The 115343-nt window shown below is 61.7% G+C and carries 103 protein-coding genes and 2 riboswitches (2 of these 105 cut by a window edge); of the genes, 50 read left to right on the plus strand and 53 right to left on the minus strand.

Going from position 1 to position 115343, the window contains the following annotated elements:
- The 3 genes in view from cobN to LCM4573_RS13685 are tightly spaced (at most 16 nt apart) and all read right to left on the minus strand, a layout consistent with a single transcriptional unit that may run on beyond the window.
- Positions 1–1774, minus strand: partial view of a cobaltochelatase subunit CobN gene (gene cobN / locus LCM4573_RS13675; RefSeq protein ID WP_071006869.1) — the 5' portion only. The gene continues 1520 nt to the left of window position 1, outside the view; 1774 of the gene's 3294 nt are visible here — the first part of the coding sequence; its start codon is at positions 1772–1774; its stop codon lies off the left edge, out of view.
- A gap of 16 nt (positions 1775–1790) precedes the next feature.
- Positions 1791–2840, minus strand: a complete 1050-nt coding sequence (gene cobW / locus LCM4573_RS13680) for a cobalamin biosynthesis protein CobW (protein WP_071006870.1) — start codon at positions 2838–2840, stop codon at positions 1791–1793.
- The gene (locus LCM4573_RS13685) at positions 2837–3235 is read right to left on the minus strand and encodes a DUF1636 domain-containing protein (RefSeq protein ID WP_071006871.1); all 399 of its coding nucleotides are present in this window, start codon (positions 3233–3235) and stop codon (positions 2837–2839) included. The genes cobW and LCM4573_RS13685 overlap by 4 nt, the downstream gene beginning before the upstream one ends.
- 113 nt (positions 3236–3348) lie before the next feature.
- A riboswitch (cobalamin riboswitch) is annotated at positions 3349–3558 on the minus strand.
- Positions 3559–3628: 70 nt separating this feature from the next.
- A riboswitch (cobalamin riboswitch) is annotated at positions 3629–3827 on the plus strand.
- Positions 3828–3862: 35 nt separating this feature from the next.
- On the opposite strand from LCM4573_RS13685, the gene LCM4573_RS13690 reads away from it, so the two are divergent.
- Genes LCM4573_RS13690 through LCM4573_RS13705 form a run of 4 tightly spaced genes read left to right on the plus strand, consistent with a single transcriptional unit; the run spans position 3863 to position 6892 of the window.
- Positions 3863–4039 (plus strand): CbtB-domain containing protein, encoded by a 177-nt coding sequence (locus LCM4573_RS13690; RefSeq protein ID WP_071006872.1) that lies wholly within the window; start codon positions 3863–3865, stop codon positions 4037–4039.
- Between the two features lie 13 nt (positions 4040–4052).
- Positions 4053–4820: a CbtA family protein gene (locus LCM4573_RS13695; protein WP_071006873.1), complete on the plus strand. Its 768-nt coding sequence runs from the start codon at positions 4053–4055 to the stop codon at positions 4818–4820.
- Positions 4817–5431, plus strand: coding sequence for a cob(I)yrinic acid a,c-diamide adenosyltransferase (gene cobO, locus LCM4573_RS13700; RefSeq protein WP_071006874.1), 615 nt, complete (start codon positions 4817–4819; stop codon positions 5429–5431). The genes LCM4573_RS13695 and cobO overlap by 4 nt, the downstream gene beginning before the upstream one ends.
- Positions 5432–5434: 3 nt before the next feature.
- Positions 5435–6892, plus strand: coding sequence for a cobyric acid synthase (locus LCM4573_RS13705; protein ID WP_071006875.1), 1458 nt, complete (start codon positions 5435–5437; stop codon positions 6890–6892).
- Here the strand turns inward: LCM4573_RS13705 and cbiB are convergent.
- Positions 6876–7844, minus strand: a complete 969-nt coding sequence (gene cbiB / locus LCM4573_RS13710; protein ID WP_071006876.1) for an adenosylcobinamide-phosphate synthase CbiB — start codon at positions 7842–7844, stop codon at positions 6876–6878. The two genes, LCM4573_RS13705 and cbiB, sit on opposite strands and share 17 nt — an antisense overlap.
- A 4-nt stretch (positions 7845–7848) precedes the next feature.
- Between cbiB and cobD the strand changes: the two genes are divergently transcribed.
- A complete protein-coding gene (gene cobD / locus LCM4573_RS13715; RefSeq protein WP_071007004.1) occupies positions 7849–8874 on the plus strand; it encodes a threonine-phosphate decarboxylase CobD in 1026 nt (341 codons plus the stop codon).
- Here cobD and LCM4573_RS13720 read toward each other — a convergent pair.
- The 3 genes from LCM4573_RS13720 to LCM4573_RS13730 are packed head-to-tail and all read right to left on the minus strand — an operon-like array spanning position 8867 to position 12722.
- Entirely contained in the window at positions 8867–9865 is a 999-nt protein-coding gene (locus LCM4573_RS13720; protein WP_071006877.1) for a P1 family peptidase, read from the minus strand. The genes cobD and LCM4573_RS13720 overlap by 8 nt on opposite strands.
- A 4-nt stretch (positions 9866–9869) precedes the next feature.
- Positions 9870–11411: an aldehyde dehydrogenase family protein gene (locus LCM4573_RS13725; RefSeq protein ID WP_071006878.1), complete on the minus strand. Its 1542-nt coding sequence runs from the start codon at positions 11409–11411 to the stop codon at positions 9870–9872.
- Between the two features lie 27 nt (positions 11412–11438).
- Positions 11439–12722 carry an FAD-binding oxidoreductase gene (locus tag LCM4573_RS13730; RefSeq protein WP_071006879.1) on the minus strand — a complete coding sequence of 428 codons (1284 nt, stop codon included), beginning with the start codon at positions 12720–12722 and terminating at the stop codon, positions 11439–11441.
- A 100-nt stretch (positions 12723–12822) separates the two neighbouring features.
- Here LCM4573_RS13730 and LCM4573_RS13735 point away from each other — a divergent pair, with 100 nt between their 5' ends.
- Positions 12823–13758: a LysR family transcriptional regulator gene (locus LCM4573_RS13735; protein WP_071006880.1), complete on the plus strand. Its 936-nt coding sequence runs from the start codon at positions 12823–12825 to the stop codon at positions 13756–13758.
- 245 nt (positions 13759–14003) lie between these two features.
- On the plus strand, positions 14004–14240 hold the full coding sequence (locus LCM4573_RS13740) for an Lrp/AsnC ligand binding domain-containing protein (protein ID WP_046796745.1): 237 nt from the start codon (positions 14004–14006) through the stop codon (positions 14238–14240).
- Positions 14241–14281: 41 nt separating this feature from the next.
- Here LCM4573_RS13740 and LCM4573_RS13745 read toward each other — a convergent pair whose 3' ends face one another.
- The 3 genes from LCM4573_RS13745 to LCM4573_RS28555 are packed head-to-tail and all read right to left on the minus strand — an operon-like array spanning position 14282 to position 20140.
- A complete protein-coding gene (locus tag LCM4573_RS13745) occupies positions 14282–17743 on the minus strand; it encodes an error-prone DNA polymerase (RefSeq protein ID WP_071006881.1) in 3462 nt (1153 codons plus the stop codon).
- Complete coding sequence (locus tag LCM4573_RS13750; RefSeq protein ID WP_274534855.1) at positions 17740–19245, minus strand: DNA polymerase Y family protein; 1506 nt, start codon at positions 19243–19245, stop codon at positions 17740–17742. Before LCM4573_RS13750 ends, LCM4573_RS13745 begins: the two co-directional genes overlap by 4 nt.
- The gene (locus LCM4573_RS28555) at positions 19196–20140 is read right to left on the minus strand and encodes an ImuA family protein (RefSeq protein WP_071006883.1); all 945 of its coding nucleotides are present in this window, start codon (positions 20138–20140) and stop codon (positions 19196–19198) included. Before LCM4573_RS28555 ends, LCM4573_RS13750 begins: the two co-directional genes overlap by 50 nt.
- Before the next feature lie 172 nt (positions 20141–20312).
- Here LCM4573_RS28555 and LCM4573_RS13760 point away from each other — a divergent pair, with 172 nt between their 5' ends.
- Positions 20313–20750, plus strand: coding sequence for a metallopeptidase family protein (locus tag LCM4573_RS13760; protein ID WP_071006884.1), 438 nt, complete (start codon positions 20313–20315; stop codon positions 20748–20750).
- Positions 20751–20766: 16 nt separating this feature from the next.
- On the opposite strand, the gene LCM4573_RS13765 is transcribed toward LCM4573_RS13760, so the two are convergent.
- Both LCM4573_RS13765 and LCM4573_RS13770 read right to left on the minus strand, forming a co-directional pair.
- Positions 20767–20973, minus strand: a complete 207-nt coding sequence (locus LCM4573_RS13765; protein WP_071006885.1) for a DUF1737 domain-containing protein — start codon at positions 20971–20973, stop codon at positions 20767–20769.
- On the minus strand, positions 20970–21872 hold the full coding sequence (locus LCM4573_RS13770; protein ID WP_071006886.1) for a CoA ester lyase: 903 nt from the start codon (positions 21870–21872) through the stop codon (positions 20970–20972). Before LCM4573_RS13770 ends, LCM4573_RS13765 begins: the two co-directional genes overlap by 4 nt.
- A 109-nt stretch (positions 21873–21981) precedes the next feature.
- Here LCM4573_RS13770 and LCM4573_RS28560 point away from each other — a divergent pair, with 109 nt between their 5' ends.
- The 4 genes from LCM4573_RS28560 (at position 21982) to leuB (ending at position 24566) form a co-directional block, all read left to right on the plus strand.
- A complete protein-coding gene (locus tag LCM4573_RS28560; RefSeq protein ID WP_071006887.1) occupies positions 21982–22209 on the plus strand; it encodes a hypothetical protein in 228 nt (75 codons plus the stop codon).
- A gap of 131 nt (positions 22210–22340) precedes the next feature.
- Positions 22341–22946 carry a 3-isopropylmalate dehydratase small subunit gene (leuD, locus tag LCM4573_RS13780; protein WP_071006888.1) on the plus strand — a complete coding sequence of 202 codons (606 nt, stop codon included), beginning with the start codon at positions 22341–22343 and terminating at the stop codon, positions 22944–22946.
- 12 nt (positions 22947–22958) lie between these two features.
- On the plus strand, positions 22959–23348 hold the full coding sequence (locus LCM4573_RS13785; RefSeq protein WP_071006889.1) for a RidA family protein: 390 nt from the start codon (positions 22959–22961) through the stop codon (positions 23346–23348).
- Positions 23349–23456: 108 nt separating this feature from the next.
- Positions 23457–24566: a 3-isopropylmalate dehydrogenase gene (leuB, locus tag LCM4573_RS13790; protein ID WP_116285482.1), complete on the plus strand. Its 1110-nt coding sequence runs from the start codon at positions 23457–23459 to the stop codon at positions 24564–24566.
- 105 nt (positions 24567–24671) lie between these two features.
- Here leuB and LCM4573_RS13795 read toward each other — a convergent pair whose 3' ends face one another.
- Complete coding sequence (locus LCM4573_RS13795; protein WP_071006891.1) at positions 24672–26555, minus strand: MFS transporter; 1884 nt, start codon at positions 26553–26555, stop codon at positions 24672–24674.
- 555 nt (positions 26556–27110) lie between these two features.
- Here LCM4573_RS13795 and LCM4573_RS13800 point away from each other — a divergent pair.
- Together LCM4573_RS13800 and LCM4573_RS13805 are read left to right on the plus strand one after the other, a co-directional pair.
- Complete coding sequence (locus tag LCM4573_RS13800) at positions 27111–28145, plus strand: aspartate-semialdehyde dehydrogenase (protein ID WP_071006892.1); 1035 nt, start codon at positions 27111–27113, stop codon at positions 28143–28145.
- 193 nt (positions 28146–28338) lie between these two features.
- Entirely contained in the window at positions 28339–29151 is an 813-nt protein-coding gene (locus tag LCM4573_RS13805) for a lytic transglycosylase domain-containing protein (protein ID WP_071006893.1), read from the plus strand.
- Between the two features lie 9 nt (positions 29152–29160).
- Here the strand turns inward: LCM4573_RS13805 and LCM4573_RS13810 are convergent, their stop codons facing one another.
- Entirely contained in the window at positions 29161–29844 is a 684-nt protein-coding gene (locus tag LCM4573_RS13810) for a carbonic anhydrase (RefSeq protein ID WP_071006894.1), read from the minus strand.
- 75 nt (positions 29845–29919) lie between these two features.
- Positions 29920–30792: a pyridoxal kinase PdxY gene (gene pdxY, locus LCM4573_RS13815; RefSeq protein ID WP_071007006.1), complete on the minus strand. Its 873-nt coding sequence runs from the start codon at positions 30790–30792 to the stop codon at positions 29920–29922.
- Positions 30793–31007: 215 nt separating this feature from the next.
- Here pdxY and LCM4573_RS13820 point away from each other — a divergent pair, with 215 nt between their 5' ends.
- Positions 31008–35780 (plus strand): NAD-glutamate dehydrogenase, encoded by a 4773-nt coding sequence (locus tag LCM4573_RS13820; protein ID WP_071006895.1) that lies wholly within the window; start codon positions 31008–31010, stop codon positions 35778–35780.
- Positions 35781–35822: 42 nt separating this feature from the next.
- Complete coding sequence (locus LCM4573_RS13825; protein WP_071006896.1) at positions 35823–37202, plus strand: MFS transporter; 1380 nt, start codon at positions 35823–35825, stop codon at positions 37200–37202.
- Between the two features lie 64 nt (positions 37203–37266).
- Here the strand turns inward: LCM4573_RS13825 and purH are convergent, their stop codons facing one another.
- The 4 genes from purH to htpX form a co-directional block, all read right to left on the minus strand.
- Entirely contained in the window at positions 37267–38883 is a 1617-nt protein-coding gene (gene purH / locus LCM4573_RS13830; protein WP_071006897.1) for a bifunctional phosphoribosylaminoimidazolecarboxamide formyltransferase/IMP cyclohydrolase, read from the minus strand.
- A gap of 85 nt (positions 38884–38968) precedes the next feature.
- Positions 38969–40651: a heparinase II/III family protein gene (locus LCM4573_RS13835; RefSeq protein ID WP_071006898.1), complete on the minus strand. Its 1683-nt coding sequence runs from the start codon at positions 40649–40651 to the stop codon at positions 38969–38971.
- 98 nt (positions 40652–40749) lie between these two features.
- Positions 40750–42156, minus strand: coding sequence for an RsmB/NOP family class I SAM-dependent RNA methyltransferase (locus tag LCM4573_RS13840; protein WP_116285495.1), 1407 nt, complete (start codon positions 42154–42156; stop codon positions 40750–40752).
- A complete protein-coding gene (htpX, locus tag LCM4573_RS13845; RefSeq protein WP_071007008.1) occupies positions 42153–43112 on the minus strand; it encodes a zinc metalloprotease HtpX in 960 nt (319 codons plus the stop codon). Before htpX ends, LCM4573_RS13840 begins: the two co-directional genes overlap by 4 nt.
- Before the next feature lie 107 nt (positions 43113–43219).
- Here htpX and LCM4573_RS13850 point away from each other — a divergent pair, with 107 nt between their 5' ends.
- Both LCM4573_RS13850 and LCM4573_RS13855 read left to right on the plus strand, forming a co-directional pair.
- Entirely contained in the window at positions 43220–43438 is a 219-nt protein-coding gene (locus LCM4573_RS13850; RefSeq protein ID WP_071006900.1) for a DUF1674 domain-containing protein, read from the plus strand.
- A gap of 179 nt (positions 43439–43617) precedes the next feature.
- Positions 43618–44064 (plus strand): thermonuclease family protein, encoded by a 447-nt coding sequence (locus tag LCM4573_RS13855; protein WP_071006901.1) that lies wholly within the window; start codon positions 43618–43620, stop codon positions 44062–44064.
- 36 nt (positions 44065–44100) lie between these two features.
- Here LCM4573_RS13855 and acs read toward each other — a convergent pair whose 3' ends face one another.
- Complete coding sequence (gene acs, locus LCM4573_RS13860) at positions 44101–46053, minus strand: acetate--CoA ligase (protein WP_071006902.1); 1953 nt, start codon at positions 46051–46053, stop codon at positions 44101–44103.
- A 346-nt stretch (positions 46054–46399) separates the two neighbouring features.
- On the opposite strand from acs, the gene LCM4573_RS13865 reads away from it, so the two are divergent.
- Positions 46400–47107 (plus strand): DUF1013 domain-containing protein, encoded by a 708-nt coding sequence (locus tag LCM4573_RS13865; RefSeq protein ID WP_071006903.1) that lies wholly within the window; start codon positions 46400–46402, stop codon positions 47105–47107.
- Between the two features lie 101 nt (positions 47108–47208).
- Here LCM4573_RS13865 and LCM4573_RS13870 read toward each other — a convergent pair whose 3' ends face one another.
- On the minus strand, positions 47209–49143 hold the full coding sequence (locus LCM4573_RS13870; RefSeq protein ID WP_071006904.1) for a propionyl-CoA synthetase: 1935 nt from the start codon (positions 49141–49143) through the stop codon (positions 47209–47211).
- A gap of 96 nt (positions 49144–49239) precedes the next feature.
- Positions 49240–49899 carry a YggS family pyridoxal phosphate-dependent enzyme gene (locus LCM4573_RS13875; protein ID WP_071006905.1) on the minus strand — a complete coding sequence of 220 codons (660 nt, stop codon included), beginning with the start codon at positions 49897–49899 and terminating at the stop codon, positions 49240–49242.
- A 181-nt stretch (positions 49900–50080) separates the two neighbouring features.
- On the opposite strand from LCM4573_RS13875, the gene leuS reads away from it, so the two are divergent.
- Genes leuS through holA form a run of 3 tightly spaced genes read left to right on the plus strand, consistent with a single transcriptional unit; the run spans position 50081 to position 54280 of the window.
- A complete protein-coding gene (gene leuS / locus LCM4573_RS13880; RefSeq protein ID WP_071006906.1) occupies positions 50081–52711 on the plus strand; it encodes a leucine--tRNA ligase in 2631 nt (876 codons plus the stop codon).
- On the plus strand, positions 52701–53252 hold the full coding sequence (locus LCM4573_RS13885) for a hypothetical protein (RefSeq protein ID WP_071006907.1): 552 nt from the start codon (positions 52701–52703) through the stop codon (positions 53250–53252). Before leuS ends, LCM4573_RS13885 begins: the two co-directional genes overlap by 11 nt.
- Entirely contained in the window at positions 53240–54280 is a 1041-nt protein-coding gene (gene holA, locus LCM4573_RS13890) for a DNA polymerase III subunit delta (RefSeq protein WP_071006908.1), read from the plus strand. The genes LCM4573_RS13885 and holA overlap by 13 nt, the downstream gene beginning before the upstream one ends.
- Positions 54281–54333: 53 nt before the next feature.
- Here the strand turns inward: holA and LCM4573_RS13895 are convergent, their stop codons facing one another.
- From LCM4573_RS13895 to hemE, 8 genes are all read right to left on the minus strand, one after another.
- Positions 54334–55215, minus strand: coding sequence for a ParB/RepB/Spo0J family partition protein (locus LCM4573_RS13895; RefSeq protein ID WP_071006909.1), 882 nt, complete (start codon positions 55213–55215; stop codon positions 54334–54336).
- Between the two features lie 27 nt (positions 55216–55242).
- Positions 55243–56034, minus strand: a complete 792-nt coding sequence (locus LCM4573_RS13900; protein WP_071006910.1) for a ParA family protein — start codon at positions 56032–56034, stop codon at positions 55243–55245.
- A 22-nt stretch (positions 56035–56056) separates the two neighbouring features.
- On the minus strand, positions 56057–56668 hold the full coding sequence (gene rsmG / locus LCM4573_RS13905; protein WP_071006911.1) for a 16S rRNA (guanine(527)-N(7))-methyltransferase RsmG: 612 nt from the start codon (positions 56666–56668) through the stop codon (positions 56057–56059).
- Positions 56668–58548 carry a tRNA uridine-5-carboxymethylaminomethyl(34) synthesis enzyme MnmG gene (gene mnmG / locus LCM4573_RS13910; protein ID WP_071006912.1) on the minus strand — a complete coding sequence of 627 codons (1881 nt, stop codon included), beginning with the start codon at positions 58546–58548 and terminating at the stop codon, positions 56668–56670. The genes rsmG and mnmG overlap by 1 nt, the downstream gene beginning before the upstream one ends.
- Before the next feature lie 41 nt (positions 58549–58589).
- Positions 58590–59894 carry a tRNA uridine-5-carboxymethylaminomethyl(34) synthesis GTPase MnmE gene (gene mnmE, locus LCM4573_RS13915; protein ID WP_071006913.1) on the minus strand — a complete coding sequence of 435 codons (1305 nt, stop codon included), beginning with the start codon at positions 59892–59894 and terminating at the stop codon, positions 58590–58592.
- Between the two features lie 75 nt (positions 59895–59969).
- Positions 59970–61235: a transcription termination factor Rho gene (gene rho / locus LCM4573_RS13920; RefSeq protein ID WP_116285484.1), complete on the minus strand. Its 1266-nt coding sequence runs from the start codon at positions 61233–61235 to the stop codon at positions 59970–59972.
- A 198-nt stretch (positions 61236–61433) separates the two neighbouring features.
- Positions 61434–61928: a protoporphyrinogen oxidase HemJ gene (gene hemJ / locus LCM4573_RS13925; protein ID WP_116285487.1), complete on the minus strand. Its 495-nt coding sequence runs from the start codon at positions 61926–61928 to the stop codon at positions 61434–61436.
- Positions 61826–63010 carry a uroporphyrinogen decarboxylase gene (hemE, locus tag LCM4573_RS13930; protein WP_116285489.1) on the minus strand — a complete coding sequence of 395 codons (1185 nt, stop codon included), beginning with the start codon at positions 63008–63010 and terminating at the stop codon, positions 61826–61828. The genes hemJ and hemE overlap by 103 nt, the downstream gene beginning before the upstream one ends.
- Positions 63011–63413: 403 nt before the next feature.
- Here hemE and LCM4573_RS13935 point away from each other — a divergent pair, with 403 nt between their 5' ends.
- Genes LCM4573_RS13935 through dnaQ form a run of 5 tightly spaced genes read left to right on the plus strand, consistent with a single transcriptional unit; the run spans position 63414 to position 67047 of the window.
- Positions 63414–64235, plus strand: coding sequence for a pyruvate, water dikinase regulatory protein (locus LCM4573_RS13935; RefSeq protein ID WP_071006914.1), 822 nt, complete (start codon positions 63414–63416; stop codon positions 64233–64235).
- A gap of 30 nt (positions 64236–64265) precedes the next feature.
- Entirely contained in the window at positions 64266–64859 is a 594-nt protein-coding gene (locus tag LCM4573_RS13940) for a Maf-like protein (protein WP_071006915.1), read from the plus strand.
- Complete coding sequence (locus LCM4573_RS13945; RefSeq protein ID WP_071006916.1) at positions 64852–65712, plus strand: shikimate dehydrogenase; 861 nt, start codon at positions 64852–64854, stop codon at positions 65710–65712. The genes LCM4573_RS13940 and LCM4573_RS13945 overlap by 8 nt, the downstream gene beginning before the upstream one ends.
- Entirely contained in the window at positions 65709–66317 is a 609-nt protein-coding gene (gene coaE / locus LCM4573_RS13950; RefSeq protein ID WP_071006917.1) for a dephospho-CoA kinase, read from the plus strand. Before LCM4573_RS13945 ends, coaE begins: the two co-directional genes overlap by 4 nt.
- Positions 66310–67047, plus strand: coding sequence for a DNA polymerase III subunit epsilon (dnaQ, locus tag LCM4573_RS13955; RefSeq protein ID WP_071006918.1), 738 nt, complete (start codon positions 66310–66312; stop codon positions 67045–67047). Before coaE ends, dnaQ begins: the two co-directional genes overlap by 8 nt.
- A gap of 25 nt (positions 67048–67072) precedes the next feature.
- Here dnaQ and secB read toward each other — a convergent pair whose 3' ends face one another.
- Together secB and LCM4573_RS13965 are read right to left on the minus strand one after the other, a co-directional pair.
- The gene (gene secB, locus LCM4573_RS13960; protein ID WP_046796705.1) at positions 67073–67549 is read right to left on the minus strand and encodes a protein-export chaperone SecB; all 477 of its coding nucleotides are present in this window, start codon (positions 67547–67549) and stop codon (positions 67073–67075) included.
- An 88-nt stretch (positions 67550–67637) separates the two neighbouring features.
- Positions 67638–68150, minus strand: coding sequence for an FxsA family protein (locus LCM4573_RS13965; RefSeq protein ID WP_071006919.1), 513 nt, complete (start codon positions 68148–68150; stop codon positions 67638–67640).
- Between the two features lie 116 nt (positions 68151–68266).
- Here LCM4573_RS13965 and LCM4573_RS13970 point away from each other — a divergent pair, with 116 nt between their 5' ends.
- From LCM4573_RS13970 to gyrB, 5 genes are all read left to right on the plus strand, one after another.
- Entirely contained in the window at positions 68267–68965 is a 699-nt protein-coding gene (locus LCM4573_RS13970) for a Tim44/TimA family putative adaptor protein (protein WP_071007014.1), read from the plus strand.
- The gene (locus LCM4573_RS13975; RefSeq protein WP_071006920.1) at positions 68962–70083 is read left to right on the plus strand and encodes a murein transglycosylase A; all 1122 of its coding nucleotides are present in this window, start codon (positions 68962–68964) and stop codon (positions 70081–70083) included. Before LCM4573_RS13970 ends, LCM4573_RS13975 begins: the two co-directional genes overlap by 4 nt.
- Entirely contained in the window at positions 70080–70646 is a 567-nt protein-coding gene (locus LCM4573_RS13980) for a Smr/MutS family protein (protein WP_071006921.1), read from the plus strand. Before LCM4573_RS13975 ends, LCM4573_RS13980 begins: the two co-directional genes overlap by 4 nt.
- A complete protein-coding gene (locus LCM4573_RS13985) occupies positions 70646–71011 on the plus strand; it encodes a helix-turn-helix domain-containing protein (protein ID WP_071006922.1) in 366 nt (121 codons plus the stop codon). The genes LCM4573_RS13980 and LCM4573_RS13985 overlap by 1 nt, the downstream gene beginning before the upstream one ends.
- 146 nt (positions 71012–71157) lie before the next feature.
- Positions 71158–73593, plus strand: a complete 2436-nt coding sequence (gyrB, locus tag LCM4573_RS13990) for a DNA topoisomerase (ATP-hydrolyzing) subunit B (protein ID WP_071006923.1) — start codon at positions 71158–71160, stop codon at positions 73591–73593.
- Between the two features lie 62 nt (positions 73594–73655).
- On the opposite strand, the gene LCM4573_RS13995 is transcribed toward gyrB, so the two are convergent.
- Together LCM4573_RS13995 and LCM4573_RS14000 are read right to left on the minus strand one after the other, a co-directional pair.
- Positions 73656–74258: a nitroreductase family protein gene (locus LCM4573_RS13995; protein ID WP_071006924.1), complete on the minus strand. Its 603-nt coding sequence runs from the start codon at positions 74256–74258 to the stop codon at positions 73656–73658.
- A gap of 143 nt (positions 74259–74401) precedes the next feature.
- Positions 74402–74605, minus strand: coding sequence for a hypothetical protein (locus LCM4573_RS14000; RefSeq protein WP_157895508.1), 204 nt, complete (start codon positions 74603–74605; stop codon positions 74402–74404).
- Positions 74606–74671: 66 nt separating this feature from the next.
- Here LCM4573_RS14000 and LCM4573_RS14005 point away from each other — a divergent pair, with 66 nt between their 5' ends.
- The 10 genes from LCM4573_RS14005 (at position 74672) to LCM4573_RS14050 (ending at position 84817) form a co-directional block, all read left to right on the plus strand.
- Positions 74672–74863 (plus strand): hypothetical protein, encoded by a 192-nt coding sequence (locus tag LCM4573_RS14005; RefSeq protein WP_071006926.1) that lies wholly within the window; start codon positions 74672–74674, stop codon positions 74861–74863.
- A 455-nt stretch (positions 74864–75318) separates the two neighbouring features.
- Entirely contained in the window at positions 75319–76161 is an 843-nt protein-coding gene (locus LCM4573_RS14010; RefSeq protein ID WP_071006927.1) for a fumarylacetoacetate hydrolase family protein, read from the plus strand.
- Between the two features lie 197 nt (positions 76162–76358).
- Positions 76359–77639 (plus strand): polyhydroxyalkanoate depolymerase, encoded by a 1281-nt coding sequence (locus tag LCM4573_RS14015; protein ID WP_071007016.1) that lies wholly within the window; start codon positions 76359–76361, stop codon positions 77637–77639.
- Between the two features lie 145 nt (positions 77640–77784).
- Positions 77785–78207, plus strand: coding sequence for a DUF2852 domain-containing protein (locus LCM4573_RS14020; RefSeq protein ID WP_071006928.1), 423 nt, complete (start codon positions 77785–77787; stop codon positions 78205–78207).
- A gap of 106 nt (positions 78208–78313) precedes the next feature.
- Complete coding sequence (locus LCM4573_RS14025; RefSeq protein ID WP_071006929.1) at positions 78314–79075, plus strand: M48 family metallopeptidase; 762 nt, start codon at positions 78314–78316, stop codon at positions 79073–79075.
- Positions 79076–79777: 702 nt separating this feature from the next.
- Positions 79778–80449: a phosphoribosylanthranilate isomerase gene (locus LCM4573_RS14030; protein ID WP_071006930.1), complete on the plus strand. Its 672-nt coding sequence runs from the start codon at positions 79778–79780 to the stop codon at positions 80447–80449.
- Complete coding sequence (trpB, locus tag LCM4573_RS14035; protein ID WP_071006931.1) at positions 80446–81666, plus strand: tryptophan synthase subunit beta; 1221 nt, start codon at positions 80446–80448, stop codon at positions 81664–81666. Before LCM4573_RS14030 ends, trpB begins: the two co-directional genes overlap by 4 nt.
- Before the next feature lie 2 nt (positions 81667–81668).
- Positions 81669–82508 (plus strand): tryptophan synthase subunit alpha, encoded by an 840-nt coding sequence (gene trpA / locus LCM4573_RS14040; RefSeq protein WP_071006932.1) that lies wholly within the window; start codon positions 81669–81671, stop codon positions 82506–82508.
- Positions 82509–82547: 39 nt separating this feature from the next.
- Positions 82548–83441, plus strand: a complete 894-nt coding sequence (gene accD, locus LCM4573_RS14045; protein ID WP_071006933.1) for an acetyl-CoA carboxylase, carboxyltransferase subunit beta — start codon at positions 82548–82550, stop codon at positions 83439–83441.
- Positions 83442–83464: 23 nt separating this feature from the next.
- Entirely contained in the window at positions 83465–84817 is a 1353-nt protein-coding gene (locus tag LCM4573_RS14050; protein WP_071006935.1) for a folylpolyglutamate synthase/dihydrofolate synthase family protein, read from the plus strand.
- Positions 84818–84898: 81 nt separating this feature from the next.
- On the opposite strand, the gene trxA is transcribed toward LCM4573_RS14050, so the two are convergent.
- The 12 genes from trxA to LCM4573_RS14110 all read right to left on the minus strand — a co-directional run bounded on the left by trxA (position 84899) and on the right by LCM4573_RS14110 (position 102597).
- A complete protein-coding gene (trxA, locus tag LCM4573_RS14055; RefSeq protein ID WP_071006937.1) occupies positions 84899–85219 on the minus strand; it encodes a thioredoxin in 321 nt (106 codons plus the stop codon).
- A gap of 73 nt (positions 85220–85292) precedes the next feature.
- Positions 85293–88835, minus strand: a complete 3543-nt coding sequence (gene addA, locus LCM4573_RS14060) for a double-strand break repair helicase AddA (protein WP_071006939.1) — start codon at positions 88833–88835, stop codon at positions 85293–85295.
- A complete protein-coding gene (addB, locus tag LCM4573_RS14065) occupies positions 88828–92016 on the minus strand; it encodes a double-strand break repair protein AddB (protein ID WP_071006940.1) in 3189 nt (1062 codons plus the stop codon). Before addB ends, addA begins: the two co-directional genes overlap by 8 nt.
- Positions 92017–92019: 3 nt before the next feature.
- Entirely contained in the window at positions 92020–92751 is a 732-nt protein-coding gene (locus tag LCM4573_RS14070) for a nucleotidyltransferase family protein (RefSeq protein WP_071006942.1), read from the minus strand.
- Positions 92752–92762: 11 nt separating this feature from the next.
- Positions 92763–94277 carry a tRNA (adenosine(37)-N6)-threonylcarbamoyltransferase complex ATPase subunit type 1 TsaE gene (gene tsaE / locus LCM4573_RS14075; RefSeq protein WP_071006944.1) on the minus strand — a complete coding sequence of 505 codons (1515 nt, stop codon included), beginning with the start codon at positions 94275–94277 and terminating at the stop codon, positions 92763–92765.
- Positions 94274–96853: a PAS domain-containing sensor histidine kinase gene (locus tag LCM4573_RS14080; protein ID WP_071006946.1), complete on the minus strand. Its 2580-nt coding sequence runs from the start codon at positions 96851–96853 to the stop codon at positions 94274–94276. Before LCM4573_RS14080 ends, tsaE begins: the two co-directional genes overlap by 4 nt.
- Positions 96854–97048: 195 nt before the next feature.
- The gene (gene ahcY / locus LCM4573_RS14085) at positions 97049–98449 is read right to left on the minus strand and encodes an adenosylhomocysteinase (RefSeq protein ID WP_071006948.1); all 1401 of its coding nucleotides are present in this window, start codon (positions 98447–98449) and stop codon (positions 97049–97051) included.
- Between the two features lie 182 nt (positions 98450–98631).
- Positions 98632–98907, minus strand: coding sequence for an HPr family phosphocarrier protein (locus LCM4573_RS14090; RefSeq protein WP_046796682.1), 276 nt, complete (start codon positions 98905–98907; stop codon positions 98632–98634).
- A 14-nt stretch (positions 98908–98921) separates the two neighbouring features.
- The gene (locus LCM4573_RS14095; protein WP_071006950.1) at positions 98922–99323 is read right to left on the minus strand and encodes a PTS sugar transporter subunit IIA; all 402 of its coding nucleotides are present in this window, start codon (positions 99321–99323) and stop codon (positions 98922–98924) included.
- Positions 99324–99447: 124 nt separating this feature from the next.
- Positions 99448–99912, minus strand: coding sequence for an HPr kinase/phosphorylase (locus LCM4573_RS14100; RefSeq protein ID WP_071006952.1), 465 nt, complete (start codon positions 99910–99912; stop codon positions 99448–99450).
- A complete protein-coding gene (locus tag LCM4573_RS14105) occupies positions 99909–101672 on the minus strand; it encodes a sensor histidine kinase (RefSeq protein WP_116285498.1) in 1764 nt (587 codons plus the stop codon). Before LCM4573_RS14105 ends, LCM4573_RS14100 begins: the two co-directional genes overlap by 4 nt.
- A gap of 199 nt (positions 101673–101871) precedes the next feature.
- Positions 101872–102597: a response regulator transcription factor gene (locus tag LCM4573_RS14110; protein WP_116285500.1), complete on the minus strand. Its 726-nt coding sequence runs from the start codon at positions 102595–102597 to the stop codon at positions 101872–101874.
- A 325-nt stretch (positions 102598–102922) separates the two neighbouring features.
- Here LCM4573_RS14110 and LCM4573_RS14115 point away from each other — a divergent pair, with 325 nt between their 5' ends.
- The 3 genes from LCM4573_RS14115 (at position 102923) to LCM4573_RS14125 (ending at position 105709) form a co-directional block, all read left to right on the plus strand.
- Positions 102923–104533, plus strand: coding sequence for a phosphoenolpyruvate carboxykinase (locus LCM4573_RS14115; protein WP_071006957.1), 1611 nt, complete (start codon positions 102923–102925; stop codon positions 104531–104533).
- Positions 104534–104648: 115 nt separating this feature from the next.
- Complete coding sequence (arfB, locus tag LCM4573_RS14120; RefSeq protein ID WP_071007018.1) at positions 104649–105083, plus strand: alternative ribosome rescue aminoacyl-tRNA hydrolase ArfB; 435 nt, start codon at positions 104649–104651, stop codon at positions 105081–105083.
- 14 nt (positions 105084–105097) lie between these two features.
- Positions 105098–105709 carry an alpha-ketoglutarate-dependent dioxygenase AlkB gene (locus tag LCM4573_RS14125; RefSeq protein ID WP_071006959.1) on the plus strand — a complete coding sequence of 204 codons (612 nt, stop codon included), beginning with the start codon at positions 105098–105100 and terminating at the stop codon, positions 105707–105709.
- 21 nt (positions 105710–105730) lie between these two features.
- Here the strand turns inward: LCM4573_RS14125 and coaA are convergent, their stop codons facing one another.
- The 7 genes from coaA to hisB are packed head-to-tail and all read right to left on the minus strand — an operon-like array spanning position 105731 to position 110365.
- A complete protein-coding gene (coaA, locus tag LCM4573_RS14130; RefSeq protein WP_071006961.1) occupies positions 105731–106717 on the minus strand; it encodes a type I pantothenate kinase in 987 nt (328 codons plus the stop codon).
- Positions 106714–107037: a phosphoribosyl-ATP diphosphatase gene (locus LCM4573_RS14135; RefSeq protein WP_071006962.1), complete on the minus strand. Its 324-nt coding sequence runs from the start codon at positions 107035–107037 to the stop codon at positions 106714–106716. Before LCM4573_RS14135 ends, coaA begins: the two co-directional genes overlap by 4 nt.
- 13 nt (positions 107038–107050) lie before the next feature.
- The gene (hisF, locus tag LCM4573_RS14140) at positions 107051–107839 is read right to left on the minus strand and encodes an imidazole glycerol phosphate synthase subunit HisF (protein WP_071006964.1); all 789 of its coding nucleotides are present in this window, start codon (positions 107837–107839) and stop codon (positions 107051–107053) included.
- Positions 107836–108579 (minus strand): 1-(5-phosphoribosyl)-5-[(5-phosphoribosylamino)methylideneamino]imidazole-4-carboxamide isomerase, encoded by a 744-nt coding sequence (gene hisA, locus LCM4573_RS14145; protein ID WP_071006965.1) that lies wholly within the window; start codon positions 108577–108579, stop codon positions 107836–107838. The genes hisF and hisA overlap by 4 nt, the downstream gene beginning before the upstream one ends.
- A 25-nt stretch (positions 108580–108604) precedes the next feature.
- Positions 108605–109255, minus strand: coding sequence for an imidazole glycerol phosphate synthase subunit HisH (gene hisH, locus LCM4573_RS14150; RefSeq protein ID WP_071006966.1), 651 nt, complete (start codon positions 109253–109255; stop codon positions 108605–108607).
- Positions 109255–109737: a DUF2628 domain-containing protein gene (locus tag LCM4573_RS14155; protein WP_071006968.1), complete on the minus strand. Its 483-nt coding sequence runs from the start codon at positions 109735–109737 to the stop codon at positions 109255–109257. The genes hisH and LCM4573_RS14155 overlap by 1 nt, the downstream gene beginning before the upstream one ends.
- Positions 109738–109756: 19 nt before the next feature.
- Positions 109757–110365, minus strand: a complete 609-nt coding sequence (hisB, locus tag LCM4573_RS14160) for an imidazoleglycerol-phosphate dehydratase HisB (RefSeq protein ID WP_071006970.1) — start codon at positions 110363–110365, stop codon at positions 109757–109759.
- Positions 110366–110575: 210 nt separating this feature from the next.
- Between hisB and hslV the strand changes: the two genes are divergently transcribed.
- The 5 genes from hslV to LCM4573_RS14185 form a co-directional block, all read left to right on the plus strand.
- Complete coding sequence (hslV, locus tag LCM4573_RS14165) at positions 110576–111100, plus strand: ATP-dependent protease subunit HslV (RefSeq protein ID WP_071006971.1); 525 nt, start codon at positions 110576–110578, stop codon at positions 111098–111100.
- Entirely contained in the window at positions 111090–111632 is a 543-nt protein-coding gene (locus LCM4573_RS14170) for a GNAT family N-acetyltransferase (RefSeq protein ID WP_071006973.1), read from the plus strand. The genes hslV and LCM4573_RS14170 overlap by 11 nt, the downstream gene beginning before the upstream one ends.
- The gene (gene hslU / locus LCM4573_RS14175; RefSeq protein ID WP_071006975.1) at positions 111629–112936 is read left to right on the plus strand and encodes an ATP-dependent protease ATPase subunit HslU; all 1308 of its coding nucleotides are present in this window, start codon (positions 111629–111631) and stop codon (positions 112934–112936) included. Before LCM4573_RS14170 ends, hslU begins: the two co-directional genes overlap by 4 nt.
- A 221-nt stretch (positions 112937–113157) precedes the next feature.
- Complete coding sequence (locus LCM4573_RS14180) at positions 113158–114099, plus strand: DUF1402 family protein (protein WP_071006977.1); 942 nt, start codon at positions 113158–113160, stop codon at positions 114097–114099.
- 44 nt (positions 114100–114143) lie between these two features.
- Positions 114144–115343, plus strand: the 5' portion of a protein-coding gene (locus LCM4573_RS14185; protein WP_071006979.1) for a cytochrome P450. The gene runs 219 nt beyond the window's last position; the window shows 1200 of its 1419 coding nt (coding positions 1–1200); the start codon lies at positions 114144–114146; its stop codon lies off the right edge, out of view.

A 115343-nucleotide genomic window follows, 5' to 3' on the forward strand; every position in this document is an offset into this window, starting at 1 on the left:
TCTGTTCGTCCGAGAGCCCGGCTCCGGTAAGAACCGGCGGCAAATGCCCTATGGTGACGGCGGAGATGCGCCGCTTGGCGACAGCCGCCTCGCCGGGATTGGAAACGATGAAGGGATAGATGACCGGCAGACCGCCGATAACGATTTCGGGGAAACAATCCTTCGAAAGCGCCACCGTCTTGCCCGGCAGCCATTCCAGCGTCCCATGCGCACCCACATGGACGATGGCATGGGCGCCGAGCGCGTCCCGCATCCATTGACCGAAGGCGATCAGGGCGTGTCGCGGCGCCAGGTCGGGACTATGATAATCCGCGCGATGGTCGGCGTTGCGGCCGCGATCCGGCGCCAGCGCTACCGTGATGTTGCCGAAGGTCGCGGCACGGAATTGATAGGCACCATTTTCGAGATCTTCATCCGTATCAGGCGAACCCCACACCGCTTCCGCGGCCGGCGCCATGCGATAGGACGAGAGCGAAAACGCAGCAGATTTTTCGGCAAGTCGATCCAGTAATTCTCGCGCTGTAGCTGGAATGTTGGAAACCGAATAGCCTGCCATGGAAAGCCGCTCCAACATGACGAGCACACTTTGCGGCACGTCGAGGCCGACAGCATAACCGGTCCGGCCGGGTGCATTCGGATAATCCGGCATCAGGATGACGATCCGGCGTTCCGCGCGCGACATCGCCTTCAGCCGCAGGAAAGCGGCGATGCGATCTGCGACATGTTCGACCCGGTCGGGTTCCGGGCGGTTGACAAGGTTTACCGAGGTTTCACCCGCCTTGAAGGAAATCGCGCCGGCCAGGATGCGCCCGTCGAGTTCGGGCAGAACCACATGCATGGCGAGATCGGCGGGGTTCAGGCCGCGGCGACCCTCCTCCCAKCCCTCGCGCCGGGTGGTGGCGACCACGATCTGGAATACCGGAATACCTGTCCGGTCGAAGATCGTCTCCCCCCTTTCGTCGGTGCCGCTTGCAAAAGCGGTGGTGGTCAGGAGCGCTTCCGGCTTGAGGTTCAGGATCGACCGTTCTACGAACGCGATGGCATCCTGATCCTTCAATCCGTTGACGAAGATCGGCACCGGCGCAAAGCCGCGCTCCGCAAGAGCCTGAAACAGCGCATCGATCGGTGCCGCATCATTGGCGAGCAGCATAGAGCGGTAGAAGAGGATCGGCAGGCGCGGAGCTTCGGATGTGAAGCCGGCCAGCAGCGTCTCGGCACCCACGATGCCGTGACCCGGCTTGTAGAAACCCGCTTTCGGCATCGGCGCCGCCTGCGGCAGCACCTGAGCTTCGCCGTTTGCAAGCCCCGTCAAACGCTCTGCCAGAAGCCGCATATTGTCCGGCCCGCCCTCGCGGAAACAGGCGAGAATCGCGGCAAGCTCCTCTTCCGATACCGTGGAGGCGGCGGCAAGCCGCTCGTCGCGGATGCTGCATTCGCCCGGCAGCAGGACGAGCGCAATCTTTTTGCGCCTTGCCATCCGCGAAAGCTCCTCGACGCCGTAGGACCAGCGGTCATAACCGCCGAGAATGCGCACGAGGATGACCTTGGCTTGGCTCCCCGTCTTCTCCGCCCAGAGATCGACGGACATGGGATGCCGAAGGTCGGATAGGTTGGTGAGGACGAGAGTTGGCAGCGTGTCATCCCAAGCCGAAGCGACCCCGTTCAGGTCGCTGACGGAAAAGGACAGCACTACCACATCGGCCGGCGACTGGTTGAGGTCGACTGGTTCGATCAGGTCGTCGAGTGACGACGATGTGGTGGCGAGTATATGCATCCTTCCCCTGGGCCGTTTAAGCAGCCAGCATCCTCTCGATCGCGGTGCGGTCGATGCCTTTCTCGCCGATGACGACGAGACGGCTTTGCCGCGCCTCACCGGGCGCCCAAGCCCGATCGAAATAATGGTTCACCCGCGATCCTACCGCCTGCACCTGCAGACGCATCGGCTTGTTCGCGACTTCCACGAAGCCTTTTATGCGCAATACGTTCTCGGCTTYGGCCGTTGCGGAAATGCGTGCAGCCAGCGCTTCCGGATCGGTTACGGCTGCCAGATCGACGACGAAACTGTCGAAATCGTCGTGGTTATGGTCGAGCTCGTCGTCGTGATGGGTCTTGCGGTTTTCGATGTCATCCTCGACGGCCAGACCAAGACCGATCAGCACGCCTGGATCGACGGCGCCGTTGGCGGCGGGCACAATCTTGACCGCCCGCGGCAGATGCGCCTGGACGCGCCCCTTGGCCGCCGCCAGGCTGGCCTGGTCGAGAAGGTCCGTCTTGGTCAGCACGATCATGTCGGCGCAGGCGACCTGATCTTCGAAGACTTCCTCCACCGGATCGTCATGATCGATGGACCCGTCCGCCTCGCGCTGGGCTTCGAGTGCCACGTGGTCGTCGGCGACCCGGCCCTCCGCCAGCGCCACGCCATCCACCACGGCGACCACGCCGTCCACCGTCACACGTGCCTTCACGTCCGGCCATTGGAAGGCCTGAACGAGCGGCTTGGGCAGGGCGAGGCCGGAAGTTTCGATCAGGATATGGTCGACGCGCGGCTCGCGGGAAAGAATCTGGTCGATCGCGGGCACGAAATCATCCGCAACCGTGCAGCAGATGCAGCCGTTGGCGAGTTCGATAATATTGTCCTCCGGGCAGCTCTCGATGCCGCAGCCCTTCAGCACCTCGCCATCGATGCCGACATCGCCGAACTCGTTGACGATGATCGCCAGCCGCTTGCCGTCGAGCTTCTCGATGAGGTTCCGGATCAGGGTGGTCTTGCCGGCGCCCAGGAATCCGGTGACGACGGTGCAGGGAACGCGATCAAACTTGGTGGCGAAGCTGACGCTCATGTTGGCATGTCCTCGTGATGGTGAAAGGGTGGGATGCGGGCCGACATACCGTTGCCGCGCAGGCAGGCGGGCCGTCCGCGAAGGGGAAGGAAGCCGCGCTCGTCCTCGGCCAGCATCATGGCGCCGGTGACGATGTCATCGACATTCTCGAGCGAAAGATGTCCGAAAACGTATGACCAGCCGCTGCGGTGATTAAAAGCGGCGCTCGGGCTCTTCTGGCAATTGGCAAGGCAGGTGACGGGCTTGACGACGAGCGGCTTGCCGGCAGTCGCCTCGCGAAGCGCTTCAATTAGCGCCACGCCCGGGCGGACACCGGCGTTCTGCTCGTCGCGGCAATTCRTGCACACGAAGATCGTTAMGTCCGGATCGGCTGTGGGCTGTTCGTCAATCGTCATTCGTCACTTGGACCGCTGTCCGCCCTGTCAAAACATCTCGGGGTGCGGAGCCCGATCGGCTTGAGCCGGTCGGCCGTGAACGAAAATCCTCGATCCGGAGCACCCCGCCCGGCGAAGCATGATGTCGTGACGGCAGGTCTCCTGGCTCGCGGGTCCTCGCCTCCTGACCAGCCTTCCCGGATCTCTCCAGTGGCTTTCTCGGCCTCAGGCTCTCCGCTTACAGTTGCGGGGGCAGCCGCGGCTTTGACCCTCATCAAGGTCGCACCGCATTCCCTCTTGGCCTTCCCCGTTGCCGGAAAAGGACCGTCGCCTTCAAGTAAGCCCGGTCGCCCGCGCATGTCAATGGAGTGCAGCGGGCGTCGCAAAGGCGATTGCCGCAAGGTGGAATTCGGCTATAGTGGAGCGGTCGACGGTGCCCGAAAGGGCCTCGAGAGGGAATGCGGTGAGACGGAGGGACCCGTCGAGCCCGCGGCTGCCCCCGCAACTGTAAGCGGAGAGCTTCCATCCAATTGCCACTGGGTTTCCCCGGGAAGGCGGATGCAGAGCGCCTGATTCGCGAGCCARGAGACCTGCCTTCGGCGAACGGAACTTGAACGGCCCTCGGGTGGAGGGCGAAAGGACAAATACATGGTTACGAACTCCGCTTCGACAGCGATCGGGCTTTCCGCATCGAAGATCATCCCCCTCGGCATGACGGCCCTGCTCGGCCTCTTCATCGTCGGCTTCGTTGGCTTCTCGCACATGGAAGTCGTCCATAACGCCGCCCACGATACGCGCCACTCGCTGGCCTTCCCCTGCCACTGAGGAGCATCCGGACATGTCGCTTTTCCGTAACATCGTCCTCGTGGCGGTGATTGCCGGACTATTGTCCGGGCTTCTGCTCACCGTCATGCAAAGCTTCTCCACCATCCCGCTCATCCTGCAGGCGGAAACCTTCGAAACCGGAGGAGAGGAAGCCGGCCACAGCCACAGCCATGAGGCTGCTCCCGCCGGTGGCATCGCCGCTCCCGCCGTCGAACACCATCACGACGACGAAGTCTGGATGCCGGCGGATGGCTTGGAACGCTTCACCTATACGGCTGCCGCCAACATACTGTCCGCGATCGGTTTCGRCCTCGTGCTGCTCGCAGTCGCGGAAGCGCTCGGCGGCCTCAAAGGCTGGCGCAGCGGCCTCATGTTCGGCATTGCCGRCTTCCTGACGGTGAGCCTCGCGCCGGGCCTTGGCCTGCCACCCGAATTGCCGGGTACGCCGGCTGCCGAGCTCGGGCCGCGCCAGGCCTGGTGGATTTCGACCGTGCTTGCGACGGCAGTCGCTCTCGGCCTGCTGGCCTATAGCCGTTCCGCGCTGCTTGCCGCAATTGCCATAGTGCTGCTGGTCGCGCCGCATCTCGTCGGCGCGCCGCTGCCGCCGAGCCACGAAACGGCTGTGCCGGTCGAGCTGCATGCCCGTTTCGTCAATGCCGTCTATGCCACCAACCTCGTCTTCTGGGCGGCGCTGGGTGTAGCAGCAGGGCTACTTCGCGAGCGGTTTCGCACCGGAGAGGAGGCCTTTGCCGGTTCGTCCGAAAGGTTGGCGTCACGGTGAAGGATATCGACGAAACCACCGCCGAGCGCCACCGCGCCAAAATGGCGAACCGTAAGGCGGTTCAGGACAAGGAAGTGGCGGAGAAGACCCAGGAGAAGGGTCTTCTCATCGTCCATACCGGGCCAGGCAAGGGAAAATCCACGGCCGCTTTCGGACTGGCGCTACGCATGCTTGGCAATAACCGCCGCGTCGGCGTGGTGCAGTTCATCAAGGGCGCATGGTCCACCGGCGAGCAGCCGGCCCTGGCGACCTTCGGTGATCGGGTCGTCTGGCACACCATGGGCGAAGGGTTCACCTGGGAAACCCAGGACCTGAAACGCGATATCGCCGCTGCGGAAAGGGCCTGGGAAAAGGCGCTCGACCTGATGGCCGACGAGACGATTGGTCTCGTCATCCTCGACGAGCTCAACATAGCGCTGCGCTATGATTATCTCGATCTCGACAAGGTGGTTGAGGCCCTTCAAGCCCGCCGGCCGGATCTCCACGTGGTCGTCACCGGCCGCAATGCCAAGCCGGCCTTGATCGAGGCCGCCGATATGGTGACCGAGATGACGCTGGTGAAGCATCACTTCAAGGCGGGCGTGAAGGCCCAGGCCGGCATCGAGTTCTGAGCCATGACCGCCCGTGCTTTAATGTTCCAGGGAACGGGTTCCGATGTGGGCAAGTCGCTGGTCGTGGCCGGGCTTGCTCGCGCCTTCACCTTGCGCGGCATGGCTATCCGGCCATTCAAGCCGCAGAACATGTCGAACAATGCGGCGGTGACAGCCGATGGCGGCGAGATCGGCCGGGCGCAGGCGCTGCAGGCGCGCGCGGCAAAGGTGCCGCTCAGTGTCCATATGAACCCGGTGCTGCTGAAGCCGCAGAGCGAGGTCGGCGCGCAGGTCGTGGTGCAGGGCAAGGTGGAAGGCAATGCCAGGGCCGCCGAGTACCAGAACCTCAAATCCGGCCTGATGCCGCGCGTGCTGGAAAGCTTCGAATTGCTCCGCAGCCAGGCCGACCTTGTATTGGTCGAAGGCGCCGGCAGCGCTTCCGAAATCAATCTGCGCAACAATGATATCGCGAATATGGGTTTTGCGCGGGCGGCGGACGTGCCCGTCGTGCTGATCGGCGATATCGACCGGGGCGGGGTGATCGCCAGCCTCGCCGGCACCAAGCTGGTGCTCGACCCGGAAGACGCGGCCATGATCCGGGGCTTCATCGTCAACCGCTTTCGTGGTGACCCGACGCTGTTTGCTGATGGCATGCGGATGATCGAAGCTCTTACGGGCTGGCAGCAGATCGGGCTCCTGCCCTATTTCAAGGAAGCCTCGCGCCTGCCCGCCGAGGACGCACTTGGCGTCAACGGACCTTCAGAGCGGAAGTCAGGCGCCAAAGTGAAGGTCGCCGTGCCGATCCTGCCGCATATCTCCAATTTCGATGATCTCGATCCGTTGGAGGCGGAACCCGACGTTGATCTCATTCGCGTTCGGCCGGGCCAGGCCATTCCCGGAGATTGCGACCTGGTTCTGCTCGTGGGGTCCAAGGCGACGATCTCCGATCTGGCCGCGCTTCGGCAGGCAGGCTTCGATATCGACATCGCCGCCCATCACCGGCGCGGCGGGCGTGTGCTCGGCCTCTGCGGCGGCTACCAGATGCTCGGCAAGAAAATTTCCGATCCCGATGGCATCGAAGGGCCGCCGGGAAGCGTGGAAGGGCTCGGCCTGCTCGATGTGGAGACGGTGCTTTCCAACGACAAACGGCTGGAGACCGTTTCCGGCGAGAGTTTCGACGGTACCTCCTTCTCCGGCTACGAAATGCATATCGGCCGGACGATGGGTATGGATTGCAGCCGCCCTTTCTCGGTGGTTTCCGGCAATCCGGAAGGCGCGATCTCGGCAGATCGCCGGGTTTTCGGAACCTATATCCACGGTCTCTTCTCCGACGACCGCCAGCGCTCCGCTTGGCTTAAGCGCCTCGGTGGCAGTTCATCCGGACTCGATTACGAGGCAAGCGTCGATGCCGTACTCGATCGGCTGGCCGCGCATATGGAGCACCATCTCGATCTCGACGGGCTCCTCAGGCTTGCCAGATAATCAGCGCCAGAAGGCCGAAGAGGCCGATCAGCAGTCCATCCGCCACGCGGGCGAGCTTCAACGCGCGGCGGATATCGACAGCGTTCAAGTTCGCCCTCCCGCCTTCGCCCATGAAGCGGGCGTCGATCATCTGCCCGCCATAGCTTCTCGGTCCGGCAAGAGCGATGCCGAGCGCGCCGGCCATGGCCGCTTCCGGCCAGCCGGCATTGGGCGAGCGATGGTGCTTCGCGTCGCGCCGGATGGCGTTGATTGCGTTCTTCGGCGAGGCGCCGTCGATGAAGAAGGCCGCAGCCACGAAAAGCACCGCGCTGAACCGAGAGGCAGGCAGGTTCACCAGGTCGTCGAAACGCGCCGCCGCCCAGCCAAAGGCCTCGTGCCGCGCAGAGCGATGGCCGATCATACTGTCGGCGGTGTTCACCGCCTTGTAGGCCGCACTGCCGGCAAGCCCGCCAACGCCCAGCCAGAAGGCCGGCGCGACAACACCGTCCGAAAAGTTTTCCGCAAGGCTCTCGATCGCAGCGCGGCAGACGGCGGCTTCGTCGAGCTTTTCGGGGTCGCGGCCCACGATCATCGATACGGCCTTGCGTCCCGCCTCGATGCCACCGGTCTCGAGCGCCACGGCAACGGCCTCAACATGCTCTTCGAGACTCTTCTGAGCCGGCAGACTCGCGGCAGCGAGGACAAGCAGCACAAAGCCGAAGGGCAGAGCGAGCAAGCCGGTTTGGAGTATCATAGCAACGAGCAGGGCTATGYCGAGCAGGGCAAGAAGCGCCAGGATGCCCTTGACCTTGCGCTGGCCGAAGGTCTCATCTTCCCGGTTCCATTTGCTGTCGAGAATGGAGATCAGCCGGCCGGTCCAGGTGACCGGATGGCCGATCAGCCGGTAAAGCCGGTCCGGATAGCCGGTGAACCGTTCGACGATCAGGGCAAGGAATGCGAGAAAGAGGAACATGCTTATGTCTGAGGCAGAAATGTCGAGCGACGGGGAACCGATCCAGCACGGTGGAAATCTCGCTCGGGCCCGGACGCTGTTTCCRCATGCGCCCGAACCGTGGATCGATCTTTCCACCGGTATCAATCCGCATTCCTACCCGCACTCGGCCATACCGGGCAATGCTTTCTCGCGCTTGCCGGAACCGGACGCGATCCAAAAGCTGAAGGCGCTGGCGGTGAAGGCCTATGGTGCGCCGTCTCCAGCGCATGTTTCCGCCGGCCCCGGCACGCAGATCCTACTGCCGATCGTTGCCGGGCTGCAGGTGGGCTGGGGCGGCAACCGGGCAGCCATTCTCTCTCCAACCTATGCGGAGCATGCTCGCGCGGCACGCCTAGCCGGACTTGAAGTCTCAGAAACAGAGGATATCRAGAGGCTTGCCGATGGCCGGCTGGCGGTCGTGGTCAACCCCAATAACCCGACCGGCCGGATCGTGCCGCGCGGCGACCTGCTGGCGCTCGCGGCGATGATGCGAGCCAAACGCGGCCTGCTGGTGGTGGACGAGGCCTTCATGGATGTCTCCGAGGCGGAAAGCGTTGCCGATGCCGTAGAGGAAGGGGGGCTGATCGTGCTGCGCTCCTTCGGCAAGTTCTACGGCATGGCAGGCTTGAGACTCGGTTTTGCGATCTCGCACGCCGATATCGTCCGCAGGATCGAGGAACGGCTTGGACCCTGGGCGGTCTCCGGTCCGGCGCTGCATGTGGCCGGCGAGGCATTGGCGGATGCCGCCTGGCAGGAGGTCATGCGTGCGCGTTTGAGAGAGGAGGCAGCACGAATGGACGCCCTGCTGGACCCGGCCGGCATTTTCRTCGCGGGCGGCACTTCGCTGTTCCGCTTCATTCGCGATCCCCGCGCCCAAGCAATTTTCCGGCATCTCGGAGAACACGGCATCATCACCCGCCGGTTCGAAGGGCGGCCGAACGACCTGCGCATCGGCTTACCGGATGAAACCGGCTGGTCGCGCCTTGAGGAAGCGCTGAAAACTATTTAGCCGGCAAACCGAATTTGTCACGCCAGGCCGCTTGTGCATTCGGCACCGGCAGGGACGTCGCCTCGTAGACGCCGCGCGCCACGGCGCGAGCGGTCACCAAAGTCGCCAGATGGCAGATCTCCAGAAACTCTGCCGGATCGCCCAATGCCCTTCTTCCTGTCGAAGCCGAAAATATCGTGTCGCCGTCGAGCGGCAGATGGGCGGGCAGGATCGCCCGTGCCAGCCCATCATGGGCCATGATGGATAGCCGATGTGCTTGCGGTTTGGTGAGGGCGGCATCGGTAACGATGACGCCGATCGTCGTGGCAGTTACTTTCACGCCTTTCAGGTGCATGCGGGTGTCGAAATCCGCGGGCCATCCAAGTCCGCCGAATTCTCCATCTTCCTCGAAAGGTGCCCCCCAGAAATGCGGGCCTTCGCCCACCGTTGCCGAACCGAGCGCATTGGCGGCGACCAGCGCCGCGACCGTATGGCCTGCCGAGGTTTTCGCGCTCGCGGAACCGATGCCTCCCTTGAGAGTGCCGGTCGTGGCGCCCGTGCCGGCACCGACAGTGCCCAGCGCAAACACACCTGTCTTCGCGGCCTTGAAGGCTTCGTAACCCAGGTCGCGATAAGGGGAGTGCCGACCCCAATCCTTGTTGCCGCCGTTCAGCAGATCCATCAGGATCGCTTGCGGCACGATCGGAACACGGGCCTTGCCCACCTGAAAACCCCGGCCGATTTCCCTCAAGCCTGCCTGCACTCCACCCGCTGCGTCGAGTCCGAAGGCCGAGCCGCCGGAGAGCGCGAAGGCATCCACCGCCTGTACCGTCATGGAAGGATCGAGCAACGCTGTATCCCGGCCGCCCGGCGCGCCGCCGAGCAGCGAGCCCGACGCAATCGCCGGCTCGTCGAAGATGATGACCGTCACGCCGGAGCCGAGCGCCAGATCGGTGGCGTGGCCGACAGTCACGCCCTCGATATCCGTCAGCAGGTTGAGGGTCGGGCTCATCCGCTCAGGCGACGTCGAACTTGACGCCCTGCGCCAGCGGCAGGGTTCGTCCATAGTTCAGCGTGTTGGTGGCGCGGCGCATATAGGCCTTCCAGGCGTCGGAACCGGATTCGCGGCCGCCGCCGGTTTCCTTTTCACCGCCGAAGGCACCGCCGATTTCGGCGCCGGAAGGACCGATATTGACGTTGGCGATGCCGCAATCGGAACCGCGCACGGAGACGAAGCTTTCGGCCTCGCGCATATCGTTGGTGAAGATCGAGGAGGAAAGCCCCTGCGGCACGTCGTTGTGCAACGAAAGTGCCTCGTCGAAGCTCGAATATTTCATGACGTAGAGGATCGGTGCGAAGGTCTCCTCCTTCACCGGTCCCGCCTGTTCCGGCATTTCGACGATCGCCGGGCGCACGTAATAAGCACCCTCGGCCTCGCCATCGTGAACGCGTTCGCCGCCGGTCACCTTGCCGCCCGCTGCCTTGGCGGCATCCAGCGCTTTCTGCATCTTCTCGTAGGCTGCCTTGTCGATCAGCGGTCCGACCAGCGTGCCGTCGGCGAGCGGATTGCCGATGGTGACCGACTGATAGGCCTTGGTCAGGCGCGGCACGAGCGTGTCGTATACGCTTTCATGCACGAAGAGGCGGCGCAGCGTCGTGCAGCGCTGCCCGGCAGTACCCATCGCGGCAAAGGCGACGCCGCGAAGCGTCAGATCCAGGTCGGCCGTCGGCGTGACGATCGCGGCATTGTTACCGCCGAGTTCCAGGATCGAACGGGCGAAGCGCTGGGCAAGGCGCGGCCCGACGGCGCGCCCCATGGCGGTGGAGCCGGTAGCGGAAACCAGAGGAACCTTCTCGTGATCCACGAGGACTTCGCCGATCTCGCGGCCACCGATCAGAAGCGTCGAAAGGTTCTTCGGTGCAGTATTGCCTTCGGCGACATAGCGCGCGAGCGCCTTGTCGAAGATCGCCTGAGTGGCAAGCGCCGTCAGCGGCGTCTTCTCCGATGGCTTCCAGATCGTCGAATTGCCGCAGACGATCGCAAGCGCCGCGTTCCAGGACCAGACGGCGACAGGGAAATTGAAGGCGGAGATGATGCCGATCGCGCCCAGCGGATGCCAGGTTTCCATCATGCGGTGATCGGCACGCTCGGTGGCGATCGTCAGACCATAGAGCTGGCGGGAAAGGCCGACCGCGAAATCGCAGATGTCGATCATCTCCTGTACTTCGCCGAGACCCTCGGAGGTGATCTTGCCCACCTCGATGGAAACCATGCGGCCGAGCGCGGCCTTCGCGGCGCGCAGCTCCTCGCCAAGCAGGCGGATCAGCTCGCCGCGCTTCGGCGCCGGCACCAGACGCCATTCGAGGAAGGCCTCGTGCGCGGCCTCGATCGCCTTTGCCGCGCTTTCCGCTGTTTCCTCGGGCAGCTTGCCGATTTCGGCACCGGTGACCGGCGAACGGACCACGAGCGTGCCGCCCCTGTAACGGTCGATGGTCACTCCGAGATCGCTGAGGATCTTGTCGACTTCCGTTGCGAGATCGAGATTGGCGAGCGTCATGGTCTTCCCTTCGAATGTCACAATCTTTCAGAACCGTTCGCCGGCGAAATGGGCGATTTGGGCTCCGGCTTCGTAATACGCTTCCCGCGCCGCGCGGAAGGACGGCTTCTTGGGATCGGTGAACGGCAGCGGCAGGTCCCCTTCGGCGATCTCGCCGAGGATATGCCTTGCGAGCACTTTGCCGAAAACCGTGCCGGGCGCAATGCCGCGCCCATTATAGCCGCAAAAGCCGATCACGTTGCGCCCGAACCTGTGCAGGCGAGGCAGCGCGTTGTCGGTCATGCCGATCTTGCCGTACCACTCGGCCTCGAATTCCACCTCGCCAAGCTGCGGGAAAACTCTTCTCAGCGCACGGCGCGCCCAGCTCTTGTGAATGGCGATGCCGGTGCCGCGCAAAGCGCCGACGGAACCGAAGACCAGCCGGCCCGCCTGATCCATGCGGAAGGAAGAAAGTATTTCCTTCGTATCCCAACAGCCCTCACGACCGGGCAGGATGGATTTCCGGAGATTATCACTCAAAGGCGTGGTTGCGAGGTTGAAATAGGGTAGGTGAACCTGCTCGCGCCGCATCTCCTCCCAAGGGCCGGTACTGTAGGCATCCGTGGCGACGATGACCCATTCTGCCGGAACCTCGCCATGAGCAGTCCTGACGATCTTTTTGCCGCCAGCCTCGCCGGTATAAGTCACCGCGCTGCCCGTATGAAGCCTGGCGCCAGCCTTTGCCGCCGCATGAGCCAGCCCGCGCGCATAGGCAAGCGGCTGCAACGTGCCAGCGCGGAGGTCGAGCAGTGATCCGGCATAAGCGCTGCTGCCGATCCGGCGCTCGGTCTCGGCAGCATCCAGCAGGGTAACGGGCGCCCCGCGCCCTTGCCACTGCCGTGCGCGCTCCTCCAGCTCTTTCAAGCCTTCCGTGCCGACGGCGCAATGCAGCGTGCCGCTCGTCTCCAGCTCGCAGGCGATGCCATGTTTCTCGATCATCTCCCGGACGAGATAGGGGCCGCTTCCGAGCAGCTCGAGCAGCCGCTCGCCATGAACGGGACCGAGCTCCTTCGGGAAGTTGTCGGGCATGACCCACATGCCGGCATTGATAAGCCCTACATTGCGGCCGGCGCCCCCGAAGCCGATCTCCACGGCTTCGAGCAGAACGACGCTCACGCCCGCTCCGGCTAGATGCAGAGCCGCTGAAAGGCCGGTATAGCCGCCACCGACGATCACGACGTCGGCGGAAACCGCTCCCTCCAGCGGCCGGGTCGCGGGAGGCGCGGGCGCCGTCTTTTCCCAAAGGCCGTGGGAGCGAGGGTCATTCATCATGTCGAGAACCAGAGAACCGTTTGTCGCTCAACACTTTACAGATCGCGTTTATGGATGAATATCGACGTCTTCTCAACAGGTCATTCGCTGGAGGAATGACATGCTGCCGCCCCGGCGCTTTCTGCCTTCTTTTTCGCTTCTCTCCGCCTTCGAGGCCGCCGCGAGAACCGGCAGCATCACCGCCGCCGCCAACGAGCTTGGGTTGACGCAAAGCGCCGTCAGCCGGCAGATCGCGGCGCTCGAGGCGCAGCTCGGCGTCGCCCTCTTCCGTCGCGAACGGCAGACCATTCGCCTGACGCTGGCCGGCGACGGCTATGCGCGCGAAATACGCGAGGCCCTGCGGCGCATTTCCAACGCCTCCCTCACGCTCCGCGCCAATCCGCAGGGCGGCACCCTCAATCTTGCCATTCTGCCTTTTTTCGGCTCCCGGTGGCTGGCGCCGCGCATCGGGCGTTTTCTTGCCGCTCATCCGGGCATGGCGGTCAATCTGGTGACCCGGCTTGAACCCTTCGACTTTCGGTTCGATACGCTGGACGCGGCGATCCATTTCGGGCCTGCCCGCTGGCCCGGTGCCGAGCTCACCTTCCTCATGCAGGAGCAGGTGATCGCGGTCTGCAGCTCGGATTTTCGCGAGCGGCATGGTCTCGGGGCTCCCGTCGACCTTCTGAACGTTCCGCTCCTCCATCTTAGCAGTCGGCCGGATGCCTGGGAGAACTGGTTTTCCGAACAGAAGATCACCTTCGATACACTGCATGGAATGCTGTTCGACCAGTTCGCCGCCATCGCCGAAGCAGCGGCCGCCGGGCTTGGCGCCGCGCTCTTGCCGCGCTTCCTCATCGATCGCGAACTTGCGGACGAAACTCTCGTGCCGGCTGTGAACGCACCGGGTGTCACGACATCCGGCTACCACCTCGCCTATCTGCCCGATCGGGCGGCTTACCCTCCCCTGGCCGCGTTCAAGGCATGGATTTTGGAGGAAATCRCAAGGGATGAGCCTTGGGTAGAGCACGAGAGAAATAATTCGATTTCGGAATGATGCGAGCAGACTTCCCTGTCCAAGGGTTCAAGACACCGCCCAGTCATTGCCGACACCCGATACTCTACTGGCCGACGGGCCGTTGATAGACCGCGCCTGGACCGCCGGGGAGGCACCCATCCGTTGCTCGGTTGCCGCCCGGAGATACCCTGCCACACCTGCCCGAGGCAGTCGCATCTTGCGAAGCGGCCGAGCATCGGCCATTAGTGCGGTATCGAGTGCCGAACGACCAACGGGAAAACATTATGAAGCCCATCTTCGTCCAGTTGCGCTGCAAGCCGGGCAAGACCTACGAGGTCGCAGATGCGATCTACAAGACCGAACTGGTTTCAGAACTCTATTCCACCAGCGGTGACTGGGACCTCTTGCTGAAGATCTACATCAAGGACGAGGATGAGATCGGCCGCTTCGTCAACGAGAAGATTGCCTCCATTCCCGGCATCGAACGTTCGTTGACGACGATTACCTTCACCGCGTTCTGAGGCTGAGGCGAGATAGGAATCTCGTCTGCTTGATTTCCGGTTCAATGGAAATTACGCCCCTTCGGCATAACCCGCGCCGTCTCGGCCACTTCGTCATGATCGATGACTTTCCCAAGGCCCTCGCCCGGTCTGGACTGCGCCCTCCCCCTAGCGGCTGGCTTCTTCCGGTGATCTTCCAAAAGGTGCAACGCCCCATCCGATCGACCGGAAACACCTAACTGCTCCGCCTCCTGCTGGAGCAGCCCCAGCATCGGCGTCATGTCCTCGATATGTTCCACCACAGTGTGGATCACGCCGCTCTGGCTTTGCAGCCTTCCACGGATCCTGACCAGCCGCGCGCCCATCACCACCGCGCGAGAATTATCGAAAGCTTTCTTCCAAACGATGGCATTGGCCACTCCTGTTTCGTCCTCCAGCGTCATGAAGATCACCCCATTGGCCGATCCCGGACGCTGGCGGACCAGAACGAGCCCGGCGATTGTCACCCTTTGTCCGTTCGGAACGGTGAGAAGATCGACATTCCGGGTGACACCCATTTTCGCAAGGCGCTCGCGAAAGAATGAAACGGGATGCGCCTTGAGCGACAGGGAGAGATAACGATAGTCTTCGATCACCTGCTCGCCAGGCAGCATTTCCGGAAGCCGGACCTGTGGTTCAACCTGAAGTTCAGAATGCCGGACCTGGTCGAACAGGGGCAGTTTTTCCACCGCATTCCTGTCGAGCCCGCGCACCTGCCAAAGCGCTTCCCTTCGAGAAATTCCGAAGGAGTCGGCGCCGAAAGCATCTGCATCCGCCAGCCGCTCGATATCGGCCTTGTCGAGGCCCGATCGCAGCCAGAGATCGCGGATGGATTTATACCCATCGCCGCGATTGGCGATCAGCTTGTCCTTTACAGCATCTTCCGAAAGCCCTTTGACCTGGCGGAAACCGAGGCGGACGGCCCTCTCCGCCAGGATGACCTCGCGCATGGAGGCATGGCGCGGGTCGATGGCGTCCTTATCGAATTCCGCCTTCTCCAGCAGACAATCCCAATCCGATTTGTTGACATCGACCGGCCTGATCTCGACGCCATGCTCCCGCGCATCACGGACAAGCTGGGCCGGCGCATAGAAGCCCATCGGCTGGGAGTTCAGAAGCGCGGCACAGAAGACATCCGGATAATAGGTCTTGATCCAGGCGGAGGCATAAACGAGCAGCGCAAAGGAAGCCGCATGGCTTTCCGGAAAGCCGTATTCCCCAAAACCCTTGATCTGGTTGAAGCAGTTTTGGGCAAACTCTCTAGAGTAGCCGCGCTTTACCATGCCTTCCACCATCTTGGTTTCGAAGGTTTCTATGGTTCCTGTCCGTTTGAACGTCGCCATGGCCCGACGTAGCCTGTCTGCTTCACTTGGAGTGAATTTTGCTGCCGTGATGGCGATCTGCATGGCTTGCTCCTGAAAGAGCGGCACTCCGAGGGTTCTTTGTAGAACGAGCTTTAGTTCTTCACTGGGATATTCGATCGGTATTCCATTACGCTCGTCATCCCTCCTTTTTAGGTAGGGATGGACCATATCACCTTGTATTGGGCCGGGGCGCACGATTGCGACCTCAATGACCAAATCGTAAAATCTCCTGGGCCTCAAGCGCGGCAGCATGCTCATTTGCGCTCGGCTTTCGATCTGGAAAACTCCGAGCGTGTCGGCGCGGCAGATCATGTCGTAGACCGATTTTCCGTCTTTATGATCGGTATTGCCGAGATCAGCCAAGGTCTTCTTCACGTCATAATGGACCTTGAGAAGCTTGAATGCCTTGGCGAGGCAAGTCAGCATGCCGAGCGCAAGAACATCGACCTTCAGGATACGCAGCGTGTCCAGATCATCCTTGTCCCACTCGATCATGTAGCGATCGGGCATAGCCGTATTCATGATCGGCACCACTTCGTCCAAACGATCCCTGGTAATGACGAACCCACCGACATGCTGGGTCAGATGACGTGGAAAACCCATCAGCTCCTTTGCCAGCTCCAACACCTGCTTCGTGACGGGGTCGGTGAGGTCGAGACCTGCGGCTTTTGCCTCCCTTTCGGATGGGCCTTCTTCAGACCATCCCCAGACGGTGCTGGAAAGCGCCGTTTGCACATCCTCAGAAAGGCCGAAGACTTTCGCCACCTCGCGTCCGGCCATGCGGGTGCGATAACTGGTGACGGCGGCCGTCAGGCCGGCATGTTCCTTGCCGTAAGTTCTATATATGTGCTGAATAATCTCTTCTCGCCTAGCGTGCTCAAAATCAACATCAATATCCGGTGGTTCATCGCGCTCGGTGGAAAGAAAGCGATCGAATAAGAGCGTCGATTTTCGCGGATCAACCTCCGTGATCCTCAAGCAGTAACAAACGGCGGAATTCGCCGCCGAGCCGCGGCCCTGGCATAGAATGTTTGCGCCACGCGCAAATTCCATGATGTTCCGAACCGTTAGGAAGTATGGGGCATATTTCTTGATTCGGATCAGACCGAGCTCATACTCGATCTGCTTCATCACCTTTTTCGGAATATCACCTGAATAACGCCATTTAGCCCCTTCCAGAGTGAGCCTTTCCAGCGTCTCGAAAGGTGTCTCTCCCGCAACGCTTTCATCCGGATAATTGTGCTTTAGCTCTTCAAGYGAAAAAGAGAGATGACTGAAGAATTTTTCTGTGTTGGCAATCGCATCCGGATAATTTTTGAAAAGATGCGCCATTTCCTGGCCATCCTTCAGATGACGCTCAGCATTTTGCGCCAACCGGAAACCTGCCTCCGCTATCGTCACATGCTCCCGGATCGATGTGACGACATCCGAAAGCGGGCGGCGACTCTTTTGATGATAAAGTGGTTGGTTCGTGGCTAGCAAAGCTATCCGAGTTCGAGCCGCGAGCTTTGCGATTGCTGAAAAGAACAATGCATCCCGACCATCATACAAGGGAGACAGCACGATATAGAGTTTGTGACGGAAACGCTTCCGGAAACGAACCAGGCAATCCTCGAGCCTGGCCCAGCCCGCCGGATCGTCAAGCACGGACCGATTTGGAACGAAAGCAAGCATCATCTCATCGCCCCATTCCATGAGATCAGTCTCGTAAAGACGGCAATTCCCCTTTTCCGTTCTCAGATTTCCGGCACTGAGCAACCGGCATAGATGTCCCCATCCTTGCCGGTTCTGCGGAAAGGCGAGGATCTCCGGCGTGTCATCGGAAAAGATGAGACGTGCGCCCGGTTGAAAAGGGATAGGTTTTATAAGAGGCTTTTCCGTCTCGCCTTTTTTACGACGTTCCTCATTCTCACACCTGTCCTTTGCATAGGTTTCAGCCATTGCCAAAGCTTGATTATACGCCCGTACAACGCCGGCAACTGAATTACGGTCGGCAATGCCAAGTCCGGACAGACCGAGCAAGGAAGCCGTGACCACCATTTCCTCAGGCTTCGACGCTCCTTCCAGAAAAGAGAAATTGGTTCTGGCGCCGATTTCGAAAAAGGCGGGAGCAGCACTCATGCGAAGACCCCGTGGATGAACCAGTTGGGTGGTCGTCCGGGTTTGTAATGGCCATTGCGATAAACCCAGAGGCGATGGCCGGTCCCGACTTCCAGTCGGAAATAATCCCGCTCGGCCGTTTCTTTTTCATCGAGCCACCATTCCGGCGAAATCCTTTCCGGCCCCTCGGCATGCAGGACTTCGTGCATCATGCGGCGCCAGCGGAAGCGGAAAGGCGGCCCGTCCGGCACTTGGGCCGCGACCGCTTCCACCCGCTCGGGATGAGGAAAGAGACGCAGGGGCCGGTCGCCACCTGGAAAGGCGAATGCCTTCGCCTCCCGCTTACCGATGGATCGGACTTCCATGGCGGGTACGGAAACGGCGGCCCGCTCAGGCATGTGACTTTCCCGAAGCTGCAAAGACTGGAGCGAATCCACTCCGAGACGGGCAGAGACCCGGTCGACGAATTCGGCCAAAGAGGCTTCCTGTTGCCCGCCTCCCTCGAAATCCTTTTGGGCTGCATCGAAATCCTCGTGCTCGAGAACATTGAGACGGATGATCTCGAAGCCAAAGCCGGCATCAAGATCATCGTGAACTGCCTTGAGGCGCTCGGAAAAAAGACCGGCGATCCTCCCGGCATCCCGCAGCGGGCGGGAGGCCCCCGCCTGGATCCGGAAGACCCGTCCATCCACCCGGAACAGCACCAGTTCGAAAATCCGCCCCCCTGCCCCGCGGGCTTCCAGGCCGGATTTCAGGAGTGATGCGACCTGATGTGTCAGCTGCAGGATGCTTTCTTCCGTCTGGATGGGCTCGGCGAGCCGGCGCTCCGAGGAGAGGCAGGGAACCGGTCGGCGTGGCGAAATCGGTTCCTCGCTGCTGCCGAGCGCCTGATCGAGCCGAAGCAGGACATGGGCGCCGAAGCGGCGGGCAAGCGGCGCCCTCGGCATGGCAAGAAGATCGCCGACCTGTTTAAGACCGAGCTTCTGGAGCGATGCGACCGTGATTTCATCGATGCGCAGGGATGCGACCGGAAGGGGCGCAAGCGCCCTCTGCATGTCCTTGCCGGCAATCACGCCGCTCCGGCCGAAACGGCAGACCGCCCAGGAGAGCCCCGGCGAGCCTGAGACCGCTCCCCGGACGTCGAAGCCCATCTGAAACAGCCGCGAAAGCGCGTCATCCAGAAGGGCCTGTTCGCCGCCGAAAAGGTGCGCACAGCCGGTGATATCCAGAAACAATCCATTGCGGCCGTCGAGCGCCACCAGCGGCGTGTAGCGATCGCACCAGTCGGCAAGGGCTTCAAGAAGGGAGCGGTCCGCCCCCTGGTTTTCTTCGACGACATCGATCCGGGGATGCATGGCGCGCGCCTCCGCCAGTCCCTGCCCCCGCTTCAGGCCGATCCGTTCGGCCGCTTCATCGAGAGCCGTCAGCCGCATGGCATTGTCGCGCCGCCCGGAACAGACGATAGGCGGATGTTCAGGACGCCCGGTCGAGCGCCAGGACGGCCCCCATTTCCGGCGGGCGATGCGATCGGTCGAAAGATGTGGGAAGACGAGGGAGAGAAGGCGCTGGCTCGTTCCCGAAAGGGAAAGGGATGCCTGTTCGTTCGGCAGTGAGAAATTGACGGTCATGGGCGTTCCACTCCAGAAGAAAGGAGAGCGGAGCCGGATTGCGGCTCTTCTCCAGGATGAGACGGAAGGAGGGGTGACCGATGCTCCCGCCAAGCATCGATCCATCCGGCAGGCGACGTTTCGAAGCCGGCGCCGGTTCTGCCAGGAAGCGAAAGAGGGCGCTGCTCGCCTCTTCCTCTCCGGCATGTCTCAACAGGAAAAGCGGCCGCCCCGCCGCCTTTGCCCGAAGCGCGAGCCGCCGGCTTTCGGCAAGCCCGAAATGCGCGGGGTTGCCCCGGATTTCCAGAATGGTGACGCCCAATGCCCCGCTCGCCACCGCCGTTTCCGCAAGCCACAAGGCCTCGCTGAGCTTCCGGGGCACGGYGCACAGGAATGTCTCCGGCCTCAGGCCGAATTGCAGGAGACCAATGCCATAAGGCACGCCCGCTTCCTGCATCGAGGCCGCATCGCCGATCCACAGAATGGGGACGGGAGCCAGTCCTTCCTCTTCCTGCCGCTGAAGCCGGGCAGCCAGGGCGAGCGCGAAGCCGCTCAAGGCCCCGGCATCGCGGGAAAGGCGGGAACGGATCTCCGTAATGCCGTCCATGGGTAACCCTCCCTCGAGGGCTGCATCGAGTTCCGGAATTCCGAAGGGCAGGCGAAGTTCATTACTCTGCGCAGTTCTTTCCGGTTCCTGGGCAAGCATGCCCTGCTCTGCCGCCGCCAGAGCCGGCACCGGCCTGCCTTCCAGTCTGGCAATCTGTTCACGCAGGGCAAAAAGCTTCTCCTGCGCCGTGGCATCTCCGGCCATGGCGTCAGCTCCGTTCATAAATGTTCACTTTATGTTCTTATGGATTCCAGAGCTTACCCGGAGAGTCAACAGCCAATTTCCATGAAATCGGCCCTCCCTGGGAAGACCGACAATTCAACTCTCGAAAAACTTTGCAGAAATGCCTATATGGCTCTTCTTAAAAGGAGCAAACATGGCCCGGATTGACCAGACTGATGATTGGCGGGATCGCCATGCACCGACGATCAGCACGTTCGAGTCACTGGCAATAGAGGCTTATGGCCATCTGCCGGAAGAATTCCGGGCGCTCACCACCAACCTGATCATCGAGATCGAAGATTTTCCGGACGACGACGTGTTCGAAGACATGGCGCTGGAAACGCCCTTCGACCTGCTCGGCCTTTTTGAGGGCCGCGGCATTTCGGAGCGTTTCACCATGGAGACCGGCGAGTTGCCGAACCGCATCCGCCTCTACCGCCGCCCGATCCTGGATTACTGGGCCGAAAACGAGGAGACCCTGGGCGATATCATCACCCATGTGCTGATCCACGAGATCGGCCACCACTTCGGTCTCAGCGACGATGACATGGAGCGGATCGAGGCAAGCGCGGAGCAGGCAGCGGAGCGCTGAGCGGGACGGCTTTGTCCTATTGCTCGCCGAGCTTCATGTCCGGGGTATATTCCTTGCCTTCGACCGTCTTCACCACGGCCTGGCCGCACTGCATCAGTCCGGTCTCGGCATTGAACGCATAGGTCGGTGAGCCCGAAAGCTCCCAGCCCTTGTTCAGCGCTGCCGTCACCTTGTGGCAGAAGGAAGCATCGTCGGGACCGGTGAGAAAACGATAGAGCTTCATGACCTTTTCTTCCTTTCTGCGATCGATCGCGCTTTGTGGTCGAGCTTCTGCGCATCGAGAAGATGCAGTCGCTCGACCATACGGCCGTTCATATTGATGACATTGAGGTTCTGCGCTTCCGGAAGCGCAAAGGCGGCGATGATCGCCTGCGCCTCTTTGATGGCTTCCGGCTGCGGGCCGAAATGCCGGTTGGCGGACTCGATCTGGGCCGGATGGATCAGCATCTTGCCGTCGAAACCCATGGCTCGGCCCTGGGCACATTCGGCATCGAAGCTTTCCGCATCTCTGAAATCGTTGAAGACGCTGTCGAGAACGTCCAGCCCATTGGCGCGGGCGGCAAGCACGACCTGCATCAGCCATGGGACAAGATAGGTCCGTCCCGGCTGCGCAAGCACGCCGGTTTCCTTGCGCAAATCGTTGAGGCCGACGACGAAGCAGGAAAGCCTCGGGCTCGCCGCGGCGATCGAGGGAGCATTCATCACGCCGCTCGCTGTTTCGATCATCGCCCATATGGGAAGCTCTTCCGGCGCTCCGGCCTTTTCTAGCATGGCGGCGGCTGTCAGCACGTCCGCAGCCGCGCCGACTTTCGGCAGCAAGACCGCATCCGGCTCGAGTTCCGTCACAAGATCGATGTCCGCCTCAATGAATTCGGAAGAAAGCGCGTTGATGCGGATGACGGTCTCCCGTCCCGCGAGCGGAGGCTTTCCGAAGAAGCGCCTGAGATTTTCACGCGCCTCCACCTTCTTTTCCGGGAAGACGGAATCCTCCAGATCGAGGATCACTCCATCGCAGTCGAGGCTCGGCACCTTTTCGAGCGCCTTCGGATTGCCGGCAGGCACGCTCAGGAGAGAGCGGCGCAAACGAACAGCGGGAAGAGCGGACACGTCTTCAGGGATCATGTGAGGCTTTCTGCCAAGCTTTCCGGCGCGGCGCAATATCGCAACTTCGTGAAGGCTCTTGCAAGATGTTCGGGAAGGGCCCACATTCAAGTCTAGAAAGGTTTGGATCATGCAGAACATCCGCACATTCTTCCTCGTTACATCGGGGGTCGCTATTTTTGCTTTCTTTGCCCTTCTCACGGCATCGCTGACGGTCGCCTTCGCGGGCATCCTGGCGATCCTTGCTGCGGGACGCGCCCTTTCTGCCCGGCTGAAGCCGATGYCGGTGCGCGCCAAGGCGGATAAGCCGCAAATGCGCGTCTGGAACGACGGACGTGGCACCATCATCGATCTCTAGATCTTTTCCGCGGGTGAAGACGAAACCGGTGTGCGAAGCAAACCGTACCGGTTGATGGTAAACTGCCCTTCAAATCCGCCGGGATTTGTTCTATTGCAGCATCCGCGCATAGAGTAACGCGGAGGCAGGTCATGGAAAAATTCGTCAAGCTCACCGGCGTCGCGGCGCCGCTTCCGGTCGTCAACATCGACACCGACATGATCATTCCGAAGGATTATCTGAAGACGATCAAGCGTACCGGCCTCGGCAAGGGACTTTTCGCGGAAGCCCGCTATAAGGAAGACGGTTCCGAAAACCCGGATTTCGTGCTGAACAAGCCCGCCTACCGGAATGCCAATATTCTGGTCGCCGGAGATAATTTCGGCTGCGGTTCCTYGCGCGAGCATGCGCCTTGGGCGCTCCTGGACTTCGGCATCCGCTGCGTGATCTCCACGAGCTTCGCCGATATCTTCTACAACAACTGTTTCAAGAACGGCATCCTCCCGATCGTCGTCAGCCAGGAAGACCTGGACAAGCTTATGGACGATGCCTCGCGCGGTGCCAACGCCATCCTCACCGTCGATCTCGAAGCCCAGGAGATCACGGGTCCGGACGGCGGCTCGCTGCATTTCGATATCGATCCGGCACGACGCCATATCCTGCTCGAAGGCCTGGACGACATCGCCTCGACGCTGAAGAGCGATGCGGTGATCGGCAGCTTCGAGAACAAGCTCCGCACCGAGCGGCCCTGGCTCTGATCGGCCTGCCGGATGGTCAAGCGGATTTCCTCAGGCTCACCCTTCGAAGCGCGCATCGGCTATTCCCGCGCTGTTGTAGACGGCGACATGGTCTATGTTTCCGGCACCACCGGCTATGACTATGCCCGCATGGAGATGCCGGAGGATGTTGCCGCCCAGACGCGCAATGCGCTCGGCACCATCGAGAAAGCGCTGAAGGAAGCCGGCAGCGGCCTGCGCGACGTGCTGAGGGTCCGCTACTACCTCACCGACATGGCGGACTACGATGCCCTGGTCGAGGTGCTCGGCCAGACCTTTTCCGAAATCCGCCCGGCGGCGACCATGGTGGTCTGCGGGCTGACGACACCCGAAATGAAGATCGAGATCGAGGTGACGGCACGCATCGGCGCCGGCTCGGCATAAACCATTCGGCCTCGTCCCTTCCGGCGGGCTCGGACGAGGTTTCAGCCAACTGCGGGAAGACCCCGCAGGAAGGACGAGCCCGCCTGATCGCAAGGACGCCACAGCATCATGTCTCACAAGCTCTTTCTTCTTCCCGGCGACGGTATCGGCCCCGAGGCCATGGGTGAGGTCCGCAAGATCATCGCCTATATGAACGACGCCATGAACGCCGGGTTCGCCACGGACGAAGGCCTCGTCGGCGGCTCGGCCTATGACGCCCACGGCGCGGCGATCTCGGAAGAGGACATGGCCAAGGCCAAGGCGGCCGATGCGGTGCTCTTCGGCGCCGTCGGCGGGCCGAAGTGGGATACCGTTCCCTATGAAGTGCGTCCGGAGGCCGGCCTCCTGCGGCTGCGCAAGGATCTGGAGCTCTTCGCCAATCTGAGGCCCGCAATCTGCTATCCGGCGCTCGCCTCCGCCTCGTCGCTGAAGCCGGAACTGGTGGAAGGTCTCGATATCCTCATCGTCCGCGAACTCACCGGTGGCGTCTATTTCGGCGAACCGAAGGAGATCGTCGATCTCGGCAACGGCCAGAAACGCGGCATCGATACCCAGATCTACGATACCTACGAGATCGAACGCATCGCCGGCGTCGCCTTCGAGCTTGCCCGCACGCGCCGCAATTCCGTCTGCTCGATGGAAAAGCGCAACGTCATGAAGTCCGGCGTGCTCTGGAACCAAGTGGTCACCGAGACGCACAAGGCGAAGTATTCCGACGTCAAGCTGGAGCATATGCTGGCGGATGCTGGCGGTATGCAGCTCGTCCGTGCTCCGAAGCAGTTCGACGTCATCGTCACCGACAACCTCTTCGGCGACATGCTTTCCGACGTGGCCGCCATGCTGACCGGCTCGCTCGGCATGCTGCCCTCGGCCTCGCTCGGCGCGCCGGATGCCAAGACCGGCAAGCGCAAGGCGCTCTACGAGCCGGTTCACGGCTCGGCGCCGGATATCGCCGGCCAGGGGATCGCCAATCCGATCGCCATGATCGCATCCTTCGCCATGTGCCTGCGYTACTCATTCAATATGGTGAAGGAAGCCGACAACCTGGAAAAGGCGATCGCCAACGTGCTCGACCAGGGTATCCGCACCGGCGATATCATGGCGGACGGTTGCCGCAAGGTCGGCACCGCCGAAATGGGTGACGCGATCCTTTCCGAATTCAAGGCACTCTCCGCCTGATTTGATCTGACGGATCGGCATCTTGCAAATGGAAAACCCGGCGCTTGAGGCGCCGGGTTTTCTCGTTGTGGGCCGGAAAAGAATGCCGGCCGGCGAAGCGGTGGATTATTCCGCGTGGATATCCCGGTCCTTGGTTTCCGGCAGGAAGAGCAGGCCGATCACCAGYGTAATGGCCGCGAAGACGATCGGGTACCAGAGACCATAGTAGATATCGCCCTTGGCGGCGCTCATCGCGAAGGCCGTTGCCGGCAGCAGGCCGCCGAACCAGCCGTTGCCGATGTGGTAGGGCAGCGACATGCCGGTGTAGCGGATGCGGGTCGGGAAGAGTTCGACCAGCAGCGCCGCGATCGGGCCGTAGACCATAGTTACGTAGATGACGAGTACCGTCAGGATGGCGATGAGCATCACCCAGTTCACGGCTTCCGGATCGGCCACCATGGTGAAGTTGCCGGAGTTCGGAATGGAGTAGACTGCCATCTCCGTAACGCCGGTGGCTTCCTCTGCCGTCAGCAGTTTCTGCTTGACGAGATCGGCACCGGACACCGTCGTTGCATTTCCTGCGCGGATGGCTGCGGCATCGAGCTGCAGTTCCGGATTGGCGGCGACGAAGGCGTCGAGCTTGGCTTCCGGAACGTTCGATGCACCGCGTGCCAGGGGATAGCCCGCGGCCTGCAGGGCGACGTTGACCTGCTTCTGGAAGRCCGTGTCCGCTGCCTTGGCGCCCGCCCCGGCCTGCACCGCGTCATAGCTGGTGACGGTGGAATCGCCGATCTTGACGGTCGCCGGCGAACCGGCCGGGCCCGCAACCACGTCATAGGGAACGGAGTTGCGTGTCAGGAACGATGTCGCGATATCGCACGAGGTGGTGAATTTCGCCGTGCCGGTCGGGTTGAACTGGAATTTGCAGTCGCCCGGAGCGGCGGTCACGGTCGCGCGTACCGTTTCCTGTGCCTGTGCCAGTGCTGGATTGCCCGCCCAGGTCATGGCCTTGAACAGCGGGAAATAGGTGATGATGGCAAGCAGCAGGCCCGCCATGATGATCGGCTTGCGGCCGATCTTGTCCGACAGCCAGCCGAAGAAGACGAAGAAGCCCGTGCCGATAAGCAGCGAGGCTGCCACCATGATGTTTGCCGACTGGGCCTCCACCTTCAGGATGTTCTGAAGGAAGAACAGCGCGTAGAATTGCCCGGAATACCAGACGACGGCCTGTCCTACGACGGCGCCGAACAGGGCCAGAAGGGCGATCTTGGCGTTTTTCCACTGACCGAAGGCTTCCGAAAGCGGTGCCTTGGAGCCCTTGCCCTCTTCCTTCATTCGCAGGAAGGCGGGCGATTCGTTCATTTTCAGACGGATCCAGACGGAAACGCCGAGCAGGACCACCGAGACCAGGAAGGGAACGCGCCAGCCCCAGGCGGCGAAGGCCTCGCGGCCGAGGATCGCCTGGACCACAAGAATGACCACCAGCGACAGGAAAAGGCCGAGCGTGGCCGTGGTCTGGATCCAGGACGTGAAGAAGCCACGCCGTCCGTGAGGCGCGTGCTCGGCCACATAGGTCGCTGCACCGCCGTATTCGCCGCCGAGCGCCAGACCCTGCAGCATGCGCAGGACGAGCAGGATGATCGGAGCAGCGATGCCGATCGAAGCCGCACCGGGCAGGAGACCGACGAGGAAGGTCGAAAGACCCATGATCAGGATGGTGACGAGGAAGGTGTATTTGCGGCCGACGAGATCACCCAGCCGGCCGAAGACCAGCGCGCCGAACGGGCGAACCAGGAAGCCCGCGGCGAAGGCCAGAAGTGCGAAGATGTTCCGGGTCGTTTCCGGATACTGACTGAAGAAGGCCGCGCCGATGAAAGTGGCGAGCGAGCCGTAAAGATAGAAATCGTACCATTCGAATACGGTGCCGAGCGAAGAGGCGAAGATGACCTTCTTCTCCTCCCGCGTCATACTGCCTGACTTTACGTCGGCAGTGGTCGTGACATTTGCCATGATCCGTCCTCCACAAGATCAACCGACGCACCAGCCTGTTCCGACTCTCCTCCCGGATGTCAGGATGGCGCGCATTACAGCAGATTGGCAGAAATCTGATTCGAGGAAGAGAGATGCTTTGGGATTATGACTTTCGTCTAATGCCGCCGCTTCGTTGCCGTGCCGGCATATCTGGCCTCCGCTGTCATTCTTCTTCTTTCCGAAGGTCGCTTGGGCAATCATCCGCGTCTTGAAGCAGTCGCCGGGAAGCGCTCGAAACGCGGGCTCAGGCTTGACTCGGGGCCAAAATCTTCTAAACAGCTTCGGCGAACGGGAAGACTCCTCCATGCATTGCAGCGAACTTTACATCGCCGCCTTCGGACTGCCGGCACTTTACGCCGGACGGGATTTCCGTCTTTTCGATTCTTCCAAAACCATGGCCAAAACGACGACGAAAACCGTCTGACGTCTCTGGCCCGCCGCTCTCTCCCCGGCACGGCCGGGGACAAGGAAGTCCGCGCAATTGCCGCGGTTTCCCCCTCACCGGATCGAGGAGAGACAGAAAGAGAGCATATCATGGGTTTCAAGATCGCAATCGTCGGGGCAACCGGCAATGTCGGTAGGGAAATGCTGAACATCCTTGCTGAGCGGGRCTTTCCGGCGGACGAAGTGGTGGCGCTGGCCTCCCCCCGCTCGCAGGGCACCGAGGTCTCCTTCGGCGACAAGACGCTGAAGGTTTCCAACCTCGAGAATTACGACTTCTCCGATACCGACATTTGCCTGATGTCGGCGGGCGGTTCGATCTCGCAGAAGTGGTCGCCGAAGATCGGTGCCCAGGGCTGCATCGTCATCGACAATTCCTCCGCCTGGCGCTACGACGCCGAGGTGCCGCTGATCGTGCCGGAAGTGAACCCGGATGCCGTCGAGGGCTTCTCCAAGAARAACATCATCGCCAATCCTAATTGCTCCACGGCGCAGCTCGTCGTCGCGCTGAAGCCGCTGCATGATGCCGCCAAGATCAAGCGCGTCGTCGTCTCGACCTACCAGTCGGTTTCGGGCGCCGGCAAGGAAGGCATGGACGAGCTCTTCGCCCAGACGCGCGCTGTCTTCGTCGCCGATCCGATCGAATCGAAGAAGTTCACCAAGCGGATCGCCTTCAACGTCATCCCCCATATCGATGTCTTCATGGAGGACGGCTATACGAAGGAAGAGTGGAAGGTTCTTGCCGAGACCAAGAAGATGYTCGATCCGAAGATCAAGGTGACCTGCACGGCGGTGCGCGTTCCCGTGTTCATCGGCCATTCCGAATCGGTCAACATCGAATTCGAGAACGAGATCACCGCCGATCAGGCCCGCGAAATCCTGCGCGAGGCACCGGGTTGCCTGGTCGTCGACAAGCATGAGAACGGCGGCTACGTGACGCCCTATGAATGCGCCGGTGAGGATGCAACCTATATTTCCCGTATCCGCGAAGATGYGACCGTCGAAAACGGCCTCAACCTGTGGGTCGTCTCCGACAACCTGCGCAAGGGTGCGGCGCTCAATGCGATCCAGATCGCCGAGCTGCTGGTCAACCGCGGTCTCGTGAAGCCGCGCAAGGCCGCGGCATAATCGATCGTTAACCATGACCTGATAAAGCTCCGCCAGAAATGGTGGAGCTTTTGCTTGAGAACCGCCAATTTCACGAACTGTTCATATTCGCCTGGGTTGCGATTGTTCTCAACCACAGCCATAAGGCCAGATATAGCCACCTCAGTCCGGACGCTCGAAGAGCGTATCCGGCTTTGAAACGAGTCTGACGCTCATGTTGAAGATTTTGCGGGCAGGATTAGTCGCAACTGGGATTTTTGCCGGCGCCATGCCGGCCGTCGCCGCGCAATGCGGCAACGATGGATCCGGTTTCGCGCAATGGGTTCAGGATTTCAAGCGTGAAGCACCGAGCAATGGTATCAGCCCGACCGTTCTCGACAAGGCTTTCGCCAATGTTTCCTACAATCGGGAAACGATCCGGGCCGATCGCGGTCAGCGGAGCTTCAAGCTCTCCTTCGACCAGTTCATGCAGAAGCGCGGTGGCCAGGCCATCATCTCCAAGGGCAGAGGCATCAAGAAGAGCAATGCCTCGCTCTTCGCATCGATCGAGCGGCGCTACGGCGTGCCGGCCGGTCCGCTGATCGCCATCTGGGGCATGGAAACCGGGTTCGGAAGCTTCATGGGCAATCAGCACACGCTTTCGGCCGTCGCAACGCTTGCCTATGACTGCCGTCGTTCCGCCTATTTCACCGAACAGCTCTATGCGGCGCTGAAGCTTGTCGGCCGGGGGGACCTCAGCCCCTCCGCCAAGGGCGCGGCGCATGGCGAAATCGGCCAGACGCAATTCCTTCCGGTCAACGTCATCCGCTACGGTGTCGACGGAGACGGCAATGGCCATATCGACCTCGTGAGGTCGCGTGCGGATGCGCTGGCTTCGACCGCCAACTTCCTGCGCGGTCACGGCTGGAGAGCCGGCGCCGGCTATCAGCCGGGTGAGGCGAACTATAATGCCATCCAGGGCTGGAATGCCGCAAGCGTCTATCAGCAGGCGATCGCCTATATCGGCGCACAGATCGACGGGGAATAAACCCGTCGATCAGGCCTCTGCCTCTTCCGCGCTGTCCGCTTCAGTGGAGATCTCGAGTTCCGGGCGAAAGAAATCGCCCGTCTTGCTGTTCATCACCCATAGCTCACCGGTCGATATATCGAACCAGGCGCCGTGGATATGCAGCTTTCCCTGCTCTTCCAGGGCGCGCACATAGGGGAAGGTGCGCAGGTTGTTGATCGAATTGCGGATCGACACCCGCTCGAGCGCCGTCTGTCGCTCCGACTGCGTCATCAGGTCGTTGCTCTGAATCTGCTCGGCGGCCGGGCGAACGAGCGCCATCCAGCGGCCGATGAAATCGCCTGGCGAAAGCGGCTCGGCGGCCGGATCGAGCGCGGCCTTGATGCCGCCGCAGCGGCCATGGCCCATCACCACGATATTTGAGATCTTGAGCGCCTGGACCGCAAATTCAAGCGCGGCCGAGGTGGAATGATACTGCCCGTCCGGCTCGTAGGGCGGCACCATGTTGGCGACATTGCGGACGACGAATAGCTCGCCTGGACCGCAGTCGAAGATTGTTTCCGGCGCGGAGCGCGAGTCGCAACAGGCAACGAGAAGAGTGTGGGGTTGCTGGCCGTGTTCCGCCAACACGCGGTAACGGTCACTCTCATGCGCATAGCGACCGCTCATGAAGTTGCGGTAGCCGTTCAGAAGGGTTTCTGGAAAGTCCGTCATGGCGCAAGGCTTATCCCGGCGCGCGACGAAGATCAATGTCCCCGCACGGGAGAACGCGGGATAGATGAAACTCGCCTAGCGGCGCGTCCGCTGCAGYGGATGCACGAGGCGACGCAATTGCACCATGGCCATCGGATTTGCGAGGCTCGATGCGTCCATTTCGAGCGTCAGTTCATCGCTGCCGCGCTTGACCGTGCGGGCGAGCACCTCATAGACGCTCGCGGTCGCAAGCTGCAGCGCTCGTTCCTCGTCCATGCCGCCGAGCAGGCGCGCGAGGAAAACGGCCGAGAGAAGATCGCCGAGACCGTTCGGCGGGTTTTCGATCAGCCGGTGCTCCGCCATTAAGGCATGCTTGCCGGTAAGATAGAGATTGCCGGTCCCGCCCGCCATCATCGGCACCGCGGAGGTCACCAGCATGCGCGCCGGACCGAGCGCCACGGCCGCATCCATGATCTGCGTATTGTTTTCCAGCGCCGCCCCGGAAAGCCAAGCGAGTTCATAGCGATTCGGCGTGGCGAGGGACGCGAGCGGTATGAGTTCGTCACGTATCGCTTCCGCCGTTTCCTGCGGGATGTAGAGGCCTCCGAGGTCGCCCATCACCGGATCGCAGACGTAGAGAAGCTCCGGGTTTTTCTCCCTAAGCGCCCGGACGAGCCGCGCCACGGCGCGCGGCTGAGCGGCATTGCCGAAATAGCCGGTCAGCACCGCCTTCACTTCTCCGAGCCAGGGTGCCCGGATCAGGTCGTCGATCGCCTTGTCGAAATCGGCCTCGGCGAATGTGAGGCGGGTCGCACGTCCGTGGCCCGGGTGCCACGGCAGCACGATCGTCGGCAGCGCCCAAACGGGAAAGCCCAATGTTTCCAGCGCGAACACGACGGCACGATTGCCGACGGAACCACGAACCACATGGCTGGAGATGACGATGACGGCGCTTTGGGATTCCTGCATGGGCTTCGCTTCCGGCTTCGAAGGCCTGTTGATCGTTTCTTCCTTGCGCCATGTCAACAAGGCTTCACGGGAAAGGATAAACTCTAGGCGAATCGGCCATCTTTTGGCCGGGCTGAAAAGAAATAGCTTCACGACGGCATGAAGCAAAAATACAAGCTTCATGAGGTTCGTCGCCGCAAGAACAGCGACGCGGAAAACAAGGGAAGGGAAACCCGATGGCCGCCAGGCAGAATCCGAAACGGGAAAAGCTGATCGAGAAAGCACGCAAGATCGCGACCGGAGACAAGGCGGAACATCTGGACCCTCTCATCCTGTTCGGACGCGCCAGCAATGACGACCTGGAAGCCTATACGCCGGAGATGCTGGAACTTTCCACGGCCCATGCCGCCCGGCGGCTCAAGGCCTGGACGCGGATACGGCCGGATATCACGATCGAGCAGGTAGCGGGCGTGGAACCCGCCGGTGTGCCGGTCTCGGTGCTCACCGTGATCGACCGGAATATGCCCTTCCTTTTCGATTCCGTCATGGGCGAGATCACCGGCACGCATCGCGATCTCTATATGGCGGTTCACCCCATTCTGCTGATGGCGCCGGGAAAGGAGCCGGTGCTCCGCTCCAACGAAGCCCCCGGCGATCCCTCCCATCACGTCAGCCTCATCCAGATCCACATCGCCCCGCTTTCGCAGGAACAGGCCGCCTCGCTTGCCGAACGTATCCGCCACGTGCTGGAGCAGGTGCATCTGGCGATCACCGACTGGAAGCCTATGCTGGAGGTGCTGGAAGGGGCCGCCGCCCAGCTTCGCGCGCATCCGGCAAGCCGCAGGAAGGCCGACCGCGACGAGGCCCTCGCATTCCTCGAATGGCTGCGCGACGATAATTTCGCCTTCCTCGRCATGCGCGAATACGTCTATTCCGGAAAGGGCGYCGAAGCCAAGGTGGAGCGCGGCAAGGGCAGGGGGCTCGGCATTCTCTCCGACCCCGATGTCCTCGTGTTGCGCCAGGGCAAGGATGCGGTGATGACGACGCCGGAAATCCTCGAATTCCTGGAGGGACCGGATTTCCTGATCGTCGCGAAGGCGAATGTGAAATCCGTCGTGCACCGGCGCGCCTATATGGACTATGTCGGCGTCAAGCGCTTCGATGCCGATGGCCAGGTCATCGGCGAGCTCAGGATCGTCGGCCTCTTCACCGCCACCGCCTATACCCACTCCGTCCGCGAAATTCCGCTGCTGCGGGCCAAGGCCGCCCGCGTCGAGGATCATTTCGGCTTCGATCCCGACAGCCACTCCGGCCGCATGCTTGCCAACACGCTGGAAGCCTATCCTCGCGACGATCTCTTCCAGATCGACACCGACGTCCTAGCGCGGTTCTGCGAACAGATCATGGAATTGAGCGAGCGGCCGAGGGTACGGGTTCTGCCGCGGATCGATCATTTCGATCGTTTCGTCTCTGTGATCGTCTACGTCCCGCGCGAGGATTACAATTCCTTCGTCCGCGAAAAGGTCAGCGACTATCTTGCCCAGGTCTATGACGGGCATGTCTCGGCCTATTACCCGGCCTTCCCCGCGGGAGGCGTTGCCCGCGTTCATATCATCATCGGCCGTCGCGGCGGAAAGACGCCGCGCATTCCCCAGGCGAAGCTTGAGGAGACGATCCGCCTCATCGCCACCCCCTGGGAAGAGCGCTTCGCCACGCTTGCCGAGACGGGACCGCGCATATCCGTCACCAATGCGTTCCAGGAGGCTTTCACTCCCGACCAGGCCTTTGCCGACCTCGAGGACATCGCCGCCTGCGCGGCGGGCGAGACGATCCGCATCGCCTTCTATCATGATCCGACGGACAAGCCCGGCACGGTCTCCCTCAAGATCTTCCATCACGACCGCCATCTCTCGCTTTCGCGCCGCGTGCCGCTTCTGGAAAACCTCGGCTTCCATGTGGTCAGCGAGCGGACCTTCGATATCGGCGTGGGCCCGGAGACCGACCGCAAGCTCGTCGTGCTGCACGATATGGAGCTGCAGCTCACGGGTCAGGAGACGATTGACCTTTCTCGCGAGGGGCCGCTTCTGGAAGAAGCATTCCTCGCCGCCTTCGAAGGCACGGTCGACAATGATGGCTTCAACCGCCTCGTCCTGCTCGCCGGCCTTTCGGCGCGCGAGGTGACGGTACTGCGCGCCTATGCGCGTTACCTGCGCCAGGCCGGCATCGTCTATTCGCAGAATTACATCGCCGATACGCTGGCGAAATATCCGGAGATTTCCGCCGCGATCTTCCGCCTGTTCCGCGACGGCTTCGATCCGAAGCTTGGCGAAAAAGCACGTGTCCGGAAGCTCGCCGATCATCATGCCGCCATCGAAACGGCGCTCGCGAGCGTGCCCAATCTCGATGAGGACCGGACGCTGCGCCGCTATGTCAACGCGGTCGACGCCACGCTTCGGACCAATTACTTCCAGCGCGACGCCGACGGGACGCCGAGGAAGGTGCTCGCCTTCAAATTCGACCCGAAATTGCTGGACGGCCTGCCGCAGCCGCGCCCCTTCCGCGAAATCTTCGTCTATGGAACGGAAGTGGAAGGCGTGCATCTGCGCTTCGGCAAGGTGGCCCGCGGTGGCCTGCGCTGGTCCGATCGCGGCGAGGATTACCGCACGGAAATCCTCGGCCTGGTAAAGGCGCAGCAGGTGAAGAACGCCGTCATCGTGCCGGTCGGCGCCAAGGGCGGCTTCTTCCCCAAGGCGCTGCCGGCCGGAGGCTCGCGCGACGAGATATTCAATGCCGGGCGCGAGGCCTACAAGACCTTCATCCGCACGCTTCTTTCCGTCACCGACAATATCCTGGGCTCCGAAGTGGTCGGCCCGCCGGATACCACGCGCATCGACGGCGACGACCCATATTTCGTCGTTGCAGCGGACAAGGGAACCGCCACCTTCTCCGATACGGCCAATGGGCTGGCGCAGGAAGCCGGCTTCTGGCTGGACGACGCCTTCGCCTCGGGCGGATCGGCCGGCTATGACCACAAGAAGATGGGCATTACCGCACGCGGCGCCTGGGAAGCGGTAAAGCGCCACTTCCGCGAAAAGGATATCGATATTCAGACGACGCCCTTCACTGTGGCGGGCGTCGGCGATATGTCCGGCGACGTCTTCGGCAACGGCATGCTGCTGTCGCGCCAGATCCGGCTTATCGCCGCCTTCGACCACCGCGATATCTTTATCGATCCCGATCCGGATATCGAGAAATCTTTTGCCGAGCGTGAAAGGCTGTTCAAGCTGCCGCGTTCCAGCTGGCAGGATTACGATCGCGGCTCACTTTCGCAAGGCGCGATGATCATTCCCCGCTCGGAAAAATCGGTGACGCTCACCAAGGAGGCAGCCGCGGCGATCGGCATGGACAAGGCTGTCGCTACCCCCTTCGAGATCATGACCGCGATCCTGAAAAGTCCGGTCGATCTCCTCTGGTTYGGCGGCATCGGCACCTATATCAAGGCCGCTTCCGAGACGGATGCCGAAGTCGGCGACCGCGCCAACGATCCGATCCGCATTACCGCCACCGAAGTACGCGCAAGCGTGATCGGCGAAGGCGCCAATCTCGGCGTCACCCAGAAGGGGCGCATCGCCTATTCGCTGGCTGGCGGTCGCTGCAATTCCGATGYGATCGACAATTCCGCCGGCGTCAATTCCTCCGACGTCGAGGTCAATATCAAGGTCGCGCTGAACCCCGCCATGCAGGATGGCCGGATGACGCGGGCCAAACGCAATCAGCTTCTCGCATCCATGACCGACGAGGTCGCGGCCCTCGTGCTGCGCAACAACTATCTGCAGCCGCTGGCGATCTCACTTATTGAGCGCAAGGGCACCGCCAATCGCGAGGAATTGTCGCGGCTGATGTCTGTCTTGGAATCCCAGGACCAGCTCAATCGCAAGGTCGAARCCCTGCCGAACGACGCCGAACTGGCCGAACGCTATTCTTCCGGCAGACCGTTGACACGACCGGAAATCGCCGTGCTGCTTTCCTATGCCAAGATCGTCCTGTTCGACGCGCTCGTAGCCAGCGAACTGCCGGATGACCCGTATTTCCTGGCGGTATTGAAAGCCTACTTCCCGGCAAAGATGCAGAAAGCTTTTGCCGCCGACATCGACCGCCATCGCCTGCATCGCGAGATCATAGCAACCTATCTTGCCAATGAAGCCATCAACCGTGGCGGACCGGGTTTCGTCCAGAGAATGAGCGACCTGACCGGAGCATCCGCGGCAAGTGTCGTCAAGGCCGCCTATCTCGCCCGCGACGGCTTCGATCTGCCGAAGCTCTGGGCCGAGGCGGACGCGCTGGACGGAAAGATCCCTGGCGATGCGCAGAACGGTCTCTATGCCCGAATCGGCGAGATCTTCGCGGGAGCGACGCTCCTGATCCTGGAAACCGGCGCGGCCGTCGGCGATATGGAAACCGCCATTCGCCGGCTGAAGACGGCAGTCAAGGGTCTGCGTGCCTCGATCACCTCCCTGGACCTTGCCGATGCTATTGCAACAAACGCGGCGGAGTTTGAAGCTCAAGGCATTCCAGCGCAGCTTGCGGCCGAAATCGCCCTGCTTGCCACCCTGGTTCTCGCGCCCGAAATCATGCTGATCGCCGAGCGGACGGGCGAAAGCCTCTCCCGCGCCGCGGATATTTACTTCGCCGTTACGGAAACCTTCCGGGTCAACCGCCTGCTGGAGGTCGGAAGACGCATCGCCACCTCGGATCACTATGAGAGCCTTGCGCTTTCCCGCAGCCTTCAGCAGATCATTACCGCACGGCGCGATATCGTGATTGCGGCGCTTGCCGCCTACCCGAAAGAGAAGAGATCGCTCGGAGCCTGGGTTTCGACCGATCGCCTGCGGGTAAATCGTATCGGGACGGAACTGGTGGCTTTAAGCGAAGGCAGCGATCCGACCCTGCCGAAAATTACCGTGGCGGCAGGCCTCCTCAGCGACCTTGCGCATGGAAGGGTGAGGTGAGACAACGGGACCGATAGCTTGAACTCGGGGGAAAAGGTGGCCGTGTCTCATCTTGAGGAAGTGCCGGCGAAAGCCGGCCGGCGCGGCATCTGGGGCTGGATGCTGTTCGACTGGGCCGCACAACCCTTTTTCACCGTCGTCACCACCTTCATCTTCGGTCCCTATTTCGTCTCGCGGCTCACCGCCGATCCGGTCTCTGCCCAGACCGCCTGGAGCAATATGGCGACGATCTCTTCGCTGATCATCGCCATCCTCTCCCCCGTTCTCGGCTCGATTGCCGATCAATCCGGTCCCCGCAAGCCGTGGATCGCCTTCTTTGCGCTGGTCAAGATTACCTGCGTCTCGGCGCTCTGGTTCGCCGCGCCGGGCTCGCCGATCATCTGGCCGATGATCTTCATGATTCTGGCCTCGATCGCCGCCGAGTTCTCGACCGTCTTCAACGATTCCATGATGCCGCGGCTCGTCGGCAGGGACGAGGTTGGGCGTATCTCGAATATCGCCTGGGGACTCGGCTATCTCGGCGGCATGGTGGTTCTGATCGCCGTCGTTACGCTGCTCGCCGCAAACCCGCAGACCGGCCGCACGCTGATCGGTATTCCGCCGCTCTTCGGTCTGGACCCGCATCAGGGCGAGGATGCTCGCATTACCGGACCGATCGCCGGCCTCTGGTATCTTGTCTTCATTCTCCCGATGTTCTTCTTCACGCCGGATGCGGGCAAGGGCCTGCCCATGATACGGGCCGTGCGCGCAGGCTTTTTTGAACTTGCGGGTACGCTCGGAGATTTGCGCCGGCGCATCGGCATCGCCAAATTCCTGGTGGCCCGCATGCTCTACCAGGATGGCGTCAATGGCCTTCTGATCCTCGGTGGCGCCTTCGCAGCCGGCATGTTCGGCTGGGCGACGATCGAGATAGGCATCTACGGCATCATCCTGAATGTCGTGGCGATCTTCAGTTGCCTGATGGCAGGTAGGCTCGACCGGCGCCTTGGTTCCAAGGTGGTGGTGGTCATCAGCCTCGTGCTGCTGATCGTCGCGACCGTCGGCATCGTTTCGACCGGTCCGGGCTTCGTCTTCTTCGGGCTGCTGCCGCTTCCGGTTGAAGATAGCGGCGGGCTCTTCGGCACCGCCGCCGAAAAGGCCTATATCCTCTTCGGGCTTCTGATCGGCCTCGCCTTCGGACCCGTCCAGGCTTCGTCGCGCTCCTATCTCGCCCGCAGCATCGAACCCTCGGAAAGCGGCCGATATTTCGGTATCTACGCGCTTTCCGGCCGTGCAACGAGCTTTCTCGCCACCCTTCTCTTCTCGGTGGTGACCTATGCCAGCGGCTCGGCCCGGCTCGGCATGGCGACGCTCGTCATCTTCCTGGCGGCAGGGCTGCTATTGCTGCTGGCAACGCCCTACCCGGCGGACCGCCGTCGATAGGTTCTATGAGGTCTTCCCTGTCATTCCTGTGCTTGTCACAGGAATGACAGGCGAGAGGGCGGAATTAATGCCTGAAATGCCGCATTCCGGTGAAGACCATTGCCACGCCATGCTCATCGGCGGCGGYGATCACCTCTTCGTCGCGCATCGAGCCGCCCGGCTGGATGACGGCGGTGGCGCCCGCCGCGATCGCCGAAAGCAAGCCGTCGGCGAAGGGGAAGAAAGCCTCCGATGCGACCGCCGAACCCTTAGTCATCGGCTCCGCCCATCCCATCGCCTTTGCGGCCTCTTCAGCCTTGATACCGGCGATACGGGCCGAATCGATCCGGCTCATCTGGCCTGCGCCGATGCCGGCGGTCTGGCCGTTCTTGGCATAGACGACCGCGTTCGATTTCACGTGCTTGGCAACCTTGAACGCGAATTTCAGGTCGGCGAGTTCCTGTTCGGTCGGCGCGCGCTTGGTCACGACGCGCAGGTCGAGGTCCTCCACCATGCCGTTGTCGCGGGTCTGCACGAGAAGCCCGCCGGCAACCGTCTTGGCCGTCAGGCCGCGCGAGCGCGGATCGGGAAGGCCGCCAGCGGCAAGCAGGCGAAGATTCGGTTTCCTGGCGATGATCGCCTTGGCYTCCTCGGAAACCTCCGGTGCGATGATGACTTCGGTGAAGAGCTTGACGATCTCCTCGGCCGTTTCCGCGTCGAGCGTCTGGTTGAGCGCGATGATGCCGCCGAAGGCCGACGTGGAATCGCAGGCAAGCGCCTGCCGGTAGGCTTCCGCGAGCGTCGCTCCGACCGCGACGCCACAAGGGTTGGCATGCTTGATGATGGCGCAGGCCGGGCCGTTTTCCGGCGCGAATTCGCCGATCAGCTCATAGGCGCCATCGGTATCGTTGATATTGTTGTAGGAAAGCTGCTTGCCTTGGAGGAGTGTGGCGGTCGCAACCCCCGGCCGCTTCTCGCCCGTCACGTAGAAGCCCGCGCTTTGGTGCGGGTTTTCGCCATAACGCATCTCTTCCTTCAATACGCCGCCGATCGTCCGGTAGCGTGGGATTTCGATATCGAGCGCCTCGGCGAACCAGTTGGAGATCGCCGTATCGTATGCGGCGGTGCGGGCATAGGCCTTGGCTGCCAGCCGCTGCCGGAAGGCATAGACCGTATGGCCATCGTCGCTGCGCAAGGCTTCTATGAGTGCCGGATAATCGGAAGGATCGGTGACGATCGTCACATAGGCATGGTTCTTTGCCGAGGCGCGGATCATCGCCGGCCCGCCGATATCGATATTCTCGACGGTGGTGGGATAATCGCCGCCGGCGGCGCGCACTTCCTCGAAGGGATAGAGATTGATGACGGCGAGATCGATGCTGTCGATGCCGTGCTCCTTCATGGCGGCTGCGTGCTCTTCATCGTCGCGGATCGCCAGAAGCCCGCCATGCACAGTCGGATGAAGCGTCTTGACGCGGCCGTCCATGATTTCCGGAAAACCCGTCACTTCGGAGACATCGGTCACGGGAAGTCCGGCCGCCGCGATGGCCTTGTGCGTCCCCCCGGTCGAAAGCAGCCGCACCCCGTGATCCACCAATGCCTGCGCCAGCTCGATGATGCCGGTCTTGTCGGAGACCGAAAGCAGAGCGGTGCGGATCATGATCCGGTCGGGGACGGGAATTTTCTTTGAAACGACGGCCATGGGCTTCTCCTTGGAAAACGGCCCACGGACGGGCGCAAGGGACGGATGCCGCCGCGTTAGCACAGCCTCGCCCGAGAGGAAACCGCTATTCGCTCCGCCTCATCATCCAGCGGATTTCGCTCACCGCGGGCGGCGAAAACTCGATCACCAGCTGTTGGCTGGGGCGGAAACCGGAAGCATCTGCGAAGAAGATATCCTCCTCTATCGCCACCGCAAGGCCGGGGGCGGAGAAGACCCAGGTTTCGCCATCTGGAGCACGCATGACCACGCTCTCCTCGTCCTGCCTGGAGAGATGGATCACCGGGTGGACATGGAAACGCGCGGTCGCCAGAAGCGCATCATCGGATGCCTCCCCGCCTTCCGCCGGCACGAACCTGTCATGGCCCTTGATCTTGCCTCCCTTGAGGCTGAGGCCGATCTCGCGCTCATGAATATAGCCGAACTGCCTGACATAGCCGTCGTGCCGGGCGCGTAGCCGGTCGTTGCCGTGCTGGTCGTCGGAACGCTCCACTTCGATCCTGGAGACGCCGGAAATGAGGAAGGGCCCGGAAAACCGCGAGCGGAGGACCCGGCTGGAAGAGGTCTCGTTGAGCGTCACCGTTGAATGGGCCGCTGTCGCCCGTGCGATCGTGCGATAATTGCGGCCGGCGAATTTCGGCGCGCCACAATTGATGATGAAGCGATTGCGGCCGGCCGACATTTCGAAGGAGAGGCAGCCTGCATGAGCCGTGCGCGAAAGCTCGGGCGAAAGAGCTCTTCCGGTATCGACGATCACCGTCTCGTTCTCGGAGGTCAGACGATGGTAGTTCATGTGCGGAAGCGACTTGAACGGCTTGCCCGCCGTCTCGTCGTAACGCAGCACGGACATCAGCTCGCTCGCCGGTGTCGAGCTTGCGCCGTTGAAAAGGGCGAGGTCTCCGTCCTGATGGCGGAAGAAGCGCAGCGCCGGATACATGCGGTCGATCGTCGGAATGAGCTTCTGCGGCAGTTCGTGACCGAGATTGATATAAGTCTGGCGAAGCGGCAGGAGGTCGATCAGGATATCCAGTATGGCGCGCGGATTGCGCGAGATATGACCGCCATCGGCCAGGATCTGCCGCTCCAGCTCGCGGTCGAGCTTCTGCCCTTCCCGGCGGATATAGGCGTTGCGGGTCGGCATCGAAATGGAGGCCATGGCAAGCGCGATACGTATCCTCAATCGCGTTTCGCCTTCCGGAACACAGCCGGCTATCTTCTTCAGGTACCGGACCTGCTGGGCGAGGCTCCTCATGAAGCGCCGGTAAAAGCCCGCTTCGGCGCCCTGCAGGACCACGGTGGAATGGGAAAGCCAGGYGATAACCCTTTCGGCCATGACATTGGCTTCCCAGGCAACTCCGCTGCGGTTGCGCCCATGAAGCATAATCCAGTCGGCGACGATCCTGCGGGCCTGTGCGCAGGCCTCCTCGGTCTTGTTGGCGCGAATATGCCGGAGCCAGGTGAAGGAATGCAGCCTTTCGGCGAAGATCTTCGAGGGAAGCTGCACGGCAAAGGGAGATTCCCCATAGGTCGTCAGCACCGTGCCCGCCAGCGGAAAACGGTCTTCGAGTATCTCTTCGGCGACGAAGAGATCGATCGAATGCAGGTCCGTCGGGGCGACGATCAGCCGCTCGGGAATTTTTAGCGTGAAAGACGTCAAGGCCAGCCGCAAGGAGGCGGTGCGCCGGCAAAGGCGCCGCCCGAGTTCCCGCAAGCCGAAGGATAGGAGCCTTCGACGATCCRCGAGCTGCATGGCCAAACTGAAACACTCCGCAGGATTTACGGCCGCCCATGGGACGACGCACCTTTTAGACTCTGTGAATAAAATGGGGCTCTATGGTGAATAAAATCTTACCGTACACGCAGCACGGAGGCGAAGAAGCCATCCATGCCGCCGGCGAAGCTTTCGTCCGGCGGGAGCATTGCCGGCGTGGTGCGGAACTCCCCGAGCGGTGAGATCGCCGTTTCCAGCCCTGGCCAATCGCGCGGATCGACCGGAACGCGCTCGACAGCCGCCGTATCCGAAATCACCCGGGCGACGAGATCCTCGCCCTCGGAGGGATCGAGCGAGCAGTTGGAGAAGACGATCAGGCCGCCGGATTTCACCAGCGTGATGGCATGGCGCAGCATCTTCTCCTGCAGCGCGGCGAGCTTTTCTATATCCCGAGGGCCCTTGGTCCAGAGCACGTCCGGATGACGCCGCGTCGTGCCGGTGGAAGAGCAGGGCGCATCGAGAAGCACGCCGTCAAGCAGCGTGTCCGGCCTGAAGGTGAAGAGGTCCGCGCCGATAAACTGCGCAGCGAGACCCAGGCGCTTCAGGTTTTCTTCAAGCCGCGCCAATCGGTTCGCCGATTGCTCGACGGCGATGACCTTTGCACCGGCAGCGGCAAGCTGCGCCGTCTTGCCGCCCGGTGCCGCGCATAAATCGGCGATCGCCTTGCCCTTGAGATCACCGAAGAGTTTCGCCGGGATACTGGCGGCGACATCCTGGACCCACCAGGCACCTTCCTTGAACCCTTCGAGCGCCGTGACCGATCCCTCGAATGACGGAAGGCGGATGCTGCCGGTCGGCAGCAGCTTGCCGCCGAGCGTTGCAGCCCAGCGCTCCGGATCGGCCTTGGCCGTCAGGTCTATCGCCGGCGGTTCGAGCTGCGCCTCGGCGATTCGCCGCGCCTGCTCCTCCCCATAGGCCGCCGACAGCCGATCGGAAAACCAGGTGGGCAGGGGGGAGACTGCGGCTGTCCGTGCCAGGATATCGTCCTTCTCACGCACCATCCGCCGCAACACCGCATTCACCAGCTTGGCAAACCGACGGTTCCGTGGATCGCGATTGGCCTGCTCGACGGCAAGATCGACCGCCGCGTGCGAGGGTATGTCGAGATGCAGGATCTGAGCCGCCGCGACCACGAGAACATGATGCAGCGCACGGGCGCCTTCCGGCAGCGGCGTGTCGATGAGGGAATTGATTGCCGCTTCGAGACGCGGCAAGTGGCGAAGCGCGGAGGTGAGGATCGCGCGGGTCAGCGCCCTGTCCGCCTCGCTGAGCGCCTTATAGGCGGGATTGCCGTGGACCGGATCGAGCATGCCGTCGAGCGATATCTTTCGATCGACGACAGCCGCCAGAAGCTTGGCGGCCGTGGCTCGGACCTCGAGACCCGGCTTGGCCTCGGGGCCGTGATTTGCGGAAACCTGTTTCCTGCGATGGGTCGGCGGCTTGGAAGTCTTCTTCTTGCTGTCGTTCAACGTGTTCTCGTTCAGGACCAGGGACCTTTGGGCGGTTCGGAAGGACCGCGGCCCCAACCTGCATTCGGCACCGACCGCGAAGTGCGGGTCGGTCTATCAGTCCTGGGTGAGCCCGTCGAGACTCCGGTTCCGAATTCGCCCGCCATCTGCTGGAGCGCGGCGATGCGGTTCTCGGTATTCGGGTGGGTCGAGAACAGATTGTCCATGCGCTCGCCGGAGAGCGGATTGATGATGAACATATGGGCGCTCGCCGGATTGCGCTCGGCATCATAGTTGGGAATAACCTGGGCGGTACCGGCGATTTTCGCAAGTGCCGAGGCAAGCGCGAGCGGATTACCGGAGATTTCCGCGCCGCGCCGGTCGGCGGAATATTCACGCGTGCGGCTGATTGCCATCTGCACCATGGTGGCGGCGAGGGGCGCCACCACCATCGCGATCAGAACACCGATAAAGCCCAACGGATTGTGGTTGTCGCGGCCGCCGCTGAAAAAGGCGAAATTGCCGAGCATGGAAATCGCGCCGGCAAGCGTGGCCGTAATCGTCATGGTCAAGGTATCGCGGTTCTGGATATGCGCGAGCTCATGCGCCATGACCCCGGCCACTTCCTCATGCGTCAGCCGTTCCAAAAGGCCGGTGGAGGCTGCAACGGCGGCATTCTGCGGGTTGCGGCCGGTGGCGAAGGCGTTCGGCTGCGGGTTGTCGTACACATAGACCTTCGGCATCGGCAGACCGGCATTGGCCGAAAGATCCCGGATCATCCGATGGAGTTCCGGCGCATTGCCCTCATCGACTTCCTGGGCGCGATAGGCGCGCAGCACCATCTTGTCGGAGTTCCAATAGGAGAACAGGTTCATGGCTGCGGCCATGAGGAACGCGATCATCATCCCGCCCCGGCCGCCGATCAGAAATCCAACACCCATGAACAAGGCGGTCATGAAGGCCAGAAGCATGGCGGTGCGCATCACGTTCATCGTCATATCTCCCGAAAACCGACACCGCCTTTCTTCCTGGCGGGGAACGCCTTATGATGTGGTCATTCAGCGGTATTTTTCAATATTCGAACCGCGGAGCACAACCTATGCAGAATGCTGACAACGACAATATCGAAGTTGCGGGAGAAGGCGCCGCGCCGAAAAAGCCGCTTTCGCCGGCCGCGCAACGTGCGTTGAAGGAAGCCGAGGAGCGGCGGCTGAATGAAACCCAGGCGACGATGCCAACAGAGTTCGGCGGTCGTGGCGGAGCCGATCCCGCGCGTTTCGGCGATTGGGAAATCAACGGCCGCGCCATCGATTTCTAGAACGTTCCAATCCTTCACCTTCGCTCTCATGCATGCTTGCTACCATCCAGCATACTTTTCCCATGGCCATGGTTTGACGCGATGACAGGGAAGATTTCCGTTTTGGTATGGCGTTACGGAACCGTCATAAGTAAATATTCCTATTGACTTACGGCAGTTGACGGAATTTATTCCTTTTCATGCTCAAGTCGCTTCCGATTCTTGCCGGTCTTTTCCTGACCCTGATCACCGGGGCGGCAGCGCGCGAAGAGATTTCCGGACCGGTCGCAGCRCAGATCGTCCGCGTCATCGATGGCGACACTCTACTTGTCGAAGCCGAGCCATGGCCGCAGCAGAAGATCGAGGTCTATGTCCGCATTCGCGGCATCGATGCCCCGGAACTCCGCTCGAAATGCATGGCGATACGCCGTGCCGGGCTGGATGCCCGCCAGGCGCTGGAGGCCCTCACCTCCGGCTCACGTAAAATTCAGCTTACCCGCATCGCCGGCGATAAATACTTTGGCCGCATCGTCGCGGACGTGATCCTCCCTGACGGCGCGAACGCCGCCGACTACTTGCTGCTCGCCGGCCTTGCCGCCAGCTATGACGGCGGCCGCAAGCCGCGCGAGATTTGCAATCAGAATTGAAGGCCGTCCCGCTTTCGGGACGACCGCCGATCAGGTTCAACCCGCCTTGTTCTGCCGGTTGGCGATGAGATCTCCCACCACGCCGGGATCGGCAAGTGTCGAGGTATCACCCAGCGAACCGAAATCGTCCTCGGCGATCTTGCGCAGGATGCGGCGCATGATCTTGCCCGAGCGGGTCTTCGGTAGGCCCGGCGAAAACTGGATCTTGTCGGGTGTGGCGATCGGGCCGATTTCCTGGCGCACATGCTTCACCAGCTCCTGGCGAAGCTCGTCATTGCCTTCCTGTCCCGCCATCAGCGTCACATAGCAGTAGATGCCCTGGCCCTTGATATTGTGCGGATAGCCCACGACCGCCGCTTCCGAGACCCGGTCGTGGGAGACGAGCGCCGATTCCACTTCCGCGGTTCCGAGCCGGTGGCCGGAGACGTTCAGCACGTCATCGACGCGGCCGGTAATCCAGTAATATCCGTCCTCGTCGCGCCGGCAGCCGTCGCCCGTGAAGTATTTCCCCTTGTAGGTGGAGAAATAGGTCTCCACGAAACGCTCGTGGTCGCCGTAGACCGTTCGCATCTGGCCGGGCCAGCTGTCGGCGATGCAGAGATTGCCGTCCGCCGGACCCTCCAGCACGTTGCCCTCGTTATCGACGAGTTCCGGCTTCACCCCGAAGAAGGGCTTCGTCGCCGAACCGGGCTTCAAATCGGTAACGCCCGGCAGCGGCGTGATCATGTGGCCTCCCGTTTCCGTCTGCCACCAGGTATCGACGATCGGAGAGCGGCCATCGCCCACAACATGATAATACCATTCCCAGGCTTCCGGATTGATCGGTTCGCCGACCGTGCCGAGCAGGCGCAGGCTTTTGCGGGAGGAGCGCTTCACGAACTCGTCGCCGGCGCCCATCAGCGCGCGGATCGCCGTCGGCGCGGTGTAGAAGATGTTGACCTTGTGCTTGTCCACGATCTCCCAGAAACGTCCCTGGTCGGGGAAATTCGGCACGCCCTYGAACATCAACGTGGTGGCGCAGTTCGCAAGCGGCCCGTAGACGATATAGGAGTGCCCGGTCACCCAGCCGACATCCGCCGTGCACCAGTAGATGTCGCCGTCCTGGTAATCGAAGACATATTCGTGGGTCATCGCGGCGTAAACGAGATAGCCGCCCGTGGTGTGCAGCACGCCCTTCGGCTTGCCGGTGGAGCCCGAGGTATAGAGGATGAACAGCGGGTCCTCCGCCTTCATCTTCACCGGCTCGCAATGCGCCTTCACGCCAGCGGTTTCCTGATGATACCAGAGGTCGCGGCCGGGCACCCAACCGATCTTGCCGCCGGTGCGCCGCACGACAAGCACCTTATCGACCGTCACGTTCTGGCGCGCCGCGATCTCGATGGCCTTGTCCGTGTTTTCCTTGAGCGGTATCGGCTTGCCGCCGCGAATGCCCTCGTCGCAGGTAATCACGAAAGTGGACTGGCAATCGACGATGCGGCCGGCCAGCGCTTCCGGCGAGAAGCCGCCGAAGACGACCGAATGCACCGCGCCGATGYGCGCGCAGGCGAGCATGGCATAGGTCGCTTCCGGAACCATCGGCATATAGATGGTTACCCGGTCGCCTTTCTTGACGCCGTGCTTCTTCAGCACGTTGGCGAGCCGGCAAACCGCCTCGTAAAGTTCGTTATAGGTGATCTTCTTGTCGATATAGGGATTGTCGCCTTCCCAGATGATGGCGGTGCGTTCCCCGTGCTTCTTCAGGTGCCGGTCGATACAGTTGTAGGAAACGTTGGTCTGACCGTCCTCGAACCACTTGATCGAGACCTTGCCCTTGAATGAGGTGTTCTTGACCTTGGTATAGGGCTTGAACCAGTCGATGCGCTTGCCGTGCTTGCCCCAGAACTTGTCCGGATTCTCGATGCTGTCCTCGTACCACTTCTCGTATTTGGCCTTGTCGATGAGAGCCTTCGCCTTTGCGGACTTGAGAACCGGATAGACTTTTTCGGACATGAATTCCTCCCTGCTTGTCATCGGCGACGATACGACCGGAACCGTCAGCGATATGTGAGGCATTCATAACAGGTGAAGCAAGAGCGGCAATTAGACAAATGGTCCATGAAAGTAGGTCGCGGAAATGTGAGAGCCAATTTTTCCGGCCGCGACATGCGTCAAAACAACAGCTTGGAGCCTCGAGGCGTTTTTCTCCGGAGGCGATGCGAACCGGGGGCCGAAGCCTGTTTCAAACATTTGCAATTCTGTCTCAATCCGGTTATAGAGGCGCCATGAATTCCCGGAAATTGTGGTTTGATACCCACGGCCCGCGACACCGGCGCGGACGGACAGAGGAACTATATCCATGGCTCAACAACTGCTCATGCCGAAGGCAACGGCCGTCTGGCTGGTCGATAACACGGCCCTTTCCTTCGACCAGATCGCTCAGTTCTGCAAGCTGCACCCRCTCGAGGTGAAGGCGATTGCCGATGGCGAAGCGGCGCAGGGCATCAAGGGTCTCGATCCGATCGCCACCGGCCAGCTTTCCCGTGACGAGATCGCTCGCGGCGAAGCCGATGTGAACTACAAGCTGAAGATCTCCGAGCCGAAGGTTCGCGTGCCGGAATCGAAGCGCCGCGGGCCGCGTTATACCCCGGTTTCCAAGCGCCAGGATCGTCCCAACGCCATCCTCTGGCTGGTGCGCAATCATCCCGAGCTCAAGGATGCGCAGATTTCCCGCCTCGTCGGCACCACCAAGTCGACGATCGAACAGATTCGCGAACGCACCCACTGGAACTCCGCCAACCTCACGCCGATGGATCCGGTAACGCTTGGCCTCTGTAGCCAGATCGACCTCGATCTCGAGGTGGAAAAGGCCTCCAAGGGCCGTCCGCTGCCGAGCGCGGCCGAAATCGGCGCTTCGCTGCAGCCGGCAACGGAAACCGAAAACCTCGATTTCGGCTATCGCGGCGAGCGCGAGGAAGAAAAGGAAATCGATGCGGATGCGGTTTTCGCAAAGCTGAGCTCGCTGAAGTCCAACCGTCGCGAAGAGGACGAGGACGAAAACTTCTGAGCCATCGCAAATACCCGTCATCCTCGGCCTTGTGCCGAGGATCTACTGCCTCTCGCCTTATCAGCATTCCAAAACCCCGGCTATGTCCGGGGTTTTTCATGTCACGCGCTTTGCCTGAAGCCGCGACCGCCTTGGGCATAGCCGTTCGCCTTGAGAACCGCGGTGATCTCGTCGAGAACCGATGCATCCTCGATGGTCGCCGGCATCGTCCAGGGCATTTCATCGGCGATCTTCTGCATCGTACCGCGCAGGATCTTTCCCGACCGCGTCTTCGGAAGCTTCGGCACCACCATCACAGTCTTGAAGGCGGCTACCGGGCCGATGTCGTTGCGCACCAAATCTGCCACCTCCCGGACGATTGCCGATGTTTCCCGTGAAACCTTGCTCTTGAGAACGAGGAAGCCGCAGGGGATCTGGCCCTTCACATCATCCCTGACGCCGATGACCGCACATTCTGCCACGTCCGGATGCCTGGCGCAGACCTCCTCCATGGCGCCCGTCGAAAGCCGGTGGCCCGCACAGTTGATGATATCGTCGGTGCGCGCCATCACGAAGAGATATCCGTCCTCGTCGATCAGCCCGGCATCGGCGGTCTTGTAGTAGCCCGGAAATTCCGTGAGACATGTCTCGCGGAACCGCTGGTCGGCATTCCAGAAGCTGACGAGGCAACCGGGCGGCAGCGGCAGCCGGATGACGATATTGCCGAGCGTACCGGCCGGCAGCGGCTTGCCGTCATCGTCCAGCACCTCAAGCGCATAGCCGGGCATGGGCCGCGTGGGCGAACCGTATTTGGGCGGCATCAGCCCCAGCCCCACCGGATTGGCGACAACCGGCCATCCGGTTTCGGTCTGCCACCAATGGTCTATCACCGGAACCTTCAACTTCTCCTCGGCCCATTTCAGYGTCTCCGTATCCGCCCGCTCTCCCGCCAGAAACAGGGCCCTGAACCCCGAAAGATCGTATTTCGCGACAAGCTCACCGGCGGGATCGTCGCGCCGGATCGCCCTGAAGGCGGTCGGCGCGGTGAACATCACCTTCACGTCGTGATCGCTGATGACCCGCCAATAGGTGCCGGCATCCGGCGTGCCGACCGGCTTGCCCTCGAAGATCACGCTGGTATTGCCGGCAAGCAACGGCCCGTAGACGATATAGGAATGGCCGACCACCCAGCCGATGTCGGAAGCCGCCCAGAAGACCTCGCCCGGCTTCACACCGAAGACGTTCTCCATGYTCCAGTGAAGGGCAACCATGTGCCCGCCATTGTCGCGTACCACGCCCTTCGGCTGGCCGGTCGTGCCGGATGTGTAGAGCACGTAAAGCGGGTCGGTAGCCAGCACGGGCGTGCATTCCACGTCCGTACCCCTGGCCTTTTCCGTGGCCACCGCATCGGCAAAATCGAGGTCGCGCCCGGGCAGCAGTTCCGCCGGAAGCTCCTCTCTCTGCAGGATGAGGCAATGGGCGGGTTTCACGCGCGTAAGTTCGATCGCCTGGTCCAGCAGCGGCTTGTAGGCCACCACCCGGCCGGGCTCCAGCCCGCAGCTCGCGCTGATCACCAATTTCGCTTCGCAATCATCCAGTCTCGCTGCAAGCTCCTTGGATGCAAACCCGCCGAAAACGACGGAATGAGTTGCGCCAAGCCGCGCGCAGGCGAGCATGGAAAAGGCAGCCTCGGGCACCATCGGCATATAGATGACGACACGATCGCCCTTGCCGATGCCGAGATCGCGCAATACTGCCGCGATCGCTTTTACCTCGGTAAGGACTTGCGAATAGGTGAAGCTCTTCTGCTTTCCCGTCATCGCGCTGTCGTAGATGAAAGCGCGTTGCTCTCCGCGCCCGGCGGCCACATGGCGATCGAGGCAGTTGTAGCAGGTGTTCGTCTCTCCGCCGGTAAACCAGCGGCCGTAGACGCCCTGATCCTTGTCTAAGATCTTCGCCGGCGGCCTGAACCAATTAATCGCTTCGGCGGCTTTCTCCCAGAACCGCTCCGGATCGGCCTTCCAGCCTTCGTAAACGTCGAAATAGCGGCTTTGCATCTGCACCTCCCGTTACATTGCTCTGCCTGAGAAGAGCAATCTAGGGTGCGGCGGAGATGCGGGAAACCCCGACGAAAGGGCTAAGACGTGTCGCGCTCAGCGAGCCCCGAAGATCGCCGAGCCGACGCGCACGCTGGTGGCGCCGAATTCGACGGCGGTTTCGAAATCTCCTGACATGCCCATCGACAGCCTCTCAAGACCGCATTCCTTGGCAAGCTTGGCGAGCAGCGCGAAATGCGGACCGGGGTTTTCCTCGGCGGGCGGGATGCACATCAGGCCCTCGATCGAAAGACCGAGCTCATCGCGGCAGAAATCCATGAAAGAGACCGTCTGCTTCGGTTCGATGCCGGCCTTCTGAGGTTCCAGCCCCGTATTCACCTGCACATAGAGCCGCGGCGCCTTTCCTTGCTTCTTCATCTCCTCGGAAAGCGCGCGTGCGATCTTTTCCCGATCCACCGTCTCTATCACGTCGAAGAGTTTCACCGCGTCCGCCGCCTTGTTGGATTGCAGAGGTCCGATCAGATGCAGTTCGAGATCCGGAGTCTCCGCCTTCAGCTCCGGCCATTTGCCTTGGCTTTCCTGCACGCGGTTCTCGCCGAACACGCGCTGTCCGGCGGCGATCACCGGCCGGATCTGCTCCGCATCGAAAGTCTTGGAGACGGCAACGAGGGTAACGGAGCCTTGGGATCTGCCAGCCTGGCGCTCCATCTTGCCGATCCGTGCCCTCACATCCTGCAATCGCTCTTCCACGCTCATGAGTCCGACCTTTCCGCATTTCTTGCCGAGTGAGCGATTAGCGCTCATATAAGCGGCTGCCAAGGGCGCTCCGCTCGAAACTTTGAACCCTTCCGAGCCCGTAAAACTTGACGCTTGCGGGGTTTCATGGTGAAGGTCTCGCCCGACTCTTTTATCCAGATTTTCCCGGAATATCATCGAAATGGCGACTGAACGTTACAATCCGCGCGATGCCGAGCCCCGCTGGCAGCAGAAGTGGAACGAGGCGAAGGTTTTCGAAACCGACAACGGCGATCCGCGCGAGAAGTATTACGTCCTCGAGATGTTCCCCTATCCTTCGGGCCGCATCCATATGGGCCATGTGCGTAACTATGCGCTGGGCGACGTGGTGGCGCGCTACAAGCGCGCCCGCGGCTTCAACGTGCTGCATCCCATGGGCTGGGACGCCTTCGGCATGCCGGCGGAAAACGCCGCCCGTGACAACAAGGTGCATCCGAAGTCCTGGACCTATCAAAACATCGCCTCGATGAAAGCACAGCTCAAGGCCATGGGTCTGTCGCTGGACTGGTCTCGCGAATTCGCCACCTGCGACGTCGAATATTATCACCGCCAGCAGGCGCTCTTCCTGGACATGATGGAAAAGGGCCTCGTCTACCGCAAGAAGTCCAAGGTCAACTGGGATCCGGTCGATCACACCGTTCTGGCCAACGAACAGGTCATCGATGGCCGGGGATGGCGCTCGGGCGCGTTGGTCGAACAGCGCGAGCTGGTGCAGTGGTTCTTCAAGATCACCGATTTCAGCCAGGATCTGCTGGACGAACTCGATACGCTCGATCAGTGGCCTGAAAAGGTCCGGCTGATGCAGAAGAACTGGATCGGCCGCTCCGAAGGCATGACGGTCCGATGGGAAATCGTTCCCTCGACCTCCCCGGCCGGCGAGACGGAAGTGACCGTTTACACCACGCGGCCGGATACCTTGTTCGGCGCCTCCTTCCTGGCAATCGCCGCCGATCATCCGCTGGCCAAAACCGCAGCGGAGAAGAATCCGGCTATCGAAGCCTTTGCCGAGGAATGCCGCCGGCACGGCACCTCGCTGGCTGCGCTCGAAACCGCCGAGAAGAAGGGGATGGATACCGGCATCCGCGTGAAGCATCCGCTCGATCCCTCCTGGGAACTACCGGTCTATGTCGCCAACTTCGTGCTGATGGAATATGGCACCGGCGCCATCTTCGGCTGCCCCTCCGGCGACCAGCGCGACCTGGATTTTGCGCGGAAGTACGGCCTGCCCGTGGTTCCCGTGGTAATGCCGCAGGATGGCGACGCCGCCACCTTCGAGATCGGGGATACGGCCTATGTCGATGATGGCGTGATGATCAACTCGCGTTTCCTCGACGGCAAATCGACCACCGAGGCCTTCGAACTCGTCGCGGAGAAGCTGGAGAGCACGCTGCTTGGCAACCAGCCGCAGGGCGAGCGCAAGGTGAACTTCCGCCYGCGTGACTGGGGCATTTCCCGCCAGCGCTACTGGGGCTGCCCAATCCCGGTCATCCATTGCGACGATTGCGGGGTCGTGCCCGTTCCGAAGAAGGATCTGCCGGTCGAGCTGYCCGAGGACGTCACTTTCGATCAGCCGGGCAACCCTCTCGACCGCCATGCCACATGGYGGCATGTCGCTTGCCCGAACTGCGGCAAGRATGCACGGCGCGAAACCGACACGATGGATACCTTCGTGGATTCGAGCTGGTATTACACCCGCTTTACGGCCCCGCGTGAAGACGCTCCCACGGATCCGGCCGTTGCCGATCGCTGGCTGCCGGTCGATCAGTATATTGGCGGCATCGAGCATGCGATCCTGCACCTGCTCTATTCCCGCTTCTTCACCCGTGCCATGCGTGAAACGGGCCATCTGGACGTGAAGGAGCCCTTCAAAGGACTGTTCACCCAGGGAATGGTCGTCCACGAGACCTATCGCCGCGGCACCGGCCAGAACGGCGAGTGGGTCTCGCCTGCAGATCTTCGCATCGTGGAAGCTGATGGCAAGCGCCGCGCCTTCCTGCTCTCCACGGATGAGGAAATTTCGATCGGCGCGATCGAGAAGATGTCGAAGTCGAAGAAGAATGTCGTCGATCCCGACGACATCATCGCCTCCTACGGCGCCGATACGGCCCGCTTCTTCGTACTTTCCGACTCACCGCCGGACCGCGACGTCATCTGGTCCGAGGCGGGCGTTGAAGGCGCCTACCGTTTCACGCAGCGTCTCTGGCGTCTGATTTCGGAAGCCTCCGCAAATCTCGGCGATGTTAAGCCGAATCCGGCTAAGGACGGCGAAGCCTTGGTGATCTCCCAGGCGGCGCACAAGACGCTGAAGGCAGTCCAGGAAGATTACGACAAGCTTTCCTTCAATAAGGCCGTGGCGCGCATCTACGAGCTGGTGAACACGCTTGCCGCCCCCCTGGCCAAGGTGGCCTCGGGTGAGGGAGACGCAGTCTATCGCGCCGCCGTGCGCGAAGCCGCGGAAATCCTCGTCCAGATCGTAGCACCGATGACGCCGCACCTGGCCGAGGAATGCTGGGCCGTGCTCGGCAATGCCGAAATGGTCAGCCGGACCTCATGGCCCGCCTACGACCAGAGCCTCGTCATCGAGAACGACGTCACACTGCCGATCCAGATCAACGGCAAGAAACGCGGCGAATTGACAATTGCCCGCGACGCGGATCAAAGTGCCGTCGAAGCTGCGGTTCTGGCGCTGGATGYGGTGAAGGCGGCTCTTGATGGCCGGGCGCCCAAAAAGATCATCGTCGTCCCACAGAGGATCGTGAACATTGTCGTGTGACTTCTTTCACAGGTTTCCCAAAGCCCTTGCCGTGGCGGCCGGTCTCTCGGCACTAGCCGTCATTGCCGGATGTCAGGTCCGCCCGCTCTATTCGGAAGCCTCCGGTACGGCCCAGCGTCTCGCCGCGATCTCCTTCTCGCACGCGGATAACCGGGTCGAGCAGGCCGTTCGCAATCATCTGATCTTCCTGACCTCCGGCGGCGCCGGGGAGCCCGCCAACGCGGATTATGATGTCAAGCTCGACGTGACCTCCCAGTATATCGACGTTCTCGACGATGAGGACAGGCTGGGCATGCCGGGCCGCGTCACGGTATTTGTCACCTACTCGCTTTCTCGCGTCAGCGATGRCCAGGTGCTGAGATCCGGGAGGCGGCAGGTTACAGCTCTTATGGATATCTCCAGGCAGGAATTTGCCAAGCTGCGCGCAATTCGCGATGCCGAGGATCGTGCTGCCCRCGAGGTTGCCGAATTCGTCCGCGCCGATCTTGCCGCGGTTATTGCCCGCGAGCCGCAGCCGCAACCGGTCACATGGCAGAAATAAAATCCCACGAGTTCGACCGTTTCATCCAGAAGGGTGCGGAACTCTATCGGATTTTCGTGATCTACGGGCCCGACAGAGGGYTCGTCTCGGAACGCGCGGCTCAGATTGCCGGCAAGACCGGCGTCTCGGCTGACGATCCCTTCTCCATGCTGAAACTCGATATCTCGGATCTTCAGGGCGATCCCGGACGGCTGCTGGACGAGGTCAATTCCCTTGGCCTCTTCGGCGGCGCAAAACTTATCTGGCTTCGCGGAGCAGCGAACGAAAAGCCGCTGCTCGATGCGGTTCAGGCCCTCGCCGATGGCCCGCTGCCAGCGAACAGCCTCATCATCGAGGCCGGAGATCTCAAGAAGGGAAGCGGTCTGCGCAAGATCGCCGAACCCGCAAGATCTATTGCCGTTATACCCTGCTATGTGGACGATGCGCGCGCCCTGAACTCGCTGATAGATACGGAACTCACGGCCGAAGGATTGAAGATAAGTTCTCCGGCGCGTCAGCGCCTCCTAGAGCTTTTGGGTGGAGACAGGGCAGCCTCCAGAAATGAGATCCGCAAACTTGCGCTTTACTGCCGCGGAATGCAGATTGTAGAGGAAATTCAAGTAGATGAAATAATAGGCGATGCCAGCGCCATCTCCACCGACGAGGTGGTTGACGCCGTGCTTAGCGGGGATCTGCCGGCTTTTCACCACGCGTTGCAGAAGGTTCTGGTGTCGAAGACCCCAGTCTTCCTTGTTCTGCAGGCCTGCCTCAAACAGTTCCAGATGCTGGACCTGATGCGCAGCGAGATGGATGAAAAGAAGATGCAGAGCGGCCAGGTCATGGCCACACTCGGTCGCCACATCCATTTCAAGCGAAAGCCCATCGTCGAAAAAGCGCTGAAAAACTGGAGCGCCGCCGCCTTGGCTCGTGAGACGACCCGCTTACAGGGAGCGATTCTCCAATCGCGCCGGAGACAGAGCCTGGAGCCGAACATCGCCTTCCAGGTGCTGATGGCGACAGCCTTGCAGTCAAGCCGCTCGATGTCCTGAACTGCCGCCGACGAGGATCGCGGCACCTGAAAAGGCTAACTCAGGCTGGCGGTCTAGCGTCGTTCCAGAAGGCGGCAGATTTCTTCCAGCTGCTCCAGCGTGCGATAGCTGATCCGCACCTGGCCTCCCCCGCCGCGATGATTGATCTTCACGTCGAGGCCGAGCGAGTCGGAAAGCGTGCGCTCGAGGGCGAGCGTATCCGAGTCCTTCTGGTCGGTCCTGGCGACAGACGCGGGTTCGCTCTGTGCCTTGATATCGTTTTGCGCAAGCCGCTCCGCATCACGAACCGACATTCCCTTGGCGACGATCGTGCGGGCGAGGGAGACCGGATCGGACGTCGTGATCAGTGCACGTGCATGACCGGCGGAAAGGCTGCCGGCGGAAAGCATATCCATCACCGGCGCTGGAAGCTTGAGAAGACGCAGGCTGTTAGCCACATGGCTACGGCTCTTACCGATGATCTCGCCCAGATCGTTCTGGGTATATCCATGCTCGGCGATCAGCTGCTCGTAACCCAAGGCCTCTTCGACCGGATTGAGGTCTGAGCGCTGCACGTTCTCGACGATCGCGAGCTCGAGCGCCGTCCGGTCGTCCACATCCCGCACGATGACGGGGATATCGATGAGCCCCGCGAGCTGGGCAGCCCGCCAGCGCCGTTCACCGGCTATGATCTCGAAGCGCTCGCCTCTCGGGCGCACCACGACGGGCTGGACGATCCCGTGTTGCCTGATCGAGCTTGCGAGATCCTGCAGCTCATTCTCATCGAACTGCCGACGCGGGTTTTTCGGATTGCGTGAGACGTGTTCGATCGGCACCGCCCGATCGGGATTGACCGTCTGCTGCGCACTATTGTCCGCGGGAAGCGGCTGATCCATCTCCCCAATCAGCGCCGCCAGGCCGCGCCCGAGGCGCCGTTTCGAAAGATCGTCATTCATCGTGCTTTATCCGTCTCGTCTTATCTATCAGGCGGCCTTGCGCCTGCGCTCGCGCTGGATCACTTCGGAAGCCAGCTGAAGATAGGCCTGACTGCCCGCGCATTTCAAATCGTAAAGAATGGCTGGCTTGCCATAAGAGGGGGCTTCGGATACGCGAACATTTCGCGGAATAAGTGTATGATAGACCTTCTCTCCCAGATAGGTCCGCACATCGCTCACGACCTGCTGGGCAAGGTTGTTACGGGAATCGAACATCGTCAGCACGATTCCCTGAATATCTAGGGTCGGATTGACCGTCTGCCGCACCTGATTGACCGTTTCGAGGAGCTGGCTTAATCCCTCCAGGGCGAAGAACTCGCACTGCAGGGGAACAAGGATCGAATGAGCCGCCGCCATGGCATTCATGGTCAGAAGATTGAATGAGGGCGGGCAGTCCAGCAGAATATAGGAATAAGTGCTTGCCGCTTCGGAATTAAGGGCGCGGCGGAGCTTGAAAGCGCGATCGGGCTGCTGGGCGATTTCGGATTCGAAACCGAGAAGGTCCATCGTCGACGGCACGATGGAGAGATTGGGGACCGCCGTTTCCAACGCGGTTCCGATGACGTCGCTATAGCCCATCAGGAGATCATAGGAGGAAAGTTTCCGATCCCTGCGATCGATCCCAAGGCCGGTGCTCGCATTTCCCTGCGGGTCCAGATCAACGATCAGCACCCGCTCGCCGATCGCCGCAAGCGCGGTCGCAAGATTGATGGCTGTGGTCGTCTTACCGACACCGCCCTTCTGATTGGCAATGGTGATAATCCGGTTTTTTTCGAACATGCCGCACCTGACGACGTTGAAGTTACCTGCGCCGTAGGTTGCTTATCTCCAGAATCATGGAATCCGCTTCGACGGCGCTGGGATGTTTTATCAGATCAAACTCCCATCGACCACGTGCTTTCTCGACTTCGGCTGCGTAATCCCGCCCTTTATGGAAAAAGGCTCTTGTTTCGGTGCAGATCATTCGTCGGGAAATATAGGCAAGAAGCTGGTCCAGTTCCGCAAGCGCACGCGCGGAGATGCAGTCACAGGTCGGAATGGTAGCATCAGTATCCTCGATTCTGAGCGCATGGACAGAACCTCGAGCACCGGTTTCATTCAAGGCAATGCGCAGGAATGCCGCCTTTTTCTGGTTGCTTTCGACAAGGTGCACCCAGCCATCCCCGAGTTCCGCGAGGAAAATGGCGGTTATAACTCCCGGAAAACCTCCGCCCGAACCGAGATCCATCCACTGCAACGGCTGCGGAGCGAGCTGAAATATCTGGGCGCTGTCGGCAATATGACGCGTCCAGAGTTCATCCAGGGTGGAAGGAGCCACAAGATTTATGGACTTGGCCCATTTCTGGAACAATCGGGCAAAATGCTCCAATCGCTCCTGCGTTTCACGTGAAACACTCTTTCCGTTAAGTTGCATCAAGAGACTCGCAGCGCGCGATCGGAAGCTATATCCGCTTTCCGCAGCAGGGCCAAAATAAGCGCCAGAGCGGCAGGAGTCATTCCGTCCACCTTCGCAGCTTGCGCAAGGTTCTGCGGCGCGGCGGCGGTCAACTTCTGCCTGAGTTCGTTTGACAAACCAGGAAGACCATTGAAATCAAAGCCTTGCGGGATAATGCGCGCTTCGTCTCGCCGAACGGTGGCAATATCGGCAGCCTGGCGCTCCATATAAACCGCATAGGAGGCCTCGATCTCCAGCGCCTCGCCGACCTTTTCCGGAATCCGGCTAAGTTCCGGCCAGATCGTTTTCAGCTGTGCGAAGGTAATGTCGGGATAAGCGAGAAGATCATATCCCGAACGGCGCTGGCCATCCTGATTGAGCTTCAATCCATRACGGGATGCCTCGTTCGGAGTCAGGCTGAAATTGCGGAGCGCGTACCGCCCGGCATTCATTGACGCCTCGAAAGTATCGAATTTTTCCCTGCGGGCGGTGCCCACGATACCCAATTGGGCGCCGAGCGGCGTCAGCCTTTGATCCGCATTGTCGGCGCGGAGGGACAAACGGTATTCGGCCCGCGAAGTGAACATCCGATAGGGTTCCGTGACTCCTCGGGAAGTCAGATCATCGATCATCACGCCGATATAGGATTCGGCTCGGCTGAAGTGGTATGCACCTTCACCGCTCGTGCGGCGCGCGGCATTCATGCCCGCAACGAGGCCCTGCGCAGCCGCTTCCTCATAACCCGTCGTCCCGTTGATCTGGCCAGCAAGGAAAAGTCCCGGTATCTTCCTTACCTCCAGAGCAGGGGTTAGCTCACGCGGATCGACGTGATCGTATTCGATCGCGTAGCCCGGCTGCAGGATCGTCACCTTTTCGAGGCCCGGTATGGTGCGAATGAAAGCCTCCTGAACACCCTCCGGAAGCGATGTGGAAATGCCGTTGGGATAGACGGTGTGATCGTCCAGCCCCTCCGGCTCCAAGAAAACTTGATGACCATCGCGCTCGCCGAAGCGGACGATCTTGTCCTCGATCGACGGACAATAGCGCGGCCCCACTCCCTCGATCTGGCCGGAATACATGGCGGAGCGGTGGATATTGTCCGAGATGATCCTGTGGGTTGCATCGGTCGTGCGTGTGACGCCGCATTCTATCTGCGGATTGGTAATGCGGTCCGTCATAAAGGAGAAGGGAACCGGTTCGTCGTCCGCCGCCTGGCTGCCGATCGAATTCCAGTCGATCGTTCGCCCATCCAGGCGCGCAGGCGTTCCGGTCTTCAGGCGTCCAAGGTTGAGCCCGAACCGGGCCAGGGTCGCGGAAAGGCCGAGCGAAGGTTCCTCACCCACGCGGCCGGCCGGAATCTTCCTGTCGCCGATATGGATCAGGCCCCGCAGGAAGGTTCCCGTCGTTAGCACGGCGGCCCCGCAGGCAAAGCTCCGCCCATCCTGCAGCGAAACCTGCGTTACCCGGCCATTATCGATCGAGATATCGAAGGCATCACCCTCAATGACTGTCAGGTTATCCTGGGCGGCTATCTCTGCCTGCATGGCGAGCCGGTAAAGCTTCCGGTCAGCTTGAGTGCGAGGCCCGCGAACGGCCGGACCCTTCTTGCGGTTCAGAAGCCGGAACTGGATGCCAGCCGCGTCTGCGACACGCCCCATCAATCCGTCAAGCGCATCGACCTCGCGGACGAGATGCCCCTTGCCCAGCCCGCCAATCGCGGGATTACAGGACATGACGCCGATCGTTTCTTTCTTATGGGTGATGAGCGCAGTCCTGGCGCCCAGGCGCGCGGCAGCGCTAGCCGCTTCGCAGCCCGCATGCCCACCTCCGATAACGATCACATCATAAGCCGTCGCCATGATCGGTCCTATCCGCGGCAATCACCCGTGTTTCACGTGAATCACTTGCCGATACAGAATTGCGAAAAAATGACGTCGAGCAATTGCTCCACATCYACCCGTCCGGTGATACGGCCCAATGCGCTTGCCGCAGTCCGGAGGTTCTCGGCTCTCAAGTCGAGTTGGCTGCCATTTAGAGCTTCCTGGATCGAATTGGAAGCCTGTTTGAGAAAATCGAGGTGACGGGCGCGGCTGGGTATGGTCGATCCGGCCCATACTCTCCGGAGGTTTTCGAGAATCTTCTCCCGAAGCTCCTCCAAGCCCTCTCCTGTATGGACGGAAAGGCAGATATCATAGGCATCGGTGGTCTTGTGGCGATCAAGCTTGCTGCCGATCCGGAGAACCGGTTTTCCTTCGGGTATGATGCTTTGTTCCGGATGCGAATCGATCTCCTCCACCAGTAAGACGAGATCCGCTTCCTCCATCGCGCGCCTTGCGCGGCGAACACCTTCCTGCTCCACGAGATCGCCTGTTTCCCGTAGGCCCGCTGTGTCCACGAAGCGAACGAGATAACCTTCCATGTCGAGATCCGCATGCAGGATATCGCGCGTCGTGCCGGCGATCTCGGTCACGATCGCCACATCCCGCTTCGCAAGCGCGTTCAGCAGGCTCGATTTTCCGGCATTGGGTGGCCCGGCAATCACCACCTTGTAGCCGTCGCGGATAATCTCTCCGGATTTYGACGAATCGATATGGCTTTCGATTTCATCGCGGAGGCGAGCCATATTGCCCCAGACCTGCTCGGAAACCGATCCCGGCACATCGTCTTCATCGGCAAAATCGAGCTCCGCTTCGATGAGGGCGCGCGCGCGTGTCAGACGGTCCGCCCAGCCGGCATAGAGCGCCGATTGACCGCCGAAACCCTGCTCGGCGGCAAGTCGCCTCTGCATCTCGGTCTCGGCTAAGATCAGGTCCCCAAGGCCTTCTGCTTCCACAAGATCGAGCTTGCCGTTTTCGAATGCCCTCCGCGAAAATTCCCCGGCCTCGGCCATCCGAAGCCCTTCCATATAGCCAAGCTCGGCGAACACCGCGGAAACCACCGCCTTGCTGCCATGCAGGTGGAATTCGACGCAATCTTCACCCGTGAACGAATTGGGAGAAGGGAAAACCATCACAAGCGCCTGGTCGAGCAGCAGGCCGTTACGGCTCCGAATCATTTTCAATTGCGCAAGCCGCGGCTCCGGCAGCGTGCCCGCAAGCGCTCGTGCCGCGATGAAGGCGGAAGGGCCGCTTATCCTGATCACGGCAACGCCGGCGGGAAGGTTACCGCTGGAAAGGGCAAATATCGTATCGACGGGACTGGGCATGATTTTCGAACCGTTAAATCAAAAAAGCGCCCGACCAATGGCCGAGCGCTTTGCAAAGCGGAATCCGGCTAAGGATCAGGTATTCATCGAGTCGAAGAAGTCACCATTGTTCTTCGTCTGCTTCAGCTTGTCGATCAGGAACTCGATCGCATCGGTCGTTCCCATCGGCGCGAGAATACGACGAAGGACGAAAATCTTCTGAAGATCCTGGCGCGGCACCAGCAGATCTTCCTTGCGGGTACCCGATTTGAGGATATCCATCGCCGGGAAGATGCGCTTGTCGGCCACCTTGCGGTCAAGGACGATTTCCGAGTTGCCCGTACCCTTGAACTCTTCGAAGATGACTTCGTCCATGCGGCTGCCGGTATCGATGAGCGCGGTCGCGATGATGGTGAGCGAGCCGCCTTCCTCGATATTGCGGGCGGCGCCAAAGAAACGCTTCGGACGCTGCAGCGCGTTGGCATCCACACCACCGGTCAGAACCTTGCCGGACGAGGGCACGACCGTGTTGTAGGCGCGCCCGAGGCGGGTAATCGAATCGAGCAGGATGACGACGTCACGTCCATGCTCGACGAGACGCTTGGCCTTCTCGATCACCATCTCGGCGACCTGGACGTGACGAACCGCCGGCTCGTCGAAGGTTGAGGAGACTACTTCGCCGCGCACGGAGCGCTGCATGTCGGTCACTTCCTCCGGACGCTCGTCGATCAGAAGAACGATGAGATAGCATTCCGGATGATTGGCGGTGATGGAATGAGCGATGTTCTGCAGGAGAACGGTCTTACCGGTGCGCGGCGGCGCAACGATCAGTCCGCGTTGTCCTTTGCCGAGCGGCGCCACGAGATCTATGACGCGGGCGGAAAGATCCTTGGAAGTTGGAACGTCGAGTTCCATCTTGAACCGCTCGTTCGGATAGAGCGGCGTCAGATTGTCGAAGTGAACCTTGTGGCGGATCTTTTCCGGATCGTCGAAATTGATCGTGTTGACCTTCAGAAGGGCAAAGTAGCGCTCGCCTTCCTTGGGCCCACGGATCGGGCCTTCCACCGTATCGCCGGTCTTCAGCGAGAAACGGCGGATCTGGGAAGGAGAGATGTAGATATCGTCGGGACCCGGCAGGTAGTTGGCATTGGCCGAACGCAAGAAACCGAATCCATCCTGCAAGACCTCGACCACGCCTTCGCCGATGATCTCGACGTCCTGGCTCGCCAGTACCTTGAGGATTGCGAACATCAGCTCCTGCTTGCGCATCGTGCTGGCGTTCTCGACCTCGAGCGATTCGGCAAAGGTCAGCAAATCGGTCGGCGATTTGTTTTTGAGTTCTTGAAGCTTCATTTCAGCCATGAAGGGGGACCATGTTGAGATTTTAAGGGGGAAGCGAGGCGTGTAAGGGAAATTCGCCACCGCGGAAAATGATCCGGGAGCGATGAGATTAACACGCATGCCACGAGATGAGATGGGGCGAAAATAGCGACTCATGGAAATCGCCGCAAGAGGGGGAAGAGCAAATCTTCCTCAACAAACCGCGACAGATCTACACTGTCAGAATGGCTTGACGACGACCAGGATCACGATGGCGATCATCAGCAGGGTCGGCAGCTCGTTCATCAGCCGCCAATAACGCGCGGATCTGCGGGGGCCRTCGACGGCGAAATTCCGCATCGCGCGGCTGAAGATCACGTGCACGATCGTCATCAGAACCACGAGCGCGATCTTGGCATGCAGCCAGCCGCCGCGAAATCCGTAGACGTCCCAGGCGAGATAGAGTCCGAATATCCAGGTCAGCATCATCGCCGGGTTCATGATGATCTTGAGCAATCGCCGTTCCATCACCTTGAAGGTCTCGGATTGCTGTGAACCGGGCTCGGCATCGCTGTGATAGATGAAAAGCCGCGGCAGGTAGAAGAGCCCCGCCATCCAGGAGATCACCGCGATCACGTGGAAGGCCTTGACCCAGAGATAGAAATTTTCCGGCTGCCAGAAATACAGCACCGCCAGAATGCCCGCGAAAACCGCAAGGGCTGTAGAGGCCCGCACCGCTGCCCGGCTGCCGGCCTTTTCCGATACCTGTTTCTCGATTTCCGYCATGGCCGCATCCCCCGTACGCGCTCCACAAGCTCCGCCACATGGGCGGGATCGGCTTCCGGCGTGATGCCGTGGCCGAGATTGAAGATCAGCGGTCCATTGCCCAGCGCCTGCAGTATGGCATCGACCCCCTCGGTCAGCGAGAGGCCTCCGGCTACCACTCGCATCGGATCGAGATTGCCCTGCACCGGCCCCTCTTTTTGCAGCTCCGCGGCGAAGGAAAGCGGTACGGACCAATCAAGCCCGATCGCATCCGCGCCGGTCTTCCGGCGATAGTCCTTGAGGTTCATGCCGGCACCCTTGGCGAATGCGATGATCCTTGCTTGCGGCCGGCGGTTCCGCACGATTTCGATCATCCGGGAAACCGGCTTGACGGCATAGGCATCGAATTCCCGCTCGCCCAGCACCCCGGCCCAGGAATCGAAGATCTGCACGGCATCGGCGCCGGCATCGATCTGTTCGATCAGATATTCGGCCGAAATCTCCGCAAGGAAGCTCAGAAGCTGTTCGAAGGCCTGCGGAAAGCGATAGGCAAAGAGACGGGCGGGGGCCTGGTCCGGCGTCCCGCGGCCGGCAATCATGTAGGTTGCGACCGTCCAGGGGGCGCCGCAAAAGCCGAGCAGGGCGGTTTCATCCGGCAGTTCCTTCCTCAGCCGCCGCACGGCCTCTATCACCGGAGCGAGATGATCCAGGACACCGTCACCCTTCAGGAGCCCGATGTCTCCTTCACCGATCGGGTCCATGCGCGGTCCTTCGCCTTCCACGAAGCGAACGTTCCGCTTCAAGGCATCGGGAATGACCAGGATGTCGGAAAAGAGAATTGCCGCATCGAAGCCATACCGGCGGATCGGCTGCAGCGTCACCTCGACGGCAAGCTCCGGCGAATAACAGAGATCGAGGAAGCCCCCGGCCTTTGCGCGTGTCTCACGATATTCGGGGAGATAGCGCCCTGCCTGTCTCATGAGCCAGATCGGAGGAGGGCTTACCGTTTTTCCCTCCAGCACTTCGACGATCTTCCGGGGTGCGCCGGTCAATGTGTTMTCCCCAAATAAAAAAAGGAAATTTGAATAGGTTTCTATTTCTTAGAGTCGGTGGGTAGCAAGGATTAAACGCAGCTCACAGAAAACGCGACGATCTGCCGCCACCGCGAAAGAAAGATGAAAAACAGCTTCGCGATTCCTTCGCTCTTGTGGAGAAAGTGGATTTCACTTGGGATTCCAGAATGATAGCTATGTTGAAGTTGGTGGCTTGGCTGTGGGAAAGGTGTGGAAGCTTTGAAAGCTATCACAACTAATCCCCACAAATCACAAGAAGCCGAATTCCCCATGAACCGGAACACCGAATGTGGAAAACCATACAGTTTTCCCGCATGCTGAAGTCCGGGCCGGAGACCTCGTCCACACTCTCCCAGGTTTTCAACAAAGRGCAAGGATTAGCGTGGAGAACAAAAAAAACTTCTTCCATCTGCATCTCATTTCTGACTCCACGGGAGAGACCCTCATCTCCGCGGGGCGGGCTGCTTCCGTTCAATTTCAGTCGTCCATGGCGATCGAACACGTCTATCCTTTGATTCGAAATCGCCAGCAGCTCCTGTCGGTTTTGGATGCGGTGGATCGCGAACCCGGCATCCTGCTCTACACTCTGGTCGATCAGGAACTGGCAGCGCTTCTCGATGGGCGCTGCCGAGAGCTCGGCATTCCCTGCGTCAACGTGCTGGAACCGATCATGGCCACTTTTCAGGCCTATCTCGGCGCGCCTTCCCGCCGCCGGGTGGGGGCGCAGCATGCCTTGAATGCTGATTATTTCGCACGCATCGAAGCGCTGAACTTCACCATGGATCACGATGATGGCCAGATGCCGGAGGATTACGACGAGGCGGATGTGGTGCTGGTCGGCGTGAGCCGTTCGTCGAAAACACCGACAAGCATCTATCTCGCCAACCGAGGCATCAAGACCGCCAATATCCCGATCGTGCCGGGCATGGAGCTTCCCGAAAATCTGTTCCGTGCCACGCGCCCGCTGATCGTCGGCCTGGTGGCGACCACCAACCGTATCTCCCAGGTTCGCGAAAACCGTGAACTCGGAACCACGCAAGGCTTTGACCGGCAGCATTATACCGATCGCGCGGCCATCAACGAGGAACTGAAATATGCCCGCGCTCTCTGCGCCCGCCACAATTGGCCGGTCATTGACGTCACACACCGCTCGATCGAAGAGACAGCGGCGGCCATCGTTGCGCTGCGCCTGAAGCTGCGCTAAGCGAAGCGATCATCCGAGGGAGGATATATATTGAATCTGCCCATCGTGCTGGCGTCCTCCAGCCCCTTCCGCCGTATGCTGATGGAGAATGCCGGGCTGAATTTTGATGCCCGCGCCGCCGATATCGATGAACGGGTGATCGAAGCCGGTCTTGGAGATGYAGCGCCGGATGAGATTGCCGCCGCGCTCGCGCTCGCGAAAGCAGAAGATRTCAGCCGGCACGTCCCCGGCGCGCTGGTGATCGGCTCCGACCAGACCATGTCGCTTGGGGCTCGCGTCTATCACAAGCCGAAGAGCCTTGCCGAGGCTCGCGAAAACCTGCTCTCGCTCTCTGGAAAGACGCATCGCCTGAACAGCGCGATCGCGCTGGTGCGTGATGGTTCCACGCTGTGGCGGCATGTTGCCCATGCGGATCTCACGGTGAGGACGCTTTCGGAGGATTTCGTCGATCGCTATCTCGCAAGCGTCGGCCACAAGGCCTTTTCCAGTGTCGGCGCCTATCAGCTGGAAGGCGAAGGCATCCAGCTCTTCTCGGCGATAGAAGGTGATTACTTCACCATTCTCGGCCTGCCTATGCTGCCGCTTCTGGCAAAGCTCCGCGAAATTGGAGCGATTGATGGATGATTCACGTGAAACAATCATGGTTAAAGCATTCGTAACGGGCTGGCCGATCCGGCATTCGCGCTCTCCGCTCATCCACGGATATTGGCTGAAGCAGCTTGGACTTGAAGGTGATTATCGCGCCGAAGCGGTAAGCGAGGAAGACTTCCCTCGCTTCATCGAAAGCCTCAAAAATGGCACCTCGGGCTATCGGGGCGGCAATGTCACCATCCCRCACAAGGAGGCCGCCTACCGTCTGGCGGATCGGCCGGATGCGCTGGCGGAAGAACTCGGAGCCTCCAACACCCTGTGGATGCATGAAGGCCTGCTCCATGTGACCAATACCGATGGCCATGGTTTCGTTGCCAATCTGGACGACCGGCATCCCGGCTGGGATCGCGCGACCCGCGCGGTGGTGCTTGGTGCGGGCGGCGCAAGCCGGGCGGTCATCCAGGCGATCCGCGATCGCGGCATCGGTGAAATCCATGTGGTGAACCRCACGGTCGCGCGCGCCCGGGAACTGGYCGATCGCTTCGGCCATAAGGTTCATGCCCATCCCTCCGGAGCCCTCGGCGAAGTCATGGAGGGTGCCGGGCTTTTCGTGAACACAACATCCCTTGGCATGGATGGCGGGGAGGTGCCGCATGTCGATTTCTCGAGGCTGGCGGAAGACGCGGTGGTGACGGATATCGTTTACGTGCCGCTGAAGACGCCGCTTCTCGTCCAGGCGGAAGAGCAGGGCTTTGCAACTGTCGACGGGCTCGGCATGCTGCTGCACCAGGYCGCTCCCGGATTCGAGAAATGGTTCGGTATGCGCCCGAAGGTTGATCAGGCGCTGCGCGATCTCGTCATTGCCGACATGGAAGCGCACGGATGATCATCATCGGCCTCACCGGTTCCATCGGCATGGGAAAATCGACGACTGCGAAAATGTTCGCGGAAGCCGGCATACCGGTGAACGATGCCGATGCGGTGGTGCATGATCTTTACCGCGGCGAGGCGGTTCGGCCGGTAGGAGATGCTTTTCCGGGAGTGGTGAAGGAAGGCGTGGTGGATAGGCAGGAGCTGAGCCGCCGGCTTGCCGGCGATCCGGCAGCGCTTCGCCGCCTCGAATCGATCGTTCATCCGCTAGTCCGCAAGCGGGAGGCGGAATTTCTCGCGCGTCACCGTGCCCTCAATTCCGACATGGTCCTCCTCGATATACCGCTCCTCTTCGAAGCGGGCGGTGAAGCGCGGGTGGATGTCATCGTTGTCGTCACATGCGATCCGCAGATCCAGCGTGAAAGAGTGCTTGCGCGACCCAACATGACCGAGGAAAAATTAGACATGATTCTCTCCCGGCAGATGCCGGATGCGGAGAAGCGCAAGCGAGCCGATTTCTTGGTCGATACCGGGCACGGCATGGAAGCGGCGAGAGCCAGGGTGGAAGAAATCATCACCACCCTTCGGTCAGGCATAACGAGCGGGAAAGATCATGCGTGAGATCATCTTCGATACGGAAACGACGGGACTGGAATCGAAGTTCGACCGTATCATCGAGATCGGCGGCATAGAGCTCATCAACAATTTCCCGACCGGCAATACGCTGCATCTCTACATCAATCCCGGCGACCGCAAGGTCCATCCGGATGCACTCGCAGTGCACGGTATCACCGACGAGTTCCTGAAGGATAAGCCGAGCTTCGGCGATGTCGTCGGGCAGATCGTCGAATTCTTCGATGGCGCCAAGTGGATCGCTCATAACGCCAACTTCGATATCGGCTTCGTGAATGCGGAGTTCGAAAGGCTCGGCCTCCCGCCGGTCACGATGGACAGGGTGGTGGACACGCTGGCGCTCGCGCGCCGGAAGCATCCGATGGGCCCCAATTCGCTTGATGCGCTCTGCCGGCGCTACGGCATCGACAATACCCACCGTACCAAGCACGGCGCGCTCCTCGACTCCGAACTTCTTGCCGAAGTCTATATCGAGATGACCGGCGGCCGTCAGGCGGCGCTCGGCCTGACAGGCATCGAGCAATCGGCGACCGTGATTGAAATCGAGGAAATGGTGGTCGGCACCACCGGCCGTCCCCGCCCGCTTGCCCCCCGCCTCACGGAAGAGCAGCTTGAAGCGCATCAGGCGCTCGTCGCATCGCTCGGGCAGAAGGCGATCTGGGCGAAATACGATGCGGCGGAAACAAAAAGCCCGGACGTTCAAGTCCGGGCTTCCTGAAGTTCTCTGTAAGAGAAGGCGGCGCTTAGCTGTTCAGCGGCTGAACCTTCGCGCGGGCCTGTTCTTCGGCCACGCGGCGGGCGAACATCTGCGCGAAGTCGATCGGATCGATCAAGAGCGGCGGGAAGCCGCCATTGCGCGTCACATCGGCGATGATCTGCCGTGCGAAGGGGAAGAGAAGCCGCGGGCATTCGATGAAGAGCACGGGCAGCATGTGTTCCTGCGGGAAACCGGAAATGCGGAAGACGCCGCCATAGACGAGTTCCACGGCGAAGACCACCTTGTCGTCTTCCTTGGCCTCGGCATTCAGCGACAGAACCACGTCGAAATCCGTGTCCGAAAGCGGATTGGCGTTCACGTTCACATTGATGTTGATCGCCGGGGCCTTGTCACGGGCCTGCAGGGAGCGCGGCGCGCCCGGATTTTCGAAGGAAAGATCCTTGGTATATTGCGCAAGGATGTTGAGCGACGGGCTTGCTGCTTTGGTGTCTTCGTTGGCCATGAGATTCCTCGCGACTTTGAATTTTGAGGCGCTCTAGCATTTCGRCCCCGGCCTTACAACCCTTGCAGCCGCAGCGGCGACTTGGGTATCATTCTTCCTCCCGCTTCCGCCGGGACCAAGGGGAAGAGGGATTGGGCTCGCGCGTGTAATCCCCTTCGTCGAGATCGACGACCTGGCCGGGGCCGCCGCCCTTGCCGGAAGGCTCGCGCGTCTGGCGGTAGCCTCCGCGGCCAGATGGGCCGAGGATGACGACGTGCCGGCCGATCGCCGACCAGACGAGACGCCGCACGAACGGGATGAACAGCGCAAGCCCGATGATGTCGGTGATGAAGCCCGGAAGCAGCAGCAGGATCCCGGCCACCACGATCATCGCCGCGTCCACCAGGGTTTCGCCCGGCAGGCGGCCTTCCCGGCTCTCGGCGGAAAGCTGCCGGAGAATGTGGAGCCCCTGGCTTCTGAGCAGAAGCGCGCCTGCAACCGCCGTCAGGATCACCAGCCCCAGGGTCGCCCAAAGCCCGATCGTCCGGCCGACGAGGACGAACCCGGCGATTTCGGCCAGCGGCAGTCCAATGAGGATGAGCGGCACGATGAATAGACGCATATGTTAGTCGTTCCTCCAGGTAATAGGCTCGTAACAGCATCGCCATTTGAATGATTGGCGGATGCGGACTATATGAGAAAACACGCTTTGGATTTAAACGGCAATTGCGGGTGAAGATGGGCTCGAACGACTTTATAACTCTCTTTTTTCTGGTCGCGGCAGTTCTGATCTTCCTGCAGCTGCGCAGCGTGCTTGGCCGGCGTACCGGAAACGAGAAGCCGCCGTTCGATCCGTTCAGTCCTCGCGACGTCGCAAGGGCGCCGGGCGGCGATGACGGCAAGGTCGTGACGCTTCCCCGCCGCGATGCCCAGGAGGAGGAAGAGCGTTTCGCCGATATCGATACCTTTGCCAAGCCCGRCACGCCGCTCAACGCCTCGCTGCGGGATATTGCCAAGGCCGATGCCTCCTTCAAGCCGAAGGAATTTCTGAACGGCGCGAAAATGGCCTATGAAATGATCGTCATGGCTTTTGCCGATGGCGACCGGAAGACCTTGAAGGGCCTGCTGTCGAAGGAGGTCCATGACGGCTTCGACGCGGCGATTTCGGAACGCGAGGCGAGGGGCGAGGTGGTGAAGTCCACCTTCGTCGGCATCGAGAAGGCCGATATCACCAATGCCACGATCAAGGATTCCGAAGAGCAGGTGACGTTGCGCATCGTCAGCCAGCTCATTTCCGCGACCTATGACAAGGCCGGCACGCTCATCGAGGGCGACCAGGAGACCGTCGCGGAGGTCACCGACATCTGGACCTTCGCCCGCGACATTCGCTCACGCGATCCGAACTGGAAGCTGATCGCCACTGAATCCGAGCAATGACCGCTGCTTTGCCGGATTTCTCGCTTCGTCCGGTTTCCTTTTCCGCTCTTGCGGGGTGGGAGGACGATGATCCGTCACCGCTTTTCCCTGGCCTTCGCGCCTRCCTGGAACATATCAGTTCCGTCAAGCCCTATCGCACCGGCTCCCTCGGACTGACGAGCGGTGATCTCGAGCCGCTGCTGGAAGCCGCGTCCGTTTTCCAGCCTCATGATGCCGCTTCCGCGCGCGCCTTCTTCGAAGAGCACTGCACGCCATTCCTGATAAGCCGAGCAGATGCGCGCCGCGGCTTCGTCACCGGCTTCTACGAGCCGGAAATCGAAGTCCGCGCGACGCGCGACGCGGTCTGGAAATTTCCCTTCTACCGTCGCCCCGACGATCTGGTCGATCTCGACGATGTCAGCCGTCCCCACGGCATGGATCTTTCCTATGCCTTCGGGCGGCTGGAGAACGGCATCGTCACACCCTATCCGGATCGCGAGGCGATTGATCGCGGTTTTCTCGAGGGGCGGGGATTGGAGATCGCCTGGGCGAAATCGAAGGTCGATGTTTTCTTCGTGCACATCCAGGGCGCGGCGCGCTTAAAGTATCCGGATGGTACGACCCGGCGGATCACTTATGCCGCCAAGGCCGGCCATCCCTTTTCGCCGATCGGGCGCCTGCTGATCGATCGCGGCGAGATCGATGCCGCCACCGTTTCCATGCAGAGCATTCGCGTCTGGCTCGCGGAGAATCTGGCTAAGGTCGATGAAGTCCTCTGGCATAACCGTTCCTATATCTTCTTCCGGGAAGCGGAAGTGGATGATCCGGCGCTCGGACCGGTCGCGGCGGCCAAGGTGCCGCTGATCCCGAACCGTTCGCTGGCGGTGGACCGGTCGATACACACTTTCGGTTTTCCCTTCTTCATCCGCTCGGAGACTTTGACCCATCTCGATGCAGGCAGCCCCTTCGCGCAGCTCATGCTTGCGCTCGATACCGGTTCGGCGATCCTCGGCCCTTCGCGCGGCGATATCTTCACGGGTTCGGGAGACGCCGCCGGCGAGGCCGCCGGCACGGTGCGCAACGAGGCGGATTTTCATATCCTTGTCCCGAAAGCGGCGGCAGGCAGGTTTGGCGCATGAAGAGCGGTCGTAAATTGGATCCGGAAGAGCGGATCCTCTGGGGCAAGGTGGCGAAGAGCACCCATGCCTTGCCGGGGCGCATGAAGGAAATCCTCGAATTCGAGGAGGAGCTGGCGGCGGAGCGTGCCGCGGCCGAGGCTGCAAAGCCCAAGCCCGCGCATCCCCCAGAAGAGCAGGCGCTTGCCCCACCGGTGCCGCGGCCAAAGCGCCAGGCCGGCATCCATCATCCGCTTGAAAGACCGGTGAAGAAGAAGCTTGCCAAGGGAAATTTGCCTATCGAGGCGCGCATCGATCTGCACGGCCTTTTTCAGGGGGAGGCACATGACTTGCTTCTCGACTTCCTCTTCCGCGCCCACGACCGGGGGCTGCGCCATGTGCTTGTCATCACCGGCAAGGGCAGTTCGCTCGGCAGCGAGGGCGCACTTCGCCGCGCGGTGCCGTTATGGTTCTCGAAGCCGGAATTCCGCTTTCTGATCTCCTCCTATGAGCCGGCTGCGCGTCATCACGGCGGCGAGGGCGCCATGTATGTACGCCTTGCCCGCCATAGGGGAGGGGAACGCTGATGACACCCTTCGGCCAGGCGCTGCGGAATTTGCGGGCCCGTAAGGGCGTGACCCAGAGCGAGATGGCTCGGGCGATCGGTGTTTCACCGGCCTATCTTTCGGCACTGGAGCATGGCCGGCGCGGAAGGCCGAGCTTCGATTTCCTTCAGCGTGTCGCGGGTTATTTCAACATCATCTGGGATGAAGCCGAGGATCTCTTCCTCCTGGCCGAGGCCTCCCATCCCCGCATAGTGCTCGATACGGCCGGACTGGGGCCGAAATATACCGCTTTTGCCAATCGCCTCGCCCGCGAGATTCGCACTTTGCCGAGCGATGTGGTAGACGAGATGGAGAAACTTTTGGATAAGGCCTCTATCCGGCGCTGAGTTGCTGCTGCATCCCCTCCTTTCTGCCGCATTCGGCTGGTCTTAACCTTTAGAAACCGCCTTGAATTCCCTATATTCGAGAGTGAAAAAGGCTGGTGATTCGCTTGCGGCGATCGCCTCCTCTCGATCAGATGGAAAGTTCTTTGATGACCGATACACCCGCAAGCCTGAACGACGCGAGCACAGAATACGGCGCCGATTCGATCAAGGTCCTGAAGGGCCTCGATGCCGTCCGCAAGCGTCCGGGCATGTATATCGGCGATACCGATGACGGTTCCGGCCTGCACCACATGGTCTATGAAGTGGTGGACAATGCGATCGATGAAGCATTGGCCGGCCATGCGGATATCGTTACCGTTACCCTTAATCCGGATGGCTCGGTATCGGTGACCGACAATGGCCGCGGCATCCCCACGGCTATCCACAGYGGCGAGGGTGTGTCGGCCGCGGAAGTCATCATGACGCAGCTCCATGCGGGCGGAAAGTTCGACCAGAATTCCTACAAGGTCTCCGGCGGCTTGCATGGCGTCGGCGTCTCGGTTGTCAACGCGCTTTCGGTTTGGCTGAAACTGCGCATCCGGCGCAGTGGCGAAATCCATGAGATGAGCTTCACGCACGGGGTGGCGGATGCTCCCCTGAAAGTAGTCGGGGAATACGAGGGCCGTTCCGGCACCGAAGTCACCTTCCTGCCTAGTCCCGAAACCTTTTCCATGGTCGAGTTCGACTATAACACGCTCGAACATCGCCTGCGTGAACTCGCCTTCCTGAATTCGGGCGTTCGCATCCTGCTCACCGACAAGCGCAAGTCGGATGTCCGGCAAGAGGAGCTGCTCTATGACGGCGGTCTGGAAGCCTTCGTCCRCTATCTCGATCGCGCCAAGAAATCGCTGGTCGATAAGCCGGTGGCGATCAAGGGAGAGAAGGACGGCATTTCCGTGGAAGTGGCGCTCTGGTGGAACGACAGCTACCACGAAAACGTGCTCTGCTTCACCAACAACATTCCGCAGCGCGACGGCGGCACCCATATGGCTGGCTTCCGCGCCGCGCTCACCCGTCAGGTCACCTCCTATGCCGATACTTCCGGCATCATCAAGAAGGAGAAGGTGACGCTGCAGGGCGAAGACTGCCGTGAAGGCCTGACGGCCGTTCTTTCCGTCAAGGTTCCGGACCCGAAGTTCTCGTCGCAGACCAAGGACAAGCTTGTTTCCTCGGAAGTACGTCCGGTCGTCGAAAGCCTCGTCAACGAGGCGCTGAGCACCTGGTTCGAGGAGCATCCGGCGGAAGCCAAGGTCCTGGTCGGCAAGGTGGTGGAAGCCGCCGTCGCCCGCGAGGCGGCCCGCAAGGCCCGCGAGCTCACCCGCCGCAAGGGCGCTCTCGATATCGCCTCGCTTCCCGGCAAGCTCGCCGATTGTTCGGAACGTGATCCGGCCAAATCGGAACTCTTCCTCGTCGAGGGCGACTCCGCCGGCGGCTCGGCAAAGCAGGGCCGCTCGCGCGAAAGCCAGGCGATCCTGCCGCTGCGCGGCAAGATCCTCAATGTCGAGCGCGCCCGCTTCGACAAGATGCTCTCCAGCCAGGAGATCGGCACGCTGATCACAGCGCTCGGCACCTCGATCGGCAAGGACGAGTTCAACGCGGACAAGCTGCGCTACCACAAGATCATCATCATGACGGACGCCGACGTCGACGGCGCTCACATCCGCACTCTGCTGCTCACCTTCTTCTTCCGCCAGATGCCGGAACTGATCGAGCGCGGCCACCTCTTCATTGCCCAGCCGCCTCTCTACAAGGTCACCCGCGGCAAGTCCGTCCAGTACCTGAAGGATGAGAAGGCGCTGGACGAATATCTGATCAGCGCCGGCATAGAAGAGGCGCGCCTGACGCTTGGCTCCGGTGAGGTTCGCGTCGGTCAGGACCTGCGTGAGGTGATCCAGGACGCGCTTCGCCTCCGCTCGCTCTTAAGCGGTCTGCATTCCCGCTACAGCCGTCCGATCATCGAGCAGGCGGCCATTTCCGGCGCACTCAACCCGGAGCTCACCGATAATCGCGAGCGTGCCCAGCAGACGGCTGACGAAGTCGCCCGCCGGCTGGACCTCATCGCCGAGGAGACGGAGCGCGGTTGGTCGGGCCATGTTACCGGCGAAGGCGGTCTCCGCTTCGAGCGCATGGTGCGCGGCGTCAAGGAAGTCGCGGTCCTCGATGTCGCCCTCATCGGCTCGGCCGATGCGCGGCATATCGACCAGATGACCCGCCGCCTGCAGGAAATCTACAGCACGCCGCCCGTCCTTTCCCGCAAGGAAGGCGAGCAGGAAATCTCCGGACCTATCGCCCTTCTGGAAGCCATCTTCGCGTCTGGACGCCGGGGTCTGTCCATGCAGCGCTACAAGGGTCTTGGCGAGATGAACGCCGAACAGCTCTGGGAGACGACGCTCGATCCGAACGTCCGCTCCCTCCTGCAGGTGAAGGTTTCCGATGCAACCGATGCCGACGGCCTCTTCTCGCGCCTGATGGGCGATGAGGTGGAGCCCCGCCGCGAGTTCATCCAAGACAATGCGCTCAGCGTCGCAAACCTCGATATCTGATCGAGCCAGGTTTCACGTGAATCTCTTTTCAGGCTGGATTCACGTGAAACCGCAGCATCTGCTCAATCTGCCGAGCCGGTGAACCTTCCCTCGAAAGCCACTTCGGCAAGCGGCTTGCGCTTGCTCGGAACCTCGCGTTCGCGGATATCCTCCGGCAGCGTGTCCTTGTCTGCGAGATGGCCGATCGCGACCGCGGCCTCCACCCGGTAACCGTCCGGAACGCCGAGCACGTCCATGGCCTTCTCGCGGCTCATTCCCTCCATGCCATGGGCGTAGAGCCCGAGCTTCATCGTCTGGGCGGCGAGCGAGAACCAGGCGGCACCCGTGTCGAAGGCATGGGTATGGGCATGCCGCCGCTCGCCCGTGGAGGAGAGCCGGTAGGTTTTGGAGATCAGGATGATAAGGGCGGATGCGTTCTTCGCCCAGCGCTGGTTGCTTTCAACGAGGATGTCGAGAAGCACGTCGAAATCCGGTGTTCCCTTGAGCGCGTAGACGAAGCGCCATGGCTGGCCATTGCCGGAGGAGGGGGCCCAGTGGGACGCATCCAGAATGGTCAGCATCGTCTCTTTGCTTATGGACTCGCCGGTAAAGGCGCGGGGCGACCAGCGCTTCAGGAAAAAGGCATCGATCGGATATTCGGATTGGCGGCTGTTGGCGCTGGTCATGGGTTTCCTTGCAAGCTCGAACATGATTGTGGAGAGCGGCAGGATAAGCCAGGCGGGGGAAAAATCGAACAGCGTTTTCGATGCTGCCGCAAGTACCTTTTGGCAGGCGCAGAAGCCTGCGCCTGAATCCGGCTATCGTCGTCTTAGAAAGCGTTCGCGATCAGCTTCAGGACGAAAACCCAGAACACCAGACAAGCCGTAATCATGCCGATCCATACCGGCACGAAGATGTGGAGTGGGTATCTTTCGACCCCCGTATCGCCGATCACCGGACGGTGGTTCAGACGTGCATGGGAAGTCTTGTTCAATTCCGCGACGGACATGACCGCACCTGCCTTTCTGCCCAAAGGCATTTTCTGAGAAGGCTGCACCGGCCTAACTGGATGAATTCACATCGGCCCGGCAGCCGTTAAATGACGCCGGAAACGGAACAAATCACGCCGAATTGGTTCCGTTTCGGTAGGGTTTCGGCCGGAGGAGCAGGCATTCCGCCCTATCCATTAGAAAAAACAGGAAATGAAAGCTTCCGAATCGGAAGCGATTTTCCCGCCGGAACGATCACAGGTCCGGGTGTCCGTAACCGTTTCGGCAGCGAATCGGATTAAGTTGCCGAACCGCGAAAATTGCGGCCGGCCGGCTACGGGGAAAGGCGATTGCCGAAGGAGGTTTGGCGGAACGGAAGGGTGACGACTGGCGGGCAGCCACCCTTCCGGCCGCTTGCTGCCCGCAATGCATGAACAAGTCGGGCAGAAGCTTGTGGGCGCCCGGTCTCAGGCGCCTTGCTGGAAAACCCGCGCCATATGAAGGCAAGTCCTGGAAACGTCACCAAGGATCATTCCCAATCTGGGAGAGATCTCGGTCGTTTCGGGGATACCAGCCACCTATCCTATTGAGAATACGGATTATATTTCCTTCAGGATCGGGAATGATTTTCCCTGTGGCTTCCGTGGTGCAGCCGGCATCTTGCGGGAAAGGGGAACGGTTGGGGCCGCAATTGGTCGTGACAAGCAAAATAGGATCGTCCATAACGCCACCTGTCTGACAATCGGAGGAGTTTCCCTTGAAACTGATGCGCATCGGCCAGCCGGGCCAGGAAAAGCCGGCACTTCTCGACAACGACGGCAAGATCCGCGATCTGTCCGGCCATGTGGCCGACATCGCCGGCGAGGCAATTTCTCCGGAGGGATTGGCAAGGATCGCGGCCCTCGATCCGAAAAACCTGCCAGAGCTTTCGGCAGGCCGGATCGGYGCCTGCGTCGCCGGCACGGGCAAGTTCATCTGCATCGGGCTGAATTTCTCCGATCATGCTGCGGAGACGGGCGCTACCGTGCCGCCGGAGCCGGTCATCTTCATGAAGGCCACGTCGGCGATCTGCGGCCCGAACGACGAAGTGCTGATCCCGCGCGGTTCCGAAAAGACCGATTGGGAAGTCGAGCTCGGCGTCGTCATCGGCAAGACGGCAAAATACGTTTCGGAAGCCGAGGCCATGGATTATGTCGCCGGCTATTGCGTCTCCCATGACGTTTCCGAGCGCGCCTTCCAGACCGAGCGCTCCGGCCAGTGGACCAAGGGCAAGTCCTGCGACACCTTCGGCCCGATCGGCCCCTGGCTCGTCACCAAGGATGAGATCGCCGATCCGCAGAACCTCGGAATGTGGCTGAAGGTCAACGGCGAGACCATGCAGAACGGCTCCTCCAGGACCATGGTCTATGGCGTCGCCTTCCTGGTCTCCTATCTCAGCCAGTTCATGTCGCTGCATCCGGGCGATGTCATTTCCACCGGCACGCCTCCCGGCGTCGGCCTCGGCATGAAGCCGCCGCGCTTTCTCAAGGCCGGTGATGTCGTCGAGCTCGGCATCGAAGGACTTGGCACTCAGAAGCAGACCTTCGTCGCCGACGCCTGAGCGATTCCCGCCGCTATATGAGGTTCAGCGGGAGAGGGTGGGGCATCCACCCTCTCCCGCGAACCACATAGCCGGAAGCGTTCTTGATGTTGCGCCGCAATAGAAAACTGATAGTTTATTGAGCGCTTGCTGCTGTGCCGATGGGTATGACGAAATCGTCGAAAATGCTTTCGGACGTGATGAAGGGTGGCAATTCGATGTTCTACCAGCTCTACGAATTGAATCATGCCGCCATGGCGCCCGTCCGTGCGGCGGCGGATGCCATGCGTCTTGCTTACGAGAACCCGCTCAATCCCTATTCCCAGACGACGATGGGCCGCGCCCTTGCGGCGGGGCTCGAGGTTTTCGAGCGTATGACGCGCCGTTATGCCAAGCCTTCCTTCGGTCTCCCTTCGACCGTGGTGGATGGCGAGGCAGTCGCCGTCACGGAGGAGATCGTCTGGGCAAAGCCCTTCTGCAATCTCCTGCATTTCCGGCGCGAGCTGCCGGCTGATCGCGCGCCGGATCAGAAGATCCTGCTGGTCGCGCCCATGTCCGGCCACTATGCCACATTGCTGCGCGGCACCGTGGAAACGCTTTTGCCGCATGCGGAAATCTATATCACCGATTGGGTCGATGCCCGCATGGTGCCGCTCTCGGATGGCAGCTTCGATCTCGATGATTACATCGATTACGTCATCGAGATGCTGCATGAGATCGGCGCCGGCGCGCATGTCGTTGCGGTCTGCCAACCCTCGGTGCCGGTACTTGCCGCCGTGGCGGTGATGGAAGCGGCGCAAGACCCGCTCGTTCCCGCCTCCATGGTGCTGATGGGCGGGCCGATCGATACCCGCATCAATCCCACCGCCGTCAACGAACTGGCGCAGAACCACACGCTCGAATGGTTCCGCGACAACGTTATCATGCACGTGCCCTGGCCGCAGCCCGGTTTTTCGCGCGCCGTCTATCCGGGATTCCTGCAGCTTTCCGGCTTCATGTCGATGAACCTCGATCGCCACCTGATCGCCCATAAGGAGTTCTTCGAGCACCTGGTGAAGAACGACGGCGAGTCCGCCGAAAAGCACCGGGATTTTTACGATGAATACCTGGCGGTCATGGACCTCACGGAGGAATTCTATCTCCAGACGGTCGATACGGTCTTCATCCGGCATGCGCTGCCGAAGGGCGAGATGACCCATCGAGGCGAACCGGTCGATACGCCCGCGATCCGCCGCGTGGCGCTCCTCACCATCGAGGGCGAGAACGACGACATTTCCGGCCTCGGCCAGACCAGGGCGGCGCACACTATCTGTCCCAATATTCCGGAAGGCCTGCGCATGCATTACATGCAGCCGGATGTCGGCCATTACGGCGTCTTCAACGGCTCGCGCTTCCGCCGCGAGATCGCGCCGCGCATTCTGGCTTTCGCGCAGAAGCACGCAATGACGGGCCGAAAGGCGCCGGTCAAGCGGGTCATCAAGGGCGGCAAGCCGGGCTGAGAAGCCCGCAGGTACGATTTCCCGCTGGTATTTCAGCATCTTCTTGGATTAGGACCTGCGCCGTCTTGAAGGCGGTCGGGTGACTTCCCAAATCGAATCCGACGGGCTGGCATGCGGCCGCCCGCGGAAACGAAGGGTGTCACCAATGAACCAGTCAGCATTGATCCGTCCGGATTGGACTCCGRCCACCATTGCATTGATGGTGCTCGGTTTCGTCGTCTTCTGGCCGCTTGGCCTTGCCATGCTCGCCTATATCCTGTTCGGCGAACGGCTCCAGGGCTTCAAGCGCGATGCGAACCGCAACGCGGATGRCATGTTCGCCGGCTGCCGCCGCGCCAAAGCACGCTACCAGACGCATTTCTCCACGGGCAACGTCGCCTTCGACGACTGGCGCAAGGCGGAACTCGACCGCCTGGAAGAAGAGCGCCGCAAGCTCGATGAAATGCGCGAGGAATTCGACAACTACGTCCGCGAGTTGCGCCGGGCGAAGGATCAGGAGGAGTTTGACCGCTTCATGCGCGAACGGCGGAATGGTTCCTCTGGCCAGAATCCGGTGGTCGATCTCTGATCGCGATCGGAGCAGGATTCACGTGAAACGTCGAACCAGCCGGCGCCATCTTGGCGCCGGCTTTTTTGTGTGAAGCTGAACTTGCGAATCGGATAAAAGGGGTTTCATGTTCGCCCTTCTCAAAAAGCCCGTCAGAACGCCGCGCAAGCCGCCGGAAACGGTCAGGCGCACGCTGGACGTCGGCAGCCGGGCGATGCCGCTGACGATCCGCGAGAACAGCCGGGCCACCCGCATCACGTTGCGCATCGAACCGGGCGGCCGGGCGCTCAACCTCACGGTGCCGCTCGGCTTGAGAAAGCGCGAAATCGATGACTTCCTCGATCGCCACCAGGGCTGGCTGCTGACGAAGCTTGCCAAGTTCACGCTTGAAAACCCCATCCGGCATGACGGAAAGCTGTCGCTGCGAGGGGTGCCGCATCGTATCGARCACACGGGCAGCCTTCGCGGGGTGACCGAGGCCCTGATCGTCGAGGGCATGCCGGTGCTGAAGGTCAGCGGTCTCGAGGACCATATGGGCCGTCGGATTTCCGCCTTCCTCAAAAAGGAGGCGCGCCGCGATCTGGAGGCTCTCGTCGCCGTCCACGCGGCGGCGATCCGCAAGCCGGTGAAGTCGATCGCCATGAAGGACACCCGCAGCCGCTGGGGCTCGTGCTCCTGGGATGGAAACTTGAGCTTTTCCTGGCGCATCGTCATGGCTCCGCCGGTGGTGATCGATTATCTCGCGGCGCACGAGGTCGCCCATCTTCGGGAGATGAACCACGGCCCGCAATTCTGGGCGCTCTGCCGCGAGCTCTGCCCACGCATGGAAGAGGCGCGAAAATGGCTGAAACAGCATGGCTCACAGCTGCATGCCATTGATTTTGATTGAACCTTCGTCACAGGAATAAACTTGCCCCTCACCTAATTCTCTTCCTGTTCTGACGGGGGAGGGACGCCCAAACGTGACGTTCGAAGTAGTGGCGGCACAAGGAGTGTCGAATGTGGGCAGAGACAGCGCGGCATACCCCTTCTCCCCGTCAGAACGGGGAGAAGGTCGCGGCAGCGGGATGAGGGGCAGTCGCAACGTCGAGCGGGGATGATCCGACGCCTTGTTCCCGATATTTCAATAACTTGATCTCTTCTCCATCCCCGCTCTCCGATTCTCCCCCATAATCTCTCTCGTCCCGTTTCGGCTGCACCGGAAAAGCATCGCCGGCGAGATGGGGCCGGTGCCCTTTCGGTCTGCTGGTGATGCAGGCGGATCGTCAGGGGCTGCGTAGAAAATGGTCCCCCTCTCGCCTGAAAGATGGCGGGGCGTGCGTGTGTCGCACACAACCCGGTATGGCAATCCGCAACGACATAAGCCCATATCGCCGCAGAGGGACCGGAGTTGCGCGGAAAAACACACCGAACGGGACACGTCGCGTGTCACCTACAAAACTAAATACGAGGCACTCGACGTGTCCCGGCCGATTGAAGGAAAAACGCAACACGCATCAAGGGTGGAGTCTGCCTGCTCGTCACCCTCGGGCTTGACCCGAGGACGAGGAATTAACTCGACTCTTGACGCGTTTCATGTCACTCCGCACCCATGAAACCGGATATCAAGATCTGCGGGCTGAAGACGGCGGAAGCGGTCGATCGGGCGATYGCACGCGGAGCGAMCCATGTCGGCTTTATCTTCTTTCCGAAAAGCCCGCGCAACATAGAGCCGGACGCCGCGGCGGAACTTGCCGATCGCGCGCGCGGCCGCGTCAAGATCGTGGCCGTAACGGTCGATGCGGATGACGAAACGTTGGACGATATCGTCCAGCTCGTGAAGCCCGATATCCTCCAGCTCCATGGACACGAAAGCCCGGAGCGCATCCTGCATCTGAAGGCGCTTTACGGGCTTCCGGTCATGAAGGTCTTTTCCATCCGGGAAGCCGCCGATCTCGACCGCATCGATCCCTATCTCGGTGTGGCGGACCGCTTCATGTTCGACGCCAAGGCGCCGGCCGGCTCCGAACTTCCGGGCGGCAACGGCGTTTCCTTTGATTGGAGCCTGATGGCTTCCCTTGACGAAGGCATTGATTACATGCTTTCCGGGGGGCTGAACAAAGAGAATGTCGGTCTCGCGCTCGCCATCACGCGGGCCCGCGGCGTAGATGTTTCTTCCGGAGTGGAAAGCGCGCCGGGCGTGAAGGACCTCGGGATGATCGATGCCTTTTTCGAGGCGATCGCCGAGGCCGCGCCGCGAAAGGCCGCAGGGAGCAAAGAGTGAACCAGACGCCAAGACCCAATTCGTTTCGCGCCGGCCCCGATGAAGATGGCCGTTTCGGCATCTATGGCGGGCGCTTCGTCGCCGAAACCCTGATGCCGCTCATTCTCGACCTGCAGGGCGAGTGGGAAAAGGCGAAGAACGATCCAGCTTTCCAGGCGGAACTCAAGCATCTCGGCGCCCATTATATCGGCCGGCCTAGCCCGCTCTATTTCGCCGAGCGGCTGACGGCCGAGCTTGGCGGCGCCAAGATCTACTTCAAGCGCGAGGAGCTGAACCACACGGGCTCCCACAAGATCAACAACTGCATCGGCCAGATCCTGCTTGCCAAGCGCATGGGCAAGACCCGCATCATTGCCGAAACCGGTGCCGGCCAGCACGGCGTGGCCTCCGCCACGGTCGCGGCGCGTTTCGGCCTGCCCTGCGTCGTCTACATGGGCGCCACCGATGTCGAGCGTCAGGCCCCGAACGTCTTCCGCATGAAGCTCCTCGGCGCGGAGGTCGTTCCGGTCACCGCCGGCAACGGCACGCTGAAGGACGCCATGAACGAGGCGCTGCGCGACTGGGTCACCAATGTCGACAGCACCTATTACCTGATAGGTACGGCCGCCGGCCCGCATCCCTATCCGGAAATGGTCCGCGATTTCCAGGCCGTGATCGGCGCGGAAGCCCGCGAGCAGATGCTTGCCGCCGAAGGCCGCCTGCCGGATATGGTGATTGCCGCCGTCGGTGGAGGTTCCAATGCGATCGGCATCTTCCACCCGTTCCTGGACGACAAGGATGTAAGGATCGTCGGCGTCGAGGCGGGCGGCAAGGGTCTTGAGGGTGATGAGCACTGCGCCTCGATCACCGCCGGCTCGCCGGGCGTACTGCACGGCAACCGCACCTACCTCCTGCAGGATGGCGACGGCCAGATCAAGGAAGGCCATTCCATTTCGGCCGGCCTCGATTATCCCGGCATCGGTCCGGAACATAGCTGGCTCAACGATATAGGCCGTGCCGAATACGTGCCGATCATGGACCACGAGGCGCTGGAAGCGTTCCAGATGCTGACGCGTCTCGAAGGCATCATTCCGGCTCTGGAGCCGAGCCACGCGCTGGCGGAGGTCATCAAGCGCGCGCCGAAGATGGGCAAGGATGAGATCATCCTGATGAACCTCTCCGGCCGCGGCGACAAGGACATCTTCACCGTCGGCAAGATACTCGGGATGGGGATGTGATCATGACCGCTCGCATGGACAAACGTTTCGCAAGCCTTAAGGCGGAGGGGCGCCCGGCGCTTATCACCTATTTTATGGGCGGCGATCCCGATTTCGAAACCTCGCTCGGCATCATGAAGGCGCTTCCCGGCGCCGGCGCGGACATTATCGAACTCGGCATGCCTTTCTCCGACCCGATGGCCGATGGCCCGGCGATCCAGATGGCCGGCCAGCGCGCCCTGAAAGGCGGCCAGACGCTTGCCAAGACCCTGGAGCTTGCCCGCCGCTTCCGTGCGGACGACCAGGATACGCCGATCGTCATGATGGGTTACTACAACCCCATATATATCTACGGCGTCGAAAAGTTCCTGGACGATGCACTCGAAGCCGGCATCGACGGGCTTATCATCGTAGACCTGCCGCCGGAAATGGACGACGAACTTTGCATCCCGGCGCTGGAAAAAGGCATCAACTTCATCCGGCTGGCGACCCCGACCACGGATGACAAGCGCCTGCCGACCGTGCTGAAAAACACATCCGGCTTCGTCTATTACGTGTCTATGAACGGCATTACCGGTTCGGCTCTGCCCGATCCGTCGCTGATCTCGGGTGCTGTCGAGCGCATCAAGGGCCATACGGCGCTGCCGGTCTGCGTCGGCTTCGGCGTCAAGACTGYCGACCATGCCCGGGCGATCGGCGCGGCGGCCGATGGCGTCGTCGTCGGTACCGCGATCGTTGCGCAGATTGCCGGTAGCCTCACCAAGGATGGCCAGGCTGGGCCCGATACGGTCGCCTCCGTGGCGACCCTTGTCCGGGGCCTTGCCTCGGGCGTGCGTTCGGCCCGCCTTGTTGCAGCCGAATAAATTTCCCACATTGATTGCAGTCAGGAAGGAGTAATACCTTTGAACTGGATCACCAATTACGTTCGGCCGCGGATCAATTCCATGCTCGGCCGCAGGGAAGTCCCTGAAAATCTCTGGATCAAGTGCCCGGAAACGGGCGAAATGGTCTTCCACAAGGATCTCGAAGAGAACAAATGGGTCATCCCGGCTTCCGGCTTTCACATGAAGATGCCGGCCAAGGCAAGGCTCTCCGATCTCTTCGATGGCGGCGTCTATGAATCRCTGCCGCAGCCGAAGGTCGCGCAGGACCCGCTGAAGTTCCGCGATTCCAAGAAATATGTGGATCGCCTGAAGGACAGCCGCGCCAAGACCGAGCAGGAGGATACGATCCTCGCTGGCCTCGGCAAGGTGCAGGGCGTCAAGCTGGTCGCCGTCGTGCATGAGTTCAACTTCATCGGCGGTTCGCTGGGCCTCGCAGCCGGCGAGGCGATCGTGAAGGCGGCCGAAAGAGCGGTTGCGGAAAAGTGCCCGCTGATCATCTTCCCGGCTTCGGGCGGCGCGCGCATGCAGGAAGGCATCCTGTCCTTGATGCAGCTTCCGCGCACCACGGTTGCGGTCGACATGGTCAAGGAAGCGGGACTTCCCTACATCGTCGTTCTGACCAACCCGACGACCGGCGGCGTCACGGCTTCCTATGCCATRCTGGGCGATGTCCATATCGCAGAGCCCGGCGCCGAAATCGGCTTCGCCGGCAAGCGCGTCATCGAGCAGACGCTTCGCGAAAAGCTTCCCGAGGGCTTCCAGACCTCGGAATATCTGCTGGAGCATGGCATGGTCGATATGGTGGTGAAGCGCCACGATATCCCGGCCACGCTTGCAAGGGTTCTGAGAATTCTGATGAAACAGCCGGCAGAAACGGGAATAATCGCTGCGCCTCTGGCCGCCAGCGCCTGAACCCTTGAAGCCGAAGCGGCGGGATGAACGCCATGGACCAGTCCGTCGTAAGCGAGGCCGAGCGCGAGATCGAGAAACTGATGGCCCTTCACCCGAAGGGCTTCGACCTCTCGCTTGAGCGCATTTCCCGGCTCCTGGAAGTGCTCGGCAACCCGCATCTCAAGCTGCCGCCGGTCATTCATATTGCCGGTACCAACGGCAAGGGTTCGGCGACGGCCTTCTGCCGCGCGCTTCTCGAGGCGGGCGGCTACGCGGTCCACGTCCACACCTCGCCGCATCTCGTCAATTGGCATGAGCGCTATCGGATCGGCGTCAAGGGTGGTCGCGGCAGGCTGGTCGACGATGCCTTGCTGGCCGATGCCTTGCGCCGAGTCGCTGCCGCCAATGCCGGACAGACGATCACGGTCTTCGAAATCCTGACCGCGGTGACTTTCCTGCTCTTCTCCGAGCAGCCCGCCGATGCGGTGATCCTGGAAGTCGGCCTGGGCGGGCGTTTCGATGCTACCAATGTCATTGCCGATCCGGCTGTCTCGGTCGTCATGCCGATCTCGCTCGATCATCAGGCCTATCTCGGCGATCGGGTGGAACTGATTGCGGCGGAAAAGGCCGGCATCATGAAGCGCGCCCGCCCGGTTGTCGTCGGCCAGCAGGAATTCGATGCGGCGCGCGAGGTTCTGGTTGCCACCGCCGAGCGGCTCGGCTGCCCGCTGGCTGTCTACGGACAGGATTTTTCGGCCCATGAGGAGTTCGGGCGGCTGATCTACCAGGACGAATTCGGCCTTGCCGACCTGCCGCTGCCCCGCCTGCCGGGCCGGCACCAGCAGGCCAATGCGGCCGCCGCCATCCGGGCCATCAAGGCGGCGGGTTTCGCCGTCACGGAAACGATGATGGAAAAGGCCATGGCAAGCGTCGAGTGGCCGGCACGGCTCCAGACGCTGACCGAAGGCAAGCTCCTGCAATATGCGCCGGAAGGTTCCGAAATCTGGCTGGATGGCGGGCACAATCCCGGTGCCGGAGAGGTAATCGCCGAGGCCATGGCCGCCTTCGAGGAGCGCCAGCCCCGCCCGCTTTATATCATCGCCGGCATGATCAACACCAAGGACCCGGTCGGTTATTTCCGGGCCTTTGCGGATATCGCCGAGCACGTCTTCACGGTTGGAATCCGCGACAGCGAAGCGGGCCTCGATCCTGTGGCGCTTGCGCAATCCGCTTTCGATGCGGGGCTGGTGGCCGAGCCCGCCGGCTCCGTGGCGGAAGCTCTGGAAGAGATCGCCCGCCGGCAGGTGCCGGGCCTGCCCGCACCACGCATCCTGATTGGCGGCTCGCTCTATTTCGCCGGCAATGTGCTGGCGGATAACGGCACGCCGCCGAAATAAACCGGTTGGCAGCGAACAGGCAAAGAAAAAGCCCGGCCGCAGGGAATAGGCCGGGCTTTTCATTCTGGCATGCTGGAGAGGTTATGCTGCGCCCGAGATCCAGGAGGAAAGGGCGGTCTTCGGAGCGGCGCCGACCTTGATGTCGGCCACTTCGCCGCCCTTGAAGATGGCGAGCGTCGGGATCGAGCGTACACCGAACTGGGCAGCCAGTTCCGGGTTTTCATCGATGTTCAGCTTGGCGACCTTCACCTTGCCGGCGAGCTCGGCGGAGATTTCCTCAAGGCTCGGAGCGATCATCTTGCACGGGCCGCACCATTCGGCCCAGAAATCCACGACGACCGGCTGGTCGGACTGGAGAACTTCGGTCTGGAAATTGCTGTTGTCGACTTTCACGGTGGCCATGAGGCACTCCTTCCGGGTCTTTATGTTGAAACAAATGTGATGCCGAGAAAGGCAAGTTTCAATGGTGGCTATCTCACTTTGTCTTGATCTCCGCAAGCGAGCGTGAGAGCAGCTCATCGGATAGCGGAATGACGCTGGCGTTTTCGGTATAGACGAGCACGCAGTCGAAGATGCGGCCGGGATAAAGCGGCTTCAATATCTCGCGATAGATGGCAAGCTGCGCCCGGTACGCCAGCGGAACATCCTGCGGCTCCCTAGGCGRCACGCGGTTCGTCTTGTAGTCGAGAATGGTGATCTTTGCGTCCGTGACCGCCAGCCGGTCGATCCGGCCGGAGATCGCATGATGTTTTCCCTCCAGCGTCAGCGTCCCCATGACCGAGACTTCCGCTCGGCCATGGGCGGAGAAGACAGTTTCGAGCAGGGGATGCGAAAGCACCGCGAGCACACGGTAGACGAGCCCTTCGYGTTCCTCGGGAGGCCAGAACCGGGCAGCGCGTTCGGCATAGCGCCGCGCGGCAGCTTCCCGTTCGGCTTCGGGGAAATCCGGCAGCGTCTGCAACATGCGATGGACGAGACGGCCTTTCTGCAGGGCGATGCCGGGCGGGTGCTTTTCGCCGAAGAGCGGAGAAGTGACGACGAGATCGTCCGCTTCGTCTTCCACCATCGTGCCGGCGCCGGACGGGCTGAGCGGCCGCGGCAGGACTTTCTGCGGGGGCAGCGGTTGCCGAAGAGCTTCGGGCAGAGGCAGTTTTTCCGAACGCGCTCCGCCCTTTGCCTCTCCCTGTGCGATACGGCCGGGAACGGCCGGCAAGCGCCAGCGCAGACCCTCCCATTCGCCGTCCGGTCCGGTGAAGATTGCAGGGGAGCAATGGCTTTCATGGGCGGCCAGCGCTGAAGCGATCATCGAATGCCAGGTATCGGGATTTTCGCGGGCGCCGCGATAGCCGCAGACGATCAGCCGGTCGGCGGCCCGCGTCATGCCGACATAGAGCAGCCGGCGATATTCTTCTTCCGTCGCCACCCTGATCCGGTCGTCATCCGCCGCGGTGAAGGGATTGGCGAGCATCTTTCCCGGAACCCAGGCCGGCACTTCCCCACCATCGATCCTGAGCAGGCGAAACTTCGGCACATGCGAGGAGATGAAGGCCTTGGAACCGCCATCGACTAGAAATACCACCGGGGCCTCCAGGCCCTTGGAGGCGTGAACGGTCATGATCCGCACCTCGTTGCGGCCGCTGTCCTGCTCGCGCTTGATTTCCGGGGATTCGATTTCGAGCGTGGCCACGAAACTTTGCAGGCCGGGCAGGCCCTTGGTCTCATGGTCGAGCGCAAAGGTCAGGAATTCGTCGAGGATGTCGCCGGCCTCGGTCCCGAGCCGGCCAAGGAATTTCCGGCGCCCGCCGAGAGGGCCGAGAATCCGGGCAAAGAGATCATGCGGGCTGAGCTGCCGCGACAGTTCGAAAAGATGGGCGAGCCGGTCCGCGGCGTCCCGGAAGCGCAGCGGCTGTTCCTCGGAAAGGGCGCGGAGCTGGTTCCAGGCGCTCGAATTTTCCGGCCGAAGTGCTGCGACTTCGAAGACGTCTTCTTCCGAAAGGTTGAAGAGCGGGCTCTTCAAAAGGGCGGCGAGCGAAAGGTCGTCCTGTGGCAGCACGAGGAAGCGCCCGAGCGCCAGAAGATCCTGCACGGCGATGTGGCTGGTCAGCCGCAGTCGGTCGGCTCCGGCGACAGGGATATTGTCGCGGCGCTTAAGTGCCCGGGTAAGCGCATTGACGAAGGCGTCGCGCTTGCGCACCAGCACGAGGATGTCACCCGGCTCGATCGGCCGTTCGGCACCCTTTTCGATGATGGTTTCCTTGCCGATCATTTCGCCGATCACATGGGCGATGCGTGCGGCCAGGATCGCGGAAGGCGCCTTGTCGGGCGTCGCGTCGAAGGGAGCGGTCCAGTCCTCGTCCGCTTCGGAAACCTCCGGAGCCACCATGTTCCAAAGATCGACGGCGCCGGGATGGCCGATGCGGTTGGAGCGGTGCTGTACCGGTTCTCCGACGGCGCTCAGGCCTCTGGCGTTCTCGGCAAGCGAGAACACCTGGTCGACGGCCGTGAGCACGTCTGCCGTGGACCGGAAGGAAAGCGGCAGTCGCACTGGATTGAAGCTTTGGCCGCTGGCGCGCACTCGCTTTTCGGTCTCGCTGCGCTCCTCCGCGAAACGCTCCGGCCGCGCACCCTGGAAGGAATAGATCGACTGCTTCTCGTCGCCGACCGCGAAAATGGTGCGGCGCGCCTCGCGGGAACTGCTGCCCGAATAAAAATCCTCCGCGAGCGATTTGATGACGGTCCACTGCACCGGGCTCGTATCCTGAGCCTCGTCGACGAGGATATGGTCGATGCCCTGATCGAGCTTGTAATGCACCCAGGCGCCGACGCCTTCGCGGGTCAGCAGCTCGGCGGTTCGGGCGATCAGGTCCTCGAAATCGAGCAGACTGCGCTGCTTCTTGAGATCCTCGTAATCGCCGTTCAGCCGCTCGGCCAGAACCAGCGCCGCCCTTGTGGCGGAAAACATCCGCAGCAGGCGAAGCCGCTCGCGAGAGAGGGCAACATGCGTGCGGGCGGCGGCTACCGCTTCGGCAAGATCGGGCGCGGCGTTCGTGATCGCCTTGGCGATCAGCGTGGAATCCGCCTTCGGCTTGCCCTCCCTGGTCAGGAATATCTGTTCCAGATATTGCGCCCGCTTGAAGGCATCCGCCTCCCTCGCGACCGTCCGCAAGCCGTAAGCGACCTCGGTGACCCTCTGTCCGCCATTCTGGTCGGCAAGCACGAGATAGAGGTCGAGCGTGGTTCCGAAGAGGCCGGGGAGCGGCCAGTAGCCGGCTGCGATCGTCTCCTCCGTCTCGCCGGGCGCAAGTCCGAAGGCGCGCCGGAGCTCGGTCTCCACGCCGCCATGCCGCTCCGCATGGACAATGAACTTCTGGATGGCGCTCCGGTTGGCGATGATATCGCCGAGCAGGGTTTCGAGTCCGAACTCGTCGCCGAGATCGAGCACATGCGCGAAGGCCTCCGCCAGGTCCGGGTCGTCTTCCGCCGAAGTGGCTGTCAGCAGCGACCGCCGGGCCTCGGCCAGCAGGGCGGATGCCGCTCGGTCGTCCAGGACCGAAAAGTGGCCCGCGACATTGGCCTCCAGCGGAAACTGGTGCAGCAACGCTTCGCAGAAGGCATGAATAGTCTGGATCTTTAGTCCGCCCGGCGTTTCCAGCGCCTTGGCGAACAGGCGGCGCGCTTCCGCGAGTTTCAATGAATCCGGCTCATGACCCTCGATGGCCGCGATCCTTCGGTGCAGCTCTTCATCGGAAAGAACAGCCCATTCGGCAAGCCTCTGGARTACGCGGTTCGACATTTCCGAGGCCGCGGCCTTCGTGTAGGTGAGGCAGAGGATGGAGGAAGGACGGCAGCCGGACAGCAGAAGCCGGATGACCCGCTGTGTCAGCACATGCGTCTTGCCGGAACCCGCATTGGCCGAAACCCAGGCGGAACTCACCGGATCGGAAGCGAGCGATTGCTGCACCGTCGTCCAGTCGATCCATTTGCCGGGATCGTCGTCTTCCGGATGCAGGTTATTCATCCGCTTCGGTCTCCTCATCGTCGGCGGTGGACCATTCCGCCACGCGGGCCAGGTGATCGTATTCGCCGCCGAAATCGCTTTGCTTCACCGGAACAAGGCGGGAGGCGAAACCCTTCTCTCCGCTTCGAAGCGTGGTGACGAAGCGGGTGAGCTGATCGACGGATTCCTGGGCGAGTTCCATTGCGGATTTAGGATTGGTCTTGGCTCCTTCGTTATTCACCTTGTCGAGCTTGAAGCGATCCCCTGGCTTGAGCCGGACGTAAAGCAGGTCGTCGGGCCGCTGGACGCCGAGCTCCCGGAAGCCGCCGGCCATCAGGGCGGCAGCCTCAAGCGCGAGCTGAGGATCGAGAAGCGAGCGGGCTTGAGGAGCCGAGGGGCTGGAACCGGTCTTGTAGTCGACGATATCGGCAAGCCCGGAACCCTTGATGTCGATCCGGTCCGCGATGCCGGTGAGCCGTATGCCGGCCGCCTCGATCTCGAAGCCGGCCGCGACTTCCGTGTAGGTCCTGCGGATATCCGGCGCGCGTGCCACCTCCCAGCGGAGAAATTCCTCCGCGACGGCTGCAAAGCGCGGCCGCCAGACACGGTCGATGTGCGGGGCAAGCTGCTCCGCGTCGAAGAGTTTCGCGATGATCCTCGCCATCGCCTCCCGTGAGGCGGGCGAGCCGGGCACGTGGCCCTCCCGCGTATAGCGGTCGATGATCGCGTGGTAGAGCGTGCCGCGCTCGGACGCGCCGGGATCGCGGTTGAAGGGATCGAGAGGATCGAGCTTCAGGATGCGCTTGGCATAGATGGAATAGGGATCCCGCCTGAGCCGGCCCACTTCGCTGAAGGAATACTTCTTCGGCTGCAGTTCTGCGGGCGGTCGTGGCGCCGGGCGCCTCGCCGGCGGCTGGTTCTCGCCGGCATCGATCGCCGTTGCCCATTCGCGGTAAAGGTCGCCGCGTGCCTTAAGCGTGCTGGCGAATTCCTCACCGCCGAGCGCGAGAAGCCTTTGCAGCCAGCGGGAGGCGACCGTCGGGGTCGAGCCCTGCCTGRGCGAGCGGGAATAGATGAGATGCCTCGTGCCGCTCGCCATCGCAAAGTCATGGGCGAGCTGGCCGATCCGCCGTTCCGGCGGCTCGAGACCCATTTCCGTCTTCATGGTGCGGGAGAGGAAGGGATTGTTGACGGTCTGGCCGGGCCAGGAACCTTCGTTCAAACCGCCGAGGATCATGGTATCGACGCTTTGCAGCCGTGCTTCCAGCGTGCCGAAGATGAAAACGCGCGGATGGGCGAGCGAACGAGGCTTGACCGCCTCGCCCGTCGTCAGCGCCATGACGATATCGATCCATTGCGGGCCGTCGGCCTCCATCTGACCCTCGGTCTCGATGACTTCGGAAAGAAGAGAGGAGAGCCTTTCTCCCGCTTCTCCCGACCAGAGAGAGGAGAGGTCGCCGCGTTCGTCCACCGCAAGCGCCTCCAGCACGCGTCCGGTTCTTTCCGCCCAATCGGCAAGCGCCAGCCTGTTGGTGAGGCCAAGCCCATCCGGCCGGCGCCGGGCAAATGCCGAGGCAAGCGGCTCGACGGCGGCAGAGAGACGTTTTGCGAGATCTCGCGCCCTGTCCGCCGATCCTTCCGGCAGCGACAGCCGCCAGCGCGGGGTGCGGCCATCCTCGGCCTGACGCGCCAATTGTTCTTCCAGGACCGGTTCCAGCGCCGAGATGTCGAGTTCTCCGGTGCCGCCGCGCAGGCCCAGAAGCTCCAGCGCTTCGGCAGCTTCCCGAACGAGGCGGGCATCGAGGCCGAGCCGGAGCAGCGGGTGCTTGAGGAGGGCGGCGATTGCCACCGGATCTCCCGGTCTGAGCGCCGCCTCCAGCACGAGCTGGGTCAGCGTGCCCTGTGGTGTTCCGGAAAGCGGCGTACCGGCCGAATCGTCGGCGACGATGCCGAAGCGGGAAAGCTCGGCGGTGACGCGGCGGGCAAGCGCCCGGTCCGGGGTGATAAGAGCGGCCTGGGAGACGTCGCCGTTCCTGCCCGGCTGTTCGAGCGCCAACCTCAGCGCGATCGCGATTGCGACCGCCTCCTCGCGTTCGTTTGCCGCCTCGATCAGCGAAACATCCGCAAAAGCGCTTTCCAGCAGGCCGGGATCGGCCTCGTTCCGCCACTCATTCCACCGATCGGTCGCTTTTGCCGGCGCCATTGCCCGTGAAAGTGCGGCGGCCCGAAAATCAAGCGTGGCGTAAATCTCACCCAGCGTTTCGACCTCGCCGCGCTCCACCTGCATCTTCTTGAGCAGGCGCGAAAGCCCGAATTGCGGATGGCTGCGGCCCGCGGGGTCGGCGCTTCCGTCGCGCCGTTCCTCACCAATCATCGACCATTCCTCGTCGGACATGGCAAGATCAAGGCCCGGCAGGACCACCGCGCCGTTCGGCAGCGCGGCGATCGCGGAAATCAGCTCGGCTGCCGCTGGCACCGAGCCGGTGGAGCCGGCGACGATCATCGGGCCCTCGTGGCCGCGCTCCAGGATGCGTCTGGTCTCGCCCTTCAAGAGCGCCGCGCGATGCCTTGCGGGGGAGGAGCGGCGCAGCTCCTCCAGCCGCATCGGCCAGAAGGCGCTGGCGATCGACAGGAATTCCGCCGTCAATTGCCACCAGAGGGCGTGTTCGTCCGTGTCGAGTTTTTTGAGGTCCGACCAGTCACGCTCCTCGGTCTCGACGGAATCGATGAGCTCGGCAAGGGCACGGGCAAGCCAGATGGCGTCGGCCGGGCTTGCCGGAGCGATCAGTGGAGATTGCTGATGCACGTCGATGACCGCTTTGGGAAGCTGGTTCCGCCAGGCGAGAATCAGTCGGCCAAGCTCGAGAAGCCGCGCCGTCCCGCCGATCGGCAGCGCGAGATCCATTTCCTCCGGTGCGACGAGATCGAAGAAACCGCTGTCGTCATCCGTTTCGCCGAGCGGCCGGATGACCGGCAAAATGGCGGAGCGGCCGCCGAGAAGATCGACGAATTCGGAGCGTAGCACGCGGGCCGCGCGGCGGGTCGGCACGAAGATGGTAATGCCCGCCAGCGAAAGCGGATCACCCGGATCGTAGCGGAAACCATCCGTGAGGCGCCCGGCAAGAAGCGCGGCGGCCACTGTCTTGAGAAAGGGCGCAGCCGGCGGGATGGTCAAAACCCGCCTCTGTCGGGCCGCGCCCAAGGTTTAAACCTCCACCGGCTGCCGGGCGATCACCTTCTCCGCCTCGGGAAGCGCCTCGGGGGTGCCGACGGTGATCCAGTGCCCCTCCATCATGAGGCCATGGAGCCGGCCGCTCGCGATCGCGCGATCGAAATAGATGTTGAGATTGAAGGCATCCTCCGGCGCGTCATCGAAAAGCGAGGAATGCATCACGATTGCGCCGGCATAGACGACCGGATTGTCGCCGCCTTCTCGGTAACGAGAAAGCCGACCGTCCGGATCGAGCTGGAAATCCTTCTTGCCGTTATGGCCGGTGGTGCGCTCGAGCGGTACGCACAGAAGCGCCATGTCCATGGTTGCGGGGTTGAAGAATTCCGCAAGCCGCTGCAGATTGGTCTTCCTGCCCGGTATTTCGCCGATCCAGAAGAGATCGGCATTCATGACGTAGAGCAAGCCCGGCTTCAGGAGCCGCAGACCCTTCGCAAGCCCGCCGCCGGAATTCATGAGGTGCTCGCGCTCGTCGGAGACCAGGATTTCCATGCGGGGATAAGCTTGGAGATGCGCTTCCACGCGGTCGGCAAAATGATGCACGTTGACCGCGGCACGGGTGACGCCGGCATCGGCCAGCGTGTCCAGCGCATAGTCGATCATCGGCCTGCCGGCGACGGGCACCAGCGGCTTCGGCATCGTGTCGGTGATCGGGCGCAAACGGGTGCCGAGCCCCGCGGCGAGCACCATGGCCTGTCTGATGGTCATCTGAAGCCCATTTATGATTCGGGTAGCTCTATTCCAGCCTTCCGGCACCAATCACGCAAGGGGGCGAGTGCCTCATGGCGGAGTGCGGCCGCAAGATAACGAAGCGTGCGCGGCATATGCTTCATATAGCCGGGCTTGCCGTCACGCTCCTTCAGCCTTACCCACAGACCGGCGAGCTTGCAATTGCGCTGTGCCGCCATGATCGAAAAGGCCTTCAGGAAGGCTGGCTCGTCGAAGGAACCCAGCGAACGGCGAAGGGTGACGTAATCCACCATCATCTGGTCGGCGAGCGCTGCCGGGATGTCCACCCGCGCATCCTGAACGATCGAGGCGAGATCATAGGCCGTCGGGCCGATCATCGCATCCTGGAAGTCGATGATGCCGATCTGGCGCACGCCGGATTCGTGCGGGCGCCAGATGATGTTCGGGGAGTGGAAATCGCGAAGCAGAAGGTTTCTTTCCGAACCTTCCAGTTCGCGGATCAGCCCGTCCCAGATGGCAAGATAATCCCGACGCTCCTCTTCGCTCGGCTCTGCGCCGCGCTTCCACGGCAGATGCCAGTCGAGGAGAAGCCGGGCCTCCATCTTCATCGCGGTCGGATCGAAATCCGGGATGTGGTGAACGTGGCTTTCTGTGACGGGGATATCCTGCCTCGCCTGATGGCTGTGCAGGAAGGCGAGCGCCGCCACGCTCTCGCGATAGCGGTCGGCAATCGGCCTGCCCGCTTCGTCGAGAACGCCCTGGCGGCCGAGGTCCTCGATCACGAGGATGCCGTGTTCATAGTCGGCATTGAAAACCTGTGGCGCCGCAAGTCCGATTTCCCGCAGATAGCCGGCGATCGCCACGAAGGGATGGATGCTTTCGGCGATATGCGCGACCTTGGGATAGGGCTTTCCGTCGAGCACGGGCGGACCTTCCGGCTGGCCGGGCCAATCCATCAGGATGAGGTCTCGGCCGTCGGCCGTCCTCAGCGTCTCGTAGGCGCGTACGACGGAAGCGTCACCGGTCAGGAAGCGGCGGCGGGCGCCCGCATAACCCCAGCCGGAGAGCGTGTCGCGGATCGCCAGCACGCGGCGGATGCGCTTCATCCGCTCTTCCGGTGCGGTAATGGTGGCGACGCGGCCGGAGCCGCGGTGTTCCAGTTTCAGCGTGATGCGGCTGTCGGGGAGCAGGTCTTCGGCGATCTCCGGCCACTCGACGAGGCAAATGCCGTTCGAAAGCGCTTCGTCGAAGCCCAATTCATCGAGTTCGGACGCATCGCCGAGGCGATAGAGGTCGAAATGCGCGACTGGAATGCGCAGGTCGTAACTCTGGACCAGCGTGAATGTCGGGCTCGGCACTTCGAGATCGTCATCATCGGCAAGGGCACGCAGCAGCGCCCTGGCGAGAGTCGATTTGCCGGCGCCGAGATCGCCGGAAAGCGCGAGACAATCCCCGACCTTCAGGACAAGGGCAAGATCCTCGCCGAACCGCATGGTTTCGGCCTCGCCGGCAAGTTCCAGGGTGATGACGCTCTGGCCGTTCATTCGGCGGCGACGGAATGGAAGGTGGTGCCGCTCGGTATCCGGCAGGTCACGGTGGTACCCTGGCCGGGGCGGCTGTCAATCGAGACTTCGCCCTTGTGCAGGGTGACGAAGCTCTCGACGATGGAAAGACCGAGGCCCGCACCGCTGCGCTTGCCGCCCCTCGCGCTGGAGGAGAAGCGGTCGAAGACCGTCTTCAGCATATCCTGCGGAATGCCCGGCCCTCTGTCGGCGACGGAGAAGTAAACGTCTCCGCTCTCCCTCCAGCAGGTGAGCGCGATCTCGGAGCCCTCGGGCGCGAAATTGGCTGCATTGGTCAGAAGTTTGAGGAGAATCTGCTTCAGCCGCTGCTGGTCGGCGACGATGGTGCCGAGACCGGCCGGCGCGGTGATTGCCAGCGTCACGCTGTTTTCCTGCAGACGGTCGGCGATCTGCATGGCTACGTCGTCCAGCAGGTCGTCTATGCTCGCTTCCGAGTAATGGAGCTGCATGATGCCGGCGTCGAGGGTTGCGAGATCCAGGATGTCGTTCACGATCGTCAGCAGCACGGAGGACGAGGTCGAGATATGGTCGACATATTCGGCCTGCCGCTCGTTGAGCGGACCGAGGCCGGGCGTCTTCAAGAGATCGGTGAAGCCGATGATGTTGGTGAGCGGCGAACGCAGCTCGTAGGAAACGTGCTGGACGAAGTCGTTCTTGATCTCGTCCGCCCTACGGAGCGCCTCGTTCTTTTCCTTGAGCGCCCGTTCTGCCCGCGCGCTCGCCGTCATATCGACGAAAGTGAACATGGTCTGGGCGTTCGGCAGCGGTGTGACCGCATAATCGAGGATCAGGCCGGAATAGAGCTCCAGCGTTCCTTGCAGCGAGGGGCGCTCGTCGTCGAAATTGGTCAGCATTTGGGCGAACCGGCGCCAGCCGTCCGGCTTGTCGTAGGAGCCAGCGCAGGCTGCATCGATGTCACGGATATGCGTGCCGGGCTTGGCTTCTTCCGCTGTGATGCCCCATAGCGCCCGGAAGGCGGGATTGGAAAGCCGGATGCGTCCATCCGGACCGAATACGGCGACCGCTTCGGCAAGATGGTCGATCGTCTCGCCCTGGACCTTCACGAGCGTGTTATAGCGGGTCTCCAGATCGACCTGCTCGGTCAGGTTCTCGAATACCCATGTGGCGCCGCCCTGCGGATGTGCGGTGGCTATCACGCGCAGCGTCTGACCGTTCGGCAGATGCCACAGATTGGTTTGCGTTTCGGTGGACTGGTAGACGGAAAGCGCGGATTCCTTCCAGCTCCGCCAGCTCAACTGCTCCGGCAGCTTGCCGTCGCTGCGCAGCTTGTCGAGGAGCTCGCTGTTGTCCGGGCGGGATTCCAGAAAAGGCAGGCCCAGGCCCCAGAGCTGCGCGAAGGCCTGGTTGTAGAACTGCAGCCGCCTGTCGCGATCGAAGATGGCAACGGGGGTTGCCAGATGATCGAGCGTTTCGGCATGGCTGCGCAGCGTCCGTTTCAGCTCTTCCCGTACGGCTTCCGCCTCGGAGACGTCGATCGCCATGCCGGCAGACCCGGTGGGCGCTACCACGTCGACGACCTCGACAACGCTGCGGTTGCCGTGCACGACCGTTGAAAGCCGCTCGTGGAAGGGAGATGTGGCGGTGGCAGTCGCGCGGATCTTCTCGCGCGTGATTGTGCCGAGCAGTTCCCGTGTCTCTTCGACCGCCTGGGCCGGACTGCCGGCTTCGACTGCCTCTCCGTAGGCCTGGTTTACCCAGGTGAGCCTGCCCTCGACATCGCGGCGCCAGACCGGCTGCTCGATCGCGTCGAGYAGCGACTGGAAAAGCGCGATGGAACCGGTGAGCCTTTCCCGCTCGATCTTCAGCTCGGCGAGTTCGGCGCGCAGATTGTTGAGCGCGATGAACCGCACGAAGGCCTTGCTTCCGGAAACCCGGCCCTGCACTTCGAGAATTTCGTCTCGCTGGGTTTCGACCACCATATCGAAGCTGCGGGCGCCGCTGCGAAGCTGGTCGATCGCCTTTTCGAGCTCGCCCGCCGAGGTGGCGCGCAGCCAGCGCCCGAAGGCGAGAAAATCCGAATCCTGCGCGGGCGCGCCGGTTTCGGCCGGAAGCTGGCCCAGGAATTCCGGACGGGAGCCGGGCCCGTCCCACACCACAATGCGCCGGTTCTTGTCGGCGATCAGCGCCTCGTATTTCGAGATTCGCTGCTGCGCATCCGAAAGGGCGCTGCGCATCTCCTGGCTTTCGGCTTCCATGTTGCCGCGCTGACGGACCAGCCAGACGGCCGAGAGAAGAACGGCGCCGAGGGCGCCGAGCGCCACGGAGGAGATGATGACTTCCATGGAGGAGAAAGGCCGCGAGCCCGTCGCGCTCGCTTCCTGAGCCGCYGCGGCTCCTGCGAGCACCGACAGCGACGCGCCGCCGAGCAGCACGCTGAAGAAGCGCGCCAGCTTGCCCAGTTTCCTGCTGACCAGATCGCCGCGGAAAAATCCGCGGCGGTGCCACACGCCCGGCGTTCTCGCGCCGACGTCATGGCGATCGGCCTGCCTGGACAGGCACTCTTCCTTTACCGACATACCCGGTCTGTCTCCGTCTAGTTGCCGCTCATCGACAAGACATACCATTCCGCACCTTGCCTCGAGCCGGTGCGAATCAATCGTTAAAACAATACCTTCTTGGGGAATCGCCGGGAAGGGACAGCCTCAAAAAAGAAGCCGCGGCATTTGTCAAGGGCCGCGGCTACCATATCTTGTGGATTGGGTGGGTAGGTATCAGTACCTGTAGTGTTCCGGCTTGAACGGCCCCTTGGGCGAGACGCCGATATAAGCGGCCTGTTCCTCGGAGAGTTCCGTCAGCTTCACGCCGAGCTTGGCGAGATGCAGCCGGGCGACCTTTTCATCCAGGTGCTTCGGCAGGATATAGACCTCGTTCTTGTACTCGCCCTGCTTGGTGAAGAGCTCGATCTGCGCCAGCGTCTGGTTGGTGAACGAGGCCGACATGACGAAGGAGGGGTGACCGGTGGCGTTGCCGAGGTTGAGCAGCCGGCCTTCCGAAAGCAGGATGATACGGTTGCCCTTCGGGAACTCGATCATGTCGACCTGYGGCTTGACGTTGGTCCACTTGAGGTTCCGGAGAGCGGCGACCTGAATCTCGTTGTCGAAGTGGCCGATATTGCCGACAATCGCCATGTCCTTCATGGCGCGCATGTGGTCGATGCGGATGACGTCCCTGTTGCCGGTGGTGGTGATGAAGATGTCGGCGGTAGAGACGACRTCCTCGAGCAGCACGACCTCGAAACCATCCATGGCGGCCTGCAGCGCGCAGATCGGATCGGCTTCCGTGATCTTGACGCGTGCGCCGGCGCCGGCGAGCGAGGCGGCCGAACCCTTGCCAACATCGCCATAACCGCAGACGACCGCGACCTTGCCGGCCATCATCACGTCCGTGCCACGGCGGATGCCGTCGACCAGCGATTCCTTGCAGCCGTACTTGTTGTCGAACTTCGACTTGGTGACCGAGTCGTTGACGTTGATCGCCGGGAAGGGCAGCAGGCCCTTCTTGGAAAGCTCATAGAGGCGGTGAACGCCCGTGGTGGTTTCTTCCGTCACGCCCTTGATGGCGTCGCGCTGCCTGGTGAACCAGCCCGGCGATGCCTGAAGGCGCTTCTTGATCTGCGCGAAGAGAATTTCCTCCTCTTCAGAGCCCGGATTGGAAAGCACGTCCTCGCCCGCTTCGGCGCGGGCGCCGAGCAGGATGTACATGGTGGCGTCGCCGCCGTCGTCGAGGATCATGTTGGAGAGGCCGCCATCGGCCCACTGGAAGATCTTGTCGGTGTACTGCCAGTATTCCTCGAGCGACTCGCCCTTGACGGCGAAGACCGGGATGCCGGCGGCGGCGATCGCCGCTGCGGCATGATCCTGGGTGGAGAAGATGTTGCAGGAGGCCCAGCGAACCTCGGCGCCGAGCGCAATCAGCGTCTCGATCAGCACGCCGGTCTGGATCGTCATGTGCAGCGAGCCGGAAATGCGGGCGCCCTTCAGCGGCTTCTGTTCACCGAATTCGGCGCGGCAGGACATCAGGCCTGGCATTTCCGTTTCGGCGATATCGAGTTCCTTGCGGCCGAAAGCGGCAAGACCGATATCGGCGACGATGTAATCCTTGTCAGTGCTCATGAAGCTCTCCAGCTCAGATTGGCCACGCGCCGGCGGAAGTCGCGGCACGCGACAGGACTTCGCCCGCCTCGGGGAGGGCGGGTGCTGGCATCGGGATGTATCAGGCTTCGCCGTTGGTGGCAACGGGACATAAAGAAGTCTTTATATCTTTATGTCCCAAGAGGGCGTCTATTCGGGAAAGATCAGGCTTCTTCGCCGAACTTGTCGGCGACCAGGCGCTCGAGCGCGTCGAGAGCTTCTTCGGCCTGGCGGCCGCTGGCGCTGACCTCTACGCTGCAGCCGGGGCTGGCAGCCAGCATCATCAGGCCCATAATGGAGGTTCCGCCGACGGTTGTGCCGTCCTTCGAGACGGTTATCTCGGCGTCGAAGCTCTCGACCATCTGTACGAATTTCGCCGAAGCGCGCGCATGCAGCCCGCGTTTGTTGACGATCAGGAGTTCGCGGGAAAGGGGCGGCATGGAGGTGGCTATTCTCATTTCCCGCTGAGCACGCGGCTGGCGACGTTGATGTATTTGCGGCCCGCATCGGAGGCCTCGACCAGCGCTCTTTCCATGTTGTTGTCGCTTCGCACGCCGGCGAGCTTGATCAGCATGGGAAGGTTGACGCCGGCGATCACTTCCGTCTTGCCGCTGTCCATGACGGAAATGGAAAGATTGGACGGGGTTCCGCCGAACATGTCGGTGAGGATGATCACGCCGTGGCCGTCATCGGCGCGGACGACCGCATCCACGATATCCTGACGCCGCTGGTCCATGTCGTCTTCAGGGCCGATCGATACGGTCTCGATAAACTTCTGTGGACCCACGACATGCTCCACCGCATGACGAAACTCCTCAGCCAGCTTGCCATGTGTGACAAGCACAAGTCCGATCATGAAAACTGCCCCCTGCTATAGAACTCGCGGCCCATATCGCATCGCAACAAGGCCGTCCAGCGGTGGGAAGGCATCTTCGCCAAGTAGAAATGAAGTGCAAGTCAAAAATCTGCGGGTGGAAGGCTCAAAAAGGTATTTCCAGGCCGAAACGGGGAGCAAAGGCAGCCAGAACGGCAAGTGGATCCGGTGCCTTCCGCCAGATTCGCAGGAGCGGCAGCGTGCCGGCACCGGGGATGGAAAAAACCTCGTTTTCCGGCGGCAGCCGCTCTGCTTCCGGCAGGGAAACGAGCGAAACGGCAAGATGAAGGGGAGCCGAGGATAGGCTTTCGATGCGCGTGATGCCGCTGCCGCGGATCTCGATGAGACCGGCGATCGGGGCGGGACAGGAGGCGATCAGCCGGTCGCCGTCACGCGAGACGATAACGCGATCATCGGCCACCAGCGCGGAAAAAAGACCCTGCCTGCGGGCGGCAGCCATGCAGGTAAGGGCGGTGAGGGATTTGCCGCTGCCGGAGGGGCCGGTGAAGATGATCCCGGCAGTGCCAATCACGATGGCGGTCGCATGGATGTTGACCGGCGTGGGCGTCATGAGGGCTCGCCGGCTGGCAGGGACAGGATGAAGCGGGCGCCGACCGTTGCCCCCGTCTTGGGATCCTGAATGTTCTCGGCCCTCAGCGTGCCGCCATGTGCCTCTGCGATCTGCCGGCTGATGGAGAGGCCGAGGCCGGAATTCTGTCCGAAGCTTTCGCCTTCCGGCCGGTCGGTATAGAAGCGCTCGAAGATGCGGTCGATATCCTCGGCCTGGATGCCGGGGCCGTTGTCCTCCACCGTGACGGTCACCTTGCCCTTGCTGTGAGAGAGGCGGATCGCGATCCGGCCACCCTTTTCCGGCACGAAGGAACGGGCGTTCTCGATGAGATTGGTCGTGATCTGACCCAGTCTCAAATCATGGCCGTTGACGATGAAGGCGGATTTGTTGCCGGCCTTGCTGTCGATTGACAGGTCGATCTCGACCGGTTTCCGGTCGGTGCGGATCTGCCGCGAAATGTCCACCAGATTGCCGAGCAGGCTTTCCATGTCGACTGGCGTGGAATCGGAGCGGGCGAGCTCCGCATCGAGGCGGGAGGCATCGGAAATATCGCTGATGAGGCGGTCGAGACGGCGCACGTCGTGGAAGATGATCTCGGTCAGCCGCTGCTTGGATTCCTCGGTCTTGGCGAGCGGCAGCGTCTCGACCGCGCTCCGGAGCGAGGTCAGCGGGTTCTTGAGCTCATGGCTGACATCGGCGGCGAAGCTCTCGATCGCGTCGATCCGGTCGTAGAGCGCCGTCGTCATTTCGCGAAGTGCGATGGAAAGGTTGCCGATCTCGTCCTGCCGATAGGCGAAATCGGGAATTTCCTCGCGCTGCTTGGCGCCGCGGCGAACGCGGATGGCRGCGGCCGAAAGACGGCGCAGYGGATTGGCGATCGTCGACGAAAGCAGAAGCGAAAGCAGGATGTTGACGAGGGTGGCGACCCCGAAGACGCGCATGATGGCAAGGCGTTCCGCATGCACGATTTTATCGATATCACCTGCCTGGGTCGAGAGCAGGAGAACGCCGAGGACTGCCCGGAACCGCTGAACGGGAACGGCGACCGAGACGATCAGCTCGCCGCGGTCGGTGACGCGGACGACCGCGCCGCGTACCCCGGTCAGTGCGTTCATCACTTCCGGATAGATCGATCCGTCGCCGCCCGGCGCCTCCTTGTAGGAGGGAAGGTTGCCGGGCTGCAGCAGCCTGTTGAACAGGCTCGCGAACCAGTCGCTCCAGCTCGTCGATTCGTTTTCCACCGGCGGCAGGTCAAAGCGGAGCACCTGGCCGCGTGAATAGAGATGCCGGGAATCGAGCAGGAGATTGGCATCCGCATCGAAGAGGCGCGCGCGGGTCCTGGTCGGCGAGATCAGCCGGCGCAGCACCGGGGCAACGCGCTCCGGATCGATCGGGAAGTCGAGATCCTCGTCGTTCGGCACCGGGGTGATGCTCTGGCCGGCCTGAAGCTCGAGCAGCTTTTCGGGATCGATGGTGATCGAATTGGTGTCGACCGAAGCGGATGCCGAGATCGCGCCGGCGATGATTTCCCCTTGGGTCAACAGGCTCTCGACCCGTGCGTCGATCAGGCCCTCGCGGAACTGGTTGAGGTAGAGGATGCCGCCCACCAGGACGACCGTGGCGGCGATGTTGAAGAACAGGATGCGGCGGGTAAGGCTCGAGAACACCGCATGGCCGAAAACCCGGCGGATCAGCGTGAAGGGATGCGACCAGAGCCGCCGCGGCGCGCGGCGCGTCTCGGTTTCGGTCGTTCCCACCATGTCTCTGTCGAGCAGCTGATCTGCCACCTGCAGTCCTTCCGCCGTGCCCCTGGGGCGGTTCAAGGCCGAATGGAATGATCCGGTCGGATGATCGGCCCGCCCGCAGAGCTGGCCGATCGGACCGTTCCATCCGGTCGAGGGAACGCTCTAAGCCGATCCAGGCGCGGCCTCAAGTTAAGCTTTCGCAAGGTGCCTGATCTCAGGCGGCCTCGCGGAAGCGGTAACCCACGCCATAGAGCGTCTCGATCATGTCGAAGTCGCTATCGACCATCTTGAACTTCTTGCGCAGCCGCTTGATGTGGCTGTCGATGGTGCGGTCGTCGACATAGACCTGCTCATCATAGGCAGCATCCATCAGGGCGTCACGGCTTTTCACCACGCCGGGGCGCTGGGCAAGCGAATGCAGGATGAGGAATTCGGTGACCGTGAGCGTTACCGGCTCGCCTTTCCAGGTGCATGTATGGCGCTCCTGGTCCATGAGAAGCTGGCCACGCTCGAGCGTGCGCGATTGCTGCTGCTGGTCGGCCGCCGGCTTCGCGCCGGAACCCACGAGGGCTTCGCGATTGCTGGCGCGCCTCAGGATCGCCTTCACCCGTTCGACCAGCAGGCGCTGGGAGAAGGGCTTGGTGATGAAGTCGTCGGCGCCCATCTTCAGCCCGAACAGCTCGTCGATCTCCTCGTCCTTGGAGGTGAGGAAGATCACCGGCAGGTCGGACTTCTGGCGAAGYCGCCTCAGAAGCTCCATGCCGTCCATGCGCGGCATCTTGATGTCGAATATCGCCAATTGCGGTGGACGGGCGATCAGGCCATCGAGCGCGGAAGCGCCGTCCGTGTAAGTTTCGACCTTGTAACCTTCCGCCTCGAGCGCGATCGACACCGAGGTTAGAATGTTGCGGTCGTCGTCAACGAGCGCGATTGTCTGCATGCTCTCCGTCTCCGTCACCATTATTGCGCGTCTCCTGAATCACCCCCCGCCGGTGGCAACCCGCCGATGCGCCTTTTGAGTATAAAGGTGGAACAAATTGTGGCAAAGATAAAGGGGAGGCTTACGGTCGCAGGCTTTTCAGGCTGTCCAACAAGTTTTCAGTGGCAAAACCAAAATATCGCTTAAACCGATTTAAATGGAAATAAAATTTTTTAAATCGATTAATTATTTGATATCATTGCATTATTTTGAATGGGCTCTTGCCCTTTCTTTAAACTCTCACTACTTTCCCCGTTATCCAACGGCAAAATAAAGGAAGGCGCGTATGGAGGAGTTAGGACTTCACAACCCGTCAAACGGTCTGGCGGCAATCGGTCTCGGCGGCGCATCCCGCGTCAATTACAATTTTTCCGAGGTCGAACTCTATGAAGAGGCCCTGCGCCGCGGCGAAGCCGAACTCACCATCGACGGAGCGCTGCGAGCCGTGACCGGCCAGCACACCGGCCGCTCGCCGAAGGACAAGTTCGTCGTCCGCGATTCCGGCACGGAAAACCAGATCTGGTGGGATAACAACAAGCCGATCTCGCCGGAGCATTTCGAAGTGCTGCGTCAGGACATGCTGGCGCATGCGGCAGGCAAGACGCTGTTCGTCCAGGACCTGATCGGCGGCGCCGATGCCGAATATGCCCTGCCGACCCGCGTCGTCACGGAATATGCCTGGCACGCGCTCTTCATACGCAATCTGCTGATCCGGCCGAAGCGGGAGACCCTGTCGGGCTTCCAGCAGAAGCTGACGATCATCAACCTGCCCAGTTTCCGGGCCGATCCCGCCCGTCACGGCTGCCGTTCGGAGACCKTGATCGCCTGCGACCTGGCGAACGGCCTCGTGCTGATCGGCGGTACTTCCTATGCCGGCGAGAATAAGAAATCCGTCTTCACGGTGCTGAACTATCTTCTGCCGGCCAAGGGCGTCATGCCGATGCATTGCTCAGCCAATGTCGGTCCTGCAGGCGATGYCGCCGTCTTCTTCGGTCTTTCCGGCACCGRCAAGACGACGCTTTCGGCCGATCCCGCCCGCACGCTGATCGGCGACGACGAGCACGRCTGGGGCGAAAACGGCATCTTCAACTTCGAAGGCGGCTGCTATGCCAAGGCCATCAAGCTTTCCGCGGAAGCCGAGCCGGAGATCTATGCGGCAACCCGCCGTTTCGGCACTGTGCTGGAAAACGTGGTGCTCGACGAGAACCGTGTTCCGGACTTCAACGACAATTCGCTGACGGAGAACACCCGCAGCGCCTATCCGCTGCATTTCATTCCGAATGCTTCGGAAACGGGCCTGGCGCCGCATCCGAAAACGATCATCATGCTGACGGCGGATGCCTTCGGCGTGATGCCGCCGATCGCCCGGCTGACGCCGGAACAGGCCATGTATCACTTCCTCTCCGGTTACACCGCCAAGGTGGCGGGCACGGAAAAGGGCGTGACCGAGCCCGAAGCCACCTTCTCGACCTGCTTCGGTGCGCCCTTCATGCCACGTCATCCGGCCGAATACGGCAACCTGTTGCGCGATCTCATCGATCGGCATGGCGTCGATTGCTGGCTGGTGAACACCGGCTGGACTGGCGGCGCCTACGGCACCGGCCACCGCATGCCGATCAAGGCGACCCGCACGCTTCTGACGGCGGCGCTCGACGGCAGCCTCAAGAATGCGGAATTCCGTACCGATCCGAATTTCGGCTTTGCCGTTCCGGTTTCGGTTGAAGGTGTGGATGTCTCCATTCTCGACCCGCGTTCGACCTGGTCGGATGGCCCGGCCTATGACGAGCAGGCCGCAAAGCTCGTCTCCATGTTCATCAAGAACTTCGAGAAATTCGAGGATCATGTGGACAGCAAGGTGAGGGACGCGGCTCCGGGGGTGCTCGCGGCTGCCCAATAAGCGGATAGCTTATAAGCGACTGGATTCACGTGGAACATTCGCCGCCGGTCTTCATTGGACCGGCGGTTTTCTTTTGCCGCCATTTATGGAAAGGATGCGCCCTGGAGGCAGAATGATGGCCAGCAATCCTCTCGAAATCAACAGCCGCATCACCATCGCCGGATGGGAGCTCACCGAGCAGTTCGTGCTTGCCGGCGGGCCGGGCGGCCAGAACGTCAACAAGGTCTCGACTGCCGTTCAGCTCTTCTTCGACATCGCCAATTCTCCTTCGCTGCCGGACCGGGTGAAGCAGAACGCCATCAGGCTCGCCGGAAAACGGGTGTCGAAAGAGGGTGTTCTGATGATAGAGGCGAGCCGGTCCCGCAGCCAGGAGCGCAATCGCGAGGATGCGCGCGAGCGGCTGAAGGAGCTGATCCTCGAAGCGGCAAAGCCTCCTCCGCCGCCGCGCAAGGCAACCAAGCCGACGAAGGGTTCGGTGGAACGGCGGCTCAAGGAAAAGTCCGGCCGTTCCGAGATCAAGAAAATGCGTGGCCGGCCGGTGAGGGACTGAAAGGAAAGCGAGCCATGGCAAGCCTTGCTAACGGCATACGCCATCTGCCCGGATATCTCGACCGCGCCGCGCAGGAACATCTGGTGGAACTCGTCCGGGGCGTGGTGGCCGGGGCTCCGCTTTACGTCCCGGAAATGCCCGGCACCGGCAAGCCCATGTCCGTCAGGATGACCAATTGCGGCGCGCTCGGCTGGGTGACGGACAAGGAGCGTGGATATCGCTACCAGCCGGCCCATCCGGTTACCGGCAATCCCTGGCCGCCGATCCCCGGCGAACTGCTGGACTTGTGGGAGGAGTTGTCAGGCTATTCGAAGCCGCCAGAGGCCTGCCTCGTCAATTTCTACTCCGACGATGCCAAAATGGGGCTGCACCAGGACAAGGATGAAACCGATCTGGAAGCGCCGGTGGTTTCGGTCTCGCTCGGCAATGCCTGCCTCTTCCGGGTCGGCGGGCTTTCCCGGAAAGACTCGACCGGTTCCTTCCGGCTTTCGAGCGGTGATATCGTGATCCTCGGCGGCGAAGGGCGGCTCGCCTTCCATGGCGTCGACCGCATCTATCCGGGCACTTCCACGCTCTTGAAGAACGGCGGGCGCATCAATCTTACCTTGCGGCGCGTGAACCGCTGAAAACAGCTGGCTATCGTTTGGCTACAGCTTGCGCAGCGCAACGGTCTCGATCAGGTGGTTCTTGCCCTTGCGCAGGATGAGATCGGCGCGCGGCCTCGTGGGCAGAATGTTCTGGCGCAGGTTCTTCAGGTTGATGTTTTCCCAAAGTCCCTCGGCCACCGCGCGCGCGGCATCCTCGTCGATCGTCGCATAGCGGTTGAAATAGGAGCTGGGATCGCGGAAGGCGGTCTCGCGAAGCTTCATGAAGCGGGCGACGTACCAGTTATGGATCAGTGCTTCGTCGGCGTCGATATAGATCGAGAAATCGAAGAAATCGGAGACGATGGGCACGATCTTGCCGTCCGCGGGAAGCGCGCGGGCCTGCAGCACGTTGATGCCCTCGAAGATCAGAATGTCCGGCCGGTCGACCAGATTGAATTCGTTCGGCAGCACGTCATAGGTGAGGTGCGAATAGCGCGGCGCCTTCACGTTCGGCTCGCCGGCCTTGATCGCGGAAAGGAAGCGCAGGACGGAGCCGATATCGTAGCTTTCCGGGAAACCCTTCCTGTCCATCAGGTTCTCGCGCTGGAGAACCGCGTTGGGATAGAGGAAGCCGTCGGTGGTGATGAGATCGACCTTGGGGCTGGRGGGCCAGCGGGCCAGCAGCTCCTTCAGGATACGCRCCGTGGTGGATTTGCCGACCGCGACCGATCCGGCAATACCGATGATGAAGGGGGTCTTGGCGACATCCGAGAGGCTCAAGAACCGGTTCCGCTGCCGGAAGAGCAGTTGCGATGCCTCCACATGCGAGGAAAGCAGGCGCGACAGCGAAAGGTAGATGCGGCGGACCTCGTCGAGATCGATCGGATCGTCCAGCGAGCGAAGCCTGGCGACTTCGTCGGCCTTCAGCGTCAGCGGGGTGTCTGCCCTGAACTTCGCCCATTCCTCCGAGGTGAAATGGTGATAGGGCGAATAGGTAGCGGACGGCGGAGAATCTGGCGTTTCGGCGGTCTTCGTCGCGGTGGTCATGATGTCTGCCGGTTTGCCTTTTCCTGAAGCCCGGACTGCCCGGTCCTTCGTTCCAGCTCGTCGAGGACATCCTGCAACGGGATGCCGGCGATGCGCAAGACGACTAAAAGATGATAGAGGAGGTCGGCGCTTTCGGCCGTCAGCTCCTCACGCCCCTGGGCGACTGCGGCGATGACCGTCTCCACCGCCTCTTCGCCGAGCTTCTTGGCGGCCTTCGGCTGGCCCGCCGCAACGAGCTTCGCCGTCCAGGATTCCTGCGGCGAGGCTTTCGCGCGCTCGCCGACGATCCTTTCGAGATCCTCGAGGGAAAATCCGCTCATGACCGGGCCTTTCTCAATCGAGCCGCATCGGGATGCCGTTTTGGGCCATATAGTGCTTGGCCTCGCTGACGGAATAGGTGCCGAAGTGGAAGATCGAGGCGGCGAGCACCGCCGTGGCATGGCCTTGCTTCACCCCGGCCACGAGATCGTCCAGCGAGCCGACGCCGCCCGACGCAATGACCGGCGCGCGAACGCTGTCGGCGATCGCGCGCGTCAGCTCGAGATCGTAGCCTATCTTCGTGCCGTCCCGGTCCATGGAGGTCACCAGCAATTCGCCGGCGCCGCGTTCGACCATTCTCTCTGCGAATTCCACGGCATCGATGCCGGTCGCGTTGCGGCCGCCATGGGTATAGATCTCCCATTCGCTGCGATTGTCGCCGCCGACCGATTGGGTCAGCCGGCGCTTCGCGTCGATCGAGACGACGATGCACTGGTTACCGAACTTGTCGGCTGCTTCAGCGACGAAATCCGGATTGTTGACGGCTGCGGAATTGATCGAAACCTTGTCGGCCCCGGCAAGCAGCAGCTTGCGGATATCCGCGATGGAGCGCACGCCGCCACCGACGGTGAGTGGCATGAAGCAGTGATCGGCCGTGCGCGCCACGACGTCGAAGATCGTCTCGCGATTGTCGGAGGAGGCGGTGATGTCGAGGAAGCAGAGTTCGTCGGCACCTGCGGCATCATAGGCCTTGGCCGCCTCCACCGGATCGCCGGCATCGATGAGGTCGACAAAGTTGACGCCCTTCACCACGCGGCCGTCCTTGACGTCGAGGCAGGGGATTACGYGAGCCTTCAGGGTCATGCGGCACGTCCTTGTGAGGAGCGGATAAGGGAGAGCGCTTCGGCCGGGTCGATGYGGCCATCATAGAGCGCGYGGCCGGAAATCGYGCCTTCGAGCTTGGYTGCGTCCGGCTCCAGCATGCGGCGGATGTCGTCGAGCGAGGCGAGGCCGCCCGACGCGATCACCGGAATGGAGACGGCGTTCGCGAGTTCCAGCGTGGAAGCCCAGTTGATGCCGGCGAGAATACCGTCCCGGTCGATATCGGTGTAGATGATCGCGGCGACGCCGGCCCCCTCGAATTTCCTGGCAAGCTCGATGACGCCGAGTTCGGAGGCTTCCGCCCAGCCTTCGACCGCGACCTTGCCGCCCTTGGCGTCGATGCCGACGGCGACCTGGCCGGGGAAACGCCTGCATGCCTCGATGACCAGCGCCGGATCGCGTACAGCCACGGTGCCGAGGATAACGCGGGCAAGTCCGCGGGAAAGCCAGGCCTCGATATGATCGAGCGTGCGGATGCCGCCACCGAGCTGTACGGGGTTCTTGGTGGCCTTGAGGATCRCATCGACGGCCGCGCCGTTGACGCTCTCACCCGCGAAGGCACCGTTGAGGTCCACAACGTGCAGCCACTCGAAACCCTGGTCCTCGAAAGCTTTCGCCTGAGCTGCGGGATCCGGGTTATAGACGGTCGCGTGCTCCATGTCGCCGAGCTTCAGGCGAACGCACTGGCCATCCTTGAGGTCGATAGCGGGAAAAAGGATCATGTTTCTTCCTTCTGCTGCGCGAGCCTCAAGGCTTCCAGCGCAGGAAATTGGCAATCAGGGCGAGGCCGAGCGCCTGGCTCTTCTCCGGATGGAATTGCGAGCCGGCGATATTGTCACGCGCCACGAAGGCGGTGACCGTCCCGCCATAGTCGGCGGTCGCGATCACGTCATGCCTGTTCTTGGCGGCAAGGTGGTAGGAATGCACAAAATAGGCGTGCAGGCCGTCCGGCCCGGTCGGGATGCCCTCGAAGAGCGGGTGCTCGTGGTGAAGATCCAGCGTGTTCCAACCGATCTGCGGGATCTTCAGGTCCGGATCGTTCGGCGTCATCTCCACGACGTCACCCTCGATCCAGCCGAAACCCTCGGTGACGGTCTTTTCGAGGCCGCGGGAAGACATGAGTTGCATGCCGACGCAGATACCGAGGAAGGGGCGCCCCTTATGCTCCACCACATCGAGGATCGCTTCCCGCATGCCGGGAACGGCATCGAGCCCCGCGCGGCAATCGRCATAGGCGCCGACACCCGGCAGTACGATACGGTCGGCGGTCGCAACGGCGTCCGCCTTGTCGGTGAGGTCGATCCTGGCTTCGATGCCGGCTTCCTCAGCGGCGCGTTCGAAAGCCTTGGTGGCCGAGCGCAGATTGCCCGATCCGTAATCGATGATCGCGACGCGCATCAGCGTCCTCCTTCATGGTCGAAGAGCCCGAGGGCCGGACGCCAACCGGTGGGCGCCGCGGTGGGGGCTTGCACCGCCCATTCAGCCGAGGGCGGCAGCGGTTTCTCCTCCGCTCGCGCCAGCGTGGTGAAATAGATGTCTTCGGCGCCGGCTCGGCTGTCGGCCGAGATCACCGCGTCGAGGCTCCAGCCGCGGCGGATCAGCTGTTCCGAATAATAATGCCTTCCTTCGAATGCGACCAGCAGGTTGATTGCCAGACCGGCGAGCCAGCCGGCGGTCTCAAGGCCGGGAAGCTGCGTCAGCCATCCCGTGCCCAGTTGGAGGAGGAAAACCGCAGCGGYGGCAAGCCAGAGGCCCTTGGYGAGAAGCCAGATCCACGGGAAGAGAAGCGCCAGCCAGGAGAATCGGTCGGGAAGCACGAGGGTCGAGCGATGGTCCCTCTCCGGGCCTCCGGGTGGGGTGAGAACGAGATAGCTTGTCAATACGACCTCCTTCTACCGGTCAGACCAGCGTTCCCTTCGTGGAGGGTACGCGGTTTGCCTGGCGCGGATCGATTTCTGTGGCGGTACGCAGCGTGCGCGCCACGGCCTTGAAGCAGGTTTCCGCGATATGATGGTTGTTGGCGCCGTAATGGTTCAGCACATGCAGGGTGATCCCGGCATTCTGTGCGAAGGCCTGGAAGAATTCGCGCACCAGTTCCGTATCGAAAGTGCCGATTTTCGGCGCGCTGAAGGYGACGTTCCAGACGAGGAAGGGCCGGCCGGAAAGATCGACGGCCGCCTTCGTCATCGTCTCGTCCATGGCAAGGTCGATCGAGGCATAGCGGGTGATGCCGCGCCGGTCGCCGAGCGCCTTGGAGATCGCCTGGCCGAGCGCAATGCCGGTATCCTCCACCGTGTGGTGATCGTCGATGTGCAGGTCGCCCTTCACGCCGATCTCCATGTCGATCAGCGAATGGCGGGAAAGCTGGTCCAGCATATGGTCGAAAAAGCCGACGCCCGTGGAAATCTTCGAGGCTCCGGTGCCGTCGAGATTGACGGAGACGGAGACGGAAGTTTCGTTGGTCTTGCGGGAAACGGCGCCCACGCGTCCGGTTGCGGTCTCGCCCATTGGTCACTCCATGCGATCGATCTGCGCTCCTTATCAGGCGGAATGGGAAATATCCAGCGAAAGCACCCTTGGATCAGCCTCGCTTGCTGCAGCGCAGGGAGGCGCAGCCATGGCCAAGATTTGCAATCGCGCCACCACCGCTTACATAGGGCTCAACGGGGCCGCTCCGAGCCCCCAGTCAATGCCCGATCTGGGCCAACAGGGTGCTTCATGACGACGATTATTACCGTGCGGAAGGGTGGAAAGGTCATCATTGCCGGCGACGGCCAGGTGAGCCTCGGCCAGACCGTTATGAAAGGCAATGCGCGCAAGGTGCGCCGCATCGGCAAAGGCGAGGTGATCGCCGGTTTTGCCGGAGCCACCGCGGATGCCTTCACGCTGCTCGACCGGCTGGAAAAGAAGCTCGAACAATATCCGGGCCAGTTGATGCGCGCCGCCGTCGAACTCGCCAAGGATTGGCGCACGGACAAATACCTGCGCAATCTCGAAGCGATGATGCTGGTGGCCGACAAGTCGATCACGCTGGCCGTGACCRGCAATGGCGACGTGCTGGAGCCCGAACACGGCGTAATGGCGATCGGTTCCGGCGGCAATTTCGCGCTCGCGGCTGCCCGTGCGCTGGTCGACAGCGACAAGTCGGCCGAGGAGATCGCCCGCACTGCGCTCGACATCGCCGCCGATATCTGCGTCTACACTAACCACAACCTCGTGGTGGAAACACTGGATGCCGATTGATCCCGCCCGAATTGGTTTCCTGCCGGTGGATGCGGCTCACTACCTGTTGCTTCGTCGATGGTTGAACGAGCCGCATATGCTGGAATGGTGGGGCAATCCGGACGAGGAGCTCGGCTTCATCAGAGACATGGTGGAAGGAAGGGACACGACGCGTCCATTCATCCTGACATTCGATGCGGAGCCGGTCGGCTATATACAATACTGGTTTCTTGGCCATCACCAGAACGAGAAGTGGGCGAAGGACCATCCCTGGCTGCTCGAGCTGCCGTCCGAGGCAATCGGGGTCGATATCTCGATCGGCGAGCCCGGCAAGCTTTCCCTGGGAATTGGCTCCRCAGCCTTGACTGCCTTTGTCGGCATGCTGCGCAGCCTTGGYCACGAGACCATCATCATAGACCCCGATCCCGCCAATGTCCGGGCGGTCCGCGCTTATTCCAAGGCCGGCTTTCGGCCGGTTCGGGCGCTGGAAGGCCGAACCGGCAATGACGTGCTGATCATGCAATACGACCCGAAAGCGAACGAGATATCATGACCAACTTTTCCCCCCGAGAAATCGTGTCCGAACTGGACCGTCATATTATCGGCCAGCACGACGCCAAGCGCGCGGTCGCGATCGCGCTCCGGAACCGCTGGCGCCGTCAGCAGCTCGATGAGAGCCTGCGCGACGAGGTCATGCCGAAGAACATCCTGATGATCGGCCCGACCGGTGTCGGCAAGACGGAGATTTCCCGCCGTCTCGCCAAGCTCGCCGGTGCGCCCTTCATCAAGGTCGAAGCGACCAAGTTCACCGAGGTCGGATATGTCGGCCGGGACGTGGAGCAGATCATCCGCGATCTCGTGGAAGTCGGCATCGGCCTTGTGCGCGAGAAGAAGCGCGCCGAGGTGCAGGCAAAGGCGCATATGAGCGCGGAGGAACGGGTGCTGGACGCTTTGGTGGGGTCGACCGCCTCGCCCGCCACCCGCGAGACTTTCCGCAAGAAGCTCAGGAACGGCGAGYTCGACGACAAGGAAATCGAAATCGAGGTGGCGGATACCGGCTCCGRCATGCCCGGCTTCGAGATTCCCGGAATGCCGGGCGCCAATATCGGCGTCCTCAACCTTTCCGAAATGTTCGGCAAGGCCATGGGCGGCCGCACCAAGAAGGTCCGCACCACGGTCGAAAAATCCTATGGCGAGCTGGTCCGCGACGAATCCGACAAGCTGATCGACAGCGAAGTTATCCAACGCGAAGCGGTGCGTGCGGTCGAAAACGACGGCATCGTCTTCCTGGACGAGATCGACAAGATCGCCGCCCGTGACGGCGGGCTGGGTGCCGGTGTTTCCCGCGAAGGCGTGCAGCGCGACCTGCTGCCTCTGGTGGAGGGCACGACGGTTTCGACCAAATACGGTCCGGTGAAGACGGATCACATCCTCTTCATCGCCTCGGGCGCCTTCCATGTGGCCAAGCCCTCCGACCTGCTGCCGGAGCTTCAGGGCCGCCTGCCGATCCGCGTCGAGCTGAAGGCGCTGACCAAGGAGGATTTCCGCCGTATCCTGACGGAAACCGAAGCAAGCCTCATCCGCCAGTACAAGGCGCTCATGGCGACGGAAAATCTGATGCTCGACTTTACCGAAGACGCGATCGACGCGCTCGCGGATGTGGCGGTGCATCTCAATGCTTCGGTCGAGAACATCGGGGCGCGGCGTCTTCAGACGGTAATGGAGCGTGTCCTGGACGACATCTCGTTCAACGCCCCGGACCGGCCCGGCAACGAGATCACCATCGATTCAGAATATGTGCGCAAGCATGTCGGTGATCTGGCGGCCGATACCGATCTTTCGAGATACATTCTCTAAGCGCGAAACGTGGCAGCCGGGCAACGTCCGGCTGCGACTTGTTGCCCGCTGACGGGATTTTGACCGTGGCAATCTCGACACCGCGCCTCTCTTTCACGTAAAGGGAGGCGCGTTTTCATGATTTGGCTGCATTTGGCTGCGCATCGGATTTGAGACAGGCCCGTTCTTTCGTGCGTGTCCGCGAAATGCGGGCTTCCGAACAAAATCCTGGGACACGGATATTGAGACGTTTTCTGCTGGCATTGCTTCTTGTGGCCGCCTGGACGGTACCTTCGGGTGCCGGGGCGGGGGGCCTTCTGCTGGTGCCGGAAGGCAACCGCCATGCGGAGCAGCCGAAGGTGCCGGGCGCCTCGGTGCGCCGGACGCGGGCCGGCCGGACCACCTTCGACGACAAATACGAGAAGATCCGTGATCTTCTTGCCAATGACAGGGCGTTGATCGCCAAGATCAAGTCGACGGCCGGTGATTATGGCATCGATCCGATCCATATCGTCGGGGCGATCGTCGGCGAGCATACCTATAACGTCGATGCCTATGACCGGCTGCAGTCCTATTACATCAAAGCCGCCGCCTATGCCGGCAACAGGTTCCGTTTCGGTTTCGGCAGCGAGACGATCGGCGAGTTTCTGACCCGGCCTGAATTCGCAAAATGCCAGCGGTTTTCCGATTCCTATCGGCGGTGGACGTGCCGCGAGAATGTCTGGGACGAAAGTTTCCGAGGCCGCAAGATCGGCGGCACGGCCTTCCCGAACAACCGGTTCAGCGCCGTCTTCTTCCAACCCTTCTTCGCCGGCCAGACCTTCGGCCTGGGCCAGCTCAATCCGCTGACCGCGCTGATGCTCTCGGATACGGTTGCGAGGACCTCCGGCTATCCGAGGCTCGACGAAAGTGATGCGGCCGGCGTCTATGAGGCTATCATGGATCCGGACAAGTCGCTCGCCTATATCGCGGCCGGCATCCGGCGCTCGATCGAAGACTACAAGACGATTGCCGGCGTCGATATCTCCCGCAATCCGGGCATTACGGCGACCCTTTATAATACCGGGGGCTCGGCGAACCGTGCCGCGGCGCTGGCGGCGCGAGGCGGCGGCGCCCTGCCGGAGGAAAATTACTACGGCTGGCTGGTCAACGACAGGCTTGCCGAGTTGAAATCGCTCCTCTGAGGGCCGATATTCCTCGCCGACAGGACTAATCAGGAGGGCTGTCCATGGAGATGTGCCCTGAACCTTTCGTTCCGCCGGCACCGGAGCCCCGCACGGTTCCCCCATCACGGCTCGAGATCATTCGCACCGTGCTTCGCAATCCCCTGGAGCTCTGGGGGCAGCCCTCCTACACGCTTCCGTGGATCGAGACGAAATTCTTCCGTGAGCGGACGCTGATCGTCAACGATCCCGGTCTTATCCGCCATGTTCTGGTGGACAACGCGGCGAACTACGAGATGTCGGAAATTCGCCAGCTCATCCTTCGCCCGATCCTGCGCGACGGCCTGCTGACCGCCGAGGGCGATGTCTGGAAGCGGTCGCGCAAAGCCATGGCGCCCGTTTTCACGCCGAAACATGCCCGAGGCTTTGCCGGGCAGATGCTGCGCAAATCCGAGGAATATGCGGAAAAATATTCAGGCGCCGGATCGGAGGGACAAGTCTTCGACATTTCAAACGATATGACAGAACTTACCTTCGCGATCCTCTCGGAAACCCTCTTTTCCGGGGAGATCGTCACGAAGAGCGAGAATTTTTCCGACGATGTCGACCGGCTTCTGCACCGCATGGGGCGCGTCGATCCGATGGACCTTCTGCGCGCCCCTCGCTGGGTCCCGCGGTTGACGCGAATCGGTGGCCAGCGCGTGCTCGACAAGTTCCGCGGGGTAGTCGCCGATACCATGGCGCTGCGCCGGAAACGGATGCGGGAGAACCGGGCGGATACGCCGGAGGATTTCTTGACCCTGCTTCTCGACCTGGCAAGGCCGGATGGGCTCACGATGGACGAGATCGAGGACAATATCCTCACCTTCATCGGCGCCGGGCACGAGACAACGGCGCGAGCGCTCGCCTGGACGCTTTACTGCGTGGCGCATTCCTCGCATGTTAGGCAGAACATGGAAGCCGAGATCGACCGGGTTCTCGCAAGCGGCGCGGACCCGGTCGAGTGGCTGGACCTCATGCCCTGGGTGCGGGCGGCCTTCGAGGAGGCGATGCGCCTCTATCCGCCGGCGCCTTCGATCAACCGGGCTGCGATCGCCGACGATCGCTGGACCAGCCCCGCGGGTGAGACGGTGAGGATCGCTGCCGGGGTGACGGTTCTCGTCATGCCGTGGACCCTGCATCGGCACGAGCTTCATTGGGAAAAGCCGCGCGCCTTCATGCCGGAACGCTTCCTGCCGGAGAACCGGGCCAGGATTGGCCGCTTC

It is taken from the genome of Rhizobium sp. LCM 4573 (genome assembly GCF_001854865.1).
GTDB lineage: Bacteria > Pseudomonadota > Alphaproteobacteria > Rhizobiales > Rhizobiaceae > Neorhizobium.

What these genes read in the sequence shown, in the direction of transcription:
- LCM4573_RS13875 (WP_071006905.1), bottom strand. Translation starts at nt 49,899, where the DNA reads ATGAGCGTGGAAGAGCGATTGCAGGATGTGAGGGCACGGATCGGCAAG.
- LCM4573_RS14070 (WP_071006942.1), bottom strand. Translation starts at nt 92,751, where the DNA reads ATGACCATCAGACAGGCCATGGTGCTCGCCGCGGGGCTCGGCACCCGT.
- LCM4573_RS13900 (WP_071006910.1), bottom strand. Translation starts at nt 56,034, where the DNA reads ATGTTCGAAAAAAACCGGATTATCACCATTGCCAATCAGAAGGGCGGT.
- LCM4573_RS13720 (WP_071006877.1), bottom strand. Translation starts at nt 9,865, where the DNA reads ATGAGCCCGACCCTCAACCTGCTGACGGATATCGAGGGCGTGACTGTC.
- LCM4573_RS14125 (WP_071006959.1), top strand. Translation starts at nt 105,098, where the DNA reads ATGGCAAGCCTTGCTAACGGCATACGCCATCTGCCCGGATATCTCGAC.
- coaE (WP_071006917.1), top strand. Translation starts at nt 65,709, where the DNA reads ATGATCATCATCGGCCTCACCGGTTCCATCGGCATGGGAAAATCGACG.
- LCM4573_RS13850 (WP_071006900.1), top strand. Translation starts at nt 43,220, where the DNA reads ATGCAGAATGCTGACAACGACAATATCGAAGTTGCGGGAGAAGGCGCC.
- LCM4573_RS13765 (WP_071006885.1), bottom strand. Translation starts at nt 20,973, where the DNA reads ATGAAGCTCTATCGTTTTCTCACCGGTCCCGACGATGCTTCCTTCTGC.
- LCM4573_RS13705 (WP_071006875.1), top strand. Translation starts at nt 5,435, where the DNA reads ATGACCGCCCGTGCTTTAATGTTCCAGGGAACGGGTTCCGATGTGGGC.
- tsaE (WP_071006944.1), bottom strand. Translation starts at nt 94,277, where the DNA reads ATGAACGGCCAGAGCGTCATCACCCTGGAACTTGCCGGCGAGGCCGAA.
- LCM4573_RS14100 (WP_071006952.1), bottom strand. Translation starts at nt 99,912, where the DNA reads ATGACGCCCACGCCGGTCAACATCCATGCGACCGCCATCGTGATTGGC.
- LCM4573_RS14090 (WP_046796682.1), bottom strand. Translation starts at nt 98,907, where the DNA reads ATGCCGCCCCTTTCCCGCGAACTCCTGATCGTCAACAAACGCGGGCTG.
- LCM4573_RS13810 (WP_071006894.1), bottom strand. Translation starts at nt 29,844, where the DNA reads ATGACGGACTTTCCAGAAACCCTTCTGAACGGCTACCGCAACTTCATG.
- rho (WP_116285484.1), bottom strand. Translation starts at nt 61,235, where the DNA reads ATGGCTGAAATGAAGCTTCAAGAACTCAAAAACAAATCGCCGACCGAT.
- LCM4573_RS13965 (WP_071006919.1), bottom strand. Translation starts at nt 68,150, where the DNA reads ATGCGTCTATTCATCGTGCCGCTCATCCTCATTGGACTGCCGCTGGCC.
- LCM4573_RS13895 (WP_071006909.1), bottom strand. Translation starts at nt 55,215, where the DNA reads ATGAATGACGATCTTTCGAAACGGCGCCTCGGGCGCGGCCTGGCGGCG.
- LCM4573_RS14005 (WP_071006926.1), top strand. Translation starts at nt 74,672, where the DNA reads ATGACGCCGGAAACGGAACAAATCACGCCGAATTGGTTCCGTTTCGGT.
- LCM4573_RS14015 (WP_071007016.1), top strand. Translation starts at nt 76,359, where the DNA reads ATGTTCTACCAGCTCTACGAATTGAATCATGCCGCCATGGCGCCCGTC.
- LCM4573_RS13730 (WP_071006879.1), bottom strand. Translation starts at nt 12,722, where the DNA reads ATGATGAATGACCCTCGCTCCCACGGCCTTTGGGAAAAGACGGCGCCC.
- trxA (WP_071006937.1), bottom strand. Translation starts at nt 85,219, where the DNA reads ATGGCCACCGTGAAAGTCGACAACAGCAATTTCCAGACCGAAGTTCTC.
- rsmG (WP_071006911.1), bottom strand. Translation starts at nt 56,668, where the DNA reads ATGCAACTTAACGGAAAGAGTGTTTCACGTGAAACGCAGGAGCGATTG.
- LCM4573_RS13760 (WP_071006884.1), top strand. Translation starts at nt 20,313, where the DNA reads ATGGCCCGGATTGACCAGACTGATGATTGGCGGGATCGCCATGCACCG.
- secB (WP_046796705.1), bottom strand. Translation starts at nt 67,549, where the DNA reads ATGGCCAACGAAGACACCAAAGCAGCAAGCCCGTCGCTCAACATCCTT.
- LCM4573_RS14050 (WP_071006935.1), top strand. Translation starts at nt 83,465, where the DNA reads ATGAACGCCATGGACCAGTCCGTCGTAAGCGAGGCCGAGCGCGAGATC.
- LCM4573_RS13805 (WP_071006893.1), top strand. Translation starts at nt 28,339, where the DNA reads ATGTTGAAGATTTTGCGGGCAGGATTAGTCGCAACTGGGATTTTTGCC.
- LCM4573_RS13785 (WP_071006889.1), top strand. Translation starts at nt 22,959, where the DNA reads ATGGTCAAGCGGATTTCCTCAGGCTCACCCTTCGAAGCGCGCATCGGC.
- LCM4573_RS13985 (WP_071006922.1), top strand. Translation starts at nt 70,646, where the DNA reads ATGACACCCTTCGGCCAGGCGCTGCGGAATTTGCGGGCCCGTAAGGGC.
- LCM4573_RS14135 (WP_071006962.1), bottom strand. Translation starts at nt 107,037, where the DNA reads ATGAGCGGATTTTCCCTCGAGGATCTCGAAAGGATCGTCGGCGAGCGC.
- arfB (WP_071007018.1), top strand. Translation starts at nt 104,649, where the DNA reads ATGGCCAGCAATCCTCTCGAAATCAACAGCCGCATCACCATCGCCGGA.
- dnaQ (WP_071006918.1), top strand. Translation starts at nt 66,310, where the DNA reads ATGCGTGAGATCATCTTCGATACGGAAACGACGGGACTGGAATCGAAG.
- LCM4573_RS14095 (WP_071006950.1), bottom strand. Translation starts at nt 99,323, where the DNA reads ATGATCGGACTTGTGCTTGTCACACATGGCAAGCTGGCTGAGGAGTTT.
- LCM4573_RS13740 (WP_046796745.1), top strand. Translation starts at nt 14,004, where the DNA reads ATGAAGCCCATCTTCGTCCAGTTGCGCTGCAAGCCGGGCAAGACCTAC.
- LCM4573_RS13725 (WP_071006878.1), bottom strand. Translation starts at nt 11,411, where the DNA reads ATGACGCTCGCCAATCTCGATCTCGCAACGGAAGTCGACAAGATCCTC.
- LCM4573_RS13690 (WP_071006872.1), top strand. Translation starts at nt 3,863, where the DNA reads ATGGTTACGAACTCCGCTTCGACAGCGATCGGGCTTTCCGCATCGAAG.
- htpX (WP_071007008.1), bottom strand. Translation starts at nt 43,112, where the DNA reads ATGAACGTGATGCGCACCGCCATGCTTCTGGCCTTCATGACCGCCTTG.
- LCM4573_RS13980 (WP_071006921.1), top strand. Translation starts at nt 70,080, where the DNA reads ATGAAGAGCGGTCGTAAATTGGATCCGGAAGAGCGGATCCTCTGGGGC.
- LCM4573_RS13995 (WP_071006924.1), bottom strand. Translation starts at nt 74,258, where the DNA reads ATGACCAGCGCCAACAGCCGCCAATCCGAATATCCGATCGATGCCTTT.
- LCM4573_RS13770 (WP_071006886.1), bottom strand. Translation starts at nt 21,872, where the DNA reads ATGATCCCTGAAGACGTGTCCGCTCTTCCCGCTGTTCGTTTGCGCCGC.